Annotated in this window: 102 protein-coding genes, 1 tRNA gene and 1 other RNA gene (1 of these 104 running past the window's edge); 40 read left to right on the top strand and 64 right to left on the bottom strand. The window is 63.6% G+C overall.

The window, feature by feature from the left end:
- From MF134_RS20040 to MF134_RS20095, 12 genes are all read left to right on the top strand, one after another.
- On the top strand, positions 1-341 hold a 341-nt coding region (locus MF134_RS20040; RefSeq protein WP_255341191.1), incomplete at its 5' end, for a hypothetical protein.
- A complete protein-coding gene (locus MF134_RS20045) occupies positions 338-613 on the top strand; it encodes a head-tail connector protein (RefSeq protein WP_255341192.1) in 276 nt (91 codons plus the stop codon). The genes MF134_RS20040 and MF134_RS20045, both read left to right, overlap by 4 nt.
- 1 nt (position 614) lies before the next feature.
- The gene (locus MF134_RS20050) at positions 615-989 is read left to right on the top strand and encodes an HK97-gp10 family putative phage morphogenesis protein (protein ID WP_255341193.1); all 375 of its coding nucleotides are present in this window, start codon (positions 615-617) and stop codon (positions 987-989) included.
- On the top strand, positions 986-1390 hold the full coding sequence (locus MF134_RS20055) for a DUF3168 domain-containing protein (protein WP_255341194.1): 405 nt from the start codon (positions 986-988) through the stop codon (positions 1388-1390). The genes MF134_RS20050 and MF134_RS20055 overlap by 4 nt, the downstream gene beginning before the upstream one ends.
- Positions 1387-1713, top strand: a complete 327-nt coding sequence (locus MF134_RS20060) for a phage head closure protein (protein ID WP_255341195.1) — start codon at positions 1387-1389, stop codon at positions 1711-1713. Before MF134_RS20055 ends, MF134_RS20060 begins: the two co-directional genes overlap by 4 nt.
- Complete coding sequence (locus MF134_RS20065; protein WP_255341196.1) at positions 1710-2114, top strand: phage terminase small subunit P27 family; 405 nt, start codon at positions 1710-1712, stop codon at positions 2112-2114. The genes MF134_RS20060 and MF134_RS20065 overlap by 4 nt, the downstream gene beginning before the upstream one ends.
- Positions 2111-3727, top strand: coding sequence for a terminase large subunit (locus tag MF134_RS20070; protein WP_255341197.1), 1617 nt, complete (start codon positions 2111-2113; stop codon positions 3725-3727). The genes MF134_RS20065 and MF134_RS20070 overlap by 4 nt, the downstream gene beginning before the upstream one ends.
- A gap of 8 nt (positions 3728-3735) precedes the next feature.
- Positions 3736-6486: a M15 family metallopeptidase gene (locus MF134_RS20075; protein ID WP_255341198.1), complete on the top strand. Its 2751-nt coding sequence runs from the start codon at positions 3736-3738 to the stop codon at positions 6484-6486.
- A gap of 964 nt (positions 6487-7450) precedes the next feature.
- Positions 7451-7624 (top strand): hypothetical protein, encoded by a 174-nt coding sequence (locus tag MF134_RS20080; RefSeq protein WP_255341199.1) that lies wholly within the window; start codon positions 7451-7453, stop codon positions 7622-7624.
- Positions 7625-7709: 85 nt separating this feature from the next.
- Complete coding sequence (locus MF134_RS20085) at positions 7710-8228, top strand: hypothetical protein (protein WP_255341200.1); 519 nt, start codon at positions 7710-7712, stop codon at positions 8226-8228.
- A 97-nt stretch (positions 8229-8325) separates the two neighbouring features.
- Positions 8326-8820, top strand: coding sequence for a hypothetical protein (locus MF134_RS20090; protein ID WP_255341201.1), 495 nt, complete (start codon positions 8326-8328; stop codon positions 8818-8820).
- Entirely contained in the window at positions 8817-9071 is a 255-nt protein-coding gene (locus MF134_RS20095) for a hypothetical protein (protein ID WP_255341202.1), read from the top strand. The genes MF134_RS20090 and MF134_RS20095 overlap by 4 nt, the downstream gene beginning before the upstream one ends.
- A gap of 505 nt (positions 9072-9576) precedes the next feature.
- Here the strand turns inward: MF134_RS20095 and MF134_RS20100 are convergent.
- Positions 9577-9650, bottom strand: a tRNA-Gln gene (locus MF134_RS20100).
- A 391-nt stretch (positions 9651-10041) separates the two neighbouring features.
- Between MF134_RS20100 and MF134_RS20105 the strand changes: the two genes are divergently transcribed.
- Complete coding sequence (locus MF134_RS20105) at positions 10042-12606, top strand: ligase-associated DNA damage response DEXH box helicase (RefSeq protein WP_255341318.1); 2565 nt, start codon at positions 10042-10044, stop codon at positions 12604-12606.
- A gap of 149 nt (positions 12607-12755) precedes the next feature.
- Positions 12756-13463, top strand: a complete 708-nt coding sequence (gene pdeM / locus MF134_RS20110) for a ligase-associated DNA damage response endonuclease PdeM (protein WP_255341203.1) — start codon at positions 12756-12758, stop codon at positions 13461-13463.
- Positions 13464-13491: 28 nt separating this feature from the next.
- Here pdeM and MF134_RS20115 read toward each other — a convergent pair whose 3' ends face one another.
- From MF134_RS20115 to MF134_RS20130, 4 genes are all read right to left on the bottom strand, one after another.
- Positions 13492-14028: a DUF3429 domain-containing protein gene (locus tag MF134_RS20115; protein ID WP_369695444.1), complete on the bottom strand. Its 537-nt coding sequence runs from the start codon at positions 14026-14028 to the stop codon at positions 13492-13494.
- A gap of 48 nt (positions 14029-14076) precedes the next feature.
- The gene (locus MF134_RS20120) at positions 14077-15024 is read right to left on the bottom strand and encodes a TIGR02186 family protein (RefSeq protein ID WP_255341205.1); all 948 of its coding nucleotides are present in this window, start codon (positions 15022-15024) and stop codon (positions 14077-14079) included.
- Positions 15021-15950: a sulfite exporter TauE/SafE family protein gene (locus tag MF134_RS20125; protein WP_255341206.1), complete on the bottom strand. Its 930-nt coding sequence runs from the start codon at positions 15948-15950 to the stop codon at positions 15021-15023. Before MF134_RS20125 ends, MF134_RS20120 begins: the two co-directional genes overlap by 4 nt.
- 135 nt (positions 15951-16085) lie before the next feature.
- Positions 16086-19991 (bottom strand): peptidoglycan-binding protein, encoded by a 3906-nt coding sequence (locus MF134_RS20130; RefSeq protein ID WP_255341207.1) that lies wholly within the window; start codon positions 19989-19991, stop codon positions 16086-16088.
- Positions 19992-20281: 290 nt separating this feature from the next.
- On the opposite strand from MF134_RS20130, the gene MF134_RS20135 reads away from it, so the two are divergent.
- Positions 20282-20752 carry a MerR family transcriptional regulator gene (locus MF134_RS20135; protein WP_255341208.1) on the top strand — a complete coding sequence of 157 codons (471 nt, stop codon included), beginning with the start codon at positions 20282-20284 and terminating at the stop codon, positions 20750-20752.
- 261 nt (positions 20753-21013) lie between these two features.
- Positions 21014-22222 carry an acetyl-CoA C-acetyltransferase gene (locus MF134_RS20140; protein ID WP_255341209.1) on the top strand — a complete coding sequence of 403 codons (1209 nt, stop codon included), beginning with the start codon at positions 21014-21016 and terminating at the stop codon, positions 22220-22222.
- Between the two features lie 42 nt (positions 22223-22264).
- Here MF134_RS20140 and MF134_RS20145 read toward each other — a convergent pair whose 3' ends face one another.
- Positions 22265-23044 (bottom strand): EAL domain-containing protein, encoded by a 780-nt coding sequence (locus MF134_RS20145; protein ID WP_255341210.1) that lies wholly within the window; start codon positions 23042-23044, stop codon positions 22265-22267.
- Between the two features lie 167 nt (positions 23045-23211).
- Here MF134_RS20145 and MF134_RS20150 point away from each other — a divergent pair, with 167 nt between their 5' ends.
- Complete coding sequence (locus tag MF134_RS20150) at positions 23212-25419, top strand: FAD-dependent oxidoreductase (RefSeq protein ID WP_255341211.1); 2208 nt, start codon at positions 23212-23214, stop codon at positions 25417-25419.
- 227 nt (positions 25420-25646) lie between these two features.
- On the top strand, positions 25647-26861 hold the full coding sequence (locus tag MF134_RS20155; protein ID WP_255341212.1) for an SH3 domain-containing protein: 1215 nt from the start codon (positions 25647-25649) through the stop codon (positions 26859-26861).
- 210 nt (positions 26862-27071) lie between these two features.
- Here MF134_RS20155 and MF134_RS20160 read toward each other — a convergent pair whose 3' ends face one another.
- Positions 27072-28064, bottom strand: a complete 993-nt coding sequence (locus tag MF134_RS20160) for a YihY/virulence factor BrkB family protein (RefSeq protein ID WP_255341319.1) — start codon at positions 28062-28064, stop codon at positions 27072-27074.
- A gap of 270 nt (positions 28065-28334) precedes the next feature.
- Here MF134_RS20160 and MF134_RS20165 point away from each other — a divergent pair, with 270 nt between their 5' ends.
- A complete protein-coding gene (locus tag MF134_RS20165; RefSeq protein WP_255341320.1) occupies positions 28335-28988 on the top strand; it encodes a helix-turn-helix transcriptional regulator in 654 nt (217 codons plus the stop codon).
- The gene (locus tag MF134_RS20170) at positions 28955-29695 is read left to right on the top strand and encodes a thermonuclease family protein (RefSeq protein WP_255341213.1); all 741 of its coding nucleotides are present in this window, start codon (positions 28955-28957) and stop codon (positions 29693-29695) included. The genes MF134_RS20165 and MF134_RS20170 overlap by 34 nt, the downstream gene beginning before the upstream one ends.
- An 18-nt stretch (positions 29696-29713) precedes the next feature.
- Here MF134_RS20170 and MF134_RS20175 read toward each other — a convergent pair whose 3' ends face one another.
- Positions 29714-31369 (bottom strand): lysine--tRNA ligase, encoded by a 1656-nt coding sequence (locus MF134_RS20175; protein ID WP_255341214.1) that lies wholly within the window; start codon positions 31367-31369, stop codon positions 29714-29716.
- A gap of 200 nt (positions 31370-31569) precedes the next feature.
- Between MF134_RS20175 and MF134_RS20180 the strand changes: the two genes are divergently transcribed.
- Positions 31570-31980, top strand: a complete 411-nt coding sequence (locus MF134_RS20180; protein WP_255341215.1) for a tellurite resistance TerB family protein — start codon at positions 31570-31572, stop codon at positions 31978-31980.
- A 55-nt stretch (positions 31981-32035) separates the two neighbouring features.
- Here MF134_RS20180 and MF134_RS20185 read toward each other — a convergent pair whose 3' ends face one another.
- Entirely contained in the window at positions 32036-32767 is a 732-nt protein-coding gene (locus MF134_RS20185) for a transporter substrate-binding domain-containing protein (RefSeq protein WP_255341216.1), read from the bottom strand.
- A gap of 448 nt (positions 32768-33215) precedes the next feature.
- Between MF134_RS20185 and MF134_RS20190 the strand changes: the two genes are divergently transcribed.
- The gene (locus tag MF134_RS20190) at positions 33216-35024 is read left to right on the top strand and encodes a glycosyltransferase family 2 protein (protein WP_255341217.1); all 1809 of its coding nucleotides are present in this window, start codon (positions 33216-33218) and stop codon (positions 35022-35024) included.
- A gap of 67 nt (positions 35025-35091) precedes the next feature.
- Here MF134_RS20190 and MF134_RS20195 read toward each other — a convergent pair whose 3' ends face one another.
- Both MF134_RS20195 and MF134_RS20200 read right to left on the bottom strand, forming a co-directional pair.
- Positions 35092-36687, bottom strand: coding sequence for an adenylate/guanylate cyclase domain-containing protein (locus MF134_RS20195; protein ID WP_255341218.1), 1596 nt, complete (start codon positions 36685-36687; stop codon positions 35092-35094).
- Between the two features lie 211 nt (positions 36688-36898).
- On the bottom strand, positions 36899-37039 hold the full coding sequence (locus MF134_RS20200; protein ID WP_457590039.1) for an entericidin domain-containing protein: 141 nt from the start codon (positions 37037-37039) through the stop codon (positions 36899-36901).
- A 259-nt stretch (positions 37040-37298) separates the two neighbouring features.
- On the opposite strand from MF134_RS20200, the gene MF134_RS20205 reads away from it, so the two are divergent.
- The 4 genes from MF134_RS20205 (at position 37299) to MF134_RS20220 (ending at position 41310) form a co-directional block, all read left to right on the top strand.
- Entirely contained in the window at positions 37299-38462 is a 1164-nt protein-coding gene (locus MF134_RS20205; protein ID WP_255341219.1) for a DUF3734 domain-containing protein, read from the top strand.
- Positions 38463-38668: 206 nt separating this feature from the next.
- Positions 38669-39337, top strand: a complete 669-nt coding sequence (locus MF134_RS20210) for an exopolysaccharide biosynthesis protein (RefSeq protein ID WP_255341220.1) — start codon at positions 38669-38671, stop codon at positions 39335-39337.
- A gap of 63 nt (positions 39338-39400) precedes the next feature.
- Positions 39401-40597: a vWA domain-containing protein gene (locus MF134_RS20215; RefSeq protein WP_255341221.1), complete on the top strand. Its 1197-nt coding sequence runs from the start codon at positions 39401-39403 to the stop codon at positions 40595-40597.
- A gap of 203 nt (positions 40598-40800) precedes the next feature.
- Complete coding sequence (locus tag MF134_RS20220; RefSeq protein ID WP_255341222.1) at positions 40801-41310, top strand: cytochrome b; 510 nt, start codon at positions 40801-40803, stop codon at positions 41308-41310.
- 21 nt (positions 41311-41331) lie between these two features.
- On the opposite strand, the gene MF134_RS20225 is transcribed toward MF134_RS20220, so the two are convergent.
- The 28 genes from MF134_RS20225 to MF134_RS20360 form a co-directional block, all read right to left on the bottom strand.
- Positions 41332-41667, bottom strand: coding sequence for an AzlD family protein (locus tag MF134_RS20225; protein WP_255341223.1), 336 nt, complete (start codon positions 41665-41667; stop codon positions 41332-41334).
- On the bottom strand, positions 41664-42437 hold the full coding sequence (locus tag MF134_RS20230; RefSeq protein ID WP_255341224.1) for an AzlC family ABC transporter permease: 774 nt from the start codon (positions 42435-42437) through the stop codon (positions 41664-41666). Before MF134_RS20230 ends, MF134_RS20225 begins: the two co-directional genes overlap by 4 nt.
- A 231-nt stretch (positions 42438-42668) precedes the next feature.
- Positions 42669-43172 (bottom strand): YbjN domain-containing protein, encoded by a 504-nt coding sequence (locus tag MF134_RS20235; RefSeq protein WP_255341225.1) that lies wholly within the window; start codon positions 43170-43172, stop codon positions 42669-42671.
- Positions 43173-43310: 138 nt separating this feature from the next.
- Entirely contained in the window at positions 43311-45434 is a 2124-nt protein-coding gene (gene ligA / locus MF134_RS20240; RefSeq protein ID WP_255341226.1) for an NAD-dependent DNA ligase LigA, read from the bottom strand.
- Positions 45435-45472: 38 nt separating this feature from the next.
- The gene (locus MF134_RS20245) at positions 45473-46573 is read right to left on the bottom strand and encodes an FAD-dependent oxidoreductase (protein ID WP_255341227.1); all 1101 of its coding nucleotides are present in this window, start codon (positions 46571-46573) and stop codon (positions 45473-45475) included.
- 48 nt (positions 46574-46621) lie between these two features.
- Positions 46622-48298: a DNA repair protein RecN gene (gene recN, locus MF134_RS20250; protein ID WP_255341228.1), complete on the bottom strand. Its 1677-nt coding sequence runs from the start codon at positions 48296-48298 to the stop codon at positions 46622-46624.
- A 208-nt stretch (positions 48299-48506) separates the two neighbouring features.
- Positions 48507-49385, bottom strand: coding sequence for an outer membrane protein assembly factor BamD (locus tag MF134_RS20255; RefSeq protein ID WP_457590036.1), 879 nt, complete (start codon positions 49383-49385; stop codon positions 48507-48509).
- Between the two features lie 199 nt (positions 49386-49584).
- Positions 49585-50523, bottom strand: coding sequence for a UDP-3-O-acyl-N-acetylglucosamine deacetylase (gene lpxC, locus MF134_RS20260; protein WP_255341229.1), 939 nt, complete (start codon positions 50521-50523; stop codon positions 49585-49587).
- Between the two features lie 300 nt (positions 50524-50823).
- Entirely contained in the window at positions 50824-52434 is a 1611-nt protein-coding gene (ftsZ, locus tag MF134_RS20265; protein ID WP_255341230.1) for a cell division protein FtsZ, read from the bottom strand.
- A 129-nt stretch (positions 52435-52563) separates the two neighbouring features.
- A complete protein-coding gene (gene ftsA, locus MF134_RS20270; RefSeq protein ID WP_255341231.1) occupies positions 52564-53892 on the bottom strand; it encodes a cell division protein FtsA in 1329 nt (442 codons plus the stop codon).
- Positions 53889-54803, bottom strand: coding sequence for a cell division protein FtsQ/DivIB (locus MF134_RS20275; protein WP_255341232.1), 915 nt, complete (start codon positions 54801-54803; stop codon positions 53889-53891). Before MF134_RS20275 ends, ftsA begins: the two co-directional genes overlap by 4 nt.
- Positions 54791-55714 carry a D-alanine--D-alanine ligase gene (locus tag MF134_RS20280; protein WP_255341233.1) on the bottom strand — a complete coding sequence of 308 codons (924 nt, stop codon included), beginning with the start codon at positions 55712-55714 and terminating at the stop codon, positions 54791-54793. Before MF134_RS20280 ends, MF134_RS20275 begins: the two co-directional genes overlap by 13 nt.
- A gap of 328 nt (positions 55715-56042) precedes the next feature.
- Positions 56043-57464 carry a UDP-N-acetylmuramate--L-alanine ligase gene (gene murC, locus MF134_RS20285; protein ID WP_255341234.1) on the bottom strand — a complete coding sequence of 474 codons (1422 nt, stop codon included), beginning with the start codon at positions 57462-57464 and terminating at the stop codon, positions 56043-56045.
- A 30-nt stretch (positions 57465-57494) separates the two neighbouring features.
- On the bottom strand, positions 57495-58595 hold the full coding sequence (murG, locus tag MF134_RS20290) for an undecaprenyldiphospho-muramoylpentapeptide beta-N-acetylglucosaminyltransferase (protein ID WP_255341235.1): 1101 nt from the start codon (positions 58593-58595) through the stop codon (positions 57495-57497).
- Positions 58596-58738: 143 nt separating this feature from the next.
- Positions 58739-58885 (bottom strand): hypothetical protein, encoded by a 147-nt coding sequence (locus tag MF134_RS20295; protein ID WP_255341236.1) that lies wholly within the window; start codon positions 58883-58885, stop codon positions 58739-58741.
- Positions 58882-59145, bottom strand: coding sequence for an amino acid transporter (locus MF134_RS20300; protein WP_255341237.1), 264 nt, complete (start codon positions 59143-59145; stop codon positions 58882-58884). Before MF134_RS20300 ends, MF134_RS20295 begins: the two co-directional genes overlap by 4 nt.
- A 9-nt stretch (positions 59146-59154) precedes the next feature.
- Positions 59155-60309 (bottom strand): putative lipid II flippase FtsW, encoded by a 1155-nt coding sequence (gene ftsW / locus MF134_RS20305; RefSeq protein ID WP_255341238.1) that lies wholly within the window; start codon positions 60307-60309, stop codon positions 59155-59157.
- Positions 60309-61706 carry a UDP-N-acetylmuramoyl-L-alanine--D-glutamate ligase gene (gene murD / locus MF134_RS20310; RefSeq protein ID WP_255341239.1) on the bottom strand — a complete coding sequence of 466 codons (1398 nt, stop codon included), beginning with the start codon at positions 61704-61706 and terminating at the stop codon, positions 60309-60311. Before murD ends, ftsW begins: the two co-directional genes overlap by 1 nt.
- Positions 61707-61716: 10 nt before the next feature.
- Positions 61717-62799, bottom strand: coding sequence for a phospho-N-acetylmuramoyl-pentapeptide-transferase (gene mraY / locus MF134_RS20315; protein ID WP_255341240.1), 1083 nt, complete (start codon positions 62797-62799; stop codon positions 61717-61719).
- The gene (locus MF134_RS20320) at positions 62796-64283 is read right to left on the bottom strand and encodes a UDP-N-acetylmuramoylalanyl-D-glutamyl-2,6-diaminopimelate--D-alanyl-D-alanine ligase (protein WP_255341241.1); all 1488 of its coding nucleotides are present in this window, start codon (positions 64281-64283) and stop codon (positions 62796-62798) included. The genes mraY and MF134_RS20320 overlap by 4 nt, the downstream gene beginning before the upstream one ends.
- Positions 64280-65728 carry a UDP-N-acetylmuramoyl-L-alanyl-D-glutamate--2,6-diaminopimelate ligase gene (locus tag MF134_RS20325; protein ID WP_255341242.1) on the bottom strand — a complete coding sequence of 483 codons (1449 nt, stop codon included), beginning with the start codon at positions 65726-65728 and terminating at the stop codon, positions 64280-64282. Before MF134_RS20325 ends, MF134_RS20320 begins: the two co-directional genes overlap by 4 nt.
- Positions 65729-65793: 65 nt before the next feature.
- On the bottom strand, positions 65794-67548 hold the full coding sequence (locus tag MF134_RS20330; protein WP_255341243.1) for a peptidoglycan D,D-transpeptidase FtsI family protein: 1755 nt from the start codon (positions 67546-67548) through the stop codon (positions 65794-65796).
- Positions 67545-67904 carry a cell division protein FtsL gene (ftsL, locus tag MF134_RS20335; RefSeq protein WP_255341244.1) on the bottom strand — a complete coding sequence of 120 codons (360 nt, stop codon included), beginning with the start codon at positions 67902-67904 and terminating at the stop codon, positions 67545-67547. The genes MF134_RS20330 and ftsL overlap by 4 nt, the downstream gene beginning before the upstream one ends.
- Before the next feature lie 2 nt (positions 67905-67906).
- Positions 67907-68941, bottom strand: a complete 1035-nt coding sequence (rsmH, locus tag MF134_RS20340; RefSeq protein ID WP_255341245.1) for a 16S rRNA (cytosine(1402)-N(4))-methyltransferase RsmH — start codon at positions 68939-68941, stop codon at positions 67907-67909.
- Entirely contained in the window at positions 68941-69411 is a 471-nt protein-coding gene (gene mraZ / locus MF134_RS20345; RefSeq protein ID WP_255341322.1) for a division/cell wall cluster transcriptional repressor MraZ, read from the bottom strand. Before mraZ ends, rsmH begins: the two co-directional genes overlap by 1 nt.
- A 496-nt stretch (positions 69412-69907) precedes the next feature.
- Positions 69908-70352, bottom strand: an RNA gene (rnpB, locus tag MF134_RS20350) — RNase P RNA component class A.
- A gap of 62 nt (positions 70353-70414) precedes the next feature.
- On the bottom strand, positions 70415-71197 hold the full coding sequence (locus tag MF134_RS20355) for a peptidoglycan recognition protein family protein (RefSeq protein ID WP_255341246.1): 783 nt from the start codon (positions 71195-71197) through the stop codon (positions 70415-70417).
- Positions 71194-71907, bottom strand: coding sequence for a J domain-containing protein (locus tag MF134_RS20360; RefSeq protein ID WP_255341323.1), 714 nt, complete (start codon positions 71905-71907; stop codon positions 71194-71196). Before MF134_RS20360 ends, MF134_RS20355 begins: the two co-directional genes overlap by 4 nt.
- A gap of 237 nt (positions 71908-72144) precedes the next feature.
- Between MF134_RS20360 and MF134_RS20365 the strand changes: the two genes are divergently transcribed.
- The 3 genes from MF134_RS20365 (at position 72145) to MF134_RS20375 (ending at position 75310) form a co-directional block, all read left to right on the top strand.
- Positions 72145-72993 carry a glycoside hydrolase family 25 protein gene (locus tag MF134_RS20365; RefSeq protein WP_255341247.1) on the top strand — a complete coding sequence of 283 codons (849 nt, stop codon included), beginning with the start codon at positions 72145-72147 and terminating at the stop codon, positions 72991-72993.
- Between the two features lie 84 nt (positions 72994-73077).
- Positions 73078-74265: a lytic murein transglycosylase gene (locus MF134_RS20370; RefSeq protein ID WP_255341248.1), complete on the top strand. Its 1188-nt coding sequence runs from the start codon at positions 73078-73080 to the stop codon at positions 74263-74265.
- A 754-nt stretch (positions 74266-75019) separates the two neighbouring features.
- Complete coding sequence (locus tag MF134_RS20375) at positions 75020-75310, top strand: helix-turn-helix domain-containing protein (RefSeq protein ID WP_457590037.1); 291 nt, start codon at positions 75020-75022, stop codon at positions 75308-75310.
- 163 nt (positions 75311-75473) lie between these two features.
- On the opposite strand, the gene recJ is transcribed toward MF134_RS20375, so the two are convergent.
- From recJ to MF134_RS20400, 5 genes are all read right to left on the bottom strand, one after another.
- Complete coding sequence (gene recJ / locus MF134_RS20380) at positions 75474-77276, bottom strand: single-stranded-DNA-specific exonuclease RecJ (protein WP_457590040.1); 1803 nt, start codon at positions 77274-77276, stop codon at positions 75474-75476.
- 39 nt (positions 77277-77315) lie between these two features.
- Positions 77316-78302, bottom strand: a complete 987-nt coding sequence (gene glpX, locus MF134_RS20385; protein WP_255341251.1) for a class II fructose-bisphosphatase — start codon at positions 78300-78302, stop codon at positions 77316-77318.
- Between the two features lie 264 nt (positions 78303-78566).
- Positions 78567-79871 carry a homoserine dehydrogenase gene (locus MF134_RS20390; protein ID WP_255341252.1) on the bottom strand — a complete coding sequence of 435 codons (1305 nt, stop codon included), beginning with the start codon at positions 79869-79871 and terminating at the stop codon, positions 78567-78569.
- Between the two features lie 33 nt (positions 79872-79904).
- Positions 79905-81122, bottom strand: a complete 1218-nt coding sequence (locus MF134_RS20395; protein ID WP_255341253.1) for an LL-diaminopimelate aminotransferase — start codon at positions 81120-81122, stop codon at positions 79905-79907.
- 85 nt (positions 81123-81207) lie between these two features.
- Positions 81208-81666, bottom strand: a complete 459-nt coding sequence (locus MF134_RS20400) for a hypothetical protein (protein ID WP_255341254.1) — start codon at positions 81664-81666, stop codon at positions 81208-81210.
- Positions 81667-81997: 331 nt separating this feature from the next.
- Between MF134_RS20400 and phaC the strand changes: the two genes are divergently transcribed.
- The 6 genes from phaC to radC all read left to right on the top strand — a co-directional run bounded on the left by phaC (position 81998) and on the right by radC (position 87418).
- Positions 81998-83833, top strand: coding sequence for a class I poly(R)-hydroxyalkanoic acid synthase (phaC, locus tag MF134_RS20405; RefSeq protein WP_255341255.1), 1836 nt, complete (start codon positions 81998-82000; stop codon positions 83831-83833).
- On the top strand, positions 83830-84276 hold the full coding sequence (locus MF134_RS20410; RefSeq protein WP_255341256.1) for a hypothetical protein: 447 nt from the start codon (positions 83830-83832) through the stop codon (positions 84274-84276). The genes phaC and MF134_RS20410 overlap by 4 nt, the downstream gene beginning before the upstream one ends.
- A gap of 228 nt (positions 84277-84504) precedes the next feature.
- Positions 84505-84951 (top strand): glyoxalase superfamily protein, encoded by a 447-nt coding sequence (locus MF134_RS20415; RefSeq protein WP_255341257.1) that lies wholly within the window; start codon positions 84505-84507, stop codon positions 84949-84951.
- A gap of 57 nt (positions 84952-85008) precedes the next feature.
- Positions 85009-85728 (top strand): DNA/RNA nuclease SfsA, encoded by a 720-nt coding sequence (gene sfsA, locus MF134_RS20420; protein WP_255341258.1) that lies wholly within the window; start codon positions 85009-85011, stop codon positions 85726-85728.
- The gene (gene map / locus MF134_RS20425; RefSeq protein ID WP_255341259.1) at positions 85725-86576 is read left to right on the top strand and encodes a type I methionyl aminopeptidase; all 852 of its coding nucleotides are present in this window, start codon (positions 85725-85727) and stop codon (positions 86574-86576) included. Before sfsA ends, map begins: the two co-directional genes overlap by 4 nt.
- Before the next feature lie 50 nt (positions 86577-86626).
- Positions 86627-87418, top strand: a complete 792-nt coding sequence (radC, locus tag MF134_RS20430) for a RadC family protein (RefSeq protein WP_255341260.1) — start codon at positions 86627-86629, stop codon at positions 87416-87418.
- 6 nt (positions 87419-87424) lie between these two features.
- Here the strand turns inward: radC and MF134_RS20435 are convergent, their stop codons facing one another.
- The 3 genes from MF134_RS20435 to MF134_RS20445 all read right to left on the bottom strand — a co-directional run bounded on the left by MF134_RS20435 (position 87425) and on the right by MF134_RS20445 (position 90571).
- Positions 87425-87706: an usg protein gene (locus MF134_RS20435; RefSeq protein ID WP_255341261.1), complete on the bottom strand. Its 282-nt coding sequence runs from the start codon at positions 87704-87706 to the stop codon at positions 87425-87427.
- A 211-nt stretch (positions 87707-87917) separates the two neighbouring features.
- Positions 87918-89453, bottom strand: a complete 1536-nt coding sequence (locus MF134_RS20440) for a cryptochrome/photolyase family protein (protein ID WP_255341262.1) — start codon at positions 89451-89453, stop codon at positions 87918-87920.
- A 209-nt stretch (positions 89454-89662) separates the two neighbouring features.
- A complete protein-coding gene (locus MF134_RS20445) occupies positions 89663-90571 on the bottom strand; it encodes a LysR family transcriptional regulator (RefSeq protein WP_255341263.1) in 909 nt (302 codons plus the stop codon).
- A 102-nt stretch (positions 90572-90673) separates the two neighbouring features.
- Between MF134_RS20445 and MF134_RS20450 the strand changes: the two genes are divergently transcribed.
- A complete protein-coding gene (locus tag MF134_RS20450) occupies positions 90674-91435 on the top strand; it encodes a L,D-transpeptidase (RefSeq protein WP_255341264.1) in 762 nt (253 codons plus the stop codon).
- Between the two features lie 48 nt (positions 91436-91483).
- On the opposite strand, the gene MF134_RS20455 is transcribed toward MF134_RS20450, so the two are convergent.
- The 3 genes from MF134_RS20455 to MF134_RS20465 form a co-directional block, all read right to left on the bottom strand.
- Positions 91484-92212 (bottom strand): SDR family NAD(P)-dependent oxidoreductase, encoded by a 729-nt coding sequence (locus tag MF134_RS20455; protein WP_255341265.1) that lies wholly within the window; start codon positions 92210-92212, stop codon positions 91484-91486.
- A 464-nt stretch (positions 92213-92676) separates the two neighbouring features.
- A complete protein-coding gene (locus MF134_RS20460) occupies positions 92677-94062 on the bottom strand; it encodes a PleD family two-component system response regulator (protein ID WP_255341266.1) in 1386 nt (461 codons plus the stop codon).
- 8 nt (positions 94063-94070) lie between these two features.
- A complete protein-coding gene (locus tag MF134_RS20465; protein ID WP_255341267.1) occupies positions 94071-94442 on the bottom strand; it encodes a response regulator in 372 nt (123 codons plus the stop codon).
- Between the two features lie 90 nt (positions 94443-94532).
- Here MF134_RS20465 and MF134_RS20470 point away from each other — a divergent pair, with 90 nt between their 5' ends.
- From MF134_RS20470 to MF134_RS20480, 3 genes are all read left to right on the top strand, one after another.
- Entirely contained in the window at positions 94533-94868 is a 336-nt protein-coding gene (locus MF134_RS20470; protein WP_304363836.1) for a DUF3572 domain-containing protein, read from the top strand.
- The gene (locus MF134_RS20475; protein WP_255341268.1) at positions 94865-95533 is read left to right on the top strand and encodes a hypothetical protein; all 669 of its coding nucleotides are present in this window, start codon (positions 94865-94867) and stop codon (positions 95531-95533) included. The genes MF134_RS20470 and MF134_RS20475 overlap by 4 nt, the downstream gene beginning before the upstream one ends.
- Before the next feature lie 87 nt (positions 95534-95620).
- Positions 95621-96961 carry a DNA polymerase IV gene (locus MF134_RS20480; protein WP_255341269.1) on the top strand — a complete coding sequence of 447 codons (1341 nt, stop codon included), beginning with the start codon at positions 95621-95623 and terminating at the stop codon, positions 96959-96961.
- A 110-nt stretch (positions 96962-97071) separates the two neighbouring features.
- Here the strand turns inward: MF134_RS20480 and dnaE are convergent, their stop codons facing one another.
- From dnaE to mce, 6 genes are all read right to left on the bottom strand, one after another.
- Positions 97072-100566, bottom strand: coding sequence for a DNA polymerase III subunit alpha (dnaE, locus tag MF134_RS20485; RefSeq protein WP_255341270.1), 3495 nt, complete (start codon positions 100564-100566; stop codon positions 97072-97074).
- A 585-nt stretch (positions 100567-101151) separates the two neighbouring features.
- A complete protein-coding gene (locus MF134_RS20490) occupies positions 101152-101844 on the bottom strand; it encodes an ABC transporter ATP-binding protein (RefSeq protein ID WP_255341271.1) in 693 nt (230 codons plus the stop codon).
- Positions 101844-103142: a lipoprotein-releasing ABC transporter permease subunit gene (locus MF134_RS20495; protein WP_255341272.1), complete on the bottom strand. Its 1299-nt coding sequence runs from the start codon at positions 103140-103142 to the stop codon at positions 101844-101846. The genes MF134_RS20490 and MF134_RS20495 overlap by 1 nt, the downstream gene beginning before the upstream one ends.
- Positions 103139-104461: a proline--tRNA ligase gene (gene proS / locus MF134_RS20500; protein WP_255341273.1), complete on the bottom strand. Its 1323-nt coding sequence runs from the start codon at positions 104459-104461 to the stop codon at positions 103139-103141. Before proS ends, MF134_RS20495 begins: the two co-directional genes overlap by 4 nt.
- A gap of 506 nt (positions 104462-104967) precedes the next feature.
- Positions 104968-105234, bottom strand: a complete 267-nt coding sequence (locus MF134_RS20505) for a DUF1467 family protein (protein WP_255341274.1) — start codon at positions 105232-105234, stop codon at positions 104968-104970.
- Between the two features lie 91 nt (positions 105235-105325).
- A complete protein-coding gene (mce, locus tag MF134_RS20510) occupies positions 105326-105730 on the bottom strand; it encodes a methylmalonyl-CoA epimerase (RefSeq protein WP_255341275.1) in 405 nt (134 codons plus the stop codon).
- Positions 105731-105821: 91 nt separating this feature from the next.
- Here mce and MF134_RS20515 point away from each other — a divergent pair, with 91 nt between their 5' ends.
- Positions 105822-106550 (top strand): glutathione S-transferase family protein, encoded by a 729-nt coding sequence (locus tag MF134_RS20515; protein WP_255341276.1) that lies wholly within the window; start codon positions 105822-105824, stop codon positions 106548-106550.
- Between the two features lie 9 nt (positions 106551-106559).
- On the opposite strand, the gene MF134_RS20520 is transcribed toward MF134_RS20515, so the two are convergent.
- The 8 genes from MF134_RS20520 to nuoI form a co-directional block, all read right to left on the bottom strand.
- The gene (locus tag MF134_RS20520) at positions 106560-108233 is read right to left on the bottom strand and encodes a ribonuclease J (RefSeq protein WP_255341277.1); all 1674 of its coding nucleotides are present in this window, start codon (positions 108231-108233) and stop codon (positions 106560-106562) included.
- Between the two features lie 115 nt (positions 108234-108348).
- Entirely contained in the window at positions 108349-109179 is an 831-nt protein-coding gene (locus MF134_RS20525) for a biotin--[acetyl-CoA-carboxylase] ligase (protein WP_255341278.1), read from the bottom strand.
- Between the two features lie 2 nt (positions 109180-109181).
- The gene (gene nuoN, locus MF134_RS20530) at positions 109182-110621 is read right to left on the bottom strand and encodes an NADH-quinone oxidoreductase subunit NuoN (protein ID WP_304363837.1); all 1440 of its coding nucleotides are present in this window, start codon (positions 110619-110621) and stop codon (positions 109182-109184) included.
- Positions 110622-110741: 120 nt separating this feature from the next.
- Positions 110742-112256, bottom strand: a complete 1515-nt coding sequence (locus MF134_RS20535; RefSeq protein ID WP_255341280.1) for an NADH-quinone oxidoreductase subunit M — start codon at positions 112254-112256, stop codon at positions 110742-110744.
- Complete coding sequence (gene nuoL / locus MF134_RS20540) at positions 112256-114268, bottom strand: NADH-quinone oxidoreductase subunit L (RefSeq protein WP_255341281.1); 2013 nt, start codon at positions 114266-114268, stop codon at positions 112256-112258. Before nuoL ends, MF134_RS20535 begins: the two co-directional genes overlap by 1 nt.
- A gap of 5 nt (positions 114269-114273) precedes the next feature.
- Entirely contained in the window at positions 114274-114582 is a 309-nt protein-coding gene (gene nuoK / locus MF134_RS20545) for an NADH-quinone oxidoreductase subunit NuoK (RefSeq protein ID WP_255341282.1), read from the bottom strand.
- 21 nt (positions 114583-114603) lie between these two features.
- Positions 114604-115221, bottom strand: coding sequence for an NADH-quinone oxidoreductase subunit J (locus tag MF134_RS20550; RefSeq protein WP_255341283.1), 618 nt, complete (start codon positions 115219-115221; stop codon positions 114604-114606).
- A gap of 107 nt (positions 115222-115328) precedes the next feature.
- A protein-coding gene (gene nuoI, locus MF134_RS20555; protein ID WP_255341284.1) for an NADH-quinone oxidoreductase subunit NuoI crosses the window boundary here: on the bottom strand, positions 115329-115343 show its end. It continues 477 nt past the right edge of the window; 15 of the gene's 492 nt are visible here — the last part of the coding sequence; its start codon lies beyond the right edge, outside the window; it ends in the stop codon at positions 115329-115331.

A 115343-nucleotide genomic window follows, 5' to 3' on the forward strand; every position in this document is an offset into this window, starting at 1 on the left:
CTAGCAATCTGATCGCACTATGCGAAGCTGAGAAAGCTACCATTGTCGAATTCAGCAATTTTCGCTGGAATACTTCAATAGTTCCTACTGTCGGATCGAGCAACGCCGTAATCTACGATGAGAACGCGAAGAAATACAGCATTTCTATAGGCGACAGAAAAATCAATGATTGTGAAGAAATATCACAGCAATACCTCAACTTGAAATGCGTATCTGATACCGAAGAGTTCTATTTCAATGCTCTAACATCGACGTTCATGTCACTAAAACTTAAGCCGGTCATCAGAGCTGAAACAGCAAATACCGGACATCTCATTGTAGGAAAGTGCTATCAGCAATGACCACCATCACCCTGTCCGACTTGAAATCGCACCTCCGGCTCGATCCTGACGATACGAGCGACGACACGCTGTTGACGAACCTCATCGGCGAGGCAACGGAACTGGCAGCCGCATGGATCGGCCGCGACACCTTCGCCACACTCGCCGAGGACGACGCGATCATCAACGGCGCCGTCATGCGCGTCGCCGCATTCTGCTACGACACCCGCAGCGAGACGCCACCGGCGGAACTATTCACGCCGCTGAATGCGCACCGGGAATGGAGCTTCTGACGTGGTCCGTTCGTCCAATCAGCTCGCCAAGCTCAATTGGAAGTTCGACGCGATCCCGCGCGCCATCCGCGAGGCCGTGGCCCCGGCGCTGGATAAGAGCGCCGATCAGCTCGTCGCCGCGGCGCAGCACCTGGCACCCGAACAGTCCGGCGACCTGAAGGACTCGATCAGAAAGGAAGCCGGCGAGCATGATCTACAGCGCCGCATCCTCGCCGGCGACAACGTGGCGTTCTACGCCGTCCATGTCGAGCACGGCACCGCCGAGGCCGCAGCGAAGCCGTTCTTTTATCCGGCCTACCGGCTTCAGAAGAAGTCCATTCAATCCCGGATCAAGCGGGCGATCAGCAAGGCCGTCAAAGAGAAATGGGCGAAATGATCGACCCGTCGCTCGACCTTCAGGCCGCTATTCGCGACCGCCTGGTCAACGATCCGGCCGTTACCGCCCTGATCGCGCCCGCCTCGATCCGCGACGGCAATCTTCGCCCTGACACCTTCCCCGGCATCATCTTCGGACCCTCTCAAACCGTGCTCGAAAACATTACTTTTTCACGACGTCACGTTCGTTATTTCGTTGATCTTCACGCTTGGACAAAGGAGGCGGGAACGGTCGCGGTGAAGACCCTCGCCGCAGCCGTGGCGCTCGCTTTGTCGACTACGCCGACCCATCCCGGCCTGATTGATTTCACCGTCGATCAGGTTCGCACCATGCGCGATCCGGGCGGCGAATATGGGCACGCCGTCATCTCGCTCTCGGCGCTCGTCGAGGCGCCCGAATGAAAGCCGGCAAGCTCGACCGCAAGATCACAATCTCGCGCGAGACCGAGACCGAGACCGAGACCGTCGACCGTTACGGCACGGCGGCGAGCACCTGGACGCCGATCGTCACCGTCGCGGCGCAGCGCGTCACCATGTCGACCGATGAATTCCTCGCGGCCTCTGGCGAGCGCACCGAGACCGCGATCGTTTTCCGCATCCGGCACCGCGCCGACGTGACCTTAAGCGACCGCGTCATCTTCGAAGGACAGGCCTTCGACCTCGTCGAGATCAAGGAAATCGGACGGCGCGAAGGGCTCGAACTGCGGTGCGAGGCTCGCCGATGAAGGGCAGGAAGCCGGAAAGCGTTATCGCTGGCTCGCACCCGATCGCGACCGTGCCGAACCCGCCGACCTGGTTGTCGAAGGACGCCAAGGCCGAATGGCGCCGCGTCGCGCCGGTGCTCGTCGAGCGCGGCGTTCTGACGATTGCCGATCTCGGCGCCCTGGAGGGCTACGCAACAGCCATGGGCCGCGTCCGCGAGGCCGAAGCTGTGATCCGTAAGGAAGGCGCCACCTACATCGCAGCGTCCGGCCCGAAGCGCCACCCGGCCGTGACGACCCAAGACGCGGCGTTGAAGACCGCGCGCCTGTTTGCGGCCGAGCTTGGCCTGACGCCCTACAGCCGCAGCCGCACCGCCATGCAGGGATCGGCGGCCGATGACGAGCCGTCACCGCTCGATCTATGACCAGCTCGACCTATCCCGCATGGATCTACGACGACAGCCCGATCGACGACCCGTTCGGCTATGGCGAGCGCGCGGTCGAGTTCCTTCGCCGGCTGAAGCATCCGAAGGCACCGGGCCGCGCATTCCAACTCGATCCTTGGCAAGAACGCATCGTCCGGCGCGTCTATGGTCCGCGCCACCCGAACGGCGATCGGATCGTCAAGACGGTCGTGCTTCTCCTACCGCGCGGCAACCGGAAGACCTCGCTCTCGGCGGCTCTCGCGCTTCTCCATACGATCGGACCCGAGCGCGTTCCCGGCGGAGAGGCCATCTTTGCCGCGTCAGATCGCACTCAGGCAGGCATCGGCTTCCGCGAGGCAGCGAACATCATCCGCGAGGACAAGCGCGTTCTGGCGGCAACCTCGATCTATGACGCTCACAATTCGGCTAAGAAGATCGTCCTCAATCGCGACGGATCGTTCCTTGAAGTCGTGTCGAGCGATGGCAAGGCACAGCATGGCCGAACACCCGGCTTCGTCCTCGCCGACGAGCTACACGTCTGGCGTGGTGAAGACCTTTTCGAAGCCCTGACGACCGGCCTTGAGAAGACCGACAACGGCTTGCTTGTCATCGCCACGACCGCAGGACGTGGGCAGGACGGCACCGCATGGCGTGTGATCGAGGACGCCCGCAAGGTGGCGCGTGGCGAGGTGAAAGACGCCTCGATCCTGCCAATCCTTTTCGAAGCCGACACCGAGGACGATTGGAAGGACGAAGCTCTATGGCACCGCGTCAATCCGGGCCTGGCCCATGGCTACCCGAGCCTGGACGGTATGCGCCGGCACGCCAAGCGCGCCGAGCGCTCGCCGATCGAGCGCGAATCCTTCCGCCAGCTCAAGCTGAATATCTGGCTCGACAAGTCGACCGATCCCTTCGTCGATATGGCCGTTTACGATCGCGGCGCCGACCCGATCGACATGGAAGCCCTCGCTGGTCAGCCTTGCTGGATTGGCGTCGACATGAGCACGACGACCGATCTAACCGCCGTCGTCGCCGCGTTCCGTCATCCTGACGACGACGAGCGCTTCGTCGTGCTTCCTCACTTCTTCATTCCTGGCGACAACGTGCGCGCCCGTGGCGAACGTGACGGCGTGCCCTATCCGGCTTGGAAGGACGAAGGGCACCTCACGGCGACGCCCGGCAACGTGATCGATTACCGCGCGGTTGAGCGGCACATTCGCCAGCTTGCCGACCTCTACGACGTGCGCGAGGTCAACTTCGATCCGGCTTACGCTCAACCCGTCATGGCACCACTCGCCGAGGATGGCTTCCCCGTCGCCACTATGCGGCAGGGCTGGGTAACGCAATCGCCGGCTCTGAACACTCTTGAGCGTGCGATCGTCGCCGAGAAGTTCCAGCACGGCGGGCACCCCGTATTGCGCTGGAATTTCCAGAACGTCGCGATCCACACCGACAGCGCCGGCAATCGCACCATGCACAAAGGCAAGAGCACCGATCGGATCGACGGCGCTGTCGCGACGTGGATGGCGGTCTCGCGTGCCGCAGCCAACGAACAGCCCACACCCTCGATCTACTCGTCGGACGCCTGGTCCGACGAGCTGGCCTATTTTTAAGGAACACCATGGCGCGAAGCGACGAAGCAGAACTCGCTATCAGACTTGAAGCGAAAATCCGCGACTTTCAGCGGAACCTTGACCGAGCGCAGCGCGCGGCCAATCAAAATTTCAAGCGGATCGAGACTGACGCCGAGAAGTCCGCGTCGAGGCTCGAAAGCACCTTCGCCAAGGCCGGCAAGGGCATGTCCGCCGGCTTGAAGGCAGGCCTCGCCGGTCTCGCCGCCGGCGGCATCGCGGGCATTATCGGTCGCGCCCGCGACCTGACCCGCGAGGTCGCCAACGTCAGCAATGAAGCCAAGCGCGCCGGCCTTTCATCGAAGGCGTTTCAGGAACTTGGTTACGTCGCGCGACAGAACCGCATCGATGTCGACGCCCTGGTCGACGGTATGAAGGAGCTTTCCCTTCGCGCCGACGAATTCCGCATCACCGGCGCCGGTCCCGCTGCCGAAGCCTTCAAGCGGCTTGGCTTCACCGCGACCGAACTCTCGCGCAAGCTCAAAGACCCTTCGGCCCTACTGGTCGAGATCATCGGCAAGCTCGAACGCTTCGACAAGGCGTCTCAGATCCGCATCGCCGACGAGATCTTCGGCGGCACCGGCGGCGAGCGCTTCGTCGAGCTTCTGGACCGTGGCGCCGATGGCGTGCGCACCTTGATCAAGGAGGCGAACGATTTCGGCATCATCATGGATGACGCCATGATCAAGCGCGCCGACGAGCTGGACCGGAAGTTCCAGAAGATCACCGAGACCGTCTCGACCGGCCTCAAGCGCGCCGTGGTCGACGTGGTCGACGGGATGGGCGAGTTCTTCGACCAGTTCAACAAGCTCGAGGAACAGGCCGACAGGACGATCCAGAAGCAGTTGCAGAGCATCTACGGCGATCGACAGGCGCTCATCGAACGCATCGCCGAGCTGAAGGGGCAGCGCGCCGACAGCTTCTTTCCCGGCGCGATAGACGGCGAGATCAAGGTCGCAGAGGCGGGCGTAAAGCGGCTCACTGACGAGGCAATGCGCCTTCGCGACGTGCTCGATCGCCGGTCAGGCTACAGCGAGAACTTCGTTTTCCAAGCTGGCGACGAGGCGAAGGATGCCGCCCCGAAGGTCACGACTTTGAACGAGGCCGTCGCCGGCATGAACAGCGCCGGTGCTTCCGGTGCGAGCGGCATCAATAGCTTCGCCGAAGCGATCCGCAGCCTCAAGAATGAGATCCCCGGATTGACCGGGCAACTCGCCGAGATGGATGCCCGGACCCGCATCAACGGCGCGTATCGGGCCGCACTTCAAAAGGCCACCTCGATCGGCGACACGATCCGCGCCGAGAAGCTTCGCGACGAGGCTCTATCCGCGCTCTCGATCAAGACGGCGACCACCGACAGCGCCGGCTATCTCTCTGGGAAGCTCGCGAGCGGCAAGCCGAAAAGCTACGTCCTCGACATGGAAGCCGACTTCGCGGACGCCCTCGCGAAAATGCTGGCGTCCGCACCCGATGCCGTTCGGGCCGCGACCACGATCAACAGCGGTGCCCGATCCGTTCGAAGGCAAGCCGAGCTGTTCGACGCTGCGGTGAAGAAATACGGCAGCGAGGCCGCGGCACGTAAATGGGTGGCACCTCCTGGCAAGTCGCAGCACAACCGCGGCACCGCGGCCGACCTGGACTTTCAGACCGACGAGGCCCGCAACTGGTTTCACGACAACGCCAGTTCCTACGGCCTGACGTTCCCGATGAAGCACGAGCCGTGGCACATCGAAAGCGCGAGCGCTCGCCGACAGGCCGACGATGAAACGTTCATGGCCGACCGAGAGAACAAGGCCGAGCTGACTAAGGCCAAGACCCAGGCGCTTCGCGATCAGGTTTTGGCCTATGGCGAGATTGTCGCCAGCGCCCGCCAGTTCATCGGCGAACAGGGCATGGAACAGCAGGCGTTGGGCATCTCGGCAACGGCCGCGGCCAAGCTCCGCTATGAACATGCAATGCTCGCCGAAGCGCAGCGCGCCGGCATCGCCCTGACGCCGCAGCAGCGTGCGCAAATCTCAGCGCTCGCCGGCGAAATGGCGAACGGCGAAGCGGCCGCTCAAGGCTTCGCTGACGAACAGGACAAGGCCAAGCAGGCAGCCGAAAAATGGCGCAATTTCGGGCTCGATCTTGCAAAGGGCTTCGTCGCTGATCTCCGCGCCGGTAAGTCGGCAGGGGAGGCCTTCGCGAACGTGCTCGACAAGATCGCGTCCAAGCTCATCGATATGGCGATCAACAACCTTTTCGCCAACGCCTTCGGCGGTGAAGGCGGCGGCGGTTTCTTCGCCCTGATCGGCAAGCTGTTCGGCTTCAAGGACGGCGGCATCGTCGAGGCGGCATCGGGCGGCTACATTCGCGGTCCTGGCACGAGCACAAGCGATAGCATCCCGGCGCGATTGAGCGACGGCGAGTTCGTCGTCAATGCAGCCGCAACGAAGCGCAACCGGGCTCTGCTTGAGGCAGTCAACAGCGGGGACATTCAGGCTTCTGCCGCCGGCGGCCTCGTCGGCGCCGCCCCGATCAGCTCGCCGCGCCTTGGCTCGACCGCAGGCGCAAGTGCACCGATCGCCATCACCTCAAACGTCACGCTCAACGCCAACGGCGGCGACCCAAAGCAGAACGCCGACCTTGCCCGACAGACCGCCGCGGCGGTCGATGCGCAGATGCGCGCCATCGTTCAACAGGAACTCCGCAATGCTACCCGCCCCGGTGGCGGCTTCGATTCAATAATGGGCCGCAGATAGAGAAGTGATAGACGAGTAACGAGGAAATAAAAAAGGCGCGTCGGGGGAGAACAGGGACCGACGCGCCTTCACAGGGATCGGATAAGCGACCAAAAAGGAGTATCGGCAGCATATCCACACCTTCTTATAGGGAGAAATCAGTGGAATGCACAAAATTATCTTTGAAAAATCTGATTCTCTCCGCGACCCTACGGTGCTATAATTGGTGCGCACACAGAGAGGTCATGCCGGCCCGAGCTTTGTCAGATCGGGCCGGATCATATCGACCTCGTTTCAAAGGGTGGACGGAATACGAGACCGTCCCCATCAGGCAGTCGAAGCCGCCCGGAAGATCGGTAGTGATCGCTCCCCCGATGGAGATCATCGGACGCCCACACCGGTTTGTGCCGAAGGTGCGCCCGCGCGCAACCTTGAAAGACAATCACGAAAAGACGACGCTCTGCGAACGCCTCAAAGGAGGCACTGCAACGTCGGTCATGCTTCGATCGCGGTTTAGGGTCGGGCGTGAAGTGTTACGGCTGCGGCCGTAGCGACCGGGATGGCCGAAAGGCTGGGTTTCGGAGATTAAGGCGCGGGAATGGTCCCCACCGCGCCGGCTAGACAAGCCTACTCTCTACATCGAACTGTCAGACGCAGAATGAACCCCTTAGAAGGACAATAGCAGGCTTCTAGCCTTGCTTCCTTCTGGGGGGAAAGAACTATCTCCGCAGGGATGCTCCAACGCATGTTCCAACACACAATTTCAATACAAAAGAAAATCCTGAATTGATTGGCGAGCGCAGCGAGCCAACCCGAGCGAAGCGAGGGCACGAGGCTACATAAAACAGAAAAATTAAGAATTAACGATAGGTCATTAATGATATATACTTATATCTTTGGAAATTATATTTGCGGCGCCTACTAGACGACGCGGTAAATCTGAATCATAGACGCTCTCGCAATCTCCAAACCGAGGGAAACATCAATGGATATCACCCTGTCCCGGCCTGAATTTTGGTCCGTCGTCGAGAAGCTCGTCGAAGCCGCTGCGGCCGTTTGCCCGATCACTGGCGCACCGGATGCGAAAAACGCCGTTGCGGTCGTGCTCGCCGGTTTTGCGGGCGTCTCGATCGCTGAGGACGCGGACGAGGATGCCTAGCAGAGTCACCGAAAATAATCTGCCAATGCCTCTTGCGCTTTTGGAATTGGAAATCTAAATTCCAATTCCAACAGAGGAGTAAGCGATGGCAAAAAGCTGGGCGGACTACAAACGGGAAGCGAAGGAACGGGCAAAGGCCGCTGCCAAGGGAATGCCTGACTTGGCAGACCCCTACCTCAAGCGAACCTTCGCGGCATTCTTCGAAGCTGACACGGCTAACGATGCCGATGGAGGCGACTGGAGCGAGATCACCGAAATGCTGGGCTACGGTGGCGTTCACCTGCCGAGCTTCGCTGAAAATACGTGGCCGGAGTTCGAAGGCTCGAACCTTCAGGCAAGTGGGGTGATCAATCGCGGCGCACTTGGTCGGGCCGAAGCGCTCGCCGACGCCATGCAAGACGGGCTCCGCATCCTCGCGGAGAAGATCAACCGCTTCAAGCGTGAAGAGATCGAGGCCCGGATCACCGAACTGGAAAAGTCCGATCTTTCTGACCCGGCCGCCAAGAAACGCGCCCTCGAAGAGATCGTCGAACTGAACCGCATTGAGGCGCGGCTGGCGAAGTCCGTCCGCCTGACGATCCCGGTCTATGAAATCAAGGGCTGAAAAGCCTGCGATACCTGCCGACGCGGTTGCAGCCGCGCCGACAGAGGAAAGTGCAGTCCATACACTTCAGCGCCCATAGGGCAGAAAGAACCATAGCATGAATGCGACATACACGCACGAAGAGATGACAAGGGAAGCCTACGCAGCACTTCTCATGTCAGAGATTGGCGATCGCGATCTAGTCAAGACCGTCAGGACAGCTGACTTCTATCATCTAGAGTATATCAATTCGCCGGTTGGACTCGTCGTTCTTGCGCATCACGGGATGAATGGTTGCGAAGCCATTCACCCCGCCGCATTCGACTTCGAAGCCGCGACCGGCCTCAAGCCGTTGGACACCGAGCCGGTTCCAGGTGTCGCTTCGAACTTCTTGCGGCATTCTATCAGGCGCAGACAGACGGGCTCCCTCGTCCTTGCCGCTTGCGGGCGGATGATCCATGCAGGCGAGCCCGAAGCCCCCGGTTTCAGAATGGACTTTGGCAGATTGGAGGCAACGGAAAACGCGGCCGGCCTTGTTGTCGCAGCGCTGAAGGACAGGACTGCCTACGTCATTCGGCCCTCGCTCGACATGGATTTGGAGGGTGGAGAATGACCCTTTCACCCGAAATGCAGAAACTTATTGCCAGCGTCACAGCTCGGTCAGAAAGAAGTGAGCTTAAATCCGAGATCGACAGCGTGATTGACGTGATCGGCGACGCGCATGACGCCCTCTATCCGCTCACGCAGAACGCGTCCGGCTATCTCACGATCAAGGCCAGCGAAGCCTACCTCGCGATCGAGAACGCGATGGGTATTCTCTGCGATATGGCTGAACGCCTGAGTGACACGACCGAAGCGGCTTGAAGCGCGTTCCGGCATAACAAAGAGAAGGGCTGGCTATCGCCGGCCCTTTTGCTTCTTCGTCAGATCAAAGACCGAGCTACGTCGAAAATCTGCGCAAGATCAGCGACGAAGCCCACTAAAGCCGCAATCGAGATAATGGTCGCGGCCATTGTCGAATATAGCGATTTGCGGGAGCGCTTACGCTTTGCGGCCATCTGACAGACTCCTTCATTGATCGAATGAGCGTCAGGGGCAGAATGTTTGTCGGACTCTCAGGACTGGCTGTCAAATTCGCGACGGGCCGAATTCCTGTCGTGAGACGAGTTATAGGTCTGACAACTAGCTGATGGCGCTATCCGCGCCGCTGATTTTCGGACAGCGGGTTATCCACAGTTCATCTTCGCCGCGAAGGCACCGGTTGCCGCCGCCGCTGTAACTTATTCACAGGTGGATCATCCCCAAAACTGCTACACTTGGAGCAGAGAGCGAATCTCTAACTCTCTGATTTTAATGAAGAAAAGAAGGTTGGCTGGGGAACCTGGATTCGAACCAGGACTAACGGAGTCAGAGTCCGCTGGTCTACCGTTAACCTATTCCCCAGCATGCGCCCCAGATAGGAACGCTAAAGAACAGCACGATACTGCATCAAGATCGGCTATTGCCGAGTGATATGAGTAGCCTTGGCCGTTCGTCGGGCGTCATATAACGATCTTGCGGGCGCGTGTGAACCCTCATGGCCGAAAAATTGTGTACCTGGGAGACTTGCCTGCAGAGGTTCTTGTGAGCGGCTGACGCCTCGACCGGCGGAGGACCAAGCTGATCCGGGCGGACGCCGCCTTCTTGATGCATTCGTCTTGTCACCCTCGGGATTGCCCCCTGAGCGAGCCCCCGGCGCGACCGCCTCTGATTCCGGTTGATGCAGGCTTTCGGAATTATCCGCGGTGGCGGCTAATCGATGGCGATCGGGTGGTTTCTCCCCTACCTTCCGGCCATGACCGCCCGCCCTGCTCTTTCCGCCGATGACAACGCGCCGATCCTCCTGCCTGAGCCATTTCTCAAATGGTTTGCCGGACATGGCTGGGCGCCACGGCTACATCAGCTGGAATTGCTGCGAAGGGCCGAAGCCGGAGCGTCAGTGCTCTTGATCGCACCGACAGGGGCGGGCAAGACGCTTGCCGGTTTCCTGCCGGCGCTGGTCGATCTGTCGCGACGCCGCAGGCGCAAGCCGGGGGAGCGGGCTCGCGGCGTGCACACCCTCTATGTGTCGCCCCTCAAGGCGCTCGCCACCGACATCCAGCGCAATCTGGAGCGCCCGGTCACCGAGATCGGCCTGTCCGTCTCGCTTGAAAGCCGCACCGGCGACACGTCCCAGGTGCGGCGGCAGCGCCAGAAGCTCAAGCCCCCGGACATTCTTCTGACGACGCCAGAACAGCTGGCGCTGCTCATCGCTTCGAAGGACGCAGAGACCTTCTTTTCCGATCTGCGCTACGTGGTGTTCGACGAGCTGCACTCGCTGGTCACCTCCAAACGCGGTCATCTCCTGGCGCTGGGGCTCGCACGGCTGAGGAAACTGCGTCCTGAGCTTCAGACCATCGGGTTGTCCGCCACGGTCTCCGAGCCGGCAGAACTCTGTCGTTGGCTTGTGGCACAATCACCCGGCGCCGCGCCGCAGGCTGATCTGATCACGGTGGCAGGCGGAGCCAAGCCGGAGATCACCATTCTGGAATCGGAAGAGCGCGTGCCCTGGCAGGGCCACTCGGCGCGATATGCCCTGCCGGAAATCTACGCGGCGATCAAGGCGCACAAGACGACGCTGCTCTTCGTAAACACCCGCAGCCAGGCCGAGTTTCTGTTCCAGGAACTGTGGCGGATCAACGAGGACACGCTGTCGATCGCGCTGCATCACGGTTCGCTCGATGTCGGCCAGCGGCGCAAGGTGGAAGCGGCCATGGCGAAGAATGAGTTGCGGGCCGTGGTGGCGACCTCGACACTCGACCTCGGCATCGACTGGGGCGATGTCGATCTCGTCGTCCATGTGGGCGCGCCGAAGGGCGCCTCGCGGCTGGCCCAGCGGATCGGCCGGGCGAACCACCGGATGGACGAGCCCTCCAAGGCGATCCTCGTCCCCGCCAACCGCTTCGAGGTGATGGAATGCCGCGCGGCCCTCGACGCCAATTATCTCGGCGCCCAGGACACGCCCCCGCTACGGGACGGCGCGCTCGACGTGCTCGCCCAGCACATGCTCGGCATGGCCGTCGCTGGGCCGTTTCGTTCGGACGATCTTTATGTCGAAGTCATTTCCGCTGCGCCCTATGCCGCCCTGTCCCGCGAAGCCTTCGACCGGATCGTCGAGTTCGTGGCGACGGGCGGCTATGCGCTCAAGGTCTATGAGCGCTATGCCAAGATCCGGCTCACCGAAGACGGCACCTGGCGCCTGACTCATCCGCGTTTCGCGCAGCAATACAGAATGAACGCCGGCACGATCATCGAGGCGCCGATGCTGGAGATCCGGCTGATCCGGCGGCGGACCCGCTCGGCGATCGCCCGGGGCGGACGACCGCTCGGCAAGATCGAGGAGGCATTTCTCGAAACGCTCGCGCCCGGCGATACTTTCCTCTTTGCCGGCGAAGTCCTCAAGTTCGAGGGCATCTTCGAGACTTCGTGCCTCGTCACCAAGGCAGCCAGCGAAGAGCCGAAGGTGCCCTATTATGGCGGCTCGAAATTTCCGCTCACCACCTATCTCGCCAAGGAGGTGCGGGCGATGCTCGCCGATCCGGCGCGCTGGTCGGCGCTGCCCGATCAGGTCTCCGAGTGGCTCGCGATCCAGGCGAGAAAGTCCCTCATTCCAGGGCCCGACGACCTCCTTGTCGAGACCTTTCCGAATGGCCGGCTGTCCCACATGGTGCTCTATCCCTTCGAGGGGCGCCTCGCCCACCAGACGCTCGGGATGCTGCTGACTCGCCGGCTGGAGCGCGCCCGGGCGATGCCGCTCGGCTTCGTTGCCACCGACTACGCCATCTCGATCTGGGGCCGCCGCGACATGGGCGCGATGATCGCCGACGGCTCGCTCTCCCTCGACGCCCTGTTCGACGAGGACATGCTGGGCGACGACCTCGAAGACTGGATGGCCGATTCCTGGCTCCTGAAGCGCACCTTCCGGCAATGCGCGGTGATTTCGGGGCTGATCGAGCGGCGCCATCCAGGCCAGGAGAAGACTGGCCGCCAGGTGACCGTTTCCACCGACCTCGTCTACGACGTCCTCAGAGCCCACGAGCCCGATCACATCCTTCTGCAGGCAACATGGGCCGACGCCGCAACCGGCCTCCTCGACGTCACGCGCGTGTCGGACCTCCTCGCCCGCATCAAACATCACATCGTCCACAAGGACCTCGACCAGATTTCGCCGCTCGCCGTGCCGGTGATGCTCGAAATCGGTCGCGAAAGCGTCGTCGGCGAAGCACGAGACGAAGCGCTTCGCGAAGCTTCGCAGGAGGCGATGATCGCGCTGGCGATGGGGGAGATCAGGGATGACGGCGCCCGGGACGCGGGATCGTGAGAATCTACCGGCTGCGCCCTGCGGTGCCGGGTCGCAGCTTCGCCCTCCCGACGAAATCCTGCTTGCGCTTTCTGCCCGCCATGATTCAAACAAGAACGAAACGCGAATCATGGACGTCCAGCGAGACGTCGGGACACGGGATTGCGGCGATGAACGCTTTGGCGCGGCGGCTGAAGCAGGGAGAGTGCGAAGGTCTGGCGATGCGGCTCGGCGGCGAAGCTGTGGTCTGTGACCCCGCTGGCGTCCTGCATCTCGTCGAGGCGAACACCTTGGTCGTCTCCGACCTCCATCTGGAAAAAGGGGCGGCCTTTGCCCGCCGCGGCATGTTCCTGCCGCCCTATGACACGGCGGCAACGCTTTCGCTTCTTGCCTCGACGCTGGATCGCTACCGGCCCTCACGCGTCATCTGCCTGGGAGATTCCTTTCACGATCGCGACGGTGCAGCGCTGATGCCGGCACCCGAGCGTGAGCGCCTTGCCACGTTGATGAAAGGCCGCGACTGGATCTGGATCACCGGCAATCACGACCCCCTGCCCCCGCGAGGCCTCGGCGGAGAGACCTTGACCGAGATCAGCGTCGGTGCGCTCTCCTTCCGCCACGAGCCGAGCGCCGGGCCGCGGCGTGGCGAGGTCGCCGGACACCTGCATCCGGTCGCACGCCTTGCAGGGCGCGGCTCGCGTCGGGCCTGTTTCGCCACAGATGGCGAGCGGATGATCCTGCCGTCATTTGGCGTCACCACCGGCGGTCTCAATGTCCTCGATCGGGCGTTTCACGGCATGTTCGACCTGACACGGGCGATGGCATGCATGATCGGGCACAAGGGAATCTATCCGATCGGGTTTCGAGCGCTGGCCTGATGCGCGGGACAGAAACAGAGCCAGAAATTCAGAAGGTCACGGCGAAGGCGATCACCTGACACGCTGCGACGACGAGCGAAATGGTCAGGCGCAGGGGACCAAACCAGGCCGGCAGCCGCCCGCTCCGGGCAGCCCACCAATCCCAAAGGCCTGCGGCGAGAAAGCCGAGCGCGAATCCGGCGAAGACATAGGGCGGCGGCACGAAGACGAGCGCCCAGCCGAACAGCGAGGGGACCACCGAGGCAATCAGCGTGCCGATGCTCTGATGGTCCGGGGAGAGGGAATAGCCCCAACGGATGCCGCCGAGGAAGGCGAGGATCGTCGTAGAATAGCCGACATGGGCGAGAACGAGCTGCTGATAGGCGATAAACGCCGAGCCGGCATAGACCAGGAGGCCGGTCGTCGCGACGAAGGGAACCAGCCCGAACAAAGCGAGTGCCCAGGCTGTGCGTTTATGGTCACGCCTGGTGCTGGAAGACCTCCCGCCTCCGATCTCGGCACTCTGAGGTTGGCCTGATCGGAACTCGGCCGTTTCGTCTTGCGCCCTGCTCATGAGAGAAGACATAGGCTCTGAGGCGCAAAGGCGAAGCGGTCATGCAGCGGGTGAGGACGATCAGTCGCGTTTGAAGACGACGCGACCGAACCAGCCGGTAAAGATCGCCAACGCCACCGCCGCAAAACCGTAGATGACGGCATAGTGGGTGGCGAAGTCCGATATCATGCTCTCGAAGCCGGTCTTGACCACCCAAAGCGGCTCCGAGCTTTCCCGAATGAAGACGCCGCTCTTGAAGAGATAGGCCCGGGCGAGATGCTGTCCTGTGGGCAGACCCGCGGGCAATTGCAGATCGGCCCGAAACAGCGTGGGGCTGACGAACTCCACCGAACCGACCGACTGGTTGAAGAGACCCGATCGCTCGCGCAGGCGCCGAAGCGCCGCGGCGTAGACGTCCGTCTCGTCGGGTTCCAGAGACTGCACCGGCGGCTCGTCACCCGCCGAGCCCGGCTCCGTTTCGGTGACGAGACTCGGCGCGCGCGGCTGTTCGGCAACGCCCGGTTTGTCGATAGTCGGCTGACCGGCGGGCGCGGGCGCTGCAGCGGAGTTCAGCCGAATATCCTGGATACCGAGCGACAGCCGCCGACGGAATTCGCGTCGCGTGATGTCGGAGAGCGGCCGCGTCGCCGCAAGTGCATAGGATCCGGGAACGGAGTTGAAGGTCTCCGACCCTCGGTTCACCCAGACACCCAGCGTGCGTTCCTTTTGCCGCACGACGACCGGACGGCGCGGACCGACGAGCACGACGACGATGTCGTAACGCTGCTGGCGCAGGAGACGGGCGTCCGCATTGTCGAGGGCCCCGAAAACGACGAGGCGTGCGCCGGTGAAATCCGAGCTGATGGCGATCGTGTCGGTGGAAAGCCCGATCTCGAAGCTCTCCACGGCGTCCTGCGCTGCCGCGCCGGACGCCCCATGAAGAAGTGCGAAGGCCAGGACGGCCGCGATGAGCGCGGCAATGCCACCTTCCCGTTTCCTTTGCCGCAGTCGCACCTGACGTTTCATCATCCGATCTCTCCCGTCGGAAGAGTGATCGTGAACGGCTCGACAGGCGTCGCGACCAGCTCGTAGCCAAGGCGCAGCCCGACCGCGAGCACCAATAGCGCAAGGAGCGCACGCAGCTGATCGCCACGGAGCTTGCGCCCCGCCTCCGCCCCGAACTGCGCACCGACGACGCCGCCGATCATCAGGAGAAATGCCAGGACGACGTCGATCGTGCCATTGGTCGCGGCCTGCAGGACGGTCGTCACCGCCGCGGTGAAGATGATCTGGAAGAGCGAGGTGCCGATCACCACACTGGTCGGTACCCGCAGCAGATAGATCATCGCCGGAACGGCGATAAAGCCGCCGCCGACACCCATGATCGCGGCCAGGATACCGATCAGAAAGCCCAACCCCAGGACCGGGATGACGGAGACATAGAGCTTCGAACGCTGGAACCGCATCTTGAGCGGCAGTCCGTGGACCCAGCTGTGCTGGCCGGGTCGGCGCACCTCCCCCGATCCGCCGCGCGAGGTTCGCAGCATCGCCTGGATGCTCTCGACCAGCATCAGTCCGCCGATCCCGCCAAGAAAGATCACGTAGAGAAGCGAGACCACGAGATCGAGCTGGCCGACCCGGCGCAGAAGCGTGAAGATCGCGACGCCGGCGAACGACCCCACCAGCCCGCCCAGGAGCAGGACGGTTCCAAGCTTCATGTCGACGGTCCCACGCTTGTAGTGGGCCAATGCTCCGGAAAACGAGGCCGCGATCACCTGGTTGGCGCCGGTCGCAACCGCCACGGCCGGCGGGATGTTGTAGAAGATCAGAAGCGGCGTGATCAGAAAGCCGCCACCCACACCGAAGAGGCCCGAGAGGAAGCCGACAGCCGCTCCCATCCCGACCAGGACAAACACGTTGACCGAAATTTCCGCGATCGGAAGATAGAGATTCACCGGGCGTAGCGATCTGGAAAGCTGGGGAGAAAACGAAAGCGGGACCGGACCTGTTCTTGGCCCGATCCCACCTTGCTGTCAAATGCCGGACGCCCCTGAATTTGGCGGGAATCCGCCAGAGGGAGCGCCAGCAGACTATCCGTTTCGACGCTCCAGCAACTTGCGGATCAGCGTCTCGTCCACCTGGCCCGTGGCTTCCAGCCCGCTATCGGCCTGGAAGGCCTTGATCGCCTGGATCGTCTTGTCTCCGATGATCCCGTCCGGCGCTCCCGGCTCGTAGCCGAGTTTGATCAGAATGGCCTGGATGTTGCGGATCGCCCGGGTCATGTCGACGGACGACGTCTCGGGAGTGATGGACGAGGTTTTGGTCTGGGACGACGGTGCGTTCCAGGACTTCGGGATGTCGACGGTGTTCGCCGCCTCGTTGCGTGGACGCTCCTTGAAGCTCGAGACGCGCGCCTCGGCTTGCTGGACCTCTTCGCCGTTGAGCGACTTCCTGATCTCGTCGCGTTTGGCGGCTGCATCGGAATCACCCTTGGCCGCCACGATCGCGAACCATTTGAACGATTCCATCAGATCCCGATCGACCCCGGCGCCACGCGCATAGAGAATGCCGAGATTGTACTGGCTGTCCTGCATTCCGTACTCGGCGGCGCTTTCGAACCAGCGGGCCGCGAGTTCCGGATCCGACTTGCCATCGATGCCGGTGGCGTAGAGCACGGCGAGATTGTGCATGGCCCGGACATTGCCGCCTTCGGCCGCCGCCAGATAGAAGTCGCGCGCCCGGGCGGGATCACGCTCGACGCCATTGCCCTTTTCGTAGAGCGTTCCGAGACTGTACTGCGCCGGCGCGAAACCCGCGTCGGCGGACAGGGTGAACCACTGTGCGGCGGCTTTCGGATCCGGTTCGCCGGCCCGGCCTTCCATCAATCGAAGACCGATCTCGAACAGGGCCTTGGGTTCACGCGCCTTCGCCGCCTCCATCAGAGCCTCGGGTGCGACGCCTTCCGGGATGGACGGAAGATCGTTCGAAGACATGCCGACGGAAGCACTGTCCGCAGCCGGCTCGTCGACGACGTCGGCAGCCGCCGGGCTGTCTCCCGTCTCCACCACACCCTGGGGCTGAGAGCGCCCGGTTTCGGGTTTCGGCGTCGCCACGCCGTCAGGCAGCTTGAAGCCGTTGTTTGATTCGGGAAGGGCCGCCGGAGACAAGAGCGGTGCCTTGCCGGCGACGTCGGGGGGGCTGTCCTTCGCAGCGAGACTGTTCGAGGCGACTTCACGCTTGACCGTGTCGGGTGTCGCAACGATGCCTTCGGCAGCCGAATTCGGCTCGGCGGCTTCGGGCGTGATCTTGGCGGTCTGAGCGGGCTTTTCGACGGGCTCCTCGCCACCCATCATCGTCGAGGCGACATGGCCGAGGGGCAGAGCCATCAGGGCCAGAAGCACCGCACTGATGGCGAGAAAGATTGGCTTGCGGCGACGCGCCAGCATCTCGCCGAGCCTCTCCCTGCCGGACAGCTCCTCGCCGGTGTCGCCGCCGCGCATTGCATCGGCTTCCGCAGCGGCTGCGAGCGCCGCGCGGCGGGCAGCGGCGATGAAATCCTCCTTGCCGTCAGAACCGGCCGCCCCACCAGCGTTCGAATGGTCGCGGACCGCCTGCTTGGCTCGAACCCGCTCCACGAGCGACATGACGTCAGGCTGGCCAGACCCCACCGCCAAAGGCCGGTTGGCCTCCTGGCTGTCGAGAAACTCCGGCGCCGAAACGGAAGGTGCTGCGGCGTGATGCAGAGGCCCCTGCTCGTCCGGCGTTTCATTCCAGCCGGACTCCTGGTCGAGAGCGCCCTCATCCTCTGTTCCGTCCCAGCGCGCTTCGGCCTCTTCGCTCGCGACAGCTGCGGCGTTGCGGCGGCGCCCGAGCCGCTTGGACAGCATTCCCCGCAATCCGCCAGCGGGCTTGGCATCCTCGCGAGCGCCGATATCCTCGGCCGCGACCTCGGGACTCGACGAAGCGCCGGCAGACTGGCGGGATCCGGAGAAATCCCCTTCGATGCGATCGATCCGGTCCACGAGCTTCAGGAGCGTCGCGTGCATCGCTTCGTAGAAGGCTTGCGATTGCTCGCCGCTCTGCCGCGACATCTCCTCGAGCGAACGCAGGTCACTGGTCAGTTGCGCGACATAGTCGCCCTGACGGCTGTCACCGCTTTCGAGAATCCGCTTCACCGCCTGGTCGGCCGCAGCGCGGGCGGATTCGAGGGCGGACTCGCGGCTTTCATCGAGCCGGAACTCGATGGTCGCAAGGCGTTCATTCAGTTCCGGGTCGGAAACCGCGCCGGTGTACCCGACCTCTGAAATCCGATCGGTGAGTTGGCGGACCTGCGCTTCGAGCGACGCCACAATCTCGTCGTCGAGCCGCGGGACGGCCAGGAGTTCGATCTGCTCACCGATCGCTTTCAGACGCGCCTCGAGAGCGGAGATGTCCGGCTCGGACGACCGGTTGAGGCCGGCCAGATTGTCGAGCTGGCTGGAAAAGGCTTCGATCCGCTCGGTCAGGGCTGCTGCAGCCGACCCCTCCGAAAGGCTTTCGATGCGATCGGCGAGGTCCGCGATGCGCGCCGACATGGCATCGGTGTCGGCCTCGGCCAGCCCGTCGACACGGCTGGTCAGAGCCTGGAGCCGCGCTTCCACACGCTCGACCGGAGACATGTCGACCGTCGGCACCTTGTTCGCCGCCGCGACGATGGCGCGCGAAATCTCGTCGAGCCGGTCTTCCAGGAGCTGGAATTGTGCGTCAGACGCCTCCTCCTGCTGCCGGCGACCGAGAACGTCCAGCCCCTCTGCCAGGGACTGGATGCGCTGCTCTAACGGGCCGAGACCGAAATTCTCCGGAAGCTTGTTGAGCGCGGATTCGAGCTGCTCCATGCGGCTCGCCATCGCTTCCATCTTCGACTCGATCTCGCGCGAGGCGAAGCGCTCTTCGAGCACGCCCCAGCGCTGCTCCACTGCCTTGACCGATTGTTCGGAAGCGAGCGTCTCGAGCTTTTCGCGAAGGCTGGCCATCTCGGTGCGCAAGAGGTCGGACAGACCCGCATCCGTGCCCTGCCCCGTGTTCTCCAGGAGCCGGCCTTCGAATTCCTCCCAACGGCGCTCGACCGCCTTGACATGTTCCTCGCTGGCGAGCTGGCCCAGCGAACTGCGGAGACGCTCCAACTCGTCCTTGATGTCGCGGCGCTCGGACGTCTCGGCGGCCTGCCGGTCGGACAGGGTCGTCCGCAGATCGTCCCATTTGCGGTCGGCCTGCTGCAGGCTCTCCTCCTGCGCAGCGCTCCTGACCAGCTTGCCGATCGAATCGAGTTCGCTCTGGAGACTCTGCAGCCCGGCCTGATCGGCGCCACTGCCGGTCATCTGCGACAAGCCGTCGGCGACCCGGGCAATCTCCGCCTCGATCTGCTCGCTGCTGGCCCGTTCGGCGATCATCTTGCGCAGATCGTCAACGGCCGCACGCATATCGTCGAACCGCGGCTGGAAGCTTTTGGCCATATCCGCGCGAAGCTCTTCGCGCAGCCGCTCAAGCTGAGCCGTGATGTCGGGAACCCCGGCAGCCCGGCGACGCTCGTTCATCGCGGCAGCTTCCGCGTAGCGACCACCCTCTCTTTGCGGCAGCGGCGAAACCGTCCCCTCGCCTCGTTCGCTCACGGTCTCCCGAGCCGACGTCTCCTCATGCGACCCTGTCTCGTCCGTTCGTTCGGCCTTGTTGAGCGCACGCTGGCGCATCACGATTTGTGAAACGGCATCGGAGAACTCGGCTCGCGGCGCCGGACGCGGGCCGCCCGCCGCGACTTGTGCCGGCACCCGCATGGCGGAGGCGCGTTCGCCTGCCTCGGACTGACTGCGCATGGGCGGCTCCGCCGCCCGCGCCTGACCGGCGGTGATCCGTGAAAGACGCGCTTCCAGTGCCTCAAGAGTACGGCTCAGCGACTCCAGCGACGACGTCTCGTCACCCCCCTTGTGCTGATGCGCCTGCGTCTCTCTTACGTCCGCCATATCCAGTCTTTCCCGGCCGGCTGGGCCTGTCACGGACCCGCTCCCACAATCTTTACGATTCGAGCCTTGGCATCGGGCCGATCCCACACCATCTCCGCGCGAGGTATCTTGATGGCCAATGTCAGTTACGGCTCATTAGGGATTAGACCCGGAAGCCGGAATGAAGCTGGAGGAATTTCCTCCCTAGGTCTTTTAACGGCCGTATTTGGTCCGATATTCCGCTAAGGTAGGACGTGTGATTGCCGACTCGGGTTTTCGGCATCGCGTTCGGGGCAAAATGGAATCATGAAATGGCACATCTGAAAGCGGTCGAAACACAAGAAGAAGAACCAACCGTCGACGTGAACTTCCTGCTTGGGCTGAGCGGCGACGCCAATGCGGACAAGGAAACCTTCCGGATCGGCGATCTCTCCCAGGAATTCGGCGTCACGCTGCGGACCCTGCGCTTCTACGAGGATCGCGGACTGCTTGCGCCGGCGCGGCGCGGCACGACGCGGCTCTACAGTCGCCGGGACCGGACGCGGCTGCGGCTCATCCTCCTCGCCAAGATGCTCGGCTTCTCGCTGACCGAGGCGAAGCAACTCATCGAGCTGTATCACCAGCCCAACGGCAAGACGAAGCAGCTCGAAGTTTCGCTGGAGCGATTCGAAGAGCAGCGCCACATCCTGCTCGAGCAGAAGCGCGAGATCGAGGAATCGATCGAAGCGATGGACGTGACGATCAATTTTGTGCGTTCGCAGCTCGAGGAAACGACACACTGATCTCGGACGGATCTGCTGATCCGGGACAGGACGGGTCTTACGCGGGGCGCCGGCCCGGCGGGAGAAGCTAAGCGCGAGGCAGCTCTCCAGCGTGAGGCGACTTCACCAGCCGATGAAATATCCACGACCTGCCATTGACGTTTACGTCAATGGCAGTCATATCGCCGTGGAAACGCCTCGCCTGGAATGAGGGCCGTCATCCCGACGGCCGTCTGCGGGTTCACCGCATGGGCGCGGCCAATGTCGGAGGAGGCGACGCTCATGGCTGAGGCCTATATCTACGATCACGTGCGCACGCCGCGCGGGCGCGGTAAGAAGGACGGCTCCCTGCACGAGGTTCCGGCCATACGCCTCGGTGCCAAGGTTCTGGAGGCGCTCCGCGATCGCAACGAGCTCGATACCGCGAAGGTCGATGACGTCATCTTCGGCTGTGTCGATCCGGTGGCGGAGGCCGGCAGCGTCATTCCCAAAGCGGCCGCTTTCGAGGCGGGCTATGCGTTCTCCGCCCCCGGCATGCAGATTTCACGCTTCTGCGCCTCCGGCCTCGACGCCGTCAATCTCGCGGCGGCGAAAGTTGCGCAGGGTGCTGATGATCTCGTCATTGCTGGCGGTGTCGAATCCATGTCGCGAGTCGGCATGGGCATGTCGGGTGGGTCCTGGTTCATGGACCCGTCGGTCGGAATTCCTGCCTATTTCATGCCGCAGGGGGTTTCCGCCGACCTGATCGCGACGAAATACGGCTTCACCCGCGACGATGTCGACGCCTATGCCGTGGAAAGCCAGAAGCGGGCCGGCAAGGCCTGGCAGGAGGGCCGTTTCCAGAAATCGGTCATCCCGATCAAGGATCAGAACGGCCTGACCATCCTCGAGCGCGACGAACACATGCGTCCGACCTCGGACATGCAGTCGCTCGGAAGTCTCAACCCCTCCTTCGCGGCGATCGGCGACATGGGTGGCTATGATTCCGTCGCCATCCAGGCACATCCCGAGGTCGAAGCGGTCGAGCATGTCCACCATGCCGGCAATTCATCCGGCATCGTTGACGGAGCCGCCGGCGTGCTGATCGGCTCGGAAGAAGGCGGCAAAGCGCTGGGCGTCAAGCCGCGTGCGCGAATCCGGGCCTTCGCCAATATCGGATCTGACCCGGCCCTGATGCTGACCGGCCCCGTCGATGTGACGAAGAAGCTCCTCGAACGTTCGGGCATGTCGCTCAAGGACATCGACCTCTTCGAACTCAACGAGGCCTTCGCGGCGGTCGTCCTGCGCTACATGCAGGCTTTCGATATCGATCACGACATCATCAACGTCAATGGTGGCGCGATCGCCATGGGGCATCCGCTCGGCGCCACCGGCGCCATGATCCTCGGCACCGTGCTCGATGAATTGGAGCGCCAGGACAAGCAGACGGCCCTCGTCACGCTGTGCATCGGCGCCGGCATGGGCACGGCGACGATCATCGAGCGCGTGTGACCGTCCGTGCCGGTTATCGCGCGCGGGTGGAAGCTGGGCTTGCTAAGCGGTGACGCTCTCGATCACCGCAGTGGGCAGGTCGAAGCTGGTCGAAGGCAGGGCCTCGAAGGCCGGCTTGGCGAAATAATAGCCCTGGAACAGGGTGACGCCCGCCGCCTTCAGCGCCCCAAACTCGGCCTCGGATTCGATGCCCTCGGCGAGAACCTTGATGCCGAGTTCGCGAGCCACATAGAGGATGGCGGACAGGATCGTCTGCCGCGTCGGCGAGCGGTCGACGTCGCGCACGAGTCGCATGTCGATCTTGATGAGATCCGGCTGGAAGTCGGCCAGCAGACCGAGCCCAGCGTAACCGGCGCCGAAATCGTCGAGCGCCGTGATGAACCCTATGCGGCGATATTCGGTAATGATGCGCTGGAGATGCGCGACGTCCGTCATCTCCTCGCATTCGGTGAACTCGAACATGATCGACTGAAGCGGAAAATCGCTCTTGCGCGCCGCCGCAAGGGTGGCACGCAGACACGCCGAAGGCTCGTACACGGCATTCGGCAGAAAGTTGATCGAAAGATGCAGGTCAGGCCTCGGGAAGAGACGCGCTGCAAGGTCGATCGCCTTGACCCGGCAGGCCTGATCAAACCGGTATTTCTGTTCGTTCGTGACCCGGTTGAGAACGCTGTATGCCCCCTCGCCGGCCGGACCACGCACAAGCGCCTCGTATCCCCAAACCCGATCGTCCTTCGTGTCAATGATCGGCTGGAAGGCCATCGAGAATGTGAAATCGAGGGGCGCGGAAGTCTGGCATCCGGGACAGGCGGCGGCGGGCATCGGATTGATTCCTCAAAGGTCGCAAGCTGCGCTTACGATGCCTCGATTTCGTTTAGAGTTCCTCAATTCCGTTTCGGCAGAGCGCGCAAACTGACTGAAACCCAAGCAATAATTCGCAGCCGGCAATATTTTCCGGACTGCCAACGCCACGGCAATGGGAGAGCGCCATGAGCTACGAGAACTTCACGGTCGAGACCGACGCAGACGGCATCGCTCTCGTCACCTGGGACATGCCGAACCGCTCGATGAACGTCTTCACCGATGACGCGATGGCCGAGATCGATCGGATCGTCGATCAGGTCGTCGCTGACGATGCGGTCAAGGGCGTGGTCTTCACCTCCGGCAAGAAGGGCTCCTTCACCGGCGGAGCCGATCTGAAGTCGATCAGCCGGATGTTCAGCGATTTTGCCGCTGCCGTCGGTGAAAACCGCCAGGCGGCGATCGAGCAGCTGTTCGAACGCGCCGGCAGGATGTCCTGGCTGTGGCGCAAGCTCGAGACCTGCGGCAAGCCCTTCGTGGCAGCCGTGAACGGCACCTGCATGGGCGGCGGCTTCGAACTGGCGCTGGCCTGCCATGGTCGGGTGGCGGCGGAGTCGGCGGTGATGGGCCTGCCGGAAGTGAAGGTCGGCATTTTCCCTGGCGCAGGTGGCACCCAGCGCGTTCCGCGAATGACCGACACCCAGGAAGCCCTGCAGATGCTTCTGAAGGGCGCGCCGCTGTCGCCCGAAAAAGCCAGGAAGATGGGCTTGATCGATCAGGTCGTTGCCGATGGCGATCTGGTCGAAACCGCCAAGGCGATGCTGCGCGAAGGTGTTTCGCCGGTGAAGCCCTGGGACGAGGAGCGCTTCAAGCTGCCGTCCGGCCCGGTTTATTCGCCCCAGGGCGCGAAGGTCTGGCCAGCGGTCTCTTCGCTCTATCGCAAGGAGACGGCGGACAATTACCCGGGCGCCCGCGCCATCGTGAAATGCGTCTACGAAGGCCTGCTCCTGCCGATGGACACGGCGCTCCGCGTCGAGCAGCGCTACTTCACGGAGGTCCTGCAGACCACCGAAGCGCAGATGATGATCCGCTCGCTCTTCGTCTCCTCGCAGGCGCTGTCCAAGGGCGCGCGGCGCCCGAAGGACGTCCCGGCGAGCAATTTGAAGACACTCGGCGTGGTCGGCGCCGGCTTCATGGGCGCCGGCATCGCCTATGTGGCGGCCAAGGGTGGGTTGAACGTCGTCCTGATCGATCAGGAACAGGCGGCCGCCGACAAGGGCAAGGCACATTCCCAGAAGCTCGTGGAAGGCCTGGTCTCGAAGGGCCGCATGGGCCAGGAGGAAGGCGAAGCCCTTGTTTCCCGGATCACCGCCACGACGGATTATGCGGCCCTAGACGACGCGGAACTCGTCATCGAGGCCGTGTTCGAGGATCGCGACGTGAAGGCGGCGGTGACCGAGAAGGTTTCGGCCGTGCTCGATGCGGACGCGATCTACGCCTCCAACACCTCGACCATCCCCATTACCAGCCTCGCCGAAACCTTCGCGGAGCCGGAGCGCTTCATCGGCATCCACTTCTTCTCGCCGGTGGACAAGATGATGCTGACCGAGGTGATCCTCGGTGAGAAGACATCCGACAAAGCCCTTGCCGTTGCTCTCGATTTCGTCCGCGTGATCAAGAAGACGCCGATCGTCGTCAACGACTCGCGCGGCTTCTTCGCCAATCGCTGCGTGCTTCGCTACATGAACGAAGCCTACGACATGCTGGTCGAGGGTGTGCCACCGGCGATGATCGAGAATGCCGCAAAATTCGCGGGCATGCCGGTTGGCCCCCTGGCGCTGAACGACGAGACGGCGATCGATCTGTCGCTGCGGATCATGAAGGCGACCATGCGGGACATGGGCGACGATGCCGTCGATCCGCGCCATTTCAAGCTAGTTGAGACGATGACGTCCAATGGCCGACTCGGCCGTAAATCCCAGAAGGGGTTCTACGATTACCCGGAGAAGCCGGCCAAGAAGAAGCTGTGGCCCGAACTCAAGCAGATGTTCACGCAGCAGGACCCGGAGAGCATCGATTTCGAGGAACTGAAGCAGCGCTTCCTGGTGACGATGGCGCTGGAGGCCGCCCGGACCATGGCGGAAGGCGTCGTCGTCGACCCGCGCGAAGCCGATATCGGTTCGATCTTCGGCTTCGGGTTCGCACCCTACACCGGCGGCACGATCAGCTATATCGACGGCATGGGCGTGAAGAAATTCGTCGCGCTCTGCGAAAAGCTCGAAGCGAAATTCGGCGAGCGCTTCCAGCCGATCCCGCTTCTGCGGGAGATGGCCGAGAAGGGCGAGACCTTCTATCAGCGCTTCCAGCCGGCCGACAGCCAGGCGCAAGCCGCCTGAGGGCGGCAACGCAGCAAAGCGCCGACCCCGCAAGGAGCCCGGCCTCTAAGGTTAGCTCTGGCGATCTGTCTCAAAATGAGATGACGCCAGAGCTTTGCCATGTTTAAAGGTTGATATTCGAGACGAAGGGATTTTAGCAGCCTCGGTGGAGGGACCGGAGGCTGCGGATCGCGTGGACGGCCGTTTTTCGGCCTTTGAGCCAAGCGATCGGCCAAGGAGACGGGGACATGTCGACGGAGGGTGGACCTCATCCCGGCGGAGATTTCTCTGTCGGGTATGCGGACAATGGCTCGCGTCCCAGCGAAGAGGCCATTCGAAAGCGCCTCATCGATCGGCGCCGGCAGTACGACGCAGCCGCAGAGGCGGCGCGATTCTCGACCCGGCTTCGCCGGCGGATTTTCGGTGCCGCCGTGTCGCGTCGAAAGGATGCCATGGCACCCGCGGCGCAATCGCGCCTGGCCGCACTTCGCGACAAGCCGATCCAGGCCTTCTGCGCGATGGCGATCCTGTCCTCGGCCGTTCTTGCCGGCGCGATGCTCTGGTTTCAGGCCAACCCAGAAAATTCGAGGCAAACGCCGTTCGCCGAGCGCGAAATGCCCGTGAAGCCAGACCTGCCCGAACCATCGAGCCTGGAGGCCGACCTTCAGAGGGTGCGAGACGCCGACGGCTCCTCCCCCAACATTCAAACGACAGACGGGGACCGGAACAGCCAAAAAGGGCCAAGCGCGCAGACCGTCTCCGACCCGCGGCAGGTGTCGACCGGCACGGGAAGGAGCAAAGCGCCGCCATCCGCGCTTCCGGCAGCAGCGATCCTCGACGACGCAGGCCTCAGAGTCGAGAAGCGCGGCATCGGGATGCCACCGACCCGCAGCAAGGAAATCATCGATCCCGTTGCCGTGGCTTTGGCGCTTCGTCTCCCGGAGAGCGCCGAAGCTTCTGCGAAGGCGCCGGACGGGTCTGCCCTCGACACGACCTTCACCGGAAGCCTCTATTCGGCGCTTCCCTCGATGGCAGAGACCGGCCTGGAAAAGGTCACCGAACTATCCCCGGTCACCGGCGAAGGCGGAGACGTTCCTCACCAGGCCGGTGTGATGGCGTCGCTCGTCGAGATCTCCAATGACGAATTCGGCTCGACCGAAAGCAGCGGAGAGCTCGTCGCGATCTCGCCATCGATCCTGTTGCGGGCGACAGATGACGAAGTGGCAGCCCAGAAGCCGGCAGGCGAAAAGGAAAGCGCAGGGACCCCATCGTCCCGTGGCACGGCCAATGCCTCGGTGAACATGCGGGCCGAGGCCGACAATAAGGGGAAGATCGTCGCCATCCTGTCGAAGGGCGACACGCTCGAAATCGTGTCCTGCCAGGGCTGGTGCGAGGTGAAGGACGACAGGGGCCGTCAGGGCTTCGTCTATGAGAGCTTCATCGACAGGCCGAACGGAGACTGAGCGCGCAGTACGCAGCTGGTGGAAGGGCTGACGGTCTTGGGAAGCGCCCGGACCGTCGTCCCTCGCCGCTTCGTCGGCGCACTTCCGCAAATTGCAACTGCGTCGAGGAAAAAACGGAGACCGTTCTGCGCGCTGGCCAAGTCGCCGGCTGCGCCCTGTAGGACTGGAGTCACAGCTGCGCGCGGATGCCAGTAGCAACGGGCGAACCGGTCACGCCTTTCTGCCGACGGTATCCGCGACCCGGGCGCCGCGTCGGCCGACCGGCTTGGGCGGCGGGTCGGTCGTGTCGACGGCCGTCTGATGTTCCATTTCCGCGTTGATCTCGGCGCCGAGGATGAAGATCAGCGAGGAAATCCAGACCCACATCATGAAGCCCACTACCGCCCCGAGAGAGCCATAGGTGGCGTTGTAGTTGGCCATGTTCTGAAGATACCATGAGAAGCTGATCGAGGCGCCGAGCCAGATCGTGGCCGTCAGGAATGCGCCGACCATGACCCAGCGCCAGCGCGCGCGGTTTCGGCTCGGGCCGTAGCGATAGATGATCGCAATGGACGCCACGATCAGCACGAAGGCCACCGGCCAGCGCATGGCGGCGATCACACTTTCGGTGAAGCTCCGCAGACCGAGGATCGCCATCAGTGCCGGCACCACGCCCACAGCCGTGATGAGAACGACGCCGACAAAGATCGCCCCCAGGGTAAAGCCGAGCGCGATCAGGTTGAGCTTCAGAAAGCTGCGCTTTTCGCTCTCGCCATAGGCGACGTTCATCGCCTCGAATAGCGTCTTGATGCCGTTGTTCGCACTCCACATGGCAAACAGCGAGCCCGTGATGAAGCCGATCGAGAGCGAGGCAGAGCCCTGTGAAGTCAGATTGTCGAGTTGCGCCTGAAGAAGCTCGGTCCCGGCCGTGGGCAGAAACTGCCCGATGAAGGCGATATGGCCGCTGATCGTCATCGGATCGCTGACGAACCCATAAATGGAGACGAACACGCCGAACGCGGGAAACAAGGCGAGAAGCAGGTAGAAGGTCGCTCCGGCCGCGATCAGCATGACGCGATCCTCGAAGAAGGCGAAGTAGACGCGAACCGCGATATCCTTCCAGCCTTTCCAGGGGATGCGCGTCGGGTAGGTCGCATCCCGCCCGCGGCCCGGCTCGCCGGCCCGATGACGCATTTCCTCACTGGTCTGAGCGGCGAACCGCATGTCACTCACGGAGCGATCGTCCTTTCTGCAAATGCCGCTGGCTGGCTGGAGCCTTCGCGCAGGTCACGCGTTTCGAAGATGGTCGACAGCGTCCTGCGAGCCAAGCAATGAACCGCATTTGCAATGTCCTTGACGAACATTTGTTCCTATTCCGTTGCCGAGAATGGTGGCCTGCGAGCTTGTGCGCCCACGCTGGACATTGCTTCTCGCGCCCATTATGACAGGAAAGGTATATTTTCCTTTATCGCATTGTCCGCAGGACCTCGCACCATGTTTTCGCATGATCGAATCTGGGCCGCGATCGACGCTTTGGCCGCGCGTAACAACCTCTCCGCGTCTGGGCTCGCGCGGCGTGCAGGTCTCGACCCGACCACCTTCAATCGATCCAAGCGCAGCGCCACCGACGGCCGGCCGCGCTGGCCCTCCACCGAGTCCATCGCCAAAGTGATCGAAGCGACCGGGACGACCATTGAAGATTTCACCATGCTGCTCGGCACGAAGGGCAGTCTCGACGTGGGCTCCCTGGCGCGCCGGGCGAATGTCTCGGTTCCGCTTCTGGGTTTTGCACAGGCGGGCACCGGTGGGTATTTCGACGACGCCGGCTACCCTGTCGGCCAGGGGTGGGACGAGATCAGACTTCCGGCGACCTCTGACGAAACCACCTATGCGCTCGAGGTCTCCGGAAATTCCATGCTGCCGCTCTATCGTGATGGTGATGTCATCATCGTCGCGCCGGGCGTCTCCATCCGCCGGGGCGACCGGGTGGTGGTGCGGACCCGCGAGGGCGAAGTCATGGCCAAGATCCTGCAGCGTCAGACCGCACGGACCATCGAGTTGGCCTCGGTCAATCCCGATTATCCCGATCGACAGTTCGCGCTCGAAGAGATCGAATGGATGGCGCGGATACTCTGGGCGAGCCAGTGACGCTGGAACGAATTCGCTTCACCATCGTGACAGCGGTCGGCCTCGCTCTCCTGGCAACCGGCCTCCTTGCTCTTGTGCCAGAGCACCGCGAAGCAAACGATGTCTTCGAGGCCGCGCGCCAGACCCGGGACGCCAGAGCTCAGGCAGCAGCCTCCGCCGATTCCCTGACCGCGGCCGAGAAAGACGCGGCACGGCTGGAGGTCGAGCGGCGCATCGCGGCGCGCAACGTCTCTCCCGATGATGTGACGGCGATCGGTGACGTCCCCGACGAACTCGTTCGTCTGCCGCCCCGCGCGCCCCTGTCGGACGAGACACTTCAGGCCGACACGCCCCGTCCGACGCTTCTGCCGCGTCCGATCGCGATCGATGGCGGACGGATCGCGATCCGCCAGGGTGTCATAACCCTGCCGGGTCTCGAGGTCCTGGACTTGAGGGAGCGCTGTGGCGAGGAACCGCGAAGCTGGCCGTGTGGCGTGCGCTCCCGCACTGAACTGCGGCGCTATCTGCGCGGCCGCTCGATCCGCTGCGAGGAGGTGCCGCGAGAGTTCGGCCTGCGCCGCGAAGAGATCACCACGACCTGCACTGTCGGCGGCGAAGACATCGGCCAATGGGTCGTGGAGAACGGTTGGGCGCGGGCCTCGCCTGACGGGCCCTACACCCAGGTCGAGGCCGAGGCGCAAGCCGGGCGGCGCGGTATCTGGCGATGAGCCGGCCGAGCGCCGCCTTCAGTTCGCGCTGGCGAGCTTGCCTTCAAGCGCCTGGGCGATGAGCGAGCGCGTCTCGCCGATCCCGTAAAGGGCCACGAAGGACCCGAAGCGCGGTCCCCGCTCCTGTCCGAGCAGGATCTGGTAGAGCGCCTGGAACCACTCGACCGACACCCCCGGGCCTCCTTCGGGTCCCTTTTTCTTGTGGTCCTGATACCGCTCGATCGGCCGCGCGACGTCGAGCATCGCGCCCTGGATCGTCTCGCCATCGGCGTCGGCGGGCAGCGAGGCCAGTTTCGCATCGAGCGCTGCGAGCGCCTCCCGTTCGACCGCGTCGGGTGCCCGGAAACGCTTTGCCGGCTTCACGAAATCGTCGTAGTAGCGCAGCGCATAGCCCACCAACCGATCGAGTTCAGGATCGGTTTCCTGGGTCACGCCCGGAGCATAGCGGCTGATGAAGCCCCACAGCGTTCCCTTGTCGCCGGCATTGGACGCCGAAACGAGATTGAGGAGCATGGCGAAGGGCACGGCGATGCCATGGGCCGGCGGATGGCCGTCATGGATATGCCAGACGGGGTTCTGCAATTGCTGCCGCGCGTCTTGCCGCTGATAGGCCGAAACGAAGGCATAATAGTCGTCGACCGCCTTCGGGATCACGTCGAAATAGAGCTTCTTCGCCGTCTTCGGCTTCTGGAACATGTAGAGCGACAGGCTCTCGGGCGAGGCATAGGCGAGCCAGTCCTCGATCGTGAGGCCGTTGCCCTTCGACTTCGAGATCTTCTGGCCCTTGTCGTCCAAGAAGAGTTCGTAGTTGAAACCCTCCGGCGGGCGGGCTCCGAGCACCCGGCAGATCTTCGACGACAGCGTCACGGAATCGATCAGATCCTTGCCCGCCATCTCGTAGTCGACGCCAAGCGCCGCCCAGCGAAGCGCCCAGTCGGCCTTCCACTGACACTTGACCGCACCGCCCGTCACGCTCGTCTCGATGCGCTCGCCCGTATCCGGGTCGAGATAGGCGATCAGCCCGTTCTCCGCATCCCGCTCGACCATCGGGACCTGAAGCACGATGCCGGTCTGCGGATGAACCGGCAGGAAGGGCGAATAGGTGGCACGCCGATCCGGCCCGAGAGTCGGCAGGATGATCTCCAGGACCTCGTCATAGTGGGCGAGCATCTTCAGGAGCGTCTCGTCGAACCGGCCGGTCGTGTAATAGTCGGTCGCCGAGGCGAACTCGTAGTCGAAGCCGAAACGGTCGAGAAAGGCGCGCAGCCGTGCATTGTTCGCCGCTGCAAAGGACGGATGCTCGTTCGAGAACGGATCCGGGATCCGCGAAAGCGGCTTGCCGAGATGGGTCGCCATCATCTCGCGATTGGGGACATTGTCCGGTACCTTGCGAAGACCGTCCATGTCATCGGAGAAGCACAGAAGCCGCGTCGGCACCGCATCGTCGGTCAGGACGCGGAAGGCATGGCGGACCATGGAGGTGCGCGCGACCTCTCCGAAAGTGCCGATATGCGGCAGGCCGGACGGACCATAGCCGGTCTCGAACAGAACCTCGGCCGGCATGCCACTGGCCTCGAAGCGTTTCAGGATCCGACGGGCCTCCTCGAACGGCCAGGCATTCGAGGCCATGGCCTCGTCCCGCAACAGGGAGGCTTCGTTCGGCAGGGTCGACATATGATCGTTCCAGAAAAAGGTCCATCCGATGCCAGCCGCTTCGCATCGTGCGAAGCCGGCCGGCGGTCAAGCGTTCCGTCTAAGAAGAAGCCGCCGACCCGTCAACAAAGGCAGAGCCGAGCGGGACGATCTCGCCTCTTGTGGCGGGCGCCGCCCACGCTTAAGTCTCGACACGCAAACACGAGAGAAACGAGTCACCGATGGACGAGATGGAACCGCAAGACGCCCTGATTCACCTGATGATTGCCTCGGCAGCGGCGGATGGACAAATCAGTGGCGTGGAACAGCGGGAATTCACCGTCCTCTTGCGCACGCTTCCCGTCTTCGACGGCTTTGATGAATCTCGACTGCAGCAGATCGTGCGTGACTGCGGGGATCTGCTCGATCGCGAGGACGGCCTCGACACGATCATCCAGAACGTCAGACGTTCGGTTCCCGACAATCTCTACGAGACCGCCTATGCGCTCGCCGTCGAGGTCGTGTCTTCCGACATTCACGCCTCGCAGCCCGAATTGCGCCTTCTGGAAATGCTGCGCGACGCCTTCAATCTCGACCGCCTGACCGCCGGTGCGATCGAGCACTCCGCCCGGGTGCGTTACCGCCGTTTCTGAAGCAGGCCTTCGGGAAGTCAGAGTGCTGCGCCTTCCCGTCGGTTGATGAGCGATCTCAGAACGCACTGATCGGGAAATACCGCAACATCATCTCGGACATCCGCCCCTTGCTGACGAGCTGGGCGATCGCATAGTCGATCGCGCGCGCAAGCTCCCCGTCGCCGGGCGCGACGGCGATCGACAGGCCCTCGCCGAGGAAACGATCGGAAAGAAACGGTCCGCCGACAAAGGTGCAACAGCGCTCGGCGGCATCGCTCTCCAACCAGAAGGAGAGGCTGACCCCGTCGCCGAAATAGGCGTCCACCTTGCCCTGCCGCATTGCTGCCAGCGCTTCGAGCCGATCCGAATAGGTCTGGACCTTGGCGTCGGGGAAAAAGGCGCTGAACATCGCCGCATGCGCGCTGCCTTCAGTCACGCCGACGACCTTGCCGGCAAGGTTGTCGGCGACGGGCGTCGCAATCTTCCGGTCCTTGCGGGCGACAAAACGGGCCGGATAGCGGAAATAGGGCTGGGTGAAACCGAATTCCTGCCGGGTCGCGGCGTTCATCGCCAGCCCGGCGATCACCGCCTCGCCATCGCCATTCTTCAGGGCCGGGACAAGATCCTTGAACGGAAGTGCCTCGATCTGGCAACGCGACAGGATGTCGAGTTCTTCGCAGATCCCGCGCACGAGATCGACGTTGAAGCCCGTCAGCCGACCCCGCGAATCCAGGAAATTGAAGGGTGGATAGTCGGTACTGGTCAGAAAACGGATTCTCGGCCGATCGCTGAGATCAGGCTTCGCCATGCGCTGACGCTGGTCGAAGAAATTAGGGGTCGGGACCGCGACTCCGTCCTTTTCGGCGGCCCTGATCGGCGCATCTGCGAACAGCAGCGTTAAGGAAAACGAAAGAATCAACTTAAGCGAGAGATATTCTCTCAGAGGTTTCTTCCCTGAAAAACGCAACCCCAGCATCATCGTCTCCCAAGCCGACGAGCCCTGCCCCAGGACCCACAAGGGAAGGTAGCGCCTCTTGCGTGAGAGTCTGGAGTTTGATCACGCACCAGAAGACGTCTCCTGTTTGTACCCAAAGGGTCCTGTCAGGCAAGATGGATTTGCGAGCGATGCCTACCGGCTTCGGCAGCACCAGTCCAGCGATCGGGGGAGCGCTTCCAAAGAGCCGGGCGCCGATCCGGTCTTTTCTTCAAGGCAGAGACGAATCCTGGAAATCCTTGGCGTCTCGCAAGTCGCGGCGTTGCAGGCCCGCGCCGCCGCGATCCGCAACGGCAGTGATCTCGCCAGCGAACTGATCGTCGCAGGCATCGTCGAAGAAGCGCATTTTGCCGAAGTGGCCGCCGAAGTTCTGGGTCTGCCTTTCGAGCCGGTCAACGAGATCGACGAGATTTTCGGCGTCGAAACCCTCCTTGGCCGGCCGCCGCCGCGCCTGATCAAGACCTGCGATCCTACGCTTCAAGCCAAGGTCTTCGTATGTCCGACCTTCGAATGCCTCGACAGAATTGCGAGGAGCCAGGCCCTGCAATCCCAGTGGCGGGGCAAGATTCGGGTCACCACGCCCTCGCAGGTGCTTGCCGCTATCGACCGACAGACAGCCTCCGCCCGGAGCCGGGCCGCGACCTTGAGCCTGTCTGCGGACACGCCCCGCTTTTCTGCCCGCACCGTCATCGAACCCCAGCAGAGTGCGGCCATCATCGCAATCCTTCTGGGCGCGGCGGTGCTTCACCATTTCGATCCGGCGCTTCTGCTCACAACTCTCCATGTGATCAGCACGACCTTCTTCGCCCTTTGTCTCGGCTTTCGCTTTCCCGCGATTTTCCTGCCCAAGGAGAGGCGGTCGCCGGCCCGAACGATCCCGGAGCCGGGAGGCGGCGACGCAACGGGGACGGTCCCGATCTATTCCGTCCTGGTGGCGCTCCACCACGAGGTGGCGATGATCCCGAAACTGGTTGAATCCTTGGAGCGGCTGGACTGGCCGAAGACGCGACTCGATATCAAGCTCGTGTGCGAAGCCGACGACCTGCCGACCATTCGGGCCGCGTACCGCGAGACCCATGGCAGGGCCCAGTTCTCAGTGGTGCTGGTTCCGCCGGGGCAACCGCGCACCAAGCCGAAGGCGCTGAACCACGCTCTGCCCCTCGCCTTCGGAGAATTCGTCGTGCTCTACGACGCCGAGGATGAGCCCGATCCGCTGCAATTGCGCGAGGCGTATGGCCGCTTTCGTGATGGCCCGCCGGAGCTCGCCTGCCTTCAGGCGCCCCTGGTGATCAGAAACGGCCACGACCATTGGCTGGCCGGACTATTCGCCCTGGAATATGCGGCGCTTTTTCGCCGCCTGCTGCCATGGCTTGCGCATCACGAGTTCCCCCTGCCGCTGGGCGGTACGTCCAACCATTTCGTGCGCCGCCATCTCGTGGCTGTCGGAGGCTGGGATTCTCATAACGTTACCGAAGACGCCGATCTCGGGATCCGGCTTTACCGGGCCGGCTATCGCATCGAAACGCTGACCCGTCCCACCTACGAGCAGGCGCCGGAACGCTGGCTGGTCTGGCATCGGCAAAGGACGCGCTGGATGAAGGGATGGTTCGTCACCTACCTTCTGCACATGCGAGAGCCCCTGCGTCTGTGCAGGAATCTCGGCGCCAAGGCGGCAGTGGCCTTTCAACTCCTGTTTCTCGGCATGCTGGCCTCGTCGGTCGCGCATCCCTTCTTCATCGCGATCTGCCTTTATTATGCCTGGGAGCTATCGAGCGGCTATCTGACGCTCGCAGAGGCCGGCTTCGTCTTCGCATTGGACGTGTTCAACGTCGTGTTCGGCTATGCGCTCTTCATCGCCCACTCCTCCATGGCCCTCGAAGACGACGAGCGAAGGGCTCTGAAGGGCCGTTACCGGTATATTCCGGCCTACTGGGCGATCCTCGCCTTCTCCTCGCTTCGAGCAATCATCCAGCTGTTTATCGACCCGCACAAATGGGAGAAGACGCCGCACGGACTCGACTCACGGGCCGATACCAGCGATCCGCGCTACCGGATCGATCCAATCCCGTAAGGCGCGGTCTCGTCCCTGGTGTGCCGGAATGTGACGGGCATAGGCGTTAAATCAGTCGGACGACAAGTCAGGACGTTATTGTCCGTCCTCGCTGCAAGCGTTCGATTGCCTTGCCCAGAATTGCCTGCAGGCGTTCGCGCTCGCCCTCACTGATCTGTTCGATATCGAGGAAGATGCGAGCCCCTTCGGAATACTCGTTGATCACGGCAGAGGCGGGCTCCGCCCCCGCATCGAGTGTGCCCTCGACGAGATAAGGGACGACCTTGCGACTGATGCCCTTCAACGAAATCGGTTCGAGCGGCCTCGCCCGCACGATGTCGGTGACATGGGCGTAGGTCTCGTAGCTGAGCACGATGCCGCCTGGCTCGGCGATCTGTTCGAGACGGGCGGCCAGGTTCGCCTCGGCACCGATGATCGTATAGTCCATCCGGTCCTGGCTGCCGAAATTGCCGACGTTGCAGTAGCCGGTATTGATGCCCATGCGTGTCTGGAACGGGCGCTCGATGCCCCGCCGGCGCCATTCCTGGTTCAACTGAGTCATTCGCTCCTGCATGGCGATCGCCATGCGGACGCAGGCCTGCGCGTCCTCCTTGGTTCCGCGGGTTTCCGGATCGCCGAAAAAGGCCAGGATCGCGTCACCGATGAACTTGTCGACGGTCGCGCCATGCTCGTGGGCGATCTTCGACATTTCGGTGAAATACTCGTTGAGAAGCGCGGTCAGTTCCTCGGGCTGCAGACGTTCCGAGGTGACGGTGAAATCCTTGATGTCGGAGAAGAATACCGTCAGCTTCTTTCGCTCGGTGGAGATCACCACGTCCCGCTCGCCCGAAAAGATGCTGCGATAGACCTGTGGCGACAGGTATTTCGAGATCTTCATCGAAATCGCGGCGAGGAAGGAATTCGTCTCCTCGAGTTCCCGGTTCATCCGCCGGAAGACCCGTGCCTGACGCCACTGCATGGTGGCAAAGCCCGCGCCGAAGAGACCGGCACCAGCGAAATAGGCGAGCAGATATTTGAAGGAGAGAAGGTTGGCCGCGATCGGCTGCGCGATCTCGACCTCCTGAATGCCGCGAACGTCGCCGACCTTCCAGTCGCGCTTGGGGCTTTCTGGATGCGTATTGTGGCACTGAACGCAGGCCTCGCCCATCAACACAGGCGCCGCCAGCCTGATTTGCCGGTCCAGAAGTGACCCGCCGACTTCCATAATGTGCGGCATCTGGCCCGACTTGTCGGCACGAAAGGTTGAAAGAGCATTGCGCTCAAACGGGTCGAGCCTGTGAGGATCCCGCGACGTAAAGACGAAATCCGAGACGAAACGATAACGCATGTTCTCGCCGCGGCCGCCGATGACATCTCCCAATTCCAGGGAGAGGGTCGCCGGTATAGGAATCCCGCCGGCGATGGTGTGGTAGTTGTGGGAAGGGACGGCGTTGCCGTCCGCTGCCATCACCCGGGATATGACGTTCTTGGCGTAATAGCCGCGAATGTCGGTGATCATCGCATCAAGGCTCTCGGCCTGGCGCCTGAGAGCAACGTCGGAAAGATGGCGAAGATCGAGCCAGACCGCCAAGGGCAGGAGGGCCAGCGCCACGACGACGACTAAGGCGAAAATGATCGGCCTTGCCACGAGATAGTTGAACAGCGCGCCCACGATCCGCCTCATCTGCCGTCTGCAGTTTCGGCGAGATCATACCGGAAGGTCGGCGACACTTCATCGCTGTGCGCAAGGAAAAAACTGTTCGCGAATGTCTGCATGGAATGCAGTTGCAGTCGCGCGCGGTCGCTGCGGCGGATCTGCTGGAACCCGGTCGTCCCGCGGCTGATCGAGAGCGCGGGATCGCCTAGATTCGTTCTTACTCCGCGACGTCTCGAACTTACTCCGCGACGTCTCGAACGGCTGCGCCGGTGGCATCGACCGTGTTGCCGACGTCCCGTCCGACACCGCGAACGGTGTTGGCGCAAGCGGACACGAACAGCGCACCTGCCAGCGCGGCGAAAATCAGGGTATGACGCATCTTCACCGGACTTACTCCACATTGTTGTTACCTGATCAACAAACGTCGAGATTGCCTGCCCAGTTCCCGCGAGCCCATAGCCTCCTCGAAACCCGCCCGTCCGCGCGGTGTCGATCGCAGGTGAGATTCCGCGACCACGTTTACGGGAACTCGACCTTTTCAGATTGCTGCGTCGCAATAACATTCCCCGCAAGCACCGGGCGGCCTGCAAGATCGCCGCCTGGAGATTGCCCGACACCGGCTAGCCGAGAGATTTCGAATGGCAACGAGCAACAATTCTGCACAAGCCGATGTCGCCATCAGCCGCGACAACGCCGTCACCAAACAGGACGAAATCCTGGTGTTCGTCCTGCAGGGCGGCGGCGCCCTCGGGTCCTATCAGGCCGGCGCCTTCGATGTGCTGGAGCGTTCCGGGGCCGAGCCCGACTGGATTGCGGGAATTTCGATTGGTGCGATCAATGCCGCGCTGATCGCCGGCAATGCGCCCGGCGACAGGGTCCAGGCGCTGCGTGCCTTCTGGGACGAGGTGTCCTCCTCCATCGTCTTCGGCCCGCCTCTGCCCGGTCTTGCCATCCGCACCGCCTTCAACGAGGCAAGTGCCGCCTCTTCGGCGCTTCTCGGCATTCCAGGGTTCTTCAAACCGCGTTATCCGCCGAGCTACGTGCTGCCAGCCTCCTCACCCGATATTCTGGGCTATTACGACACCAGCCCCTTGCGGGCGACGCTGGAGCGCCTGATCGATTTCGACCGACTGAACAATGGCGAAACCCGCGTCAGCCTGGGCGCGGTGAATGTGACGACCGGCAACTTCCATTATTTCGACACGGCCGACATGCGGCTTGGCCCGGAACACATCATGGCGAGCGGCGCCCTGCCTCCCGGTTTTCCGCCTGTCGAGATCGACGGCGAATGGTACTGGGATGGCGGGCTCGTCTCCAATACGCCGCTGCAATACGTGCTCGACCGCGATTGCGAACACGACATGTGCGTCTTCCAGATCGATCTCTTCAGTTCGCGGGGCCCGCTCCCCGATACGATCTTCGACCTGTCTGAACGCGAGAAGGACATCCGTTATTCAAGCCGAACAAGGCTCAACACGGACGTCGCCAAGGCGAGGCAGAAGGAGCGGCGCGCCATGCACCGCCTTCTGGCCAAGCTGCCAGAAGACTTTCAGGACGATCCGGATGCGCAGCTCCTGCGGGAGGCATCCAACGACGCCTCCGTCACCGTGGTCCATCTGATCAATCGCCGGAAGGCCTGGAGCCGTGATTCAAAAGACTACGAGTTTTCGCGGAAATCGGTGAATGAGCGCTGGGAGGATGGGGTGCGTGACGCCCGTCAGACCCTCGACCATCCGAACTTCCGCAATCGCCACAAGCCCGGCATTTCCATCGAGGTGCTAGATCTGTGCCGCGGCGATTGAGAGTTCGCAAGCACCGGATTTATCTTCGTCGACAGCCAGCCAACGGAACCAGGGCGTGGCTGGCGGGATTTCGAGATGAAACCTCGACTTAATACGGGAAAGGGCATAGTGAGCCAAAGCCCGTCGCGCGAGGGTCGAATTTCGCTTTCATAACCAAAGCGAAGCTCGGCTTTCCCGGCCGTCTCGCAAGAGCGAAGTTTTCCAGAGTGTCCCTGAACAGAGTCTCGTCCGTGTCCCCTGCCGGTTTTTCCAACCTACGCCGGTCCCTTCGTCGGCAAGGCGGCAAGCGGCAAAAAAGAATTTCCGCTATCCTGCGAGGCTTCAGCCATCGCGATCGCACCGAACCGACGATCGGCGAACTCTCGCAGGCTTTCGACACGCGTGCCTTCGGCGCCTTCTTCATCCTTTTCGGGGGGCTCAATCTCGTTCCCCTGCCGCCACCGGCCTCGTTCTTCCTCGGCCTGCCGCTGATGTTCTTTACCATCCAGCTTGCCATCGGACGGCATCGGCTCTGGCTGCCGGATTTGGTCCGCCGGATGCGGCTCAGCCCGCAACGGATCGCCCAGGTCATGCAGAAGATCGGGCCGATGCTGCGGCGGATCGAGCGGCTGGCGCGTCACCGCTACTGGATCGAGCCGGAACGGCTGCTCCTTTCTGTGGTCGGCTGGTACTGCTTCGTGATGTCGATCGTCGTGGCGATCCCCTTTCCCTTTTCCAACCTGATCCCCGGCATTTCCATCGCGCTGGTAGGCGTTGCCATCAGCGCCCGGGACGGACTCTGGCTGATCGCGGCCCTGATCGTGGGAATCATCGGCGTCGCGGTCTTGGGCGGTGTCTATGGCGCTGCACTCTTTGCCGTGCTGCAGCTGTTCTAGAGCCCAGGGCGACGGCGAACGGCAGCGTGACAGTCGGATCGGACCGCCCTACCCTTTGGCCCCATGTTTCTGAGCTTTTTTCTCCAGTTGAAGGCTGCGGGCGTCCCGGTCACGCTGCGTGAGCACCTCGCCCTCCTGGACGGGATGCGAACTGGTCTCGTCGCTTATGACGTCGAAGGCTTCTACTATCTCGCCCGGGCTGCGCTGGTGAAGGACGAACGCTTCGTCGACCGCTTCGACCGCGTGTTTGCGGATGTTTTCAAGGGTGTGGAAGCCGTTTCGGGCGCGGCCAGTGGCGACGAAGGCGTTGCGGCCCGGGAACTCCCCGAAGAATGGCTCCGACGGCTCGCCGAAAAGCACCTGAGCGAGGAGGAAAAGAAGCTTGTCGAGAGCCTGGGCGGCTTCGATAAGCTCATGGAGACGCTGCGCGAGCGGCTCGCCGAACAGACCAAGCGCCACCAGGGCGGCTCGAAATGGATCGGCACCGGCGGCACGTCGCCCTTCGGCGCCTATGGCTACAACCCGGAAGGCGTGCGCATCGGCCAGAACGAGAGCCGGCATCGCCGGGCGGTGAAGGTCTGGGACCGGCGGGAATTCAAGGATTTCGACGACGACCTGTCCCTCGGCACCCGCAATATCCGCGTGGCCCTGAAGCGGCTCCGGCACTGGGTCCGCGAAGGCGCGGCGGAAGAACTCGATCTTTCGGGCACGATCCGCTCGACGGCCCATAATGGCTATCTCGACGTGAAGACGCGGCCTGAACGCCACAACGCGGTAAAGCTTCTCCTGTTTCTGGATGTTGGCGGATCAATGGACGATCATGTCCGCGAAGTGGAAGAGCTGTTTTCCGCCGCCCGCTCGGAATTTAAGCATCTCGACTTCTACTATTTCCACAACTGTCCCTATGAGCGGCTGTGGAAGGACAATCGCCGCCGCCATGCCGAGACGATCCCCACCGAGGAGGTGATCCGAACCTATGGGCCGGACTACAAGGTCCTGTTCGTGGGGGATGCCTCCATGAGCCCCTACGAGATCATGATGCCGGGCGGTTCGGTCGAACACTGGAACGCCGAGCCCGGGCGCGTCTGGCTCGATCGCATGACGGCGAAATGGGCGAAGACCGCCTGGCTCAATCCATCGAACCAGCGCTATTGGGGCTACACCGAGTCGATTACGATGGTGCGCGAGGCGATGGAAGGGCGCATGTACCCCCTCACCATCGGCGGTATCGAAGCCGCAACGCGCGAACTCTCGCGGTAAGAGGCAGGAAGCGACCTCGGCCAGAGCCTTCACACGACGACGGGCCTCCTCCCGTCACCCCTTCTTTTAAATATTGTTAACTTGCCGAAGTCTGCGACGAGGCGAAAAGTGTCTCTGGGTAAGCCGGAGATGCCGGCTTTACGCGACCATTCCTGTGGCCGTTCGCGCCATGACGAGACCACCGAAACAGGGCTTCTTTCGCAATGGCCATTTCCGCTCCCCGCTCAGAGGGTTGGTCGAAACTCAGCATCGTCCTTCACTGGCTGATCGTCCTGTTCATCGTCGTGCAGTTCGTTGATCACGAGTGGATGGTGGACATGTGGCGCGCGACGCGGCGCGGGGCCGAGATCGATTTCACCACCGCGACATGGGGCTGGGTCCATATCGTGACCGGCACGCTGGTGCTGATCGCCGCGTTGCTCCGTCTGTGGGATCGCTACGCAAACGGCCGGCCGCCCTATCCGGCAGGCGAACCCAACTGGGCACTCTGGTTGGCGAAGGTCACCCACGTCCTGATCTACGCAATTCTGATCCTGATGCCGGTGACGGGTCTTCTTGCCTGGAACCTGATGATCGGTGAACTCGCCGAGATCCATGAACTCCTGTGGACCCCGCTGCTTGTCCTGGTCGGTCTTCACATCGCGGGCTCGCTCGTACAGCACTTCTATTTCAAGACGGACGTGTTGAGACGCATGCTGCGGCCGGCGCAGTAACAGCAGCGCGGCCGGAACGAGTCAGAAGCCGAAGGCTCGCGCGCCGGCGACGAGCACCGTGCCGATGACGACGACCGCAATCAGCGGCAGACGGAGAGAGAGAACCGCGCAGAGAAGGATGGTGATCCGCTCCGGCCAATCGCCCGAGACGAGGACCGGCGACACGATCGCCGTCAGCACCGCCGCCGGAACGGCGTCAAGCGCCGCGGCCGCGCGCGGCGGGATGCTGCCGAACAGCGAGATGACGAGATAGCCACCGATCCGGGTCAGGTAGGTCAGCGCGCCTGCCGCCACGATCACGAGCCAGATCGTCGCTGCGGACCAGGCTCCGTCGGCGGTCACCAATTCGTTGGTCATGGGCCTTCAACGCCCCTTTCCTCGCCCTCCGAATCTCCAGACCGGGGCTGCGGACCGACGATCGCGGCGACGGCGATGCCGGCGAGGCCGCCGAGGCTGACATGCCAGGGCGGACCGAAGAGCCAGTAGATCAACACCGAGACGGCGAGGCTCGTGCCGGCCACGGGATAGAACAGACCCCGCTTGCGGAACGTCATCACCAGAGCGAGGAAATAGACTGGCAGGACGAAATCGAGGCCGAAGGCCTCCGGGTCCTCGATCAGCCGGCCGAAGCCAGCGCCGCCGAGCGTCGCCAGGAGCCAACCGATGTAGAGGATGAGAGCATAGGTGAAATAGTAGCTCGCCGTCAGCCGCGTCTTCGCCGCGCGCACCTCCGCAGCGCCGAAGGCCGGGTCGACGAGCAGGAAAAAGCCGGTGAGCTTCTGAAGGAACGAAAACGAGCTGAAATGCCGGCCGAGAGACGCCGAATAGAGGACATGCCGGAAATTCAGCGCGAAGACGGTCAGGAGCACCGACCAGATCGGCGCGCCGAGGCCCATGAGTTGCAGTGCGGCCAGTTGCGACGCGCCGGCAAACACGACGCTGGAAAATCCCATTGCCTGGGCGACGCTCAGCCCTTCCTGCACCGCGATCGCGCCGTAGACGACACCGAACGGCAAGACGGCGAGGAGAACGGGCAGGACTTCGCGCAGAGCGTCCGCGCTCTCGCTGCGTGCCGGACGGTCGCCAGCTGCATCGGAATGCTCTGTTGTGTCGGATAAACGCGTCAAGGTGGATGTCAGCGTAAGTGCAAAGAAGCACACCGAGCTGGGATGCACGGTGCGTGAAAGGAGAGTGAGGCTGTTTCATACCCGCGACGGCCGCTCCTGACCAGCGCCAAGGCATGTCCGCTGCGTCCTTCAGCGGTAGACACTCACGCCCTTCGGCCGAAGCCCAAGAGCCGGCCTTCCATTTCAGAGAATGCCCAGCGCGGCCACCCGAAAACCGGTCGGAAGCCGATCCTATTGGCTCGCCACGTCCAGAACCTCCCGCGGGAACGCCGCCAGCGTGATCGTCCAGCGATCGAAGGCATCGGTGAGGCGCGTTCGGGTGAGGTCGATGGCCGAAACGTTGAGCTCGACCACCGGCAGCCCCTCGGGCGTCAGATAGGACTTGTTGAAGGGCTGCGAGCCGTTCCAGATATTCACGAGCTCGAGCGCGACGTTCCGCTGGTCCCAGATGGCATAGAAGTCCAGCACACCGCAGTCACGGTTGTCCTCGCACTCCAGAAAGAACAGCTGATAGGCCGTGCCGTTGATATCGCCGACGATGACGGGATCGCCGTTCTCGATCGACGTCAGATCGGCCTCGCCATAGCCGCGCGCGATCTCGAGGATCGCTTCGAAGTCGTTGCGGTCGATTTGCGGCGGCGTTCCCTGAGCACTGGCCGAGACCACGGGCGATGCCAGCAGGAGGGCTGCCCAGAAGCTGATAGCGCGGAGAGGTCTCGGCAGGCGGAAAAGCATGTTGGGGTCCGTTCCGTGAATCGTCCCCAAAGCTGCGGCCATGCGCCTGCGCGCGCAAGGGGCACCCTAATTCCTCCAACGCTTTATCACGTCCCGTGGCGGTTTTGCACCGTCATCCCCGCCTGGAGGAAAGGCGTTCTATCCTGGCTCGCGCCCGATCAGGGTGAACCAGGCCGCCTCGTCGATCACCTCGACCCCCAGTTCGCTGGCCTTCTTCAGCTTCGAACCGGCTCCCGGCCCTGCGACAACCAGATCGGTTTTCTTCGAGACGGAACCGGCTGCCTTCGCGCCCAGGCTCTCGGCCATCACCTTGGCTTCGTCTCGGCTCATATGTTCCAGCGCGCCGGTGAAGACGATCGTCTTGCCGGCGACCGGCGAGGTTTCGGCGGGCTTCTCGACCTCCTCGATTTCGAGCTCCGCGACGAGCGCATCGACGAGCTTCAGATTGTGCTCCTCGGAAAAGAATCGCGCGATCGCGGTGATCACCGCCCCGCCAATATCCTCCAGCGCGTCCATTTCGGCGGCGGCCTCCTCGTCGCCGGCGGCGATCTTCAGCCCCGCCTCGTGAAAGGCTTCGAAGCTGCCATAGGCCCGGGCAATCACGCGCGCCGTCGCCTCGCCCACATGGCGGATGCCGAAGGAAAAGATCAGCCGGTCGAGGCCGATAGTCCGGCGCGCCTCGATCGCCTCGAACAGGTTTTTCGCGGAGAGCTCGCCGAAGCCCTCCTTGTCCTTGAGCTTCTTCATGCCCTCGTCGTTGCGGCGCTTGAGGGTGAAGATATCGGCCGGGGTGCGGACCGGAAAATCCGGATCGTCGTAGAAGAAGTCGATCTGCTTGTCGCCCAGCCCGTCGATATCGAAGGCCTTGCGCGAGACGAAGAGCTTCAGGTGCTCCCGGCGCTGAAACGGACAGGCGAACTCGCCGGTACAGCGGCGCACGACGCTCTGGGCGCCAGAGGCCGTCTCCTCCCGCACCACCTCGGTCTTGAGTTCGCAGGGACAAACGGAAGGAAATTCGAACGGCTCGGCGCCCTTGGGGCGCTTGTCGGCCACGATGCCCAGCACCTGCGGGATCACGTCACCCGCGCGCTGAATCTGGACCGTGTCGCCGATGCGCACATCGAGCCGGGCGATCTCGTCGGCATTGTGCAACGTCGCATTGGTCACCACGACGCCGCCCACGGTCACCGGCTCCAGCTTGGCGACCGGCGTCAGCGCGCCAGTGCGGCCCACCTGGATCTCGATGTCGTTGAGAATGGTCGTCGCCTTCTCGGCGGGGAATTTGTGGGCGATCGCCCAGCGCGGGCTGCGGGAGACGAAGCCGAGCCGACGCTGCAGGGCAAGATCGTCGACCTTGTAGACGACGCCGTCGATGTCATAGGGGAGCGTCGCCCGCTGTTCCTCGATCGCGCGGTAGTGCTCGATCAGCCCTTCGATCGAGTCGAAGCGCTTCATCAGCGGGTTCACCGTGAAGCCGAAGCCGGCGATCGCCTCCACGACTTCCATCTGGGTCGCGCCCGGAACCTCGCTCGCCTCGCCCCAGGCATAGGCAAAGAATTCGAGCTTCCGCGACCGCGTGATTCCAGCATCCAGCTGGCGCAGCGATCCGGCGGCGGCGTTGCGTGGATTAGCGTAGATCTGCCCGCCGGTCTCGGCCTGGCGGGCATTGAGGTCGGCAAAGGCCGCGTGGCTCATATAGACCTCGCCGCGCACCTCGAAGACCGAAGGCGCCTTGCCCTTCAGCCGGTTGGGAATGTCGCCGATCGTCATCGCGTTGCGGGTCACGTCCTCGCCCGTCGTCCCGTCTCCGCGGGTCGCGGCGGAGACGAGCTTACCCTCCTCGTAGCGTAGCGACAGGGACAGTCCGTCGATCTTCGGCTCGGCGGTGATGGCGAGCGGGGCATCTTCGGCGAGCTTCAGAAAACGCCGGACGCGCTTGGCGAAATCCGCGACATCCTCGTCGGAAAACGCATTGTCGAGTGAGAGCATCGGCAGCGCATGACGGATCTTGCCGAACTTTTCCGACACTTCCGAGCCGACGCGGCTCGACGGCGAATCCTCGCGGATCAGAGCGGGAAAGCGGGCCTCGATCGCGCTGTTGCGGCGCCTCAGCGCATCGTAGTCGGCGTCGGATATCGTCGGCGCATCGTCCCGGTGGTAGCGCCGGTCGTGCTCGGCGATCTCCCGCGCCAGGCGCTCCAACTCGTCTCTGGCCTCGGTATCGGTCAGTTCCTCGACCGGCCGCCCTTCGCTCTCCACCATTCTACCGCCCGCTCCAACGCGTCACTCGATCCGATCAGTCAGAGCCATTCCAGATCGGGAAGGTCAAGCGCCAGCACGCGCTCGGCGATCCGCCGTTGCACGAAAGGCAGGCGCGTTGCCACCGGCATGCCGATGCCGAGCAGAGCTTTGGTGTAGCCCGGCGGAGCGCCGATGAAGTCGGTCGCCTCGCGGGTCTGTTTCATGATCTTGTGGATCACCGGCAGGCGCTTCGATTCATATTCGCTCTCGCGTCCCTCGGCGAGAAGGAACGCGATGGTTGCCGCATCCCAGATCCCGAGATTCATGCCCCGCCCGCCGACGGGCGAATGCACATGGGCGGCATCCCCCGCCAGAAATACCCGGCCCTTGGCCATGCGCTCCGCCCTGCGGAAGGCGACATGGAAGGTTGAAGCCCAGACGACCGTTTCGATGTTTTCGGCCGCCGCGACCAGCGCATCCGTCGAATCCATGAATCCGATCAGCCGGGCGCGGCGATCGTCGAGGGGCAGGAGCGCGTGGGACGGACGCGACGAATCGAGCGAGATCCTGGCGCGATGCGGATCGATCGGTTCGGCGAATTGCACGTCGGCGAGCGCAAAGGTGCCGGGATACCCCTCGCCCTCCCACGGGATACCGATCTCCTCGCGCACCCGGGAATGGGCGCCGTCGCAGCCAAGAATTGCATGGGCTTTCACCATCTCGCCGGTCGAAAGCCGTGCTGTCGGGCGATGGGTCTCCCCGACAGCTTCCACCGCGACATTCCACTCCACCCGGATCGAGCGCTCTTCCAGCCAGTCGATCATCAGCCGTTCGGTGCGGCCTTGCGGAAGCGACAGAATATAGGGATAGGACGTTCGCGCCCTGCCGAGACTCAAAGAGAACAAAGGTTTGCCGCCGGAAAGAAAGTCGGCGCCTTCGATCCGCGTGCCGGCTGCGATCATCCGCTCCGCAAGGCCGGAGGCCTCGAAGCCCCGCAAGGTGGTCGGCAGAACGGCAAGCGCGCGAGACTGATCGGCCGGTGTCGGCCCCTCGCCGGCATCAATGATGCGCACCGCGATGCCGCGCCGGGTCAGTTCGACCGCGGCCGCCAGCCCCACCGGCCCGGCCCCGGCGATCAGCACCAAATCGTGCTCAGCCATCCTGCTCCCCTTTCGATGGCCCATTCACCGGCGCCAAACATGCCGTCCTCAACGCGTCCCGGCTCCGATCAGACGATCGGCCGCCGCCCGCGCCTCTTCCGTCACGCTTTCCCCCGCCAGCATGCGCGCGATTTCCTCGCGCCGGCCGCTCGTGTCGATCGCCGCGACACGGGTTGCGACCCGCTCCTCCTCGGCGCCAGTGCTCGCCTTGGAGATCAGAAGATGGGTCGCGGCACGTGCCGCCACCTGCGGCGCGTGCGTCACAGCGAGCACCTGCACCGAGCCGGCCAGCCGCGCCAGCCGCCGCCCGATGGCATCGGCTACGGCTCCGCCAACGCCGGTGTCGATCTCGTCGAAGACCAGCGTCGGCGCCGAGCCACGATCGGCGAGCGCCACCTTGAGCGCCAGGAGGAAGCGCGACAGCTCGCCGCCGGAGGCGACCTTCATCATCGGGCCGGCCCGCGTGCCGGGATTGGTGCGCACATGGAACTCGATCGCGTCGATGCCCGCCGCACTCGCCTGTTCGGGATCGCTCGTCACCACGACGATGAAGCTCGCGCGGTCGAGCTTGAGATCCGGCAACTCCGCCATCACCGCCGCTTCGAGCATGCGGGCAGCGACCTCGCGCTTTTCGGAGAGTTCGGCAGCCGCGCGATCGAAGCGCTCGCGCTTTTCGGCGACCTCACGCTCCAGCGTTCCGAGCCGCTCTTCTCCGGCGTCGAGATCGGCGAGATCGCCGATCATGCGGGCGGTGAGCTCCGGCAGGTCGTCAACGGGCACGTTGAATTTGCGGCCCGCGGCGCGCAGCGCAAACAGGCGTTCCTCGGTCTCTTCCAGAGCGCGCGGGTCGAACTCCAGCGACCGCAGCGCGCCCTCCAGGCTCATCTGCGCGTCGGACAAGGCGTCGAGCGCGACATCCAGACGCCCGATCGCCTCGTCGAGCAGGCCCGGAAGCTCGTCGCGCTTGCGGTCGAGCCGCTTCAGGACATTGGCGAGACCCGGCACCGGCGAGGTCGGCCCCGACAGTTCCTCATGGGCGTCATTGACGTCAGTGGCGATCTTTTCCGAGCGCATCATGACCTGGCGGCGTTCGGCCAGTTCCTCTTCCTCGCCCGCGATCGGAGCGAGTTCGGAGAGTTCGTCCACGGCGCTTCTGAGATAATCCGCCTCGCGGGCCGCGGCCTCCACCTTGGCGCGATGCCTGGCGAGCGCATCACGCGCCGCGCGCCACTCGGCAAAGAGCTGCGCCACCGCTTCGGCGTCGCGCTCCAGCCCGCCGAACTGATCCAGCAGCTGGCGGTGGCTATCGGTATCGACCAGCGCGCGGTCGTCGTGCTGGCCGTGGATCTCGACGAGGCCGAGGCCGAGCTGGCGCATCAGCGCGACGCTGGATGGCCGGTCGTTGACGAAGACGCGGGTGCGGCCATCAGCGTTCTGCACGCGCCGCAGAACCAGATCACCGTCGTCGTCAAACCCGTTCTCGGAAAGAAGCGCGCGTGCAGGGTGATCGGACGCGATGTCGAAGGCGGCGATCACTTCGCCCTGCTTGGCACCATGACGCACGAGGCCGCCATCGCCACGGCCGCCAAGGGCCAGTGACAGGGCATCGAGGAGAATGGATTTGCCTGCGCCGGTCTCACCGGTGAGAACGGACAATCCCTCGCCGAGCGTCAGCTCGAGCCGTTCGATGAGAACGATGTCGCGGATCGAAAGATGAACCAGCATGGTCCAGCACGGGTAGAAGAACAAAGCCGGAATGGCAACGGGGTTTTAGATAGGCGGTCCCGGGGCGTCTGCCCACTTCTTTCTGTCCCGCATGCGACAAGACTGAATAGCGCCGCATGCCCCCGATTCCTGCATTTACCGGCTGAAACAGAAAAGCGCCCGGCGGTTTTCGCCGAGCGCTTCCGAAATTTGCAGAAATGCGTACGCCTCAGGCGCCGATGATCTTCTTCGTCGCAGCCGCGAACCAGGAATCCTCGGAACCGGCCTGCGGCCGCAGACCACCGCCCTGAAGCAGGGCGTACGAGTCGCGATACCAGGGGGAGTCCGGGAAGTTCTGGCCAAGCACGGAAGCCGCCGCCTGCGCCTCGCGGGTGAGACCCATAGCGTAATAGGCTTCGGTAAGACGCGCGAGGGCCTCTTCCACCTGCCGCGATTCGGGATAGACGTCGATGACGTTCTTGAAGCGGTTGACCGCAGCCAGATACTCACGACGTTCGAGATAGTAGCGCCCGACCTGCATCTCCTTGCCGGCGAGCTGATCGCGCGCGATGCGGAGCTTGGACTTCGCGTCCTCCGCATAGGCGGTGTCCGGGAAACGTTCCATCAGCTCGCGCATCGCGGCCGCGGCGCGCGCCGTTTCCTTCTGGTCGCGGGTCACGTCGTCGATCTGTCGGTAGTGCGACAGACCGATGATATACTGAGCGTAGGCCGCGTCCTCGGTACCCGGGTAGAGCTGGATATAGCGCTTGGCGGAGTTCTCGGCATCCTCGTACTGACCGCTGCGATAGCTGGCGAAGGCCCGCATGATCAGCGCCTTGCGCGCCCATTCCGAATAGGGATGCTGGCGGTCGATCGCCTCGAACTTCTTGGCCGCCTCGCTCAGGCGCCCGCCTTCCAGATTGGCGAGTCCCTGATTGTAGAGGACGTCCGGCGGCTCCGTCTGCGCGGCGAGCGCCAGCACATCAACGTCACTGTCGCCCGACATGCACGCCGACAGGCCGAGCGGCAGGCCGGCAATCGAGATCGTCAGTGCCATGCGCGCGGCGGTGGAGAAGCGTGTCAATCCAGGCCGTGTCGCTTGTTTCATCTTCGCGGGCCCCCTTACCCCCGTTCAGCCCCGGCGCGAGTCTTAAAAGACAGCCGTCACTCGGACAATCGTGAAGCCGGAGCAAGGCGCCGATTTTGTGACCGATGTGACGGATAGGCCGAAGCTGTGGCAAGTTTGCACAGATTCCATCATCCCGACGGACCGTCGGATGGCGCCAGCGTTCCAGAAGATGCTCGCCTCAAAGCGTCTGTGGACCATAGGCCGGCGCTGCCACGGCCACGAGCGGGGCGTGACGGACCGGATCGACGCGGCGCGACGGCATCTCGACGATCTCGTAGGCCTTGCGATCGGCCAAGAGGGCCTGCAGCGCCAGCGCATTCAGCCTGTGACCGCCACGATAGGATTTGTAGCAACCCAGGACCCGGGCACCGGCCAGGGCCTGATCGCCGACGGCGTCCAGAGCCTTGTGACGGACGAATTCGTCCTCGAAACGCAGACCTTCGGGATTGACCACACGGCCATCGTCGGAGAGCACGACCGAGTTCTCAAGCGAAGAGCCGAGCGCATAGCCCGCCGCCCACAGGCGCTCGACATCGGCCATGAAGCCGAAGGTGCGAGCCGTGGAGAGATCCTTGCGGAACCGCTCTGCGGTCAGATCAGCCCGATAGACCTGTCGGCCGATCGCGGCGTTGGCAAAATCGATCTCGATTTCGAAGCGGGTGCCGGCATGCGGACGATATTCGGCATAGGCGCCGTTCAGTTCGACCCGCACCGGTTTCAGGACGCGCAGATAACGGCGCTTGGCAGCCTGGCGGACGACACCGGCCTCATTGAGCGCGGCGACGTAGTGGGCAGAGCAACCGTCGAGAATCGGCATCTCGCGTGCATCGATCTGGGCGACGACATTGTCGATGCCGACGGCATAGAGCGCCGCCATCAGATGCTCGATCGTCGAGACGTGGGAGCCGCGCGGGTCGCCGACCACGGTCGACAGATCGGTCAGAGCGGAATGGCGCGAGACCGCCGGAATTTCGTGAACGAAACCGTCATCCTCAAGAAGATGAAAGACGATACCAGTATCCACTTCGGCGGGGAGCAGGGTCAGACGAACAGGCAGACCGCTGTGGACCCCCACACCCTCGAAATCCACTCGTGAGCCAATCGTCTGCTGAAACATCAACACGTCTGAACAACCCTTCCCGACGCCGGTATCCAAGCGTCGCCCTTGGGGCGGTCGGGTTTTCCCGATCCGCCGGCCGGCCGCGCCAATCGCAATGAATGGGAGCCGTGTAACCCCTCCGTTACCTAGGATTTTCCTAGAACGGAGACCCGTTTCAACAAAATCACGGTTTCTTACCCGTTGTTAAAGCGAACGCCTGATCCTGCTGCAATTTCTTAATTTTTTCATCGACTTAACAAAACAGGCCCGCCGATTTTCACCGGCGGGCCTGTCACATGTCCGCAACATCGGCGGAAATCAGTTTGCCTGACGGCGCAGGAAGGCCGGGATTTCCAGCTGATCTTCCTCGCTGGTGTGCCGGGCGACCGGCGCGGGGCGGGCCGCCGATTCCGATGCCGAACGACGCGGTGCATAGGGATTCGGCTCGACATGGGCACGGCGCGCCGGTTCAGCGGGCTGGTGATGCTCCTCGTCCTCGCGGCGCGACAGCCCCGTCGTCAGGCGACGCAGCAGGCCCATGGCGCCCCGCTCGTCGGCCGGCACATCGCTCTGTGCGGTCGTACGGCCCTCGATCTCCCCACGGACCACCGGCGGGAAATCTTCGACGCGCGGGAGACGCGTCTGCTGCACGGGCTCCATCTCGGTCTCTTGTGCCGAAGCAGACGGACGCGAGGAAGGCTGCGGAGCGACCTGGGCGATTTCTGCCGCCAAGGCGGCCGTGAAGTCGTCTTCCACCTGCGACGGCACATCGTCGTCGTCATTGGCCGACTGCGCGACAGGAGCCGCGGCGGCCGGCTTTGCCGGGGCCGGAGCAGCCTGCGCCGGCTGCTGGGCCATGACGGGCTGCGGAGCCGGCTGCTTCGGCTGCGCCGGAGCGGCCGCTGCCGGCTGTGCGACAGCAGCGGACGAAGCGGCGGCAGTACGCGCGATGGCTTCCATCTCCGCCTTGTCGATGCCCGTGGCGACAACCGAGACGCGGATCACGCCTTCGAGGCTCTCGTCGAAGGTCGCGCCAAGGATGATGTTGGCGTCCTGATCGACTTCCTCACGGATGCGGGTCGCAGCCTCGTCGACCTCGAAGAGCGTCAGATCGCGGCCGCCGGTGATCGAGATCAGGAGACCCTTGGCGCCCTTCATCGAGGTTTCGTCGAGGAGCGGGTTGGCGATCGCGGCCTCGGCGGCGGCCATCGCGCGACCTTCGCCGGACGCCTCGCCGGTGCCCATCATCGCCTTGCCCATCTCTCGCATCACCGAACGGACGTCGGCGAAGTCGAGGTTGATGAGGCCTTCCTTGACCATCAGGTCGGTGATGCAGGCAACGCCCGAATAGAGCACCTGGTCGGCCATCGCGAAGGCGTCGGCGAAGGTGGTCTTGTCGTTGGCGATGCGGAAGAGGTTCTGGTTCGGAATGACGATCAGCGTGTCGACATTCTTCTGCAGCTCTTCGATGCCCTGCTCGGCAATGCGGAGCCGGCGCTGGCCCTCGAAGTGGAACGGCTTGGTGACCACGCCGACCGTGAGAATGCCCTTTTCGCGCGCCGCGCGAGCCACGACCGGGGCCGCGCCCGTGCCGGTACCGCCGCCCATGCCGGCGGTGACGAAGCACATGTGCGAACCGAGGAGGTGATCGCAGATCTCGTCGATCGATTCTTCTGCCGCTGCGCGGCCGACCTCGGGCTGCGAGCCGGCGCCGAGACCTTCGGTCACGGCGACGCCCATCTGGATGATCCGCTCGGCACGAGAGGAACGCAGGGCCTGAGCATCGGTGTTGGCGATGACGAAATCAACGCCTTCGAGGCCAGCGTTGATCATGTTGTTGACAGCGTTGCAGCCGCCGCCGCCGACGCCGAACACGGTGATCCGCGGCTTCAATTCGGTGATATCCGGCTTCTTCAAGGTGATGCTCATTCCTTTAGTCCTCTTTCCAATCGGTGAGGCCGTCCCGCCGCGCGGCCATGCCGTTTACTATGCATTGCGAACCTTGCGCGCGGCGCGCCAATCTGTTCCGCGGCCACCCCAGAGGCCGCGTCTTATTCTTCAAAGGCTTCGTCTCAGCCATGAGCCGAATCGGCCGCCCTCCATGGCCTTGCCGAAGGCCTGAACGGCAATCGAGCGTTGTGCGACATATTCGCGATGGGCCACCTGCGGATAGATCAGCAGTCCGACAGAGGTGGCAAAGCCCGGCCCCTTGTTGGATGGATTGAGACCCGTCACCCCTAGCGGACGCCCGAGGCGAACGTTGCGCTGCAGGATCGCCCGCGCGGTATCAGCGATGCCGGCGAGCTGGCTGGCGCCGCCGGTGAGAATCACCCGCTTGCCGATGACGTGTCCAAGCCCTGAGGCGTGCAGGCGGTCGCGCACCAGTTCGAGAGTCTCTTCGACCCGGGGCCGAATGATCTTGGTGACCAGGGAGCGGCCGATGATGATCGGCTGGCCCTCGCCGCTGTCTCCGAGCGCCGGAACGGTCAGCGGCTCGCCGCTGTCGTCGACGAATTCGGAGAGCGAACTGCCATGCATGACCTTCAGCCGCTCGGCGTCGGCCGGGCTGATCGACAGGCCGCGGGCGAGATCCATGGTGATGTTGTTGCCGCCGATCGCGACCTGATCGGCATAGATGAAGCGGCCGTTCTGGAAGATCGCGATCGTCGTCGCGCCGCTGCCCATATCGATGCAGGCCGACCCCATGGCCGCCTCATCCTCGACCATGGTCGCCAGCGCGCTGGCATAGGGCGTTGCGACGAAAGCTTCGACGACGAGCTGCGCGCGGTTGATCGCCGCCTCGAGATTGCGCAGCGGCGCCAGCTCGGCGGTCAGAACGTGAAGATTGGCAGCCAGATGCTGGCCTGACATGCCTTCGGGGTTCTCCAGACCCGATTCGCCGTCGAGCGACAGATCGAACACCTTGGAATGCAGCGCGATCCGATTGGGATCGATCGGCAGTTTCGCGGCCGCTTCCGTAACCCTCGAAATATCCGCTGCCGACACTTCTCCGACGACCTCGACCGCAGCCGCATTGCGGGCGCTCTTCAATCGCCCTGCAGTGACGGAGACGATCAGCGATTCGACCGTGAGGCCAGCCATGCGCTCGGCCGCGTCGACGCATTGGCGGATCGCCTGCTCGGCCGCCGCGATGTCGACGACCGCTCCGGACTTGATGCCGCGCGAGCGATGATGTCCGACGCCGATAACCTCGATCGTATGGGTGCGGTCCGGCAGCATGTCGCCGGCGACACGCGGACGCAGGCGGGCAATCAGGCAGGAGATCTTTTCGGAACCGACATCGAGGACCGAGATCACGCGCGAACGCCTGCTCGACAACCCTTTCATCCGGGGCAGGTCCGACTTGCCGAAGCTCAGGAAACTCATACCGGCTTATCCTTGCGCATGCGCTTGAGGAGCTTCTCGCGCTCTTCGAGCCGGGCATTGCGGCGGGCCAACGCGTCGGGCGTCAGCTTCACGACGACGCGGTCGTCGAGACGCATGTCGACGGCAGCGATGTCGCGCGAGAGCAACGCATTCTGCCGATCCATACGCACGACCTCCGCCAAAGCCTTGAGGGGCTCGGTTTCCGGCAGCCGGACGACGATTCCATTCTCGAGTTCGAGGTCCCAGCGGCGGCTCCCCACCCGGATATAGGCCTTCACCCTTGCGCGAAGCTCGGGCACGGCCTCCATCTCGTCGACGAGACCGGCCGCGGTCGCGGCAGCGCCTTCGCCCACGACAACGGGCAGAGCATCGAAGCGCCCCGGCGCGTAAGGCACGATCGTCTTGCCCTCGCGATTGATGACGAAGAAGCGCTGGCCGGTCTGCCAGACAGCATAGGGGCGATGCTCGGTGACCTCGATCTGGACGCGATTGGGCAGGATCTTCGCCACCGACACCCGGTCGATCCAGGGCATCGCCTCCAGCGTCTCGCGCGCCGCAGTCGGGTCGAGCGAGAGGAGCGTCGTCGAGCCGGTTTCCCAGAGCGCCTGCAGAACATCGATTTCCGAAGTTTCTGCATTGCCGACCACGTCGATCTTCTCGATCGAGAAACCGAAGGATTGGCCGACCCCATCAACGACGTCGACCACGTGTCCGCCCTGGACGACCCCGTAAGCGATAGCACCAGACGTCACCGCCAGAGCCAGCATGCCGAAGCGCGGCAACCGCATGGCGGCGGCCGCGTTCCCGATCCCGGCCAGACGTCGAGCGAGCCGGATTGCGGTGAGCCTGTGCCGGCTCGGACCCTGATGAGCCTCCAACCGCGCTTCGATTTCGGGCATCAGCGATCGCATGACGCGTCCTCCACCATCCAGGTGAGGAGATCTTCGAAACTGTGGCCGGCCGCGCGCGCGATATCCGGCACCAGCGACGTCGGCGTCATGCCGGGCTGGGTATTGACCTCGAGCCAGACGAGTTCGCCCCCCTCGCCGAAACGATCGTCGTATCGAAAGTCGGAACGCGAGATGCCACGGCAGCCAATCGCCTCGTGGGCTGCGAGCGAGTGCTCCTGGATGCGCCGCGCCACGGGCTTCGGGATGTCAGCCGGCACGACATGGCGCGAACCACCCGGCTGGTATTTCGATTCATAGTCGTAGAAGGCGTAGCCCTCGGGCACGATCTCGCAGACTTCGAGCGCGACACCGCCCATCACGGCGCAGGTGAGTTCGCGACCGTGGACGTATCGCTCGGCCATGATCATGTCGCCATAGGGCCAGTCGGAGGCGTAGAGTTCCTGCGGAGGGCGCGACTGGTCCTCGCGGACGATCAGGACGCCGAAGCTCGATCCTTCCGCCACCGGCTTGATGACGTAGGGCGGCGGCATGACATGCGCCGGAGCCGCGTCCAGCCGATGCAGAACCTTGGCCTCGGCGATCGGCACACCGGCGGCCTTGGCGACGATCTTCGCCCGCTCCTTGTGCATGGCGAGCGCCGAAGCGAGCACGCCGGAATGGGTGTAGGGAATTGCCAGATATTCCAGGATGCCCTGGATCGTGCCGTCCTCGCCGAAGGGACCGTGCAGGGCGTTGAAGGCGACATCCGGCTTGAGCTCGGCAAGCCGGGCCGCGACCTGGCGGTCGACGTCGACGCGGGTGACCTGGTAGCCGACCTTCTCGAGCGCGTCGGCGCAGGCGTTTCCCGACGACAGGCTCACGGGGCGCTCCGAAGAGAACCCGCCCATCAAGACTGCTATGTGCTTCGCCATTCCGCGCCCGTTCCCCGTCGACAGAAGAGGGTTTGGGCCATTTTTCGCAGAACGATGGTTAAACGAAGGTTAACCGACTGTGGCGAAAGCAAGAAATTTGAAAGGGTCAGGCGGGGAAACGGTCAGGGATCCGGCCAAAGTGAGTGCTTAGTCCAGGCTGGGTCGCGACTTCTCCAGGAAGTGTGCACCGTCGACGCCGAGACGAAAGCGTTGCGATCGCAAGAGCGAGAATTCGTTCTTTATTCAGCGATCTTAATGGATTGCGCTCTCCCGCTCATGTATTGAATGACGCTCCAGTCTTCCTTCGGAGAACAGCCCTCCAGGGAAATCAGCCAACCGCCTTCTGCGCATCGAGCTTTTCCAGCTGCTTGGGGAGCGCATAGGCCCATTGGGTGATCGAGCCGGCGCCAAGACATACGACCATGTCGCCGGGCTGGGCGAGCTGGTGCACGAGGGGTGCGATCTCCTCCGGCCCGTCGATGAGACGGGCGTCGCGATGTCCGCCGAGCTTCAGCCGCTCGACGAGCATTTCGGAATTGACGAATTCGATCGGATCCTCGCCCGCCGCATAGACGGGTGCGATGACCACCGTGTCGGCATCGTTGAAGCAGGCGGCAAATTCGGAGAAGAGCGCCTGCAGCCGGGTGTAGCGGTGCGGCTGGACGATGGCGATGACGCGGCCTTCCGCCGAAGAGCGCGCCGCCGCGAGAACCGCGCGGATTTCCACCGGGTGATGGCCGTAATCGTCGTAGATCGCGACGTCGTTGACGACACCGGTCAGGGTGAAGCGTCGCCTGACGCCTCCGAAACTCGCCATGCCGTTGCGGATCGCATCGCCCGAAATGCCGAGCCGGTGCGCGACCGCCACGGCCGCCGTCGCATTGGACACGTTGTGGCGGCCCGGCATCGGCAGCGCCAGATCGGCAATGTGCTCTGTCTTGCCGGTGACGCGGTCGCGGATGGAGACGTCGAAGCGCGAGCGGCCCGCTTCGAAGCGCAGATTCTCGAAGCGCACGTCCGCCTGAATGTTCTCACCATAGGTGATCACCCGGCGGTCTTCGATCTCGCCCACCAAGCCCTGGACGACGGGATGATCGAGGCACATGACGGCAAAGCCGTAGAACGGGACGTTCTCGATGAAAGAGCGAAAGGCCGCCCGGACATTCTCGAAGGTCCCGTAATGGTCGAGATGTTCCGGGTCGATATTGGTGACGACTGCGACGTCGGCAGGCAGTTTCAGAAAGGTGCCGTCGCTCTCGTCCGCCTCGACGACCATCCAGTCGCCGGTGCCCATGCGCGCATTGGTGCCATAGGCGTTAATGATGCCGCCATTGACCACGGTCGGATCCAGCCCGCCGGCATCGAGCAGGGTCGCGACCATGGAGGTGGTGGTGGTCTTGCCGTGGGTGCCGCCGATGGCGATCGCCTGACGGAAGCGCATGAGTTCGGCCAGCATCTCCGCGCGCCGGACGATCGGCAGGAGGCGTTCCCTGGCAGCGGCGAGTTCCGGATTGGTGCGCCGGATCGCGGTCGATACGACGACGACCTCCGCCGTTCCCAGATTCTCCGCCGAATGGCCGATATGGACGGTGACGCCCTTCTCCCTCAGCCGCGTGACATTGGCGTTTTCGCTCTGATCGGAGCCCTGCACGGTGTAGCCGAGATTGACCAGCACCTCGGCGATGCCGCTCATGCCGATCCCGCCGATCCCGATAAAATGCACCGGTCCGATATTCGGCGGCATCTTCATGGCTGAAATCCTTATTCTTCCAATGGGACGTCAGACGGCCTGACCGACACCGGGCATAGAGGCAACGAGATCGGCGAGCAAGGCGGCGGCATTTGGCACACCGGTCGAACGCGCGGCGGCAGCCATGCGGCTCGCCCGCTCCGGATCGTGAGCGATACCGGAAATCAACTCGGCGAGGCGTTCGGGCGACAACTCAGACTGCGCACAGACGAGCGCCCCGCCCTCCGCCTCAAGCCGCGCAGCATTCGCCGCCTGGTCATGGTCCAGCGCATAGGGGTACGGCACGAGAATTGCCGGGCGCCCGATCACAGCAATCTCTGAAACCGTCGACGCGCCGGAGCGGCTGACGACGAGGTGGCCCTTGCCGATCCGGTCGGCCATGTCGGTGAAGAAAGGAGCGACCTCAGCCTCGATGCCGCTCTGGGCATAGTGCGCCCGCACGCGCTCCTCGTCGTCGGCGCGGGCCTGCTGGGTGAGCACGAGCCGCTGCCGCAGTTCGGCCGGCAGGAGGGCGACGGCCTTCGGAATAGCATCCGAAAAATACTGGGCGCCCTGGCTGCCGCCGAAGACCACCAGGCGGAAGCGCTCGTCCGGCCCCGACGGCTGGTAGCCGAGCTTCGCCGCCTCGAGCACCGCCGGGCGCACCGGATTTCCGGTCACGACGATCTTGTCGCGGAACAATGGATCGGCCTTGTCCTGAGGAATGCCAGCCGCGATCCGGTCGACGCGCCGCGCCAGAAACTTGTTGGCGCGTCCCATGACGGCGTTCTGCTCGTGGATGATCGTCGGCCGCCCGGCGCGGGTCGCCGCCATCAGCGGCGGCACGGTCGGATAGCCGCCGAAGCCGATGACGACGGCGGGACGGATCTTGCGGACCAGTCGTCCCGCCTCGCGAAAGCCCTGCCAAAGCGTCCAGAGGGACTTGGCGACGGCGAAGGGATTCTTCGAAGCGAAAGTCGCCGAGCGGACCCGATGGACCTCTTTCACGGGAAAGCGCTCGGCATAGCGTCCGGCCCGCTCGTCGGTGACGAGTTCCACGGTGTGACCACGGGCGATCAGTTCATGAGCGAGCGCTTCGGCGGGAAAGAGATGCCCGCCGGTGCCACCGGCGGCAAGAAGAATGGTGGGCATGGAAACTCGTGAAGGAATGGGAGCGAAACACTGCCCGGCCCAATTCGCAAACAGGGCTAGATGCCAGCGTCAGTGTGTGCCACCTAACATTGGGCGAGTGTCACTCCTAGTGTGGCGACCCGCGGCGCTGACCGAAGCCTGCCTCAACCTCGATCGGATTTGTGCCGAGTTTTCGCGCGAGCGTGGGCTTGTGCGGTCATGCGGCGCGCATCGCGCAGGACAAGCCAGCCGATCAGCAACGCGCTGAGGGGCGTGACCAGAAGCAGAGCTGCCGTCTCGATGGGGCTCATTTATCCAGCTCCCGAAGGGTGCGTTTCGCAAATTTATGTAAGGCGAAACTCGCCAAAAAGCAAAGCATGGCAACGGCAATGGCGAGCCAGCCCTGCCCCACATTGACCAGGATTGTCGAGGGGATCGAGAGGCCTCCAATCAGGAAAAGGCCGATAGCGATACCGTTCGAATAGGCGGCCTGGAGCTTGATCTGTTCGCGCTCAGCCTCCGTCCTGGGCGTCGGCGTCCCCGTGCCGACATCCCAGAAGTCGCGCTCCATCACCGGCGCTTACGCACCATGGAGAACCATGGTCCGTTGCACGAGTTGATCGGTATAGGAGCGGTTTTCCGGCCGCTTGCGGGTCAGCGCCAGGACGAAGCCGGCGGACATGGCGATCGCCAGCATCGACGAGCCGCCATAGGAGATGAAGGGCAGCGTCATGCCCTTGGCCGGCATCAGCTGCAGATTGACCGCCATGTTGATGATCGACTGGAGGCCGAAGATGAAGACGAGGCCACAGATCGCCAGTCGCGTGAACACGTCGCGCTGCTTCAGGGCAACGGACAGGCCGCGCAGGACAATGAAGGAGAAGATCGCGGCGAGAGCCATGCAAGCGATGATTCCGAATTCCTCGGCAAGCACCGAAAAGGCGAAGTCGGTGTGGCTGTCGGGCAGAAGCCGCTTGACGGTGCCTTCCCCCGGCCCCTGACCGAGCCAGCCGCCGTTGAAGATCGCCTCGCGCGCCCGGTCGGTCTGGAACGTGTCACCCTCGCCCGTCCAGAACCGATCGATACGGCTCGCCACATGGGGAAACACGAAATAGGCACTGGCTGCGCCGGCGAGCCCCAGGCCGCCGAGAACGCCGATCCAGAGCCAGGGCACGCCGGCCATGAAGAACAGTCCGCCCCAGGCTCCGGCGACCAGGATCGTCTGGCCGAGATCGGGCTGGGCCACGAGCAGAGCCGCCACCACCAGAAGCAGGATCATCGCGTAGAGATTGCCCGGAACATCGGGTGTGCGGGCCTGTTCGGAGAACAGCCAGGCGCAGATGATCACGAAACAGGGCTTCATGAACTCCGAGGGCTGGAGATTCAGCGGGCCAAGGTCGATCCAGCGCCGCGCACCCTTGATCTCCGTGCCGATGAACAGGGCCGCGACCATCATCACGACCGAGACCCCGAGGATGAGAAAGGCAGCGCGGCGTACACCGCGCGGCGTCAGCAGCGAGGTTGCGAACATCACCAGACAGGAGGGAATCAGAAACAAGGCGTGACGCTTCACGAAATGGAACGGCTCCAGCCCGATCCGTTCCGCCACCGGCGGGCTGGCGGCAAAGGACAGCATCGCCCCGCCGACGAGCAAGGTGAGGAAGGCCACGAGCAGCCACCGGTCGACCCCTCGCCACCAATCGGCGACCACATTGCGCCCCAGCTTGAACGTCATCACGATTCCCCGCGGATCGGCTCGATATCGGGCAGGCTCTCGACCGCAGCGCGGAAAGCGTCACCCCGAACCTCGAAATTTCGAAACTGATCGAAGCTCGCGCAGGCGGGAGAGAGAAGCACCACGGCGTCCTCGCCCGCCGCATCGGCGTCGGCCGCCGCATGCGCGACGGCAACCGCCAGTGTGCCAGAGATTTCGTAAGGAATTCGTTCACCAAGAGTGGCAGCGAAGGATGGCGCCGCCTCTCCGATCAGATAAGCCTTGGCGATCCGCGGGAAATACGGCTTCAGCGCCGCGATTCCTCCCTCTTTCGGCAGCCCGCCGGCGATCCAGTAGATGCGTTTGAAGGCCGCGAGCGCGGGGGCCGCGGCGTCCGCATTGGTCGCCTTCGAATCATTGACGAACAGAATGCGCCCGCGGCGGCCCACCTGTTCCATGCGGTGGGCAAGTCCCGGAAAGCTGCGAAGACCCCGCCGGATGGCCTCGTCCTCCACTTCGAGACAAGTCAGGGTCGCCACGGCCGCGGCCGCATTCTGCGCGTTGTGGCGCCCGCGCAGCGAACCGATTTCCGAAAGGTCGAAGGTCGCCGGCTCGAAACCGGGCATGCGGCGGTGAAGCGACTTTCCGTCGAAACCGACCCCGCGTTCGATCGCCGCGGCCTGGGAAATCCGCGTCACATGCTTGCCGTCGGATTCCAGCCCCATGACGATCTGCCGAGAGGGCTCGTCGTCGACGCCGACGATCGCCATCGTGGCGCCGGAGACCAGCCGCGCCTTGATCGCCGCATAGTTTCCCATGCTGCCATGGCGATCGAGATGATCGGGGGAGAGGTTGAGAAGGACACCGACGGTCGGCTCGATCGTCGGCGTCAAGTCGATCTGATAGGAGGAGCACTCCACCACATAGTGATTTTCCGGCGCCAGCTCGTCGAGCGTGAGCACCGCGACACCGATATTGCCGCCGAGCTGAGTGTTCCGGCCGGCGCTTTTCAGACAATGGGCGATGAGAGCCGTCGTCGTTGACTTGCCGTTCGTTCCGGTGATGGCAACGAACGGTGCCGACGAGGCAATGGAGCGCCGCTCCTGGCAAAAAAGTTCGACATCCCCCATCACGGGCACGCCATGCACCCGCGCCAGTTCGACCGTCCAATGGGGCTTGGGGTGAGTGAGAGGCACACCGGGCGACAGGACGAGCGCGCGGAACCGCGTCCAGTCCGCGTCCCGAAGGGCACCCGTCGGAATCCCCTCCGAGGCCGCCTTCTCCACGCTTGCAGGATTGTCGTCGAAGGCAAGCACATCGGCGCCGCCGGCGACCAGCGCACGCGCCGTGGCGAGGCCGGAACCGCCGAGCCCGAACAATGCAATCCGCTGGCCGGAGAACGTTCGGACGGGAATCATCGCGCCTCGCCTATCTGAGTTTGAGGGTCGACAAACCCACGAATGCCAGCATGAATGCGATGATCCAGAAGCGTACCACCACCTGGCTTTCGGTCCAACCGAGCTTCTCGAAATGGTGATGGATCGGGGCCATGAGGAAGACGCGCTTGCCGGTCAGTTTGAACGAGACGACCTGGATGATCACCGACAGCGCCTCGATGACGAAGAGCCCGCCAATGATGGCAAGCACGATCTCGTGCTTGGTCGCAACAGCAACGGTGCCGGTGAGACCGCCCAGCGCCAGCGAGCCGGTGTCACCCATGAAGATCGCGGCCGGCGGCGCGTTGAACCAGAGGAAGCCGAGCCCCGCACCGATCACCGCACCGCAGAGCGGCGCGAGTTCGCCCGTACCCGCGACATAATGGATCTGCAGGTAGTTCGAGAAATTCACATTGCCGGCGACATAGGCGATCAGACCAAAAGCTGCAGCGGCGATCATGATCGGCACGATCGCCAACCCGTCGAGCCCATCGGTCAGATTCACCGCGTTGCCCGCTCCGACCACGACGACGGCAGCAAAGCCGATATAGAACCAGCCGAGATCCAGCAGAAGCTGCTTGATGAAGGGAAAGGCGAGCGAGGTGGCGAAGCTGCCGGTACCGGCATGGACGATGATCCCGGCCGCCAGAGCCGCGATGACGAATTCGAGCGCGAGGCGCGACTTGCCGGAAAAGCCCTTGTCACTCTGCTTGGTCACTTTGAGATAGTCGTCGTAGAAACCGATCGCCCCGAAACCGACCGTGACCATCAGGACTGTCCAGACATAGACGTTCTGGAGATCGGCCCACAGCAAGGTCGAGACGATGACACCCGAGAGGATCATCAAGCCGCCCATGGTGGGCGTGCCGGCCTTCTTGAAATGGGTCTGCGGGCCGTCGGCGCGAATCGGCTGTCCCCGGCCCTGGCGGATCCGAAGCGCGGAAATGATGGCCGGACCGAACAGGAAGACGACGATGAAGCCGGTGATCATCGCCGCGCCGGTGCGGAAGGTGATGTAGCGAAAGACGTTGAAGAGCGGAAATGCGTCGCCGAAATTTCCGAGATACGCGATCATTCCCCGCCTCCGCCGCTCGGCTCGGAAGGCGCATCCGCCGAGGCGGCCGCCGGTGCCGGCTCGGCAGGCTTCACCTCGTATCGTTCGAGAAGCTTTTCGACCAAGGGGGAGAATCCAATGCTCTTCGACGCCTTCACCATGACGACGTCGCCGTCGCGGAAGCTCCTTAACAGATCGGCGAGGAGTTCGTCGTTGCTTTCATGCCACTGACAGGCGATCTCCCCGGCCAGAACCTCATCCAGCGCCTTCATCTCCTCCCCGGCGAGGAACACCATGTCGACGCCGCCGGCGAGAATCGGCTCCTTCAGTTCCGCATGGAGCGTCGGCGAGGTTTCTCCAAGCTCCAGCATGTCGCCCAGAACGGCAATGCGCCGTCCGCCCTCGCCGCTTTCGGCCCGCGAAAGGACATCGATCGCAGCGCGCATGGAAGCCGGGTTGGCGTTGTAGCTGTCGTCGATCAGTGTGACGGTCGTACCGCCAGGCATGGCGAGCTTGTGTCGCCCGCCCCGCCCCTTCACGGCCCGCCAGCTCGACAGTGCGTTTGCCACCGCCTGGACATCGGCGCCGATCCGGTGCGCGGCACCCAGAACGGCCAGAACGTTCTGCGCCATGTGGCGGCCGGGGATGGAAAGCGTCAGCTTCACCGGCTCGCCGGCAATTTCCGCCTCGACTTCGGCCCCCTGCCGATCCGAGCGGAAATCCAGCAGACGATAATCGGCCCCGGCCGATTCGCCGAAGGTCGCGATTTCCTTGACGCCGGCCTTGCGGGCATAGGTCGCAAGCGGGCCGCATTGCGGGTCATCGGCGTTGAGGATGGCCGTGCCGTCTGCCACCACGCCCTCGAAGATCTCGGCCTTTGCCTGCGCGATCTCGTCGAGATCGCGGAAATGACCGAGATGCGCCGGCGCGATCAGCGTGATGATGGCGACGTGAGGCCGGACGAGCTTGACCAAAGGGCGGATCTCGCCGGGATGGTTCATGCCGATCTCGAAGACCGCAAAGCGGCAATCGGCCGGTAGCCGCGCGAGAGACAGCGGCACGCCCCAGTGGTTGTTGAAGGAAGCCGCGCTCGCATGGACTCTGCCGCAGGCCGAAAGGCCGTGGCGAAGCGCTTCCTTGCTGGTCGTCTTCCCGACGCTGCCTGTCACGGCGACGATCTTGGCGCGCGAGCGAGCCCGCGCGGTTTCCGCCAGCCGCGAGAGGGACTTGAGCACGTCGTCGACAACGAGCATCGGCGCCTGGACGCGGCCAAGCGCCGGCAACTTCTGCTCCGAGACGACGAGAACCGAAGCGCCTGCCCTCAGCGCGCCGGTCAGGAAATCATGGCCGTCAAACCGTTCGCCCTTGATGGCGAAAAAGGCGTCGCCCGGCTCCAGCGTGCGCGTATCGATGGAAATGCCGCTGACCGATTCCGGCAGATCGCCCATGGGCCGGGCCTGCAAGGCCTCGATCAGAACACTCGTTTCCCAAAGCATCTCACTCATTTCGCGCGCTCCGCGATGGCCGACTCGACTTCCTCGTGGTCGCTGAAGTGGTGGGTGGTATCGCCGACAGTCTGCCCGATCTCGTGGCCCTTGCCGGCAATGACGACGCTGTCGCCGGCCGCCGCCAGCCGCACGGCCTCCCGGATCGCCTCTCGCCGGTCACCGATCTCGGTTGCGCCCGGAGCTGCTGCCATGATCTCTGCCCGGATCGCTGCCGGCTCCTCGGAACGGGGATTGTCGTCGGTGACGATGACGATGTCGGCAAGCCGCGTGGCGATCTCGCCCATCATCGGCCGCTTTGCCCTGTCTCGGTCGCCGCCACAGCCGACCACAACGATGACTCGCCCGGTCGTAAAGGGCCGCACCGAGGAGAGCACGTTCTCGAGGGCCTCGGGCTTGTGGGCATAGTCCACGAAGACCGGCGCGCCCTCGTCCGTGGTGCCCGCCAGTTCCAGCCGCCCGGCCGCGCCCTTGAGCTTCTCCAGCGCGGCCAGCGCCTCGGAGACCGGCACCCCAGTCGCGATGGCAAGCCCGGCCGCGACAAGGGCATTCGACATCTGAAAGTTTCCGGCAAGCGGCAGCACCACGCGGTAGAGCCGGCCCTCCGCTTCGATCTCGGCGATCTGGCGGCTGCGCTCATGTTCAAGCCGCTTCAGGGTGAGGAAGTCGCCCTTGCGGCCGACCGTCATGACCCGGGCCGAGACGCCGGTGGCGACTTCGATCGCGCGGCCCGACCAGGCATCGTCGGCGTTGATCACCGCCGGCGCGCCCTTCGGCAGAAGCGTCGTGAAGAGCCGCATCTTCGCCTGGAAATAGCTCTCGGCGTCGGGATGATAGTCGAGATGGTCATGGCCGAGATTGGTGAAGGCGGCGGCCTTCAGCGCCACGCCGTCCAGCCGACGCTGGTCGAGACCATGGCTCGAGGCCTCCATCGCGGCATGGGTGACGCCTTCGGACGCAAGATCCGCCATCAGCCTGGCGAGTTCCACCGGATCGGGCGTCGTCAGCGTGCCGTAGGCATCGCGGCCCGGCGAAACCACGCCGGTGGTGCCGATCGATGCCGCGGCATATCCCGATTGCTGCCAGATCTGCCGCGTGAAGGTCGCAATCGAGGTCTTCCCGGCTGTGCCCGTCACGGCGACGACATTCTCGGGGTGCGCCCCGAAGAACCGTGCGGCCATGACCGCGAGCGCATGGCGGGGATCATCGCAGCGCACGAGGGGAAAAACCGTTTCGACCCTTGCCTCGGAAGCGCACAGGACTGCGGCAGCCCCCTTCGCCTCCGCGTCCGGCACGAAGCGCGAGCCATCGGCTTTGGTGCCGGGAAGCGCTGCAAACAGAGCGCCATGCGCCACCGCGCGCGAATCGGCCGTCAGAGAGGAAATCTCCGTCGCGGCTTCGCCCTCGATCGTCCCCAGACCATCTGCGAGAAGGGAGAGTTTCATGGCCCCTGTCCTTGCTCCGTCGCTCCGGCCGGAAGCATGGCCCCGACCGACTGGTCTTCTATCGTCTAATAGGAGACGAGCAAGGACTTTCCTTCTTCACCGAAATCGGGACGAACCTTCAGAAGCGTCGCGGCGCGGCGAATGATGTTGCCGACCGTGGGGGCGGCGTTCATGCCCGCCGTCGCGTAATACTGCCCCTCTTCCGGCTTCGGCTCGTCGACGACGACGAGAACGATGTAGCGCGGCTTGTCGATCGGAAAGGCCGACAGGAAGGCGTTGAACTTCTTGGTGTTGGAATAGCGGCCATTGACGACCTTGTTCGCCGTGCCCGTCTTGCCGCCGACCCGGTAGCCGGGAATATCCGCCTTGTTGCCGGAGCCCCGCTGATCCGCCACGTTAAGACGGAACAGGTAGCGCATAAGATCGCTGGTCTTTTCGGAAACGACGCGGGTCGAGATCGCGTCGGCTTCCTCCTTGGTTCGCGGAAGGAACGTCGGCGGAATGAGCTTGCCGCCATTCACGAGCGCCGCCGCGGCGACCGCGGTCTGCAACGGCGTCGTGGAGACGCCGTGGCCGTAGGAGATCGTGATCGAGTTGATCTGCTTCCAGACATTGGGCTGGGTTGGGGTCGCGACCTCCGGAAGCTCGGTATCCATCTTCGTGAGAAGGCCGAGCTTGGTCAGAAACTCCCTGTGCCCCTCGATGCCCACGGCTTCGGCTTCCCGCGCGGTACCAATGTTCGAGGAGTAGATGAAGATCTCCGGGACCGTCAGCACGCGACGCTTGCCGTGGAAGTCGGAGATGGTGAAGCCGCCGATGCGGATCGGATGCGTGGCGTCGAACGAGTCGGTGATCTTTACCTTCCCCGAATCGAGGGCCATCGCCGTGGTGAAGGTCTTGAAGGTCGACCCCATCTCGAACAGGCCGGCCGACATGCGGTTCATGCGATCCTTGTCGAGGGCCTGGGACGGGATGTTCGGATCGTAGTCGGGAAGCGAGGTCATGGCGACGACTTCGCCCGTCTCCACATCGAGGACCAGGCCGCCGGCCGCGATCGCCTTGTAGCGCTTCATCGCCGCCGCCACCTCGTCGCGGACGATGTGCTGGACACGCAGATCCATCGCCAGCTTGACGGGTTCGAGTTCCGTATCGACGGCGAGTCCTGCCTTCTGCAGAGCAAGATAACCCTGATCGTCGATATATTTCTCCATCCCCGCGGTGCCCTGATTGTCGACATTCGTATGTCCGACGATGAAGCCTGCGGTGTTGCGGCCGGGATAGAAGCGACGGGTCTCGGTCCTGAAACCGATGCCGGGAATGCCGAGATCGAGGATCTGCTGCTGCTGACGCGGGGTCAGTTCACGCCGCAGCCAGACGAAGCCGGCATCCGAATCGAGATGCTTGTAGAGCCATTTCGGATCGAGGCCAGGCAAGACGCTGAGCAGGAGTTCGCTCGCCTCGTCGGCGTCGACGATGCGGCGCGGCTCGGCAAACAGAGAAGCGGTCTTGATGTCGGTCGCGAGCGGTGCGCCATTGCGGTCGACGATGTCGGGGCGTGAGGCCATGATCTGATCGCTCGCCCGGAACATGGCGGCGGTCTGCTCCGGCTCCATGCCCCACTGGACGAGACGCATCCCGATCACGCCGTAGACGCCGGCGAACAGCGCGATCGCGATCGCGAACCGGCCAACGTTGCGCGGCGGGTCACGATGCGGCTTGCGACGGCCGAACCGGTCATAGGGCGAACATGGTGCAGCCGATCGTCCGGGCTCCTGCGCCGGTCGGACGGAACGCTTCAGCTTGGCAAGGAGAGTCTTCATCGAATGTCCGCCTCGGACTGGTATGCAAACTTGACGACGGATTCGCGCCGCTGGGGAACGGGAATGACCACCGGTTCGGCCGGCAGTTCGTCACTCGCGACGATCTGATCCGGCCGCATCGGCTTCAGTTGCAGTTCTTCCTCGTAGATCGTCGCCAGGCGCTGCAGCCGGGACGGCTGGTTGAGAAGCGTCCAGTCGGCGTCCAGAAGGGCGATCGTCTCCTTTTCCAGAGCGATCTTGTGGTCGATCTTCGCAACCTGCTGCTCGAGTTCTTCGGCCTCGTGCTTGATCTTGTAAGTGTAGCTCGCCGCGCCCAGCATTGCGGCGACGAGAAGAACGTTGAGTGTTTTCAGCATCGTCAGTCTCCGCTCGTAGGACTGGCGGCAAGCGAGGGCAGCGCCGCGAAATCGAGGAGGTCATCGCCTTCGCGCGCCGGCGCATCGGTGCGCACACCGACGCGGAGTTTCGCCGAGCGGCTCCGCGGATTACGCTCCGCCTCCTCGGGCGACGCGGCGATCGCCTTGTTGCTCGCCGTAAAGGTGGACGGCAGCGTCGCAACGTCGGGCATGTGCCGGGAGGCAGACGGCGGCGAAGAACGGTCGCGAAGGAAGCGCTTCACGATCCGGTCTTCCAGCGAATGGAACGTGACGACGACCAGCCGCCCACCGGGTTTCAGCGCGCGCTCGGCGGCCACGAGCGCGCGGGCGAGTTCGCCGAGCTCGTCGTTGACGAAGATGCGCAGCGCCTGGAAGCTGCGGGTCGCGGGATCGATCTTGTCCTTCGGCGAGCGCCCCACGACTTTCGCAATCGTCTCTGCGAGGTCGAGTGTTGTCGTGAATGGCCGCTCGGCTCGCCTTGCCGCGATGGCACGGGAAATCCGCCCGGCGTGGCGCTCCTCGCCGAGGATCCCCAGGATGCGGGTCAGGTCGCCTGGCTTGATGCGATTGACCACGTCGGCTGCGGTCGGTCCGGAGGCAGCCATGCGCATGTCGAGCGGGCCGTCCTTTTGAAAGGAGAAGCCCCGCTCGGCCTCGTCGATCTGCATGGACGAGACGCCGATATCCAGGACGACGCCGTCGACGCCGTCCGCAAAGCGCTGCAATGCGATCTCGTCCAGTGAAGAGAAACGTCCCTCGACAAGGTCCAACCTGCCGCCGGAAGACGAAACGAGCGGGTGTCCGGCCGCGATCGCCGTCGGATCGCGGTCGATCGCAACGACCGTCGCGTCCCGCTCGAGAAGCCCACGACTGTAACCGCCGGCCCCGAATGTCCCGTCGACGATGACCTCTCCGGCCTGCGGCGACAGCGCCGCGACCACTTCGGATAATAGCACCGGAACATGACGGGCTGGTCCGCCAACGGTGGGTTCCCCGACCCCGCCGTCGCCCGCCATTATTCCGGTGTTTCGGCGGAAGCCGAAAACCCTTGCCTGTTCTGCAGCGTGGTCTGCAGTCTCTCGCGCGACTGCGAGCGGAACGCCTCGAACCGTTCCGGATCCCACAGCTGGAAGGAATGCTTCACGCCGACGAACGCCACGCGGTCGGTGATTCCGGTATGGGCGCGAATGAAGTCGGTCATCTGGATCCGCCCCTCCGTATCGAACTTCAGATAGGCCCCGTCGCCATAGGCGTAGAGAGCGAGATCCTGGTAGAGATCGCTGAAAGGATCGACCGCTTCCATCTGCCTCTCGTAGTGCTCCATCAGTTCCGGACCGCCGACATCGATGGCCGGTCGCGAGAGGCTGCGCATGGCAAACAACTCGCGGATCCCGCGACTGGCGATCACCTGACGAAACGATGAAGGAACAGAGACGCGCCCCTTCGCATCGATGTTGTGGACGTAGCTGGATAAAAAGCGGTCCATCACCGGAAGCTCGACCCAACCCGCCCCAAGACCAGGCGACTGCCCAACACTCATCTACCCCTTCGACCAGCCGGCCGAAGGCGCGAACACACATGCCGACGCGGCCTCCGCCAAGGCCATCGTCCAGCCTCCAGACATGCCGGAAGCCCGAAGCGAACTGGTTGATTTCAGGCCGGAAACGACCCCTCTGAGATGGCATTTGGGATAGCATGGGCAACCATGGGCGTCAATGGGAACAGGGCTTCAAACCCGTGCCCCAAGCTAAACTCCAGCCTATCCGAAAAGCGGTTAACGCCTTACTAATCCTGAATTATTCCTTTCCATGTTAAATTTATAAGGAATACGTCATAAATCGGCTTCTGCCGTGAATCCCCTGGCGTCAGGGGCGTACGGCCCAGTCGACGTTGCGAAGCCGCCTACGGATTTCTTTTCGTCAAGAAGAGACGACGTGACCGCCGCCACATAGCCGGCGCGATGCGGATCTTTGCGGGATCAAAGTGCCAGCCGGCCTGTAAGCCGGGTTCTGTGCGCGACAATGCCGCACGGCGACCATTCCTCTGGGACGGCCCTTGCGGACCGCCTCAAGCAACCCACCCGGACGACTGGCCCGGAGAAAGGCTGGCGGTGGGGCGCTGCCCCACGCCGCGTCGTCCCTATTCGGTCTTGCTCCCGGTGGGGTTTGCCCTGCCGCCGCTGTTGCCAGCGACGCGGTGGGCTCTTACCCCACCCTTTCACCCTTACCCCGCCGATCCTTCGGCTCTCTTCCTCGCGTCGGCCAGTTCGCGCGAGCCGAACGACAGGCGGGGCGGTCTGCTTTCTGTGGCACTTTCCCTGGGGTCGCCCCCGCCGGACGTTATCCGGCACCGTTTCTCCGTGGAGCCCGGACTTTCCTCCCCCGCCGTCTTTCGACATGTGACGGGAGCGGCCGCCCGGCCGGCTGGCGCACCCTCACTCTTCGAGGTGCCTTCATATGTCAATGGAAAATGGCCCGCGACCAGGCCGATCAGCTCACCAACGACCGCGCGCCACGATCGACCAAGGCCTGCCTCAGCCGCTTCAACGTCCTGACCGTGGAAAGATCGGCAACCCCGTCGACGCAAGCCGGCCGGAAATGGCGCTGAAAGGCGATCGTCGCGAAGCGCGTCGCCTCGTCGAAGTCGCCGGTCGGAGACAGTTCGTAGCCGTAGGAAGCCAGATCGCGCTGCCAACGCAGAACCGCGTCGCCGCCGTCCCCCGGCGAGAGGCACGGACCAGCCTCCATGGGGGCGGACGAGACGAAATGGCCGATACCGGCCGCGGCCAGCCGTTCCCAGGGAAATTTCTCCCCGGGATCCTGCTTTCGGGCCGGCGCCACATCGGAATGGCCGAGCACGCGTTCCGGCGCAATCCGGTGACGAGCGACGATCTCGGCGGAAAGGCGCATCACCTTTGTGATCTGGCCTTCTGGAAAATCGGGATAGCCCCCAGCGTGGCCAGCATTGACGATCTCGATGCCGACGGAGAGCGAATTGATGTCACAAACGCCCTGCCAGCTGCCCTGCCCTGCATGCCAGGCACGATGCTGCTCGGGGACCATCTGGACGACGCGTCCATCTTCGTGGACGACATAATGGCAGGACACCTCGCTCGCCGGATCGGCAAGCCAGCGAACCGCACCTTCGCCCGTGCCCATGCCGGTATAGTGAAGGATCAACATGGACGGGCCGCCAGCCATGCGGCGGTCGTTGAAATTGGGCGATGCGCAGATCTCGTCGACGAGCGGACTGTCCGCCGGGAAGCCCGTCAAGCCGCGTGCCTCTTCTCGATCTCCGAATAAGCGGCGTTGATCGCCTTCATTCGCTCCGAGGCGATGAACATGAATTCGTCCGGCACGCCGCGCGCTGCCAGCCGGTCCGGATGGTTCTCCTTGACCAGCGCCAGATATTGCGACCGCGCCTCCGACGCGCTTGCATCGGCCGCGATGCCAAGCACGGCATAAGGGTTGCCCGGCCCCTGAATATGCCGGTCCCGCAACCGCTCGAATGCCGTTTCATCGAGACCGAAGATACTCGCGATCTCCCGCAAAAAGGCCAGTTCGCGCTCGTGCACCACCCCGTCGGCCTTGGCGATATGGAACAGCCCGTCCAGCACGTCGCCCAGAAGCTGGCAGTTCCCGTTCTCGTCGGCGCAAAGCCCCCTCAGCCGCGAGGCGTAGACTTCGAAACCGGCGATATCCTGCTTCGCGATATCATAGAGGCGGAAGACGTTGCGCATCTCTTCGGGCGGGATCTCGAGGATCTGACGGAAAGCGGAAACCTCGGCGGGCGAGACGATCCCGTCCGCCTTGGCCATCTTCGCCGAAAGCGCGATCACCGCGACCGAAAAGGCAACACGGCGCCTGGTCTCGCGATCGCTGGAGAACATCGACCGCACCGCCTCGAACACGGCGTCGACCGTCGCGCGGCCGCCGGCCGGGATCGACTGCAGCAAGGCATTGAGTGTCGAGAGGATCCGCATCGCGTCCACCACTGCGCTTCGGAATGAAGAGAGCACTATCCATCATGGGCATGCCCAAGGCAAACATCCGGCGCTCCGTTCCGCCGGGTGCAAGGTCCGTGAAAGTGGGGCGTGATGTCCTCACTTCGACCCGTGCCGGAAACAATTGCGCGAGGAGCCGGCGGTCGCCAAGATTTCGCCGCACCTTCGCGTTTCACATGCCATTGGGGAAATTGGGGCATTTTCGGGGGAAAAGCCATGCATGCCGAGGCCGAGAGCGGGGTCGACCTCGACACTTCCGACGTTCGTACGGAATTGTCGCACGACACGATCATCGAAAAGAAGACGATGCGTTCACGGCGCGCCTTTCTGGGCGGGCTGGCCGCGACGGCTGCCCTTGCCGGATGCCGATCCACGCCGATGAGCGTCGAGGAACTGGGTCTCTCGTCCTTTTCGGCGAGTGCTGCCCATCATTATCCGATCCACGGGATCGACGTCGCCAAATATCAGGGCGACATCGACTGGCACGCCGCGCGCCGGGCCGAAACGGCATTTGCCTTTCTGAAGGCCACGGAAGGCGGCGACCGGCTCGACGATCGCTTTCATCAGAACTGGCGCGGTGCCGCCAAGGCCGGAGTTCCGCGCGGCGCCTACCATTTCTGGTATCATTGCCGCCCGGGCCACGAGCAGGCCAAATGGTTCATCGAGAACGTGCCGCGGCAGCGCGGCGCCCTACCGCCGGTGATCGACGTGGAGTGGACGCCGTTCTCGCCGACCTGCACGATCCGCCCGCCACGCGAAGAACTCGTGCGCGAAGTGGGCGAAATGGCCGAGGCGTTGGAACGCCATTACGGCCAGCGGCCCCTGTTCTATATCCCGATCGACGTTCACCGGGACCGCTTCGTCGGGGCCTTCCCGAACCACGAGTTCTGGCTGCGCGCCGTCGCCGACCATCCGGACAACGTCTACGAGAACCGGAAATTCCGCTTCTGGCAGTATACGGCGACGGGATCGGTCGACGGGATCGAAGGCGAGGTTGACCGCAACGCCTTTGCCGGCACGCATGGCGACTGGGCGAAATGGCTGAAGGCCCACACGCGAGCCTGATCTTGGCCCCGCCACCTTCAAACCGCCATCATGGGTGCATAGCGGGCCTCAACGCCATTGATCAGCCTCAGGAGAATCCGTTCGATGACAGTCCTGCCACGCCTCGCCGCGTCGTTTGCCCTTCTTCTCGCCGGTACGGCAGGCGTGAGTGCGCAGCAATGCGGCGGCGATTTCTCGGCCTTTCTCGAAGGCGTTCGGCAGGAGGCTCTGGCAAAGGGCCTGTCGCAGAGTGCCGTCGATGCCGCGGTCTCCGACATGCGGATCGACCAGAAGGTCCTCGCCCGCGACCGTTCTCAGGGCGTCTTCGCTCAGGACTGGCGCCAGTTTGCCACCCGCATGGTCAATGCCTATCGGCTTCAGCAGGGCAAGGCGAACCTGCGCAAATATTCCGATACGTTCGATCGCGTCGAAGCCGAGACCGGCGTGCCGGGCCCGGTGATCACCAGCTTCTGGGGCCTGGAAACGGACTACGGCGCCGTGCTCGGCGATTTCGACACGCTCGCCGCGCTCGCGACCCTTGCTCACGACTGCCGCCGGCCGGAACTCTTCCGCCCGCACCTGATCGGAGCGATCGAGATCGTCGACAAGGGCTATCTGCGCCCTGGCGAAATGCGCGGCGCCTGGGCCGGAGAAATCGGCCAGACCCAGCTTCTGCCAGAGGAATACGTCGCGTTCGGCACCGACGCGGACGGAAATGGGCGCGTCGACTTGCGCGAGGACGAGGCCGACGTCCTGATGACCACGGGCAAATACATCGAGTCTCTCGGATGGCGCCGTGGCGAACCCTGGCTCGAAGCCGTTCGCGTGCCGAGCAACTTTCCGTGGGAGCGAGCGGCGCTCGTCAACAAGGAGCCGCGATCGAACTTTGCCGATCTCGGCGTGACCAAGGCCGACGGCTCGCCGCTTGCCGCGGACGATCTGCCCGCCTCGCTGATCCTGCCGATGGGACGCGGTGGCCCTGCCTTTCTCGCCTATCCCAATTTCCAGATCTATCTGACCTGGAACAACTCCCTCGTCTATTCCCTGACGGCGGCCTATTTCGCCACACGGCTCGCCGGTGCCGAGCCTGTCGACATGGGCAATCCGCAGCCGGGCCTCTCGATGGAACAGACGAAGGTGCTGCAGCAAAAGCTCGTCGATCGCGGTTACGACACCGGCGGCGTGGATGGCATCGTCGGCGAAAACACCCGAGCAGCCGTGCGGTCAGAACAGCAAAGGCTGGGATTGCCGGCCGATGGCTGGCCGACGCCAGACCTTTTGTCGTCACTCTAGCGCTGGTTTCCCAGGATCGCCGCTCTCTCGGGCCTCGCGTCCCGGACATACCGTTCCATCCGCGCGGATCAGCTTCTCGGCGCTGTCGAGGCGCCGAGAAGCTGGGAAGACATCCCGTGGAGCCTTCCCATCCGGCCGGACCCCGAATTTATAGTTGTATCATCTGATATTATTCGAATTAGTCGCGAATTTTCCAGAATCGGACGAGATGTTCTTTTCCAGCCGAAGAACATTTTCGACTGCCAAGGTCCGGCAATCGGACGAAACTATCCCCAACATTTGGCGATGTGACAGATTGCCGCAACGCACAACGTGGGAGATTGTAAGTGGTGCCGGATGCTTCCACCTATCCTGGAGACGTTGCGAGACCTATCTTAATCTCGCGAAGCCTTGAAAATGCACATTTTCTGCGCACCGGCCGTGTCTAAGCCCCGGTTCAGTCAGTGAAGGCGTTGCAATCATGTGACATTGCTGAACGGCGTTATGGCAGCGCGCTGCCCTTCCCGGAGAGCGCCCTAAGTAAACCATCCATCAACCCCAAGGCGCTGTTGCCGGCTTTGAATTATGCAATTCCTGAGCTAGAGGAAGCGGTACCCGAAGCTGCGGCAGCAGTAGAACACTCCGAACGATGTTCGCGCGTACTTTAAAGCCGCCTAAACGTAAGATAGCAGAATAGATGCGAAATTCCAAAGCCGCCTCCGACATCGATCGTCAAATTGCCGCCCGTATACGGCTCGCCCGTCTTGAAAGCGGCATGTCCCAGGAAAAACTTGCCGAGGCGCTTGGGATTACGTTTCAGCAGGTTCAGAAATACGAAAAGGGTCTGAACCGCATTTCGGCTGGCCGTCTGCGGGAAATCGCCGATACGCTTGGCCGTGAAGTCACGTGGTTCTTCGAAGAGATGCCAACCTACGAGGCCTACCCGACCCTGTCGAAGGCCGACTTGAGAATGCTACGCAATCTCAAGGCACTCACCCCTGAGACGCGCAGGGCCGTCGACGCTCTGCTGTCCTCTCTCAGCGGATCGGGGGAAGCCGCCAAGTAACACGGCCCAATCCGGCGGCTGTCAGTGAATAGTCGGGAAATCCTGTTTTTCCCGACGAACGAAGGGCTTCAGAACAGGCGAGCGTACACGAAGCGCGGCCGCGGCGTGGGACGCGTTACTCTTTGCTGAAAAGACAGTCCGAAGGCAGGCTTTCGACCCGACATCAAGCACTGCGCCGATCGGCATGCGCAGCGTCGCGAATGTGAAAGCAGACTTCTCCGGCCCCGCGATATTGATCGAGGGACAGGTATCCGGCCACATGAAGCGCCCTGTCCGGGCCCGCCATGAGGATCGAACCAAGGTCGCTCGTGGCGGCTTTGAATGCGATCGTCCGCACCGACCGGCCGTCCTCGCCCGTAAGCGTCGCGGCCACATGACCGTTTCCGACGACATTGGCTCGCGTAACCCGATGACGCGCCACGGCCAGCATGGGCGTCTCGTGTCCGGCGCCGTAGGGACCGGCCTTTTCCAGCATGGTATACAGCGAACTCGTCAAGCCGGCCGCGCTCACCGTGCCGTCGATCCGCAAGGCATCGGTCTCGCGAACGGACTCGTAGTCCGCTTGGGCGCCCGTTTCCAGGAAGGCGCGCAATTCGCCAAGCCTGTCGCGCCGGACCGTCAGGCCAGCGGCCATGGCATGGCCACCGCCTTTCTCGATGATGCCTGCATCCACGGCCTGCCGCACCAGGCGACCGAGATCAATGCCGATCACCGACCGCCCGGACGCTGTCCCCTTGCCGCTTTCGTCGAAAGCCACCGCAAAGGCAGGGCGGCGATAGCGTTCCTTCAGCCGCGCAGCGATGAGCCCGACGATCCCCGGGTGCCATCGCTCCGAGCCAACGAGGAGCACGGGTGGCCCCTCGCCGTTTCCGATCTCCGACGCGACTTCGGCCTCCGCTTCGGTCAGCATCTCTCGTTCCATCGCCTGACGTTCAGCGTTCAGCTGATCGAGGCGCTCGGCAAGCGTTCCGGCCGCTGCGGCATCGTCGAGGCAGAGGAGCCGACTTCCCAGGGACGCGTCGCCGATCCGCCCACCGGCATTGATCCGCGGACCGAGGAGAAAACCGAGATGATGGCATTGCGGCGGGCCGGAGAGGCGCGCCACGCGTGCGAGGGCAGCCAACCCTGCATTGCCGCCCTGCCGCATGACGTTGAGTCCCTGCACGACGAAAGCCCGGTTCAGCCCCTTCAGGGGAACCACGTCGCAAACCGTCGCCAGGCTCACGAGATCGAGCATTGCCATCAGGTCCGGCAGGTCACCGGCAGGGCTGCCCTCCCGGCGCAGGAGGCGCGTCGTCGCGACCAGGGTCATGAAGACGACGCCGGCCGCAGCCATGTAGCCGAGCCCCGAAAGATCGTCCTGCCGGTTCGGATTGACCAGTGCGACGGCTTCGGGAAGCTCGAGATTGGCCTGATGATGGTCGAGGACGAGGAGATCAAGGCCGAGCCTGCTGGCTTCCGCCGCCGTTTCGAGGCTCGTCGTTCCGCAATCCACGGTCACCAGGAGGCTGGCCCCGGCTTCGGCCAATTCGCGCACGGCTCCCGGATTGGGGCCATAGCCTTCCGTGATCCGGTCGGGGATCCGGATCGTGGGATCGAGACCGAAATGGCTGAGATAGCGCCACAGGAGCGCCGACGACGCAGCGCCGTCGACATCGTAGTCGCCGAAGATCGCGACCCTCTCCCGCCGGGCGATCGCGGCGCCGAGACGGGCTGCAGCCGTCTCCATGTCGGTCAGGGTCGAGGGATCGGGCATCTCATCGCGCAGTTTCGGCTGAAGAAACCTCGCGGCTTCGGTGGCACCAACGCCACGGGCCGCCAAGACCCGACAGAGGATGTCCGGAAGGCCGAGTTTCTGCGCCATGGCGAGCGCACTCGCTTCCATGCGCGTGTCCAGTGCGCTCACCCAGCGTCGGCCGGAAGCTGAGCGATCGACGTCGAGAAAGCTGCGGGTCGGCGGAATCATCATGACAAATGCGTTGGACGGCAGGATTGCGAGGCGCGATCAGGCGCTCGAGCTTCCGACGTAGTGATGAGCGCGCACCTCGCGGATGGTGCGCGAGTGAGATCGCATGACCAGCGTGTGGGTCGTGATGCGATCGCGATAGAAGCGAACTCCGTCGAGCAGATTGCCGTCGGTCACGCCGGTTGCCGCAAAGATGACGTTGCCCGCCGCCATCTCTTCGACCGTGTAGATCTTGTAGGGATCGACGATGCCCATGCGCTCGGCGCGCGCCCGCTTCTCGTTGGTGTTGAGCTGCAGGCGGCCCTGCATCTGACCGCCGGTACATCTGAGCGCCGCCGCCGCGAGGACGCCCTCCGGCGCGCCTCCGATTCCCATATAGATGTCGATGCCGGTCTCTTCCGGGTCGGTGGTGTGGATCACCCCCGCCACGTCGCCATCGCCGATCAGTCGGATTGCCGCGCCTGTCTCACGCACGGCGGCAATGAGCTGGGCATGGCGGGGCCGATCGAGAATACAGGCGGTGAGGTCCGCCACCGCAACGCCCTTTGCCTTGGCGAGGGCGGCGAGATTTTCCTCGGGCGTATTGGCGAGATTGACCACGTCCTGCGGCAAGCCGGGACCGACCGCGATCTTCTCCATATAGACGTCGGGCGCATTAAGAAGGCTGCCGTTCTCGGCAACGGCAAGCACGGTCAGGGAATTCGGCAGGTTCTTGGCGCAGACCGTCGTCCCTTCGAGCGGGTCAAGCGCGATATCGACCTCCGGCCCGCCCTTGCCGACGGTCTCGCCGATGAACAGCATCGGCGCCTCGTCACGCTCGCCCTCGCCGATCACGACGGTTCCGCTGATCGCGACCTCGTTCAGGGCCGAGCGCATCGCATCGACCGCCGCCTGGTCTGCGGCCTTCTCGTCGCCGCGCCCGCGCAGTCGGGCGGCAGCGATCGCCGCCTGCTCCGTGACTCGTGCCAGTTCCAGTGTCAGTAGGCGGTGAAGAGCCTCGCCGCCCGTTGGGGTCTTGTCGCTCATCGGCCGCTTCCTTGCCCGTCCCCGTCAGTGTTCGTGGCGCTTCCTGCCGAGACCGATATGCGCCACACAGCTGACAATGCGATGTCGCGTTTACACGCCAGCTTTGCGCTCTCTTAAGCGATCGTTGACGGTTTCACCATCGACATTCTTCAACGCACCGGGAGGCCGGCGCTCCGGCCTGTCCCCCTCGCGCGTCCGCTGCTTCTGCGATAACGCCCGAAACCAGCAGGCCGTTCGACCGGCCAGGCACGGGTCCTCTCAACGTCAGTCCAGATCTTCGATCCGGATCATCTGCGGTTCATCCTTGAGATGTCCGTCGGTCGACAGCGCATCGAGTGCCTTGCGGATCGCCGCCTCGGTGGTCTCGTGTGTGACCATGACGACCGGAGCCGCCTCTTCGCCATTCTTCGCCGCGGCTTTGCGCTGGACGATCGATTCGAGCGAGATGCCGTTCTCGGCCATTCGATTGGCGATCGAAGCGAAGGCGCCGACACGGTCATAAACGGAGAGGCGGATATAGTAGCCTCCCTCATGCGCCCGCATCCGCGCCCGCTGATAGGGCTGCAGGCGTGCCGGGGGAATTCCCAGCGTCGGCGGCACAAAGCCACCCGCGACATCCATGATGTCAGACAGGACAGCCGAGGCCGTCGCCGGACCACCGGCGCCGGGTCCGGCCAACAGGATCGAGCCCAGAAGATCGCTGTCGACGGCCACGGCGTTGGTCACGCCGTCGACCTGCGCCAGGGCGGAGCGCGCTGGGATCATTGCCGGATGCACGCGCTGCTCGATCCCCGTGTCGGTCTTCAGGCCCACCGCCAGGAGCTTGATGCGATAGCCGAGCTCGCTCGCGGCGTTGATGTCGTCGATGGAGATCTTCGAGATTCCCTCGACAAAGATGCTGTCGAGCGAGATCTCGCAGCCGAAGGCGAGCGAGGTCAGGATCGCCAGCTTGTGAGCGGCGTCATAACCGCCGATGTCAAAAGTCGGATCGGCCTCGGCGTAGCCGAGATCCTGTGCGTCCTTCAGACAGGCGTCGAAGCTGAGCCCCTCCTTTTCCATACGCGTCAGTATGTAATTGCAGGTCCCGTTCAGGATACCATAGACCCGCGAAACATCGTTGCCGGATAGAGCCTCGCGCATGGTCTTGATGGCTGGAATACCGCCCGCGACCGCTGCCTCGAACAGGATTTCTGTCCCGTTTTCGGCCGCGAGCCGAGCCAGCGCGACGCCGTGATGGGCAAGCAGAGCCTTGTTGGCCGTGACAACGGGAAGACCGCGCCTGAGGGCCGCTTCCACGGCCTCGCGCACGATGCCGTCCGAGCCGCCGATCAGTTCCACGAAGGCATCGATCTCGCCTTCACGGGCAAGTGCCACCGGATCGTCGAACCAGGCCATGCCGCTCGCGTCGAAGCCGCGATTCTTCGTGCGATCGCGAGCCGACACGCCGGCGACGCGGATCGGCCGCCCGACACGCTCGGCGAGGAGTTCGGATTTTCGTTCGATCAGTTGCGCAACATTGGCACCGACGGTTCCGAGCCCGGCGAGGCCGAGCCGCAATTCGCTTTTCATGACAAACCCGTTTTGGACGGAATCAGGACGCGTTCAGGAGTGCGCCCGCAAAGAGACGACGTTTTCCCCCGCCGAGCCGTTCGAGGCAAGGAAGCGGCGGATGTTGCGTGCCGCCTGTCGGATGCGGTGCTCGTTCTCCACGAGCGCGATCCGAACGTGATCGTCGCCATGTTCACCGAAGCCGACACCCGGCGCGACGGCGACTTCCGCCTGCTCGATCAGAAGCTTGGAGAACTCGAGCGAGCCAAGATGGCGATAGGCGGGCGGAATCGGCACCCAGGCGAACATGGTCGAGGATGGCGGCGGCACCTGCCATCCGGCGCGGCCGAAGGACTCGACCAGGACGTCACGGCGGCGGCGATAGGTGGTGCGCACTTCCTCGATCGCCTCGTCTCCGCCGTTGAGCGCGGCCGTGGCGGCGACCTGGATCGGCGTGAACGCGCCATAGTCGAGATAGGACTTCACTCGGGCCAGCGCCGCGATCAGCCGCTCGTTGCCGACCGCAAAGCCCATTCGCCAGCCGGGCATGGAGAACGTCTTCGACATGGAGGTGAACTCCACCGCTACGTCCATTGCGCCCTCGATCTCGAGGATGGAGGGCGGCACAACGTCGTCGAAATAGATCTCGGCATAGGCGAGATCCGACAGCACGATGATCTCGTGCTTCTTGGCGAAGGCGACGACCTCCCGATAAAAATCGAGATCCGCCATGTAGGCCGTCGGATTCGACGGATAGTTGAGGATGATTGCGATCGGCTTCGGGATCGAATGACGGACCGCGCGGTCGATCGCGGTCATGAAGTCCGCATCGGGCTTGGCCGGGATCGCGCGGATCGTGCCGCCCGACATGATGAAGCCGAAGGCGTGGATCGGATAGGTCGGGTTCGGGCAGAGCACCACATCGCCCGGCGCGGTGATCGCCTGGGCCATGTTGGCGAAGCCTTCCTTCGAGCCGAGCGTCGCCACGACCTGCGTCGCCGGGTCGAGGGTCACGCCGAAGCGCCGCTTGTAATAGCCGGCCTGGGCTCGACGCAGCCCCGCGATTCCCTTCGAGGCGGAATAGCGGTGGGTGCGGGAATCCTGGATCACCTCGCACAGCTTGTCGACGATGAATTTCGGCGTCGGCAGATCGGGATTGCCCATGCCGAGATCGATGATATCGGCGCCGCCGGCCCGGGCCGACGCCTTCAGGCGATTGACTTCTTCGAAGACGTAAGGCGGCAGCCGCCTGACTTTGTGAAATTCTTCCATCGTTCTCGCCCTCCGGCCCCATGCCGGGAAAATCGTTAGCGCTGAGCCTGCCGGCCTGTCAGTCGGAAGACAAGCCGGTTCGGCGTCATTCCTCGCCGGCCTCGATTCGCCGCAGCACCTCTTCCGGCGTGCGGCTCGGCCCGGTTCGACCGGCGGAGCCTTCGCCCTCTGCGGCCGGCCGCTCTGCCAGCGCCTGATCGACGGTGCGGGCCTGCTCCTGCCGCAGGCGCGTCATGCGGGCGATATCCGCCTCGTATTGCGCCGACGAGGCGCGACCACGGCGCCGGCTGGCAATGGCGTTCATGCGGCCCTGCTGCTGAGCCACCACCGCGTCCTCGACCTGCGGTGCCGCAGCGTTGGGATAGGCGCCGAGCTGCGGATATCCGTCCGGACCCAGACGTTGTCCGGAGGCGGGAAACCCGGAACTGCTAGCCGAAGCGGCGAGCACCGGTTCCTGCGTGCCAGAGCTGGCAGACTGACAGCCGGCCACCGCCACGCCAAGCGCAGCTACTGCCAGACACCGGGTCACGAACCCTGCAAACATCACGGACGCCTTTTTTCGAAACGCGGATCCGGTTCATCCCGTCGCAACGATCGATCCCTTTCCGCATATGTGCAGTCAAGCGATCGGATGACCGGAAAATCCTGCGCCGCCAATCCTTGAAGCCTACCCGCGCAGGCTTTGCCGAAACGGGAGCACGCTTCAATTCCCCATCGGCTGTGTCATATCCTACAGAAACGGCATTTACAAAAGACAGAGCGTCCGTTTCTTGTCGGGATAACGAAAAAGACGCCGAGATCCGGACGCGGCCGCGCAGCAGGACGGAAAACCTGCCGAAAAGGACACCGCTGCCGGAATATAGGGAGGAGTCAGCATGGCCAGCAAAGCGAGCAACCCGCACCCGGCCGAAGCAAATCCGATCCCCGAAGACTTCGTGGTGAAGGATCCGGAAGCCTTCGCGCGCAACATGGCGCGCATGCTGGAGCAGATCGGCAAGGCCGCCGCCGCCTGGGTGGGACCTCGCGAAAAGGGTGACGCGATCGACGAAGGCCCCGTCCCTATGGTCGAGATCGTGCAGACCCTGTCGCGCGTCTCGGAATACTGGATGACCGACCCGGCCCGGGCCATGGAGGCGCAGAGCAAGCTGTTTGCCAACTATCTGACGGTCTGGAGCAACTCGATCCGCCGCATGACGGGCGAGGCGCCCACCCCGATCTTCGAGCCGCCCAAATCGGACAAGCGCTTTTCCGATGCCGAGTGGGACAGCCATCTGTTCTTCGATTTCATCAAGCAGACCTATCTCCTGACGAGCCGCTGGGCCGACGATCTGGTGGAGCGAGCCGAGGGGCTGGATCCCCATACACGCCACAAGGCCGCCTTCTACGTCCGCCAGATCTCGAACGCCCTGGCGCCGTCGAACTTCATCATGACCAATCCGGAGCTCTACCGCGAGACGGTGGCCTCCAACGGCGAAAACCTCGTGCGCGGCATGAAAATGTTCGCCGAGGACATGGCCGCCGGCCACGGCAATTTGCGCCTGCGCCAGGCCGACTATTCGAAATACGAGGTCGGCCGCGACATGGCGGTGACCCCCGGCAAGGTCGTTGCGCAGAACGAGGTCTGTCAGATCATCCAGTATGCGCCGCAGACGGAAACCGTCTTCAAGCGCCCGCTGCTCATCGTCCCGCCCTGGATCAACAAGTTCTACATTCTCGATCTCAACCCCGAGAAGTCGCTGATCAAATGGCTGGTCGAACAGGGCCTGACCGTCTTCGTCGTCTCCTGGGTCAATCCGGACGAGCGCCACGCGGACAAGGACTGGCAGGCCTATATCGAGGAGGGCATCGTCTTCGGGCTCGATACGGTCGAGGCTGCGACAGGGGAAAAAGAAGTCAATGCGGTCGGCTATTGTGTCGGCGGCACGCTTCTCGGCGCCTCGCTCGCCTATCTCAAGGCGAAAGGCGACGAGCGCATCCAGTCCACCACCTTTCTGACAACCCAGATCGATTTCACCCATGCCGGCGACCTCAAGGTTTTCGTCGACGAGGGGCAGATCCAGGCGCTGGAACGGGCGATGGAGTCGAAAGGCTATCTCGAAGGATCGCAGATGGCGACAGCCTTCAACCTGTTGCGCTCCGGCGATCTGATCTGGCCCTATTTCGTCAACAACTATCTGCGGGGCAAGGAGCCCCTGCCCTTCGACCTCCTCTACTGGAACGCCGATTCCACCCGCATGCCCAAGGCGAACCACCTGTTCTATCTGCGCAATTGCTACCACGAGAACAATCTGTCGCGTGGGCGGATGGAGATTGGCGGGGTGAAGCTCGATCTCTCAAAGGTGACGATTCCGATCTACAACCTCGCCACCAAGGACGATCACATCGCCCCGGCCCGCTCGGTGTTCCTCGGCTGCGGCGCCTTCGGCTCGAAGGTCAATTTCGTCCTGACCGGCTCGGGCCATATCGCCGGCGTTGTGAACCCGCCAGCAAAGAACAAGTACCAGTTCTGGACCGGCCCGGCGCCCAAGGATGTCGGCAGCTTCGAGGACTGGCTGCTCGCCGCCAAGGAGACGCGGGGCTCCTGGTGGCCCCATTGGCTCGAATGGATCACGCCGCTCTCCGGCGACCAGGTCAAGGCGCGCAAGCCCGGCAGCCGCAAGGCAAAGCCCATCGAGGACGCGCCGGGTAGCTATGTAAAGGTGAAGTCGTGAGACGTCTCCTCGTCGCCTTCAAAGTGCTTGCCTGCCTCGCCGTCTTCTCACCGGCAGCCGCGCAGGGCCCCACGGGCATTGCCATCGTCGAGGCCCCGGAAGCGGGCTCCGGCGTCTGCTTTGCCGGCAATCCCGAAACCGGCTTCTCCTGCGCGCGGGACAAATGCATCGCCGAATCCGGGCTGGAGCCGCGCGATTGCCTCCGGGTGCGCTGGTGCTATCCATCGGGCTGGACGGCGGACCTGTTCCTGCAGACGGCGGATGGCTTTCATTTCCACCGCTACATTTGCGGCTCGGGATCACGCGCCGAGATGATTTCCCTCGCCAAAGCCGTGTGCAGCGATCCGCAAAAGGCGGACTACCTCGAATGCTCTTTCGCGCGCGCCTGGGATCCCGACGGCAATGATGTCGAGGTGGACGAACAACTTCGGGCGGCTCGCTGAAGGCTTGCCCTACCGACGATCGCCCGCTTCCAGATTGCCGCAGGCCCCGAAACCGGCTACAGACCCTTGCAGGTTCCGGGAGCACCCGCCGCCCGCAGGCTGATTCTCAGCCGTGGTAAAGCGCCCGACTTGGAACAGCCTCGCTCTTCTCAGGGCATCGCTGGCCGGTGGCAATGCGGGCTCCCACCTCTCACAGGCCGTCATGCGATGCCGGAAAGAGCTTCCGACATGACATCATCCTATACACCCCTGGCATCGCTGCCGGTTCTCAAGGATCAGGCGAGACGCCTGCGCGCTTCGCTCGAAGCCGAGGGGCGACCCATCTCGCATTGCCGGGCCCTCGAACTCGTGGCCCATCAATACGGGTTCCGCGACTGGAACACGCTTCACGCCCGGATCGGCAACCGGCCACCGCTGACGCCCTTCAATCTCGGCGCAAAGGTGACAGGCACCTATCTCGGCCAGAGATTCACCGGCGAAGTCATCTCGGCGAGTGCGTTCGAAGCCGATCCCACCCGCATCCGGCTGACGCTGCGCTTCGACGAGCCGGTGGACGTTGTGACATTCGACAGTTTCTCGTCGTTCCGTCACCGGGTGAACTGCGTCGTCGACGACACCGGTCGAAGCCGCGAAAAGACCTCGAACGGCCTGCCGCATGTGGAACTCGCCTGGTAGCGCAACGCGTTCAGTCTCAATATTGACCCGGCGGGGGCGCTCCGCTACCCGCCGGTGATGGTGTCCTTTCCTTCCTCGCTCATCCCTGCCCGGCTGATCCAGCGTTACAAGCGCTTCCTGGCGGATGTGGAGATGGAGGGCGAGGACACGCCCGTCACCGTTCATTGCCCGAATCCGGGCGCGATGCTCGGCCTCAAGGTGCCGGGCTCGCGGGTCTGGCTGTCGCGCTCGCCCAACCGCAATCGCAAGCTGCCGCTGACGCTGGAAATAGTCGAGGCGGATGGGACACTGGTCGGGATCAATACGGGCCTGCCCAACCGCCTCGCCGAAGAGGCGATCGACGCCAGTCTCGTGCCGGCTCTCGCCGGGCTTGGGCAGGCGCGGCGGGAGGTGCGCTATGGCACGTGCTCGCGCGTCGATCTCCTCTATGAGGAACCCGACGGCCGTCCGGTCTATGTGGAGGTGAAGAACGTCCATCTGATGCGCGAACCGGGGCTCGCCGAGTTTCCCGATTGCGTGACGGCGCGGGGCGCGCGGCATCTGACCGAACTCGCCGATCAGGTGGAGGCCGGTCACCGGGCGGTGATGCTCTATATCGTGCAGCGCGGCGACTGCGATCGCCTCTCCTTCGCCGGCGACCTCGATCCGGCCTATGCGGCGGGTTTTGCCGAAGCTCGACGCCGAGGGGTTGAAGCCTGGGCGGTTCGGTGCGACATCAGCTTGAATGCGATAAAGCCCGTGACCGTTCTTCCGATCGTCGAGACCGCACGCCCATGACCACCTATCTCGAGGCCGAGGCGAATCCGCTTCGCAACACCGGCGCCATCCGGATTTACGACGCCGATGCCTTTGCCGGCATGCGCAAGGCCTGCCAACTGACCGCGCGATGCCTCGACGGGCTGGTCGAGATCGTGCAGCCGGGCGTCACGACCCAGGCGATCGACGACTTCGTCTATGATTTCGCGGTTTCTCACGACGCGGTGCCGGCGACGCTGAACTACCGTGGCTACACCAAGAGCGTCTGCACCTCGATCAACCATGTCGTCTGCCACGGTATTCCCAATGAGAAGCCGCTCAAGGAAGGCGACATCGTCAATATCGACGTGACGTTGATCGTTGACGGCTGGCATGGCGATTCCTCGCGCATGTACCCGGTCGGCCGGGTCAAGCGCGCGGCCGAGCGCCTGTGCGACGTCACCTACCGTTCGCTTCTACTCGGCATCGATGCGGTGCGTCCGGGTGGACATATCGGCGACATCGGGGCGGCGATCCAGACCTATGCGGAGTCGGAGCGCTGCTCGGTCGTCCGCGATTTCTGTGGCCACGGCGTCGGCAAGCTGTTCCACGACGCGCCGAACATCCTCCATTACGGCCACCGCGGCGAAGGACCGGAGATGCGCCCCGGCATGATCTTCACCATCGAGCCGATGATCAATCTCGGTCGTCCGCATGTGAAGATCCTGTCCGACGGCTGGACGGCCGTGACGCGCGACCGCACGCTGTCGGCCCAGTACGAACATACGATCGGCGTGACCGAGGATGGCTGCGAGGTCTTCACCTTCTCCCCGGGCAGGTTCGACACGCCGGGGATCGCCTTCGATCCCAATCTCGATGCGGCGCGCTAGCCTGCGGTTCGACGATGAACGCGTCGGACCGGAAGGATGATCGCACCGGTATGGCCGATGATATCGAACCTGACGCCCCCGCTGGTGACGGCGATTTCTTCGGTCTGAGCGAAGACCAGGGATCTGCCGGGCGAAAGACCGGTAAGCGTTCCGGCCACATCCCCACAACGCCTAGACATCACGATGGCCATCGCGACCGCCTGCGCGAGCGCTTCGTCAACGCCGGCGCCGAAGCCCTCGCTGACTACGAACTTCTGGAACTCATCCTCTTTCGCTCGATCCCGCGCAAGGACGTCAAGCCCATCGCCAAGGCGCTGCTTGCCCGCTTCGGGTCGCTGGCAGAGGTGCTCAACGCGCCCCAGCGGCGGCTCACCGAGGTGCCCGGCGTCAAGGATGCGGTGGCGCTCGATCTTGCCATCGTCGCCGCCGTCAACCAGCGGGCGATGCGCTCGGCCGTGCGGCAGCGCGAAGTCCTCTCCTCATGGTCGGCCGTCCTCGACTATTGCACCGCCGTGATGGCCCACGAAGCGCGCGAGCAGTTCCGCATCCTGTTCCTCGACAAGAAGAACGCCCTGATCGCCGACGAGGTGCAGGGGACCGGCACGGTCGACCACACGCCGGTCTATCCCCGCGAGGTCGTTCGCCGCGCGCTGGAACTGAACGCCACGGCCCTGATCCTCGTCCATAACCACCCCTCCGGCGATCCGACACCCTCGCGCGCCGATATCGAGATGACCAAGACGATCATCTCGACCGCCAAGCCGCTCGGCATCGTCGTCCACGACCACGTCATTGTCGGCAAGAACGGTCACGCCAGCCTCAAGGGGCTGAGGCTGATCTGACCGAAATCAGTGCAGCGTGCCGCCATCTTTCACGAGCTGGATCTCTTTCGGCTTGATCAGACCCTGATGCATGACGCGGACGGACTGGATCATGGCCTCGATCTCGCGCTCCCAATGGTCCAGAAAACGCTTCAGGCGCGGGTAGTCGGGCGCCATGTCCTCGAACTGCCAGAAGAATGTCTGAAGCAATGTCGGATGATCCGGCATCCGGTAAAGCACCTCCGCCGAGGTCAGGCTGTAGCCTTCCAGCATTCGGCGAAACGAAGCGTCGACAGTTCTTCCAGTCATGGGCACACACCTCATCGAGCGGCGCCGGCCGACCATCGGCCGACCCTTCGATGCTGCGCCGCTTTCGTTAACGACGTCTTAACCGGTGACTTGTCATAAGCTCCGGTTCGGCGATTAAACCGTCAGTCCAATGGAAGGCGCAAGCGGCTTTTCGCCGCATTCCGCGCCAGATGCAGCCGCTGCCCAGCGACCGGGCACATCCGAGATGTCGTCAATAGTCGCCGCCGGAAGGCAGTCCCTCGAGGAAGGCCTGCGCCTCCTTGCGGATCGTCTTCACCTTCTCGCCGTCCATCCTGTCGAGCGTCGCATAGGTGCGGTTCATGCGGGGATTGCCGCGCAGGTTCTTCTCGTTCCGGGCGATGAAATCCCAGTAGAGCAGATTGAAGGGGCATGCGCCCTCGCCCGTCTTGGTCTTCGGCGAATAGGCGCAGTCAGCGCAATAGTCCGACATCTTGTCGATGTAGTTCGCGGACGCAGCATAGGGTTTGGAGGCGAAGAGGCCGCCATCCGCGTAGAGGATCATGCCGACCACATTGGGCATCTCCACCCATTCATAGGCGTCGTGATAGACGACGAGATACCATTCCTGCACCTCGCGCGGATCGAAGCCGCAGAGAAGGCAGAAATTGCCGATCACCATCAGCCGCTGGATATGGTGGTTGTAGGCGCTCTCGCGGACCTCTTCGAAGCACTGGCGCAGGCAGTTCAGTTCGGTCTCGCCGGTCCAGAAGAAGTCGGGAAGCCTGCGCTGGGCGTTGAGCTTGTTGGAGGCGGCGTAGTCCGGCATGTGCAGCCAGTAGACGCCGCGGATGAACTCGCGCCAGCCGATGATCTGGCGGATGAACCCCTCCACCGCATTGATTGGCGCCTTGCCCTCCCGATACGCCTCCTCGGCCCGATCGCAGGCCTCGCGAGGATCGATCAGGCCGCAGTTGATCAGGCCCGAGAGATGCGAATGGAAGAGCAGCGGCTCGCCCTGGCGCATGGCGTCCTGATAGGTGCCGAAATCCGGCAGGGCTTCGTCGACGAACCAGTTGAGGTAATGGAGCGCTTGCCGGCGCGAAACCGGATAGTCGAATTTCTCCAGCGATCCGAAATGGTTGCCGAAGCGAGTTGAGACGAGTTCGAGGACGGCTTCGGTGGTGTCGTCCACCGAATATGTGGGGCGCTCCGGCGCGCGGACCGCCTTCTTCAGCGGCTCGCGATTGTCGTGGTCGAAGTTCCATTTGCCTTCGGCGGGGTGATCGCCCTCCATCAGATAGCCGGTGTCCTTGCGCATCTCGCGATAGAAATACTCCATGCGCAGTTCCTTGAGCCCTTCGGCCCAGTCGGCAAAGCGCTCATGCGTGCAGAGGAACCGCTCGTCGGCCCGGATCTCCACATCAATGGAGAACTCTTCGCGCCAATCCGCCATCATCTGGCGGACACGCCATTCGCCGGGCTCCGTCACGACGAGACGGTCCGGCTTATGCCTTTCCACCGCACGCTTGACCTCGCCGGTAAAAGAACCGCTGTTCTGCGGATCGTCGAGAGTCACGTAATCGACCTTGATCCCGCGCGCTTCCAGATCCTCGGCGAAGTGCCGCATGGCGGCAAAGAGGAAGGCGATCTTGCGCTTGTGATGCCGGACGTATCGCGTCTCGTCGGCGACTTCGCACATCAGCACGACATCGCCATCCGCGATGTCGGAGAGCGATGAAATATCAAGACTGAGCTGGTCGCCGAGGACGAAACGCAGGACCGTCATCCGGTCAACTCCGGATCGCGCGGGTTTCTGCAACCGCCAAATCCAACCGAATGCCGCTCTTGCCGGTCAAACGTCACATGAGCCTCTCATCTGCGTTCTCGCAAGGAGACCGTGCCCGGTCCATTGCACTCAGGCAAAACTGGTTCAGCCGGTGACGTTCGAAAGAGCTTCAGCGTCCCTCATGGGTGCGACCGATCGCGCCTCCCCGTTCAATGACAGGCGACACCGTCCACCGATCGCAGATCCTGCACCAGCCTGTCGGCAAAGGCGCGCACGACAGGGCGCATGAAGCGCACGGACGGATAGGCGAGAACCATCTCGGCCGACTTCACCTCGTAGTCGGGCAGAATCCGCACCAACCGTCCGTCCTTCAGCGCCTCGCGCGCGAAAAGCGTCTGGATCGGACCGCATGCATGCCCGTCGAGAAGCGTGTTCAGGATGACGTTCGCATCGTTGGTGTGGATGAAGGGTCGGACCGGAATGTCGTGCTGTTCGCTGCCCGCGACGAGCGTCAGGATCTTGCGCGGCGAGATCACCTGCGCGGTGGTGATCAGCGGGAGATCGCCGAGCTGCTCGGGTCGTGCGATGCCGCCGACCCGATCGAGAAATGCCGGGCTTGCGCACAAAAGGCGCTCCACCGTCCCGAGCCTGCGGATGACGACGTCCTGATTCTCCGGCCGCGAATAGCGGATCGCCATGTCGAAATTGTCGTAGACGAGATCGATGGCGCGGTTTTCGAGGACGAGATCGACGGAGACCTGCGGATGATCCCGCTGGAAACCCATCACGATCGGGTGGATGACCTTGCCGCCGACGCAGGTCTGGGCGTGGATGCGAAGCGAACCCTCGATTGCTCCCGTCTCGATCCTGATCCCTTCCATCGCGGCGTCGATCGCCGCGAGGCCGGAGCGGGTGGCCTCGTAGAGCGCTTCGCCGGCAGACGTCGCACGCACATGGCGGGGCGAGCGCTCCAGAAGCCGGGCTTGCACATGCCGCTCCAGATTAGCGAGGTGCTTGGAAATGGCCGGCTGGCTGACGCCCAGATCATCGGCGGCGCCGGTCATGGAGCCCCGCTCGATCGTTCGCGCAAAGGCTCTCAAGGCGGCCGTCAGGTCCATCACCATTCCAATCGGCTATGCATGCTATATCTCGATCGCCATTGCTCATATTGCGGTCGAATGATCTTCACAAGCCACATTCGACAGGTGGCGATACATTCCATGGCGATCACGCGCACGAGCATCTCACGACGATCCCTCCTCATCGGCGGAGCAGCGGCAGGCCTTGCCGGTTGTACGACGCCCGGCCGCCAGACAACGAGGCCGGATGCGTCGCGTCCCCTGCCGCTCGAGAGTGCTGGATACGGCGCACCCAGCGACCCGCTTCAGGCGAAGCGCACGGATGCGCTCGATGAACGCTATTCCGCCCTGGTCGACGACGGCCACGAGCTGCCGGCCATCCCTTATTGGAAAATGGACCCGAAATATTTCCGCCAACGCGTCCCGAACCCGACTGGCGAACCCGCCGGCACGGTCGTTGTCGATACGCCGAATCGGTTCCTCTATCTCGTCGAGGCCGATGGCATGGCGATGCGCTACGGCGTCGGGATCGGGCGCGCCGGCTTCGTCTGGGGCGGCGAAGGCACGATCCACTGGCGCCAGCATTGGCCGCGCTGGAAAGTCCCGGCGGAGATGATTGCGCGCAAGCCCTCGCTCGAGATCTATTCGGTCGAAAACGGCGGCATGGAACCGGGCATCGGCAATCCGCTGGGCGCCCGGGCCCTCTACATCTTCAAGAACGGCCGGGATACGCTCTACCGCCTCCATGGCACGCCGGAATGGTGGACGATCGGCGGGGCGAATTCATCGGGCTGCGTGCGGCTCGTCAATCAGGACGTGATCGACCTCTACGAGCGGGTTCCCTATCACGCCCGGATCGTCGTCCATCAGTCCGCGATGGACGACCGCATTGTCGCGATCTGACGATCCGAGAACAGCGCCCGATCCGGGCGGGAAAAGCGATGTTCGCCCTCAACTTCGCATCACGCGGATTGCGGACCGGCCGCCATCGACCCCGATGATCTGGCCGGTGATCCACGAGCCGGCCTCGGTGAGAAGCACCTCCGCCATGCCGGCGACGTCATCGGGCCGCCCGAGCCGCGGAATGGCGTGCATCTTGGCGACTGCATCGGCCATTTTGGGATTACCGGCCACCGTCTGTCCCAAGGGCGTATCGATCAGCGAAGGCGCGATGGCGTTCACCCGGATCTGCGGCGCATATTCGGTGGCGAGCGTGCGGGTCAGCCCGACGACTGCGCCCTTGGCCATGGCGATCGAGGCGTGGGCGGAGAACCCCTGATCGACGGCAACGGTCGAAAAGAACAGCGCGCTGGCGCCGTTCTCTGCCTTCATCAAGGCATCGCTCGAAGCCTGGAACGCCCGCGCCGCGCCGACGGCATTCAACCGAAAATCACCGACGAAATCTTCCGGTTTTGCACGCGCGAACGGCTTGAGATTGATCGACCCGACCGCGTAGACCAGGCCATCCAGCGGCCCTTCGATCTCGGCAGCGGTTCGCTCGATTGCCTCGTCCTCCATGACGTCGCAGACGATGCTCTGCGCAGAGAACTCCTCTGCGATCCGGCCGAGTTCGTCGCCGTTACGTCCGGCGACGACGATCTCATGCCCGGCCCCGTTCAGGCGGCGCGCGATCGCCGACCCGATACCGCCATTTCCGCCATAGATCAGATAACGTCCCATTTCGGCCCCTTTGCTCGTCATTCTCTTGGCGAAAGCGGTGCGCTCCCGCCCCAAATCAATGGGTCGAGAACACGGGGTCGGAAGAAAGGGTTTCTGAGAATCGGCCAGGTGCGTCGAAATGCCGGGGCATGAAGAGAGCGCCCTTCTTCCCGAATTGACGCGAATCTGCGCAGATTGGAGGCAGTGAAGAAAACAATGGTCGGCTGGCAGCCATGCGGCGGTACGAGGAAACCGTCATTGCACGGTGCCAGCCGACCCCCCACGGGACCCAGGAGATGCGGCGGACCTGAGCATTCCATGGGGTAACTCGCAGGGTGCCAGATCGCTGGCTTATTCCCTGGAATTCCTTGGCTGAACACTTGCCCAGAAAAGACTCAAATGCAACTTCGCCGCAGCGCCGAAAGCCAAACTTTTATCAAGAGGGTTAAGACGCTGACAACTCTGCTATCCGGCGTCCTGGTGCATTATCCACACGCTTTGCCGCGATCGTCCTCGGCTGTCTCCAGCCGGTCGCGTCCGGCCCGCTTGGCGGCGTAAAGCGCAGCGTCGGCGCGCTTCAGGATCGCCGCCGGCTGATTCTGCTCCCTCGACGAGAAGGCGAGGCCCTCGCTCACCGTGACATGGAGCCTCTCGCCCACGATGTCGAAGGGCGTATCCCGGATCTCCGCGCCGATCCGCTTTGCGACGGCCACCGCGGTTTCGGCATCGGCCGCCGGCATGAGCACCGCGAATTCCTCGCCCCCATAGCGGCAGGCGAGATCGGTCGAGCGAATCGAAGCTTCGAGCCGACGGGCAAACTCCCGCAAGACGGCGTCGCCGGCGTCGTGGCCGAAGCCGTCATTGATGCGCTTGAAATGATCGATGTCCGCGATGATCAGCGCAAAGCTTTCGCGTTGGCCGTTCGCCCGCTCGACGGCGCGCTGCAGATGCATGTCGAAGAAGCGGCGGTTGTGAAGCTTCGTCAACGGATCGAGCACCGCCAGTTCGATCGTCTCGTCCACTGAACGCCGCAGCTGGTCGTCATAGCGCTTGCGCCGGATCTGCGTCTTCATCCGGGCTGCCAGTTCGTTGCGATCGACCGGACGCGAGACGTAGTCGTTGGCGCCGAGTTCGAGCGCGCGCGCAGCCGTCTCCTCTCCGTCGGCGGCCGCCAGGGCGAGGATCGGGATCGAACGCGTGGCGTCGCTGGATCGCAATTGCGAGACCAGACGCAGCGGATCGCAGTGCCGGGCCGACAGGTCGATCACGACGACCTCGGCGTTGGTTTCGCGAACCGCAGCGAAGAAGGTGGAGGCCTTGTCCGCAATCGATACAGCGGCAGGGCTGCCGAGATAGCGCACCAGCCGGCGCCCCTCGCCGGCTTCCTCCACATAGGCGACGACACGGGCCGAGTCGTCGAGATCGATGCGCGCCTGCTCATCGGCGTTGCCCGTGACCTGCAGCGCCGTGCGGGCGCGAGCGCGCCATTCGTCGGTGGCGCGCTTCAAGCGAACCAGGCTGCGCACCCGGGCAAACAGTGGCAGGTCGCGCACCGGCTTCGTCAGGAAATCGTCGGCGCCGGCCTCAAGCCCCGCCACCCGATCCTCGGGCTGGTCGAGCGCCGTGATCAGCACAACGGGAATATGCATGAGCTCGGGATCGGCCTTGATCCGGCGACAGACCTCGAACCCATCGAGATCGGGCATCATGACGTCGAGCAGGACGATGTCGATCGCCTCACGGCGACAGATCGCCAGCGCTTCGGCGCCATTGTCGACGGCAACGACGTCGAAATACTCCGCCGTCAAACGCGCCGACAGGACCCGGAGATTGATTTCGACATCATCGACGACAAGGATCCGTGCGGTCATGGCGCCGCTCACGCATCATCGAGAAAGGAGCGGACGACTTCCATGAATCGAGTCACCGAGATCGGCTTGGAGATGTAAGCCTCGCATCCCCCCTGGCGGATGCGTTCCTCGTCGCCCTTCATCGCAAAGGCCGTTACCGCCACGACCGGAATCTGGTGGAGTTCGGGATCGGCCTTGAGCTGCTTGGTCACGTCGAGCCCGGAGATCTCCGGAAGCTGGATGTCCATCAGGATGAGATCGGGCCGATTTTGACGCGCGAGTTCGACGGCAGACAAGCCGCTACGCGTCTGGACGGTCTCATAGCCATGCGCCACCAGGAGATCCCGGAACAGCTTCATGTTGAGCTCATTGTCCTCGACGATCATCACGGTCTTCGCCATCGTCGATACTCCTTGCCTCGACCGGCCCGCCGAATTGCGTTACCCAGAGCACATCTAATCGAATTTGTTTAAGAATCGGGAATCAGGTCGTTGACCTTCTTTAAGGATGTCGAGCCGCGACCACGCTCGGGAACGCAGAAACCGGAAATCGACGCCCCGGCAGCGGAAGCGATTGCCGTCAAGGCATTGGCCTTTATAGCCGGTGACGAGATACTACTTAAGCGATTCCTTGCCCTCACCGGCCTCGACCCACAGGAGATGCGCCGGGCCGCTAGTGAGCCGGGCTTTCTCCCCGGGGTGCTCGATTTCATCCTCGGCCATGAGCCAACACTCGCAGCCTTCTGTGATGCAACGCAAATCCCCCCGTCCAGCGTTCCGGCGGCGCGACGCGCGCTCGGCGGCCCGAGCGAGGTCGAAACCTGGTGAAACGCGGGCCGGTCAGCGCGGGGCCTTCGGTGGCGGACATCCCGAAGCGACGGGATGCCCTGCTCGTTCTTGACGTGGACGAGGTGATTCTCGAATTCATCGAGCCGTTCTCGCGGCTCCTTGGCGAGTATGGCGCCAAGCTCCACCCTGAGAGTTTCCGGCTGACGGGCAACGTCCGTTCGATTTCGACCGGAACCGCCCTCTCCGGCTCGGAACTCGACCGCATCACCGAACAACTCTATCAGGAGCAGGAGCATCGTCAGCCGCTCGTGTCCGGCGTGGCAGAGGCGCTCTCGCGGCTCGGCGAGGTGGCGGACATCCTGTTCCTGACGGCGATGACGCCGGCCTATTACGGCAAGCGTCGTGCCTTGCTCGATGGCCACGGCCTCGACCATCCGATGATCGCAACGGAGCGTTCCAAGGGCGCCGTGGTCGCGCAGCTCGCCGAGCGCTGGCTTGGCCCGATCGTCTTCGTCGATGATCTGCCGCCGAATCTCGCCGCCGTGCGGCAGCGGGTCGATCGCGTGCGTCTGATGCATCTGATGGCCAACGAAGTGTTCCGCGACCATCTGCCGCCGCTCCCCTCCGGCGCCGTCAGCGCCGCGAACTGGCACGAAGGTCAAAACATCGTTCTCGACTGGCTGCGAATCGACGCTTCGTCCTGAGGGCCGCCGACGGTTGAACCGGGCCACTGTTCGATCGCGCTTTTTCCCGGGATCAGCTATGATCGCGCGCGGCCGGATTGGAAAACCATGGCGACCTCGGATCCTTTCAGCTTCTGTCGGGACTGTTTCACCGAATCGCACGGTTCGGCACGGCGTTGTCGCGCCTGCGGGAGCCCCCGGATCCTCCGCCACGCGGAGCTGCGATCGCTCGCCATCGCCCATATCGACTGCGACGCCTTCTACGCCAGCATCGAAAAGCGTGACCGCCCGGAGCTCGCCGATCGGCCGCTGATCATCGGTGGCGGACGGCGCGGCGTCGTCTCCACTGCCTGTTACATTGCGCGAATCCGCGGCGTGCGGTCGGCCATGCCGATGTTCAAGGCGCTGCAACTCTGCCCGAACGCAACGGTGCTCAGGCCCGACATGGCGAAATATGCGACCGTCGGCCGATCCGTCCGCGCCTTGATGAACGAGATCACGCCTCTCGTGGAACCGCTGTCGATCGACGAGGCGTTTCTCGACCTTTCCGGCACCGAAACGCTCCACCGCGCGCCAAGCGCCCTCACCCTCGCGCGTCTCGCCCGACGCATCGAGACCGAACTGGGCATCACCGTCTCGATCGGGCTTTCCCACAACAAATTCCTCGCCAAGATCGCCAGCGACCTGGAAAAGCCCCGCGGCTTTTCCGTCATCGGCCGGGAGGAGACGCTCCGGTTCTTGTCCGACAAGCCGATCGGGCTGATCTGGGGCGTCGGCCAGGCGATGGATCGCAAACTCGAGCGCGACGGTCTCCGCGTCATCGGCCAGCTTCAGACGATGGACGAAACCGACCTGATGAAGCGCTATGGCGACATCGGCCGCCGCCTCTGGCGGCTGTCACGCGGTATCGACGAGCGAAGCGTCAATCCGCGCGGCGAGGCCAAGAGCATCTCCACCGAGACGACGTTTTCGACCGACAAGTCGACGCGCGAGGAGCTGCTGCCCATCCTGCGGGACCTGTCCGAAACGGTGGCGGCGCGGCTCAAGGCCACCGATCTGGCGGCTTCGGGAATCGTCCTCAAACTCAAGACCGCGGACTTTAAGCTGCGCACACGAAACCGCCGGCTGGCCGATCCGACACGTCTCGCAGACCGGATCTTCGCGACCGGACGCGCCCTGTTGGAGCGCGAACTCGACGGCACGCGCTTTCGCCTGATCGGTATCGGCTGCGTCGATTTCTCTCCCGCGACGCGGGCCGACCCGGTCGATCTCGTCGACCGGGGCGCAGAGAAGCGCGCCAAGGCCGAAGCCGCACTCGATGATCTGCGATCGAAGTTCGGCAAGACGGCGATCGAGACCGGCCTCACCTTCGGTCGGCTGGAACGCCGCCATCGCGAGACCCAGCCGCCCGATCCGTCCGCAACGGCGCCCGACGTCTCGGCAGAATAGTCCCGGCGAAATGAGCCTTTAGCGACGGTATGGCGGCCGAACGCACCCGCCTCAAGCTATCGATAAAATTTTTTCATTAATCCGTTGATTTAGAAAGACTAAAATCCGCCCTACAATAGCTCGACGTCAAGAACACCGGGTGCGGCCTTCACGGCGCTCGCCATCTGGGGCGAGACGCGGTAGCGGCCCGGAAGGGTGATCTCCACCTCGCGTTCGCCGTCGTCGCGGACCAGCACCAGCGAGACTTCGCTGTCGCCATCGCCGGAGAGCTGCCCGCGGAAGACCTGAAGCGGCTTCGCATCGCGCATGAAGATCCGCAGCGCCTTCTGCATGCGCACGGCTTCGTCCTCCAGCGACTGAACGCCCTGGACGCGAAACGAGATGCCTTCAGGCCGCTCTTCCGCCGAGACCGTCACGATCACCGAAGCGCCGGGCTCCAGAACATCGCGGAATGCGACCAGCGCCTCGGAAAACAGCACCACCTCGTACTGGCCGCTCGGATCGGAAAGCTGGACAATGCCGATCTTGCCGCCGGTGCGGGTCTTGCGTTCCTGCCTCGACGTGACGGTGCCGGCGAGCCGACCGGCGGTGGCGCCGCGCTTGACGCTCGCCACCACCTCGGCGTGGGACTGAACACGCAGACGCTTCAGCGTCTCGCGATATTCGTCGAGTGGATGGGCCGACAGATAGAAGCCCACCGCCTGAAACTCCCGCAGAAGCTTTTCCGACGCCGTCCAGAGCGGAGCCGGATTGAGCTTCAGCGGCTCGGGCGCCGAGCCCGCCCCGCCAAACAGTTCGTTCTGGCCCGATAGCCGGCTCTCGTGCACCATCAGCGCGTAGCCCGCCAGCCGCTCGATATTGGCCGTGAGCAACGAACGGTCATGGCCGAAACAGTCGAGCGCGCCGGCCGCGATCAGGAATTCCAGCGTGCGCTTGTTGACGATCTTCGGATCGATCCGCGCGCAAAAATCTTCGAGCGACGCAAACGGCGCCTCGCCCCGGCGTGCCACGATGTGCTCGACGGCATGCTCGCCGACGCCCTTGATCGCCGCGAGCGCGTAGAAGATCTTTTTCTCGCCGACCTCGAAGGCCTTGTAGGAGGTCTGCACCGACGGCGGGACGATCCTGATCCCTAGCCGCTCGGCATCCATGCGGAAGTCGTTGAGCTTGTCGGTATTGCCGGAATCGAGCGTCATCGACGCGGCCAGGAACTCGACCGGATAATTCGCCTTGAGATAGGCCGTCTGGTAGGCGACGAGCGCGTAGCAGGCGGCGTGGGACTTGTTGAAGCCGTAGTCGGCGAACTTGGCCAGAAGGTCGAAGATCGTGTTCGCCTGAGCCTTGTCGATGCCGTTTTCCAGGCAGCCATCGACGAAGCGGACGCGCTGCTTGTCCATCTCGGCGCGGATCTTCTTGCCCATGGCGCGGCGCAGGAGGTCGGCTTCACCCAGCGAGTAGCCGGCCAGGACCTGGGCGATCTGCATCACCTGTTCCTGGTAGATGATGACGCCCTGAGTCTCCTTCAGGATCGACTCGATCTTCGGATGGATGATGTCGAGTTCTTCCTCCCCATGCTTTCGCGCATTGTAGGTCGGAATGTTCTCCATCGGTCCCGGCCGATAGAGCGCGACGAGGGCGATGATGTCCTCCAGACAGTCGGGCCGCATGCCGATCAGCGCCTTGCGCATGCCGACCGATTCCACCTGGAACACGCCGACCGTCTCGCCGCGTGTCAGCATCTCGTAGGTCTTGCCGTCGTCGAGCGGCAGGGCCGATAGATCGATGTCGACGCCCCTTCGGGCGATCAGTTCGACCGCCGTCTGCAACACGGTCAGCGTCTTGAGGCCAAGGAAGTCGAACTTCACCAGGCCCGCCGGCTCGACCCATTTCATGTTGAACTGGGTGACCGGCATGTCCGAGCGCGGATCGCGGTACATCGGGACGAGCTTCGACAAGGGCCGGTCGCCGATCACGATGCCGGCAGCATGGGTCGAGGCGTGTCGGTAAAGCCCCTCGAGTTTCAAGGCGATCGAGATCAGCCGATCGACGATCTCCTCCTTTTCGCGAGCCTCCTGGAGCCGGGGCTCCTCCTCCAGCGCCTTGGCGAGCGTCACCGGATTGGCCGGGTTTTGCGGCACGAGTTTGCACAGCTTGTCCACATGGCCATAAGACATCTCGAGCACACGGCCGACATCGCGCAGCACGGCGCGCGCCTGCAGCGTTCCGAAGGTGATGATCTGGCCGACCTGCTCGCGGCCGTACTTCTCCTGGACGTAGCGGATCACCTCTTCGCGGCGGTCCTGGCAGAAGTCGATGTCGAAATCCGGCATCGAAACGCGCTCGGGATTGAGGAAGCGCTCGAACAGGAGCGAGAAGCGCAGCGGATCGAGATCGGTGATGGTCAGCGAATAGGCGACCAGGGAGCCGGCACCCGAACCACGGCCTGGCCCCACCGGAATCCCCTGCGCCTTCGCCCATTTGATGAAGTCGGAGACGATCAGGAAGTAGCCGGGAAACTTCATCCGCTCGATGATCGACAGCTCGAATTCAAGCCGCTCGCGATAGGCCTCCTCGCTCACGCCGGGCGCCAACCCGAGCTTGGCGATGCGCTGTTCGAGACCCTCGAAGGCCTGACGCCGCAATTCCGCCACCTCGGCGGCTTCCGCCTCCACCGGGTCGGCATCGGCGCCCGCGAATCGCGGCAGGATGGGAGCCCGGGTGCGCGGCCGGTGGGAGCAGCGCCGTGCAATTTCGACGGTGTTCTCCAGCGCCTCCGGAAGGTCGGAGAACAGCGCCGCCATCTCCTCCTTCGACTTCAGGCAATGATCCTTCGACAGCCGGCGCCGATCCTCGTGGCTGACCAGCCGGTTTCCCGCCACGGCCAGAAGCGCGTCATGGGCCTCGAAATCCTCGGCACAGAAGAAATAGGGCTCGTTTGTCGCCACGAGCGGCAGTTCCAGCTCATAGGCGAGCGCCACCGTCTCCGCCTCGACACGCTGGCTGTAGCCCTGCTGACGCTGCAGTTCCACATAGAGCCGGTCGCCGAAAAGTTCGGCCAGGCGTTCCATCCGCTGGCGAGCAATCGCCGGCCGCTCGCCTGCGATCGCCAGACCGATCGGCCCCAGCGGACCGCCGGAAAGCGCAATGACGCCCGTCGTCCGCTCTGCGATCCAGTCGAGACGCGTGAGCGGCCGCTGATTGTCAGGGTCGCCGAGATAGGCCAGCGAGACGATCTCGACGAGATTGGCGTAGCCCTCCTCGGTAGCGGCGATCAGCGCCAGCGGCGCCACCGGCGACAAGCCGCGTTCGCCACGGCCGGGGCGCGTATCGACCTCGCAATCGGCGAAATCCACGTCCAGCTGGCAACCGACGATCGGCTGGATGCCGGCCTTGGCGGCTTTCTCTGAGAATTCGAGAGCGCCGAAGAGATTGTTGGTATCGGCAATGCCAATCGCCGGCGCCGCATCGCCTTGCGCAAACTTGATGATCTGGTCGAGCCGCAGCGCGCCTTCGAGAAGCGAAAAGGAACTGTGCACGCGAAGATGTACGAAGGGCAGCGCTTCGGTTCCCGCCAACTGCAACACTCCAGCGGTCTCACTCGTCATCGACCCGTCCCCCGCAGCAATTCGTCAGACATCCCGTCGGAATGTGTCCGGAGCATTATGACCCGCATACATGGCGCGAAAGGCGCCCGACCGCGCCCGTCCCCAGAAAAGTCCGGTCGTCCACCGACGATGCCATCCGCGTCCGGCAGATACATCGGGATGCAGCGCCGCCGAGGCTCGTCAGATCGCGTGGATGACCAAGCTAACAGCGAACACGAAGCTCGAAATTGCGACGAGCGAAAGAACATCTTTGACGATGACGATCATGACAGCACACCTTCGATATCCCGTTATGATCGGCATTTGTTCTTATTTTGTTCTAATTGTCAAGCGATCCAAGGGCCGCGATCGGTGCTCAATTTGCCAGCGTTGTCGGGATGGTTGATGGCCGACGCACCCTGCAAGGCCGCGCCCCGTCATCCTGGCACGGCTTTGATGTGAAATTCCAAGCAGGTATGCGCGCTTTGGGCCGACCACGCGAACGCGCCGCCCGTGCCGAACCATGCTCGGGACGATCGAGTTCGTGACGGATGGGTATAGTGCGGAACGAGCCGGCTTCGCGGTTCGAAGCCGAACCGTTCGGGTTTAGCCCATGTCGAGCGGGACGACCTTGCCGTTTTCGAGGGTGATCGCCCGATCCATGCGTTTGGCCAGATCGTGATTGTGGGTGGCGATCAGCGCCGCGACCCCCGACTGGCGCACCAGCGCCGTCAGCGCATCGAAGACATAGCTCGACGTCGTCGGATCGAGATTGCCCGTCGGCTCGTCGGCCAGAAGCACGTGCGGTGAATTGGCGACGGCGCGGGCGATCGCCACGCGCTGCTGCTCGCCGCCGGACAGTTCGGCGGGGCGGTGGTGGGAGCGCTTGCCGATGCGCATGTAATCCAGAAGCTCCTGGGCGCGCGAGGCCGCTTCGCCGTGCTTCAGACCCATGATCATCTGCGGCATCATGACGTTTTCGAGCGCCGAGAATTCCGGCAGGAGGTGGTGGAACTGGTAGACGAAGCCGATCGCTTGGCGGCGCATGGCCGTGCGTCGGTCGTCGCCGAGCGTTCCGCAGGCCTCGCCGCCCACATAGACCTCGCCCGTGTCCGGGCGATCCAGGAGCCCGGCGATATGGAGGAGCGTCGATTTGCCGGCCCCGGAGGGCGCGACGAGCGCCACCATTTCACCGGGGGAGATCATCATCTCGGCCTCGTCGAGGATCGTCAGGCGGTTCTCGCCCTGCTCGTAATGCCGGCCGACCGCTTCGAGGCGAAGCGCTGCTTGTTCCACCATCATTCGTACCGCAAGGCGTCGACAGGATCGAGGCGGGACGCCCGCCAGGAGGGCGGGATCGTCGCCAGGAAGGACAGTCCGATGGCCATGCACACGACGAGGATGACCTCGCCGGTCTCCACTTCCGCCGGAAGCTGGCTGAGGAAGTAGAGCTGCGGGTCGAACAGGACGACGCCAGTGATCCAGGAGAAGAATTGCCGCACGCTCTCGATGTTGAGGCAGAAGAGGACCCCGAGAAGGAAGCCTGCGAAGGTGCCGACCACGCCGATCGACGCACCGGTGATGAGAAACACCCGCATCACCGCGCCCTTGGTCGCGCCCATCGTTCTCAGGATGGCGATGTCCCGCCCCTTGTCCTTCACCAGCATGAACAGGCCGGAGATGATGTTCAGCGCCGCGACCAGGACGATCAGCGTCAGGATGATGAACATCACATTCCGCTCGACGGTGAGCGCCGAGAAGAAGCTCTCATTCTGCTTCTGCCAGGTCACCGTGTAGATCGGGCGACCAGCGGCATCGGCGATATCGGCCTGCATTTCGGCCACCTGATCGGGATCGTTGACGAAGATCTCGATCGACTGGACCTGGTCCTCCTGGTTGAAATAGAGCTGCGCCTCGGCAAGCGGCATGTAGACGTAAGCCGCATCGTATTCCGACAGGCCGATCTCGAAGATCGCGCTGACGGGATAGGCCTTCACACGCGGCGTGGTGCCGAGAGGCGTCACGTCGCCCTCGGGCGAGACCAGCGTGATCTGATCGCCGAGCCTCAGACCCAGCGACTGGGCCAGGCGGCTTCCGATGGCCACCCCCTCACCCTCGTCGAAACCCTTGAGCGATCCGAGGGTGATGTTGTCGGCGACGGGATCGAGATTCTGCAGATCGGCCTCACGCACGCCCTTGACCAGCGCGCCGCTTGAAGACGTGGCAGGACCGGAGGCGAGAACCTGCCCCTGGACCAGCGGCATGACGAAATCGACGCCGGACACCCGGACCACGCGTTTGGCCACCTCGTCATAGTCGGTCAGAGGCTGGTCGATCGGAGAGAGAATCACGTGGCCGTTGACCCCGAGGATGCGTGTAAGGAGTTCCGCCCGGAATCCGTTCATCACCGACATGACGATGATCAGCGCCGCCACGCCCAGCATGATGCCGACGAAGGAAAAGCCGGCGATCACCGAGACGCCGGCGTCCCGGCGCCGCGAGCGCAGGTAGCGCCCCGCGATCATCCATTCGAAGCGCGAGAACGGTTTGGTCGACCCGGCGCCCCGCCCGTTCTCGGCGACGGAAGTCTCGCTCATGCCTGCACCCGCGTCACGACGGAGGCGAGCGGGATCGTCTCACGCTCCCCACTCGCGCGGATCTTGATCTCGGCCTCGCCTGCCTTGGCGCCGCGCGGCCCGACGATGACCTGCATCGGCAAGCCGATCAGATCCATGGTCGCGAATTTGGCACCGGCGCGCGTATCCTGGTCGTCATAGAGAACATCCAGCCCGGCCCTGCCCATCTCGGCGTAAAGCTGTTCGCAAGCCGCATCGCATTCCGCATCGCCGGGCTTCATGTTGATCAGACCGACATCGAAGGGCGCGATGGATTTCGGCCAGATGATGCCGTTCTCGTCATGGGACGCTTCGATGGTCGCGGCGACGAGACGGCTCGGGCCGATGCCGTAGGAGCCCATGTGAACGGGGGTTTCCTTGCCGTCCGGCCCGGTGACCACCGCATTCATGGCGCTCGAATACTTGGTCCCGAAATAGAAGATGTGGCCGACCTCGATGCCGCGGGCCGCGACCTTGTCGTCTTCCGGCAGCGCGTCCCAGGTGGCTGTATCGTGCATCTCGTCCGTCGCTGCATAAGGCGTCGTCCAGCGGTCGACGATCGCGGCCAGCGAGACCGCATCGGAAAAGTCGATCCCCTCGCCCGGAACCTCGAGATCGAGGAAATCGCGATGGCAGAAGACCTCGCTCTCGCCGGTCGAGGCGAGAATGATGAACTCATGGCTGAGATTGCCGCCGATCGGTCCGGTCTCGGCGCGCATCGGAATCGCCTTCAGACCGCAGCGCGCGAAGGTCCGCAGATAGGAGACGAACATGCGGTGATAGGCGGTCTGCGCCGCCTCGAAGTCGAGATCGAAGGAATAGGCGTCCTTCATTAGGAATTCGCGCGAGCGCATGACGCCGAAGCGCGGCCGCACCTCATCGCGGAATTTCCACTGGATGTGGTAGAGGTTGAGCGGCAGATCCTTGTAGGAGCGCACATAGGACCGGAAGATGTCGGTGATCATCTCCTCGTTCGTGGGACCATAGAGCAGATCCCGCTCGTGGCGATCCTCGATCCGCAGCATCTCCTTGCCATAGGCGTCGTAGCGCCCGCTCTCCCGCCAGAGATCGGCGGACTGGATCGTCGGCATCAGAAGCTCGATCGCGCCGGAGCGGTTCTGCTCTTCACGGATGATGTTGCACACCTTGTCCAGCACCCGCTTGCCGAGCGGCAGGAAGGAATAGATGCCCGCCGACTGCTGGCGGATCATGCCCGCGCGCAGCATCAGCCGATGCGAGACGATCTCCGCCTCTTTCGGATTCTCCTTGAGAATGGGAAGAAAAAACCGCGACAGACGCATGGCGGGTCCGATCTGGAACGTCGAGTGAATCTCTGTTTGCGCTGAACCGCCTCTTAAACGGTCGGTCCGGGGTTGAAAAGATCGCAAGTCGGTGTGGCGCAACCCGAAATGCCGCTGATCCGGCGATGAGACATGAAATTCGTCACGAAGAATGTCAGGGCGTAAAATTTCACGTGACAAGACTGTGCCACGCGGCTAACGTTTGGTCGCATAAAAACCGTGCCGTTCAAGGTACGAAATTAAGCGGTCTAGTCTTGGGAGGACGTGATTTCTGGCGCGGCCGATACGCCGCAGCCCCGGCAAAGCCGGCAGGAAATCCAGGCACGCGAATTCGAATGCAAGGCGAAAGCCTTGCATTTTTTTTGGGCAATTATCCTTGCTGCCCACTCTTCCAGCACAATAGTTCTTCTGAAAGTTCGCGTGATCACAGGCGTGAAACACGACAAACTTCCTTGGCTGCCGAAGTCGAGCCAGAGAGGCCAGATTGCCAAGGGGCAGTGGCTTGCTCAGGTGCCGGGGATGAAATGCGGCAGATCGTCCGGTCCGAGGCCATAGACCTGCGTGACGACGTAGAAGCACGCAAAGACCACCGTGGCGAGAATGGTCGTCACGATCAGCTTTCGCCCCATACGGTGTTCCGCCGGCGCACTTGAGGTCGTGCCGAGGATCACTTCCTCGGATTCAAGCTGCGAGCGATGGCCGAAAGGCAGCACGACGAAGAGCGTCGTCCACCAGATGATGAAATAGATGGCGAGCGCCGAGATGATTCCCATCCGCACCTCCTGTCGTTATCCTGAGCCACCGGCCTCCGCCTGACCCAACGATCGTCGCCTTGAGCCTTGATTCCCGTGCCGGAAGGGCCGCTCAGACCTGTTCGAGTTCCGTGAGCGTCCCGTGCACGTCACCCGGGTGCAGGAACAGCACCGGCTTGCCATGGGCGCCGATCTTCGGTTCGCCGTCACCCAGGACACGTGCGCCCGTGGCGACGAGCCGGTCCCGCGCGGCGATGATGTCGGGCACTTCATAGCACAGATGGTGCATGCCGCCCTTCGGGTTCTTTTCGAGAAACGCCGCGATCGGCGACGTCGCGCCCAGAGGCTCCAACAGCTCGATCTTGGTGTTGTCGAGTTCCACGAACACCACCGTCACACCATGCTCGGGCAGGCTCTGCGGCGCCGTCACGCTAGCTCCGAGCTTCGTGCGATAGGTCTCGGCCGCCGCCGCCAGATCGGGCACCGCCAGAGCGACATGATTCAACCGGCCGAGCATGAGCGGACGCCTTCCCTGAAACTTGATTTTCGACACTGACCAAAACATGCTCGGAAAGGCAACAGCTTCCCGGTTCATACGCTCGGCACGAATGATCAAACTCTACGGATTCGGCCCGGGTCTCGGGCTGCCGGACCTCAGCCCTTTCGTGATCAAGGCCATGATCCTCCTGGAGATGGCCGGGCTTCCCTTCGAGGTCAAGACGGGCCTTGGCGGAGTCCGCAAGGCGCCGAAGCGCAAGCTCCCCTTCATCGAGGACGACGGAAAGGTGGTGGCCGACAGCCGCTTCATCCTCTCCTATCTCGAGCGACGATACGGCGCAGACTTCAGCGGCGGATATGACGAGGCGACGCTTGCGGTCGGCCTGATGGCCGAGCGCATGCTCGAAGAATCGAGCTATTTCCTCGCTCTCGAACGACGCTGGATCAGGCCCGATGGATGGGCCGTGCTGGAAGAGACGGCATTTAGCCGGCTGCCCCGTCCGATGCGTGCGATCTTTCCGCCGCTGGTCCGCCGCAGCGTGCGGAAATCCCTGGAGGGGCAAGGCACCGGCCGGCTGACGGAGTCCGAAAACGACGCGCTTGCCGCCGAGAACGGCCGCGCTCTGGCGCTGCTTCTCGCGGACAAGCCCTATCTTCTGGGCGATCGTCCCTGCCGCTCGGACGCAACGGCGCTCGCCTTCATCCTCGCTGGGAGCTGCGATGCCTTTCCCGGCGCGATCCGCGACTCCATCGTCAACGAGCCGAACGTCCTCGCCTATCGCGACCGGCTCCGGGCTCAGTACCTGCAGGGATCGGCGAGAACGGAGTCCTCCGGCTGACGCCGGCAGTTACGGGCTCGAGACGAACACCGTCACGATCGGCTTCTTGCCCCAGGCATCGGCCGCGGCGAAACGGACCGCCCGGCGCACGGCCTCGCGCACTGTATCGGGGTCCTTGCGGCGCTTCGGCGGAATGCTTTCCACGGCATCGGCCGCAGCGTCGACGAGGATGTCCTCCATGTCGTCGCCCTCATCGTCGGCTTCCGGAATGCCGAGAGCGACGATTTCGGGATCGTCCCGGAGCGTGAACTTGGCCGTCAGTTCCACATGCACCGCGATGTGCCCGACGAAGGACAGGCGCCGCCGTTCGACGATTCCCGTCTCCTCGACCGTACCCAGGAGACGACCGTCCTTGTAGATGCGGCCGACGGGCACTTGATCGACAATTTCCGCATCGCCGGGCCACAGCCTCACCATATCGCCGTTGCGGGCGGGAACCACCGATTTGACGCCTGCTTCCTTCGCGAGCGCCGCATGGGCCACCAGATGGGCCGGTTCGCCATGGGCCGGCACCGCGATCGACGGACGCACCCATTCATACATGTCCCGCATCTCGCTACGGCGGGGATGACCGGACACGTGCACCAGCGCCTCGTTGTCCTCCAACACCCGAACACCGCGATCGATGAGGGCGTTCTTGATCTCGATGATCCCCTTTTCGTTGCCGGGGATCGAGCGGGAGGAAAAGATCACCATGTCGCCCTTGGAGAGGCTGACGGCAGGATGCTCGTCGCGGGCGAGCCGGGCCAGAGCGGCCCGCGGCTCACCCTGGCTGCCGGTCAGGATGATCACCGCCTTTTCCGGCGGAATGTAGCCGAAATCCTGTTCGGACAGGAAGGATGGGATGCCCTCCAGATAGCCGAGCTCGTCCGACACATCGATGACGCGCCGCATCGACCGGCCCATCAGCAGGACCTGCCGTCCGGCATCGCGGGCGGCGATCGCGACGGAGCGGATGCGGCCGACATTGGACGAAAACGTCGTGACCGCGACGCGGCCCGGCGCTTCGGTGATGATCTTGGCGAGCGAGGCGGAGACCTCGCGTTCGCTCGGACTGATGCCGTCGCGCATGGCGTTGGTGGAGTCGGCGATCATCGCCAGAACCCCCTCCTCGCCGATCTCGCGCAGCCGCCGCTCGTCCGTCGGCGCGCCGAGGACCGGCGTCGCGTCGATCTTCCAGTCGCCCGTGTGAAGAACGGTTCCCGCCTCCGTGCGGATCGCGAGCGCCACGGGCTCCGGGATGGAGTGGGTAACGTTGATCGCCTCGATCTCGAAGGAGCCGATCTTGAAGCGATCCCCGGCCTTGAAGATCTCGACCGGAATCTCCGGCGCTTCCGGCTCACCCTCCCGCTTGGCGGCCAGAAGGTTGGCCGTAAAGGCCGTAGCGTAGACCGGCGCCTTCAGACGCGGCCACAGATCGAGCAGAGCGCCGTAATGATCCTCATGGGCATGGGTGATGACGATGCCCTTCACCGAGAGGCGGTTCTCCTCGATGAAGCGGATGTCCGGCAGAACGAGGTCGACACCCGGGATTTCCGGCCCGGCGAAGGACACGCCGCAATCGACCACGATCCATTCGCGATCGCTTTCGGGCCCGAAGCCATAGAGCGCGAAATTCATCCCGATTTCGCCGAGGCCGCCAAGCGGACAGAACACGAGCTCGCTCTTGTTGCTGTTTTTCATCAAGCTCTTGCTTTCCCGTCACGAGAGCAAAAAGCGATCAAAGGGAATCGCCATTTCGCTCCAAGTCTTTGTTTCAACGCAAGACGTTGTCCGAAACGTCAGCGACTTTTCAGCATCATGCTCTGGCCGAAGCGACGCCGCCGAAATGGACGTCGCCCGCCGCAATTCGTGTCGCCTGCCCGTTCGGCTCCCGTATCACCAATTGGCACTCGGCATCGATCGTTTCAAACACGCCCCGAACGATCCGCCCGCCGAGATCAACGGCCACCTCGCCACCGATACCCGCAGCACGTTCCAGCCAGCGGTCCCGGATCGCGGCAAGGCCGCGACCGCTGTCCCAAAGGCCGATATTGTCCATCCAGGCGTCGCTCAAGGCGAAGAACAGATCGCCCGCATCGCACGCGGTGCCCAGCGCGCGCAGGCTGGTCGCCGGATAGGGCGTCCCGACCGGATGCTCGGCGACATTCACTCCAATGCCAATCGCGACCGCAAAGTCGTTCGGCCCGGCCGCGCTCGTCTCGAGCAGGATACCGGAGAGCTTGGCCCCGTCGGCGAGTACGTCGTTCGGCCATTTCAGCGCGAAACGCCCGCCTTTCGCGACATCCCCGCCATCCGGTCCGATCGCGACCGAGTTCTGCGGCAGCAGGGCTTCGAGCGCATCTCCGAGCGCAAGCGCGGCGACGAAACCGAGCGAGGCAGCGGCCGAAAGCGGGACGTCGGGCTTGAGCAGCAGCGTCGCGGCAAGATTGCCGGGCTGGCCGTCCCAGGGGCGGCCACGCCGTCCGCGCCCGCCGGTCTGATGGCCCGTCACGAGCCAGAGCCGACCCGTGTCACCGGAGGAAGCCCGCCCCAATGCCTCGGCGTTGGTCGAGCCGATCGCGTCGAAGGTTTCGAGCCGGTATCCCGCTGCGATCGCGGTGGGGGAAAGAGCGAAACCGGCCGCCACTGTCAGAAGAAGGTCTTTGCCGCTGCCTCTGCCGCCGCGAAGATCGGTCCGCCGACGAAAAGGTAGACCGGGAAGACGAACAGGCCGGCGCACCACAGCACAGCCTTGAGCTCGATCGCCATCGGCACGAACTCTTCCGCCGGCTCATCGAACCACATCACCTTGACGATGCGCAGATAGTAGTAGAGCCCGACCACGCTCGCCAGAACACCGATGATCGCGAGCGGCCAGAGATCGGCACGCACGGCGGCCATGAAGACGAAATACTTGCCGATGAAGCCGGCGAGCGGCGGAAGCCCGGCCAGCGACAGCATCATGATCGTCAGGAACAGCGCCATCGCCGGATTGGTCCGCGACAGGCCCGCGAGATCGTCGATCTCTTCGACCATGCCCTCGCGGCGGCGCATGGCGAGGATCACCGCGAAGGTGCCGAGCGTCATCGCCAGATAGATCGCCATGTAGAGAAGAACGCCGCGCACACCTTCGACATTCGCCGCCGCCAGCCCGACCAGCGCGTAACCCATATGGGCGATGGAGGAATAGGCCATCAGCCGCTTGATGTTCTTCTGGCCGATGGCGGCAAAGGCGCCGAAGACCATCGAGGCGATCGAGATGAAGACGATCACCTGCTGCCAGTCGGCCGCCAGCGGCTCGAAACCCTGAACGGTGAAGCGGGTGATCAGCGCCATGGCGGCGACCTTCGGCGCACCGGCCAGGAATGCCGTGATCGGCGTGGGGGCGCCCTCATAGACGTCCGGCGTCCACATATGGAACGGCACGGCGGAGATCTTGAACGCGAGACCGGCCAAGACGAAGACGATGCCGACCACGAGGCCGAGCGAGCGCTCGCCGTCGGCCACCGCTGCGGCGATGGCCGTGAACTCGATCTGGCCCGTAAAGCCGTAGACCATCGAGGCGCCGTAGAGCAGCATGCCCGACGAGAGCGCGCCGAGGACGAAATATTTGAGTCCCGCCTCGGTCGAGCGCACCGAATCCCGGTTGATCGCCGCCAGCACGTAGATCGCCAGCGACTGCAGTTCGAGGCCGAGATAGAGCGCGATCATGTCACCGGCGGAAACCATGACCATCATGCCGGTGGTCGACAGGATGACGAGCACCGGGAACTCGAAGCGGTTGAAGCGCTCGCTCTCGGCAAAGCCGACCGACATGATGACGGCTGCCGCCGAGCCGATCAGCACCAGAACCTTCATGAAGCGCGCGAACGGATCGACCACGAAGGAGCCGCCGAAACCGATTCCCATGGGCGTGATCAGGATCAGCCAGAGCGCCGCAATGATGATCAGAGCGACCGAAAGCCCCGTCACGGTCTGCGAGCTCTTCTCGCCCATGAAGACGCCGATCATCAGAAGGATCATCGCGCCGACCGACATGATCAGTTCGGGCGCGGCGATCGAAAGGCTGCTGGCGAGGATATCCGTCATCACAGAGGGGCCTTTAGAGAAATTCCTGAAGCCTTCGGAAGATTTCCCGTCGCTAAGAGATCACCGACGGGACAGGCAATGGGTTTTAAAGTCCGAGGGCGGCCACGCCGCCCCGGGAGATTAGTGAAGCACCGCCACAGCGCCGCTTCCGGCGGCATCGAGCGCAGCAGTGTAACTGTTGACCAGCGCCTCGACCGAGGCGGCGGTGATGTCGAAGACCGGCATCGGATAGACGCCGAAGAAAATGACCAGCACGACCAGCGGATAGAGAAGCAGCTTCTCGCGACCGGTCAGATCCATGATCGAGCGCAGGCTCTCCTTCTCCAGCGCGCCGAAGATCACCCGGCGATAGAGCCACAGCGCGTAGCCCGCTGACAGGATCACGCCGGTCGTCGCGAAGATCGCCACCCAGGTATTGACCTGGAAGACGGCGATCAGCGTCAGAAACTCGCCGACGAAACCACTCGTGCCCGGAAGGCCCACATTCGCCATGGTGAAGATCAGCATCACGACCGCATAATGCGGCATCCGGTTCACCAGACCGCCATAGGCCGCGATCTCGCGGGTGTGCATCCGGTCGTAGACGACGCCGACGCAAAGGAACAACGCGCCGGAGACGAGACCGTGCGAGAGCATCTGGAAGATCGCGCCCTGCACGCCCTGCTCGTTGGCGGCGAAGATGCCCATGGTCACGAAGCCCATATGGGCGACCGAGGAATAGGCGATCAGCTTCTTGATGTCCTCCTGCATCAGCGCGACCAGCGAGGTGTAGATGATCGCCACCACGGAAAGCGCGAAGATCAACGGCGCGAAGTCGGCCGAGGCCAGCGGGAACATCGGCAGCGAGAAGCGCAGGAAGCCATAGCCGCCGAGCTTCAGGAGGATGCCCGCCAGGATCACGGAGCCTGCCGTCGGGGCCTCCACGTGGGCGTCCGGCAGCCAGGTATGGACCGGCCACATGGGCATCTTCACGGCAAAGGAAGCCAGGAAGGCGAACCACAGCCAAGGCTGCATGGTGGCCGGGAAGTCGTGCTGCAAGAGCTCCGGAATGGCAGTCGTGCCAGCGTCCCAATACATCGCCATGATGGCGATGAGCATCAGCACCGAGCCCAGGAAGGTATAGAGGAAGAACTTGTAGCTCGCGTAGATCCGCCGCTTGCCGCCCCAGACGCCGATGATCAGGAACATCGGGATCAGGCCGCCCTCGAAGAAGATGTAGAAGAGCACGAGGTCGAGCGCGCAGAACACGCCGATGACCAGCGTCTCCAGCACGAGGAAGGCGATCATGTACTCCTTCACGCGCGTCTTCACAGACTCGAAGCTCGCGAGAATACAGATCGGCATGAGGAAGGTGGTCAGGATGACAAACAGCATCGAGATGCCGTCAACACCCATGTGGTAGGTGATGCCGGTGCCCAGCCATTCGAAGCGCTCGACCATCTGAAAATCGGCGGTCGAGGAATCGAAATCGACCCACACCCAGAGCGACAGAATGAAGGTGAATACCGTCGTCAGCAGCGCGACGTTGCGCACGTTGCGCCGCGCGAGTTCATTGTCATCCTTGATGAAAAGGATCAGAATCGCGCCGACCAGCGGGAGAAAGGTGACGGTCGAAAGGATCGGCCAGTCGGTCATCAGTTGGCTCCCCCGAGCATCGTCCAGGTGACCAGCGCGGCAACGCCGATCAGCATCGCGAAGGCATAGTGGTACAAATATCCGCTCTGCAGCCGAACGACCCGGCCGGTGACGTCGAGCACGCGCGCCGAAACCCCATCCGGTCCGAGCCCGTCGATGACCTTGCCGTCACCCGTCTTCCAGAGGAAGCGTCCGATCGCCTGCGCCGGGCGCACGAAGATGAACTCGTAAAGCTCGTCGAAGTACCACTTGTTGAGCAGGAACGTGTAGAGCCCGCGATGGCGCTTCGCCGTGTCCTTCGCCAGGTGCGGCGAGCGGATGTAGAAGAAGTAGGCGGTGACGAAGCCGATGGCCATCATCACGGTCGGGATGAACGCGATCCAGAACGGCGTCTCGTGCAGATCGTGCAGGACGTGGTTGTCCGCTCCGGTGAACAGCGCCGAATGCCAGAACTCGTCATAGGCCTCGCCGATGAAAGAGCCTTCGAACAGCAGGCCTGCCAGAAGCGCGCCCGCCGCGAGGACGTAGAGCGGGATCAACATGACCTGCGGTGACTCGTGCACGTGATGCATCACGTCGGCAGACGCCCGCGGCTTGCCGTGGAAGGTGAGGAAGATCAGGCGCCAGGAATAGAAGCTCGTCAGCAGCGCCGAGATCACCGTCAGACCCCAGCCGTAAAGAGCGAAGGAATTGTGCCCGGCATAGGCCGCCTCGATGACAGCATCCTTCGAGAAGTACCCGGCGGTGAAGGGAAAGCCGGTCAGCGCCAGCGTGCCGATCACCATCATCCAGTAGGTGATGGGAATGTGGTTCTTCAGACCGCCCATGCGCCGCATGTCCTGCTCGTCGGAGACCGCGTGAATGACGGAGCCGGCGCCGAGGAACAGAAGCGCCTTGAAGAAGGCGTGGGTGAAGAGGTGGAAGATCGCCACGGAATAGGCGCCGACGCCGAGCGCCACGAACATGTAGCCGAGCTGCGAGCAGGTCGAGTAGGCGATGACGCGTTTGATGTCGTTCTGGACGAGACCGACAGTGGCGGCAAAGAACGCCGTCGTCGCGCCAATGAACGTGACGAAGGTGAGCGCGGTGTGGCTGAGCTCGAAGATCGGCGACATGCGCGCCAGCATGAAAACGCCGGCGGTGACCATGGTCGCAGCATGGATGAGCGCGGAGACGGGCGTCGGGCCTTCCATGGCGTCGGGCAGCCAGGTGTGAAGGCCGAGTTGGGCGGACTTACCCATAGCGCCCATGAAGAGGAGCAGGCAGACCGCGGTGAGCGCCCCACCCATGGTCAGCGCATAGCCCGCAAAATTCATGACGATGTCGCCCGCGCCATGAGCGGCGGCTTCCGCGCCCTCTGCCGCCGCGTGGGCACCCTCGCCACCCATGGTGGCCGCCACATCGGCGGCACCGGCAAAGATCGTGTCGAGATTGACCGAACCGAACAGCACGAAGACGCCGAAGATGCCGAGCGCAAAGCCGAAGTCGCCAACGCGGTTGACGACGAAGGCCTTCATCGCCGCGGCATTGGCCGAGGGCTTCTTGTACCAGAATCCGATCAGGAGATAGGAGGCGAGACCGACGCCTTCCCAGCCGAAGAACATCTGGACGAGATTGTTCGACGTCACCAGCATCAGCATGGCAAAGGTGAAGAGCGAGAGATAGGCGAAGAAGCGCGGACGATGCGGATCGTGGTGCATGTAGCCGATCGAGTAGACATGCACGAGCGCGGAGACGGTGTTGACCACGACCAGCATCACCAGGGTCAGCCGGTCGATCCGCAGAGACCACGAGACATCCAGCCCGCCGGACTGCATCCAGTGCAGGAGCGAGATCCGCATGGTCTCGCCTTCCCCGAAGCCGAAGCTCAGGAAGCCGATCCAGGACAGGATGGCAGCCAGCACCATGAAGCCGGAGGTCGTGTATTCGGCGGCCTTGGCTCCGATCGACTTGCCGAACAGCCCGGCGATCAGGAAGCCTGCCAGCGGCAGGAGGACGATGATCGGATACACCGCGATCAGCCTTTCATCGTGTTGACGTCATCCACGGCGATCGAGCCGCGGTTTCTGAAGAAGACCACCAGAATGGCGAGACCGATGGCCGCCTCGGCCGCGGCGACGGTCAGAATGAAGAGGGCAAAGACCTGGCCGACCAGATCGCCCAGGAAGGCCGAGAACGCCACCATGTTGATGTTGACCGCCAGCAGGATGAGCTCGATCGACATCAGGATGGTGATGATGTTCTTCCGGTTCATGAAGATGCCGAACACCCCGGTGACGAAGAGGATCGCCGCAACGGTGAGGTAGTGGCCGAGACTGATTTCCATGGTCTTGCTTCCTTCTCCGCCTCAGATGCCCCGGCCGCTTTCGACCTTGCGGACCTCGATCGCCGTGGCGGGATTGCGCGCCACCTGGGCGGGGATCGACTGGCGCTTCAGACCGGCCTTGTGGCGAAGCGTCAGCACGATCGCACCGATCATCGCGACGAAGAGGATGAGACCGGCGAGCTGAAAGAACAGGATGTAGCGGGTGTAGAGCACGCTCCCGAGCGCCTCGATGTTCGACATCACGCTGAGCGGCGGCATCGGCATCGCCGTGTTGGCGACGATCTCCGGCTCGTAGACGCTGCCCGTCGCGGCGATGATCAGTTCGGCGAGCAGCACGACACCGATGATCAGCCCGAAGGGTGCGTATTCCAGCGCGCCCTGCTTGATCCGGCCGAAGTCGAGATCGAGCATCATCACGACGAAGAGGAAGAGGATCGCCACCGCGCCGACATAGACGACGATCAGGATCAGCGCCAGGAACTCCGCACCGGCCAGAAGGAACAGACCGGCGGCAGCGACGAAGGTCAGGATCAGGAAGAGGACGGAGTGCACCGGATTGCGGGAGAACACGACCATGAGCGCCGCGCCGACCGCAATGAAGGCGAAGATATAGAAAAAGAATGCCTGAAGGCCGAGCATTCTCGGGCTCCCCTCATGTTCCGACACGCGGCGATTCGGGCCGCTTCGTTCATCATCGATGGCCGAGCCGGGCCCGGCCGCGATTCCCGCCTGATTCCTGCGTTCGCTTAGCGGTATGGCGC

The organism is Jiella marina (assembly GCF_024359545.1).
GTDB lineage: Bacteria > Pseudomonadota > Alphaproteobacteria > Rhizobiales > Rhizobiaceae > Jiella.

Excerpts from the sequence above, each read along its gene's own strand:
- MF134_RS20045 (WP_255341192.1), top strand. The coding sequence starts at position 338 with ATGACCACCATCACCCTGTCCGACTTGAAATCGCACCTCCGGCTCGAT.
- MF134_RS20055 (WP_255341194.1), top strand. The coding sequence starts at position 986 with ATGATCGACCCGTCGCTCGACCTTCAGGCCGCTATTCGCGACCGCCTG.
- MF134_RS20060 (WP_255341195.1), top strand. The coding sequence starts at position 1,387 with ATGAAAGCCGGCAAGCTCGACCGCAAGATCACAATCTCGCGCGAGACC.
- MF134_RS20065 (WP_255341196.1), top strand. The coding sequence starts at position 1,710 with ATGAAGGGCAGGAAGCCGGAAAGCGTTATCGCTGGCTCGCACCCGATC.
- MF134_RS20070 (WP_255341197.1), top strand. The coding sequence starts at position 2,111 with ATGACCAGCTCGACCTATCCCGCATGGATCTACGACGACAGCCCGATC.
- MF134_RS20075 (WP_255341198.1), top strand. The coding sequence starts at position 3,736 with ATGGCGCGAAGCGACGAAGCAGAACTCGCTATCAGACTTGAAGCGAAA.
- MF134_RS20080 (WP_255341199.1), top strand. The coding sequence starts at position 7,451 with ATGGATATCACCCTGTCCCGGCCTGAATTTTGGTCCGTCGTCGAGAAG.
- MF134_RS20085 (WP_255341200.1), top strand. The coding sequence starts at position 7,710 with ATGGCAAAAAGCTGGGCGGACTACAAACGGGAAGCGAAGGAACGGGCA.
- MF134_RS20090 (WP_255341201.1), top strand. The coding sequence starts at position 8,326 with ATGAATGCGACATACACGCACGAAGAGATGACAAGGGAAGCCTACGCA.
- MF134_RS20095 (WP_255341202.1), top strand. The coding sequence starts at position 8,817 with ATGACCCTTTCACCCGAAATGCAGAAACTTATTGCCAGCGTCACAGCT.
- MF134_RS20105 (WP_255341318.1), top strand. The coding sequence starts at position 10,042 with ATGACCGCCCGCCCTGCTCTTTCCGCCGATGACAACGCGCCGATCCTC.
- pdeM (WP_255341203.1), top strand. The coding sequence starts at position 12,756 with ATGAACGCTTTGGCGCGGCGGCTGAAGCAGGGAGAGTGCGAAGGTCTG.
- MF134_RS20115 (WP_369695444.1), bottom strand. The coding sequence starts at position 14,028 with ATGTCTTCTCTCATGAGCAGGGCGCAAGACGAAACGGCCGAGTTCCGA.
- MF134_RS20120 (WP_255341205.1), bottom strand. The coding sequence starts at position 15,024 with ATGATGAAACGTCAGGTGCGACTGCGGCAAAGGAAACGGGAAGGTGGC.
- MF134_RS20130 (WP_255341207.1), bottom strand. The coding sequence starts at position 19,991 with ATGGCGGACGTAAGAGAGACGCAGGCGCATCAGCACAAGGGGGGTGAC.
- MF134_RS20135 (WP_255341208.1), top strand. The coding sequence starts at position 20,282 with ATGGCACATCTGAAAGCGGTCGAAACACAAGAAGAAGAACCAACCGTC.
- MF134_RS20140 (WP_255341209.1), top strand. The coding sequence starts at position 21,014 with ATGGCTGAGGCCTATATCTACGATCACGTGCGCACGCCGCGCGGGCGC.
- MF134_RS20145 (WP_255341210.1), bottom strand. The coding sequence starts at position 23,044 with ATGCCCGCCGCCGCCTGTCCCGGATGCCAGACTTCCGCGCCCCTCGAT.
- MF134_RS20150 (WP_255341211.1), top strand. The coding sequence starts at position 23,212 with ATGAGCTACGAGAACTTCACGGTCGAGACCGACGCAGACGGCATCGCT.
- MF134_RS20155 (WP_255341212.1), top strand. The coding sequence starts at position 25,647 with ATGTCGACGGAGGGTGGACCTCATCCCGGCGGAGATTTCTCTGTCGGG.
- MF134_RS20160 (WP_255341319.1), bottom strand. The coding sequence starts at position 28,064 with ATGCGGTTCGCCGCTCAGACCAGTGAGGAAATGCGTCATCGGGCCGGC.
- MF134_RS20165 (WP_255341320.1), top strand. The coding sequence starts at position 28,335 with ATGTTTTCGCATGATCGAATCTGGGCCGCGATCGACGCTTTGGCCGCG.
- MF134_RS20170 (WP_255341213.1), top strand. The coding sequence starts at position 28,955 with ATGGATGGCGCGGATACTCTGGGCGAGCCAGTGACGCTGGAACGAATT.
- MF134_RS20175 (WP_255341214.1), bottom strand. The coding sequence starts at position 31,369 with ATGTCGACCCTGCCGAACGAAGCCTCCCTGTTGCGGGACGAGGCCATG.
- MF134_RS20180 (WP_255341215.1), top strand. The coding sequence starts at position 31,570 with ATGGACGAGATGGAACCGCAAGACGCCCTGATTCACCTGATGATTGCC.
- MF134_RS20185 (WP_255341216.1), bottom strand. The coding sequence starts at position 32,767 with ATGGCGAAGCCTGATCTCAGCGATCGGCCGAGAATCCGTTTTCTGACC.
- MF134_RS20195 (WP_255341218.1), bottom strand. The coding sequence starts at position 36,687 with ATGAGGCGGATCGTGGGCGCGCTGTTCAACTATCTCGTGGCAAGGCCG.
- MF134_RS20200 (WP_457590039.1), bottom strand. The coding sequence starts at position 37,039 with ATGCGTCATACCCTGATTTTCGCCGCGCTGGCAGGTGCGCTGTTCGTG.
- MF134_RS20205 (WP_255341219.1), top strand. The coding sequence starts at position 37,299 with ATGGCAACGAGCAACAATTCTGCACAAGCCGATGTCGCCATCAGCCGC.
- MF134_RS20215 (WP_255341221.1), top strand. The coding sequence starts at position 39,401 with ATGTTTCTGAGCTTTTTTCTCCAGTTGAAGGCTGCGGGCGTCCCGGTC.
- MF134_RS20220 (WP_255341222.1), top strand. The coding sequence starts at position 40,801 with ATGGCCATTTCCGCTCCCCGCTCAGAGGGTTGGTCGAAACTCAGCATC.
- MF134_RS20225 (WP_255341223.1), bottom strand. The coding sequence starts at position 41,667 with ATGACCAACGAATTGGTGACCGCCGACGGAGCCTGGTCCGCAGCGACG.
- MF134_RS20235 (WP_255341225.1), bottom strand. The coding sequence starts at position 43,172 with ATGCTTTTCCGCCTGCCGAGACCTCTCCGCGCTATCAGCTTCTGGGCA.
- ligA (WP_255341226.1), bottom strand. The coding sequence starts at position 45,434 with ATGGTGGAGAGCGAAGGGCGGCCGGTCGAGGAACTGACCGATACCGAG.
- MF134_RS20245 (WP_255341227.1), bottom strand. The coding sequence starts at position 46,573 with ATGGCTGAGCACGATTTGGTGCTGATCGCCGGGGCCGGGCCGGTGGGG.
- recN (WP_255341228.1), bottom strand. The coding sequence starts at position 48,298 with ATGCTGGTTCATCTTTCGATCCGCGACATCGTTCTCATCGAACGGCTC.
- MF134_RS20255 (WP_457590036.1), bottom strand. The coding sequence starts at position 49,385 with ATGAAACAAGCGACACGGCCTGGATTGACACGCTTCTCCACCGCCGCG.
- lpxC (WP_255341229.1), bottom strand. The coding sequence starts at position 50,523 with ATGTTTCAGCAGACGATTGGCTCACGAGTGGATTTCGAGGGTGTGGGG.
- ftsZ (WP_255341230.1), bottom strand. The coding sequence starts at position 52,434 with ATGAGCATCACCTTGAAGAAGCCGGATATCACCGAATTGAAGCCGCGG.
- ftsA (WP_255341231.1), bottom strand. The coding sequence starts at position 53,892 with ATGAGTTTCCTGAGCTTCGGCAAGTCGGACCTGCCCCGGATGAAAGGG.
- MF134_RS20275 (WP_255341232.1), bottom strand. The coding sequence starts at position 54,803 with ATGCGATCGCTGATGCCCGAAATCGAAGCGCGGTTGGAGGCTCATCAG.
- MF134_RS20280 (WP_255341233.1), bottom strand. The coding sequence starts at position 55,714 with ATGGCGAAGCACATAGCAGTCTTGATGGGCGGGTTCTCTTCGGAGCGC.
- murC (WP_255341234.1), bottom strand. The coding sequence starts at position 57,464 with ATGAAGATGCCGCCGAATATCGGACCGGTGCATTTTATCGGGATCGGC.
- murG (WP_255341235.1), bottom strand. The coding sequence starts at position 58,595 with ATGCCCACCATTCTTCTTGCCGCCGGTGGCACCGGCGGGCATCTCTTT.
- MF134_RS20295 (WP_255341236.1), bottom strand. The coding sequence starts at position 58,885 with ATGAGCCCCATCGAGACGGCAGCTCTGCTTCTGGTCACGCCCCTCAGC.
- MF134_RS20300 (WP_255341237.1), bottom strand. The coding sequence starts at position 59,145 with ATGGAGCGCGACTTCTGGGATGTCGGCACGGGGACGCCGACGCCCAGG.
- ftsW (WP_255341238.1), bottom strand. The coding sequence starts at position 60,309 with ATGACGTTCAAGCTGGGGCGCAATGTGGTCGCCGATTGGTGGCGAGGG.
- murD (WP_255341239.1), bottom strand. The coding sequence starts at position 61,706 with ATGATTCCCGTCCGAACGTTCTCCGGCCAGCGGATTGCATTGTTCGGG.
- mraY (WP_255341240.1), bottom strand. The coding sequence starts at position 62,799 with ATGATCGCGTATCTCGGAAATTTCGGCGACGCATTTCCGCTCTTCAAC.
- MF134_RS20320 (WP_255341241.1), bottom strand. The coding sequence starts at position 64,283 with ATGAGTGAGATGCTTTGGGAAACGAGTGTTCTGATCGAGGCCTTGCAG.
- MF134_RS20325 (WP_255341242.1), bottom strand. The coding sequence starts at position 65,728 with ATGAAACTCTCCCTTCTCGCAGATGGTCTGGGGACGATCGAGGGCGAA.
- MF134_RS20330 (WP_255341243.1), bottom strand. The coding sequence starts at position 67,548 with ATGAAGACTCTCCTTGCCAAGCTGAAGCGTTCCGTCCGACCGGCGCAG.
- ftsL (WP_255341244.1), bottom strand. The coding sequence starts at position 67,904 with ATGCTGAAAACACTCAACGTTCTTCTCGTCGCCGCAATGCTGGGCGCG.
- rsmH (WP_255341245.1), bottom strand. The coding sequence starts at position 68,941 with ATGGCGGGCGACGGCGGGGTCGGGGAACCCACCGTTGGCGGACCAGCC.
- mraZ (WP_255341322.1), bottom strand. The coding sequence starts at position 69,411 with ATGGACCGCTTTTTATCCAGCTACGTCCACAACATCGATGCGAAGGGG.
- MF134_RS20360 (WP_255341323.1), bottom strand. The coding sequence starts at position 71,907 with ATGCGGATCCTCTCGACACTCAATGCCTTGCTGCAGTCGATCCCGGCC.
- MF134_RS20365 (WP_255341247.1), top strand. The coding sequence starts at position 72,145 with ATGCATGCCGAGGCCGAGAGCGGGGTCGACCTCGACACTTCCGACGTT.
- MF134_RS20370 (WP_255341248.1), top strand. The coding sequence starts at position 73,078 with ATGACAGTCCTGCCACGCCTCGCCGCGTCGTTTGCCCTTCTTCTCGCC.
- MF134_RS20375 (WP_457590037.1), top strand. The coding sequence starts at position 75,020 with ATGTCCCAGGAAAAACTTGCCGAGGCGCTTGGGATTACGTTTCAGCAG.
- recJ (WP_457590040.1), bottom strand. The coding sequence starts at position 77,276 with ATGATTCCGCCGACCCGCAGCTTTCTCGACGTCGATCGCTCAGCTTCC.
- glpX (WP_255341251.1), bottom strand. The coding sequence starts at position 78,302 with ATGAGCGACAAGACCCCAACGGGCGGCGAGGCTCTTCACCGCCTACTG.
- MF134_RS20390 (WP_255341252.1), bottom strand. The coding sequence starts at position 79,871 with ATGAAAAGCGAATTGCGGCTCGGCCTCGCCGGGCTCGGAACCGTCGGT.
- MF134_RS20395 (WP_255341253.1), bottom strand. The coding sequence starts at position 81,122 with ATGGAAGAATTTCACAAAGTCAGGCGGCTGCCGCCTTACGTCTTCGAA.
- MF134_RS20400 (WP_255341254.1), bottom strand. The coding sequence starts at position 81,666 with ATGTTTGCAGGGTTCGTGACCCGGTGTCTGGCAGTAGCTGCGCTTGGC.
- phaC (WP_255341255.1), top strand. The coding sequence starts at position 81,998 with ATGGCCAGCAAAGCGAGCAACCCGCACCCGGCCGAAGCAAATCCGATC.
- MF134_RS20415 (WP_255341257.1), top strand. The coding sequence starts at position 84,505 with ATGACATCATCCTATACACCCCTGGCATCGCTGCCGGTTCTCAAGGAT.
- sfsA (WP_255341258.1), top strand. The coding sequence starts at position 85,009 with ATGGTGTCCTTTCCTTCCTCGCTCATCCCTGCCCGGCTGATCCAGCGT.
- map (WP_255341259.1), top strand. The coding sequence starts at position 85,725 with ATGACCACCTATCTCGAGGCCGAGGCGAATCCGCTTCGCAACACCGGC.
- radC (WP_255341260.1), top strand. The coding sequence starts at position 86,627 with ATGGCCGATGATATCGAACCTGACGCCCCCGCTGGTGACGGCGATTTC.
- MF134_RS20435 (WP_255341261.1), bottom strand. The coding sequence starts at position 87,706 with ATGACTGGAAGAACTGTCGACGCTTCGTTTCGCCGAATGCTGGAAGGC.
- MF134_RS20440 (WP_255341262.1), bottom strand. The coding sequence starts at position 89,453 with ATGACGGTCCTGCGTTTCGTCCTCGGCGACCAGCTCAGTCTTGATATT.
- MF134_RS20445 (WP_255341263.1), bottom strand. The coding sequence starts at position 90,571 with ATGGACCTGACGGCCGCCTTGAGAGCCTTTGCGCGAACGATCGAGCGG.
- MF134_RS20450 (WP_255341264.1), top strand. The coding sequence starts at position 90,674 with ATGGCGATCACGCGCACGAGCATCTCACGACGATCCCTCCTCATCGGC.
- MF134_RS20455 (WP_255341265.1), bottom strand. The coding sequence starts at position 92,212 with ATGGGACGTTATCTGATCTATGGCGGAAATGGCGGTATCGGGTCGGCG.
- MF134_RS20460 (WP_255341266.1), bottom strand. The coding sequence starts at position 94,062 with ATGACCGCACGGATCCTTGTCGTCGATGATGTCGAAATCAATCTCCGG.
- MF134_RS20465 (WP_255341267.1), bottom strand. The coding sequence starts at position 94,442 with ATGGCGAAGACCGTGATGATCGTCGAGGACAATGAGCTCAACATGAAG.
- MF134_RS20480 (WP_255341269.1), top strand. The coding sequence starts at position 95,621 with ATGGCGACCTCGGATCCTTTCAGCTTCTGTCGGGACTGTTTCACCGAA.
- dnaE (WP_255341270.1), bottom strand. The coding sequence starts at position 100,566 with ATGACGAGTGAGACCGCTGGAGTGTTGCAGTTGGCGGGAACCGAAGCG.
- MF134_RS20490 (WP_255341271.1), bottom strand. The coding sequence starts at position 101,844 with ATGGTGGAACAAGCAGCGCTTCGCCTCGAAGCGGTCGGCCGGCATTAC.
- MF134_RS20495 (WP_255341272.1), bottom strand. The coding sequence starts at position 103,142 with ATGAGCGAGACTTCCGTCGCCGAGAACGGGCGGGGCGCCGGGTCGACC.
- proS (WP_255341273.1), bottom strand. The coding sequence starts at position 104,461 with ATGCGTCTGTCGCGGTTTTTTCTTCCCATTCTCAAGGAGAATCCGAAA.
- MF134_RS20505 (WP_255341274.1), bottom strand. The coding sequence starts at position 105,234 with ATGGGAATCATCTCGGCGCTCGCCATCTATTTCATCATCTGGTGGACG.
- mce (WP_255341275.1), bottom strand. The coding sequence starts at position 105,730 with ATGCTCGGCCGGTTGAATCATGTCGCTCTGGCGGTGCCCGATCTGGCG.
- MF134_RS20515 (WP_255341276.1), top strand. The coding sequence starts at position 105,822 with ATGATCAAACTCTACGGATTCGGCCCGGGTCTCGGGCTGCCGGACCTC.
- MF134_RS20520 (WP_255341277.1), bottom strand. The coding sequence starts at position 108,233 with ATGAAAAACAGCAACAAGAGCGAGCTCGTGTTCTGTCCGCTTGGCGGC.
- nuoN (WP_304363837.1), bottom strand. The coding sequence starts at position 110,621 with ATGACGGATATCCTCGCCAGCAGCCTTTCGATCGCCGCGCCCGAACTG.
- MF134_RS20535 (WP_255341280.1), bottom strand. The coding sequence starts at position 112,256 with ATGACCGACTGGCCGATCCTTTCGACCGTCACCTTTCTCCCGCTGGTC.
- nuoK (WP_255341282.1), bottom strand. The coding sequence starts at position 114,582 with ATGGAAATCAGTCTCGGCCACTACCTCACCGTTGCGGCGATCCTCTTC.
- MF134_RS20550 (WP_255341283.1), bottom strand. The coding sequence starts at position 115,221 with ATGCTCGGCCTTCAGGCATTCTTTTTCTATATCTTCGCCTTCATTGCG.